We start from the raw sequence: 112049 nt of genomic DNA on the forward strand, positions 1-112049 counted from the left end.
CCTCCGGTGTGTGTCACTTCGCCTACGACGACGAGGAGACCTGCCTCGCCGAGGTCCGCTACCTGCTCTCCCTCCTCCCGCAGAACAACCGGGAGAACCCCCCGCGGGTGGAGGCCACCGACCCCGTCGACCGCCGCTCCGACGTCCTCCTCGACCTCGTCCCGGCGGACGGCAACCGGCCCTACGACATGGCCAAGGTCATCGAGGAGGTCGTCGACGACGGCGAGTACCTCGAGGTCCACGAGCGCTGGGCGCGGAACATCATCTGCGCGCTGGCCCGCCTCGACGGCCAGGTCGTCGGCATCATCGCCAACCAGCCGCAGACCCTGGCCGGCGTCCTCGACATCGAGGCCTCGGAGAAGGCCGCACGCTTCGTCCAGATGTGCGACGCGTTCAACATTCCGATCGTCACCCTCCTCGACGTACCCGGCTTCCTCCCCGGCGTCGACCAGGAGCACGGCGGCATCATCCGCCACGGCGCCAAGCTCCTCTACGCCTACTGCAACGCCACCGTCCCCCGCATCTCGCTGATCCTGCGCAAGGCCTACGGCGGCGCCTACATCGTCATGGACAGCCAGTCCATCGGCGCGGACCTGACGTACGCCTGGCCGACGAACGAGATCGCCGTGATGGGCGCGGAGGGCGCCGCCAACGTCATCTTCCGCCGTCAGATCGCCGAGGCCGAGGACCCCGAGGCGATGCGGCAGAAGATGGTCAAGGAGTACAAGGCGGAGCTGATGCACCCGTACTACGCGGCCGAACGCGGCCTCGTCGACGACGTCATCGACCCCGCCGAGACCCGCGAGGTGCTCGTCAAGTCCCTGGCGATGCTCCAGACCAAGCACGCCGACCTGCCGTCCCGCAAGCACGGCAACCCGCCGCAGTGACCCTGAGGAGCCTGTCGCATGTCCCTGCCTGACATCCGCGTCGAGAAGGGCCACGCCGAGCCCGAGGAAGTCGCCGCGATCACGGCGATCCTGCTGGCCCGTGCCGCCGCCCGGCCCGCAGAGACCGCCCCGGCCCACCGTGGCCGCGTCCGCGCGGGCTGGCGCCGCCTGGAACGCGAACCGGGCTTCCGAGCCCCGCACAGCTGGCGCTGACCCCACCGAAAAGGCCCCCTCACCAGAGGGGGCCTTTCCCGTGACCAGCGTGCGCCTCGTCGACGTCCGTCGGGGCAACGCCCCTCCAGGGGCGCGGGGAACTGCGCGACCAGCCACACTCGACCCGCACCCCGGCACACAACGGCCCCCGGCAGCCTCAGTGGCCGCAGGGGGCGTTGCACCGAACCCGGTGGGGTGTTACCGGAGGCGGGCCATGAGCGCGTGCTCCACGAGAGTGATCAGCGTCGACTTCGCGTCCGCCCGGTGCCGGGCGTCGGTGGTGATGATCGGCGTGTCCGGGCCGATCTGCAGGGCCTCGCGGACCTCGTCCGGCGTGTACGGCTGCTGGCCGTCGAAGCCGTTCAGGGCGATCACGAACGGCAGCCCGGAGTTCTCGAAGTAGTCGACGGCGGGGAAGCAGTCGGCGAGCCTCCTCGTGTCGACCAGCACGACCGCGCCGATGGCGCCCCGCACCAGGTCGTCCCACATGAACCAGAAGCGGTCCTGGCCGGGCGTGCCGAACAGGTACAGGATCAGGTCCTGGTCGAGCGTGATGCGGCCGAAGTCCATGGCGACCGTGGTGGTCGTCTTGTCCCCGGTGTGGGTGAGGTCGTCGATGCCCGCCGAAGCAGACGTCATGACGGCCTCCGTGCGCAGCGGGTTGATCTCCGAGACGGCGCCGACGAACGTGGTCTTGCCCACGCCGAAGCCGCCCGCCACCACGATCTTCGCGGAGGTGGTGGAGCGGGAAGGACCGCCGCTAGAGCTTGCGAAGTCCACTGAGCACCCTTTCGAGCAGTGTCACGTCTGGCTGGCCGCCGGCGTTCTCGTCGCCGCCGGGCTGATGGATGGCGACCAGGCCCGCCTCCGCCAAGTCGGCGACGAGGATCCTGGCCACGCCGAGAGGGATGGTCAGAAGGGCCGAGATCTCGGCTACCGACTTGATCTCACGGCAGAGGTTGCAGATCCGCTGATGCTCGGGCAGCTGGCCCTGCATCTGATGCGGCTGCGCGGTGGTGTGCACCAGCGCCTCGATGGCGAGCTGGTACCGCGGCCTGGTACGGCCGCCCGTCATGGCGTACGGACGCACCAGGGGGTTGTTGTTCGACGCCCCGGAGGGCGCCGGCTCGGGGGTGCGGCGCTGCGGCTGCACGGGCTGGATGCGCGGTGCCTGCGGCTGGTCGTACGGCGAGGATCCGGGACCCTGCGGCGCGTACGGCTGCCGGTGGCTGGGCGTGGAGGGGTAGCCGTACGGGTTCGACGAGCCGTCGTTCGGACCCTGGCCAGGGCCGTACGACCAGTTGCCCGAAGACGAACCGCCTGGGGGTGTTGCCACTTTCTCCTCCTCCGACTGTGCCTGGCACCCATCACTGTGGAGCCGCGTCCCGAAACCTTACGGCCCCGGGACGCCAAAACGCACCGTCTGCCCGTTAGTTGAGAAGGCTCCCTTGGAGCTCGGCGCGCAGGTCCGGCGTGAGGACCGTACCGGCACGGTCCACCAGAAGGGCCATCTCGTACCCGATGAGGCCGATGTCCGCCTCCGGGTGTGCAAGAACGGCGAGCGAAGAACCGTCGGAGATGGACATGATGAAGAGGAATCCCCGCTCCATCTCCACAACCGTCTGGTTCACGCTGCCGCCCTCGAAGATGCGCGAGGCACCGGCGGTCAGCGAGGTCAGACCGGAGGCGACGGCCGCGAGCTGGTCGGCGCGGTCGCGCGGGAAGCCTTCGGACATCGCCAGAAGGAGTCCGTCGGCGGAGACCACCACCGTGTGGGACACCCCCGGGGTGTTGTCCACGAAGTTGGTGATCAACCAGTTCAGGTTCTGTGCCGCCTGGCTCATCGGGCTCACACTAACGCTCCTGGTTGTAGGTGCTGTCAGGACCGAAGCCCTGGCCGTTCGTTTCACTGCCTGCGGTGCGGCCTCTTTGGACGCCGCGCCGCAGGTTGCTCAGCCTGCCCCGGACGTCCTCCGGGGCACGGGAGACCTGTGGGCCCCCCTGGGGGGTGGTTTCGGCGGAACCCTCGACCAGGTTGGCCCTGGGCACCCGCCGTGGCAGGCCGGAGGAGGTCACCCCGCCCGCCTTCGGCTTCCGCAACGCCGAGGCCTGCTGCCAGCGGTCGTCGTTCGCCGAACGCCAGCCGCTGTCGCCGTTGCTCCCGTTGCTCTCCTGCGCGGGGGCCGGCGCCTCGTGGTGCACGTGCCGCGCATCGCCCGGTCCGCTCGCGGTGGACCCGCGGCGCGGCAGCCCGGCGTCGGTCAGCTCGTGCCCTGCGGTGGGGGCCGGTCCCGAACGGTCGAAGCCTACGCGGTCCGCCTCGTTCACGTCAGCGGCCTGCGCGGACTCCGTTTCCGGAGCATCCGCAGGGTACTGGGCGGGGTAGCCGTTCTGGTAGCCGTCCTGCTGCGGCCAGTCGTCCTGCTGGCGCCGCTGCCCGAAGGCCGGGAAGCCCTCCGGCGCGCCGTGCTGCTCCTGGACCGGCTCGGCGCCGAAGGAGGAGGGGTCGGGGTAGCCGCCGCCGTTCGCGTAGGCGTCGCCCTGGGGGGCGTTGCCGTTCGGCGCGTAGTACTGCTCCTCGTACGCCTGCTGCTGCCCCGCGTCGTACGACGGCTGGTGCTCCTCGTACGCCTCCGGACGGTCGTACCCGCCGGTCTGCTGCTCCTGGTAGCCGCCCTGGCCTTGGTCGCCGTAGGCCGGCTGCCGGCCGGTGAACTGGTCCTGGAAGCCGGTCGTCCCGTCCTCGCCGGGGCCGCCCTGGTCCAGCGCCGGGGGCTGGCCGTGCGTCTGGGCCTCCAGGGCCGCGCGGCGCTCCTCGCGCATCAGGGACCGGCCGACCGGGTCCAGCTCACGGATGTCGTCGGGGACGTCCGCGTAGCGGCTGTCGTCGAAGCCCAGCTCGGCGGCGGTCCGCATGGGCTGGCTGAAGTCCTCGCCGCCCGGGAAGTGCTGCTCCGGGATGATCTGCGAGACGGTGAACTCGTCGCGCTCCATCTGCTGCTCGCCGCCACCGCCGTGGGTGATGGCGTCCGGGAGCATGACCAGCGAGGTGGTGCCCGCCTGCTCGCCGGAGGGGCGCAGCTGGACGCGGATGCCGTGCCGGTCGGACAGCCGGCCGACCACGAACAGGCCCATGCGCTGCGAGATCGCGGCGTCCACGGTCGGCGGGTTGGCCAGCTTGTGGTTGATGTCGGCGAAGTCCTCGGCGGTCAGGCCGATGCCCTTGTCGTGGATCTCGACCATCACGCGGCCGTCCGGCAGCCGGGTCGCGGTGACCCGGACCTTGGTCTGCGGCGAGGAGAAGGTGGTGGCGTTCTCCAGCAGCTCGGCGAGCAGGTGCACGAGGTCGGTCACGGCGCGGCCGTGGATCTCGGCGTCCGGCACACCGGACAGCTCGATGCGCTCGTACTGCTCCACCTCGGAGGAGGCGGCGCGCAGCACGTCGACCAGCGGGACCGGCTGATCCCAGCGGCGGCCGGGCTCCTCGCCGGCGAGGACGAGGAGGTTCTCGCCGTTGCGGCGCATACGGGTCGCCAGGTGGTCCAGCTTGAAGAGGTTCTCCAGCTGGTCCGGGTCGGCCTCGTTGTTCTCCAGGTCGGTGATCAGGGTCAGCTGGCCCTCGATCAGCGACTGGTTGCGGCGCGAGAGGTTGGTGAAGATCGCGTTGATGTTGCCCCGCAGCAGGGCCTGCTCGGAGGCGAGCCGGACCGCCTCGCGGTGGACCTGGTCGAAGGCGCGGGCGACTTCGCCGATCTCGTCGGTCGAGGTGATCGGGATCGGCGCCACCCGGGTGTCGACCCGGCCGGGGTCGGTGCGGGAGAGCTGGTCGACCAGCATCGGCAGACGCTGCTCGGCGATGCCGAACGCGGCGTTGCGCAGCTGGCGCATCGAGCGGCTCATCTGGCGGGCCACCATGCCGGCCAGGATGAACGCGGCGAGCAGCGCGACCACGACGATGGCACCGGTGATGTAGGCGTCCTGCTCGGCGTCGTCGGCGATCTGCGCCGCCTCGGTCACCGCCTTGTCGGCGAGGTCCGACTCGATGGTGCGGTAGGCGTCGAACTTGAGGGTGTTGACCGCCCACCAGTTCTCGGGAGTGATGCCCTTCTCGGCCAGGGCCGCCCGCGCGCCCGGGTCCGTCGACTGAAGGCGGGCCACCTCGGTGACCATCGTGGTCGGGTTGGCCGGCGGCGGCACGTAGTCCGGGTCCTTGGCCTTGGCCTCCTTGGCCATGGCCGCGCCGTCCTCCTTGAGCTTCTCCTCGGCGTCCTCGAGCTTCTGGGCGTCCTCCTCGGTGCCACCGCCGATGTACTCCTCGATGGCGATGCGCTCGAGGTAGGCGTAGGAGGAGAGGGCGACGCGCTGGCTGGCCAGGTGGCTGGGCTCCGGGCCCGGCTTGACCAGCAGCTGGGTGCCGATGGACCGCTGGAGGGAGAGCGCGGCCTTGGTCAGGGATATCGCGTAGACCGTACGGCCGTAGGAGGTGATGTTGCCCGTGCCCAGACCGAGCTCGTTGGCGAACTCCATCAGCGGGTGGGCGATCTGGACGTAGCCCTCCTGGGTCTCCACGCCCTTGAGCTTGCTCGTGTAGGCGGCCTCGCGCAGCGACTGGAGCTTGGGCTCCTGCTCCCGGAAGAGCTTCAGGCGGCGCTCCAGACCGGCCTTGTCCGGCATGCCCTGCGCGGCCTCGTCGAAGGCGTCGGCGGCCTGGTCCGTGGCGGCGCGGACCTGGGTGACGGTCTTGTCGTCCCGCTTGCCCTGGAGCAGCGGGGCGGCGGAGGTGTCGCGCTCGACGTAGAGGGCGTTGGCGTAGGTGAGGGACGCCTGCACCAGGCGTGCGGTCTTCTCGGCGTCCTCGGCGTCCTGCCAGGTGTCGATCGAGCTCTTCACCTGGAAGCCGCCCATGACCAGGCCGACCAGCACGGGTATGAGCAGGATCGCGTTCAGCCGGGTCGCCACCCGCCAGTTGCGAGGGGAGAACCGCCCGCCGCTCGGGGCGGGCGCGGCCGTGGGTTCCGGACCTGGCACGGGGGCGGGCGCCGCTGTGCGCGGCGGCGGGGTGAAGTTGCCCCGGGCCGACGGCTCGGGACTGTTCTTGCTTCGCCTCACTCGACCAACAACCTCTCGGCGGTCGGCACCTACGTCGTGCCGCAGTGTCTCAGAGCCCAATGCGCCTTCGAGTACGCGCTACCGATGAGTACGTCTTCGGCCATTGAGCAGTTCTGGCATTCCAGCACGACGACCAGCGCTCTTCCAAACGGCAGTACGGGACTTGTAAGGCCCAGATAAAACGGTCATAAAGAGCGAGGAGCGCCAAAAGGCGGGTCGTTCGTGAGCACAGCGAGACCAGATGTGCGCGACGCGTGGCGGTACCACCGGATTCCTCTGCCGAAACGTTATGAACACCGGAGCCGACCGTGTCAAAGGACACAGCCGGCTCCAGAACGCCTACGACAACTGCCGTACACCGCTGCCGACTTGATCGTCAGCGCAGCCGGGCCATCAGCGCGTGCTCGACCAGCGTGATCAGCGCACTCTTGGCGTCCGCGCGGTGCCGGGCGTCGGTGGTGATGATCGGGGTGTCCGGGCCGATCTGCAACGCCTCGCGCACCTCGTCCGGGGTGTACGGCTGCTGGCCGTCGAACCCGTTGAGCGCCACGACGAACGGCAGCCCGCTGTTCTCGAAGTAGTCCACCGCCGGGAAGCAGTCGGCCAGCCGGCGGGTGTCGCACAGCACGACCGCGCCGATGGCGCCCCGCACCAGGTCGTCCCACATGAACCAGAAGCGGTCCTGGCCGGGCGTGCCGAACAGGTACAGGATCAGGTCCTGGTCGAGGGTGATGCGGCCGAAGTCCATGGCGACCGTGGTGGTCGTCTTGTCCCCGGTGTGGGTGAGGTCGTCGATGCCGGCGCTGGCGGACGTCATGACGGCCTCCGTGCGCAGCGGATTGATCTCCGAGACGGCGCCGACGAACGTGGTCTTGCCGACGCCGAAGCCGCCGGCCACCACGATTTTGGCGGAGGTGGTCGCCCGGCCTCCGTCAGAGCTTGCGAAGTCCACTGAGCACCCTTTCGAGCAGTGTCACGTCCGGCGCACCGCCGTTGCTTTCGTCGCCGCCCGGCTGGTGGATGGCGACGAGCCCGGCCTCCGCGAGGTCCGCGACCAGGATCCGTGCGACGCCCAGCGGCATCGCGAGAAGGGCCGAGACCTCGGCGACCGACTTCACCTCACGGCACAGATGGCAGATGCGCTGGTGCTCGGGGAGCAACCCCATGAGCGCTGCCGGGTCGGCCGTCGTGCTGATCAGCGCCTCGATGGCGAGCTGGTAGCGCGGCCGGGTCCGGCCGCCGGTCATCGCGTACGGACGTACCAGCGGCTGGTCGCCCTCGTCCTCGTACGGCTCCGCGTACGGATCATGAGAGGCGGTGGGCGGGGTCATGGATCCTCCGGGCGGGACAGCAGGTCGGTCAGTCGTGCCGTCTAGCGGGGCCGGTGGGGGGATTGTGGCGGCCGGACGGTGATTTGGTGAGACGGGTGGTGCCGGGGCCGATCAGTGGAGCAGACTTCCCTGTAGTTCCGCGCGCAGGTCCGGAGTGAGGACCGCTCCCGCGCGGTCGACGAGGAGCGTCATCTCGTAGCCGACGAGGCCGATGTCGCACTCCGGGTGGGCGAGGACGGCCAGGGACGAGCCGTCCGAGATGGACATGAGGAAGAGGAAGCCTCTTTCCATTTCGACGACCGTCTGCGCCACGGTGCCGCCGTCGAAGATCCGGGACGCCCCGGCCGTCAGCGAGGTCAGACCCGAGGCGACGGCCGCGAGCTGGTCGGCGCGGTCGCGCGGGAACCCTTCCGACATCGCCAGAAGGAGTCCGTCGGCGGACACGACGACGGTGTGGGACACCCCTGGCGTGTTGTCCACGAAATTCGTGATCAACCAGTTCAGGTTCTGTGCCGCCTGGCTCATCGGACTCAACTAACGCTCCTGCTGGTGAGAGGGCCGGGGAAAGCTGCCGGTCTGGTTGGCACCGGCCTGACGGCCCTGTGCGATACCCCGACGGAGGTTGGTCAGCCGACCGCGCACGTCGTCGGGCGCGCGCGAGACCTGCGGACCGCTCTGGTGCGACTGCTGCTGTGCGGTGCCCGGCACGAGGTTCGCGCGGGGCACCCGGCGCGGCAGACCGGACGTGGTGACCCCGCCGGCCGCCGGCTGCCTGACCCGCTCGGCCTGCCGGACGAGCTCGTCGTTGGGCGAGGTGCGCCAGGAGGCGGCGGTCCGCTGCGGAGCGGACGGCTGCGGAGCGGGGTGGCCCTGCCCGGCGGAGGCGGCCTGCGGCCGCTGCGCCTGGTCCGGAGCCGGACCGCCCGCCTGCGCCCGCTCCCCGCGGTCGCCGTGGAACCAGTTCGTCTCCAGCGTGTCGTACAGCGGCGTCCGCCCGTCCCCGGGACCCGCCGGCGGCAGGGCCTCGGGCTCCGGGCGGGGCGCGGGACGCTGCGGCCGGGGAGCCGGCCGGCGCGGTCCGCCGAAGTCGTCGCCCGCCGTCTGCGGGCTCGGGAACTGGCCCGTGGAGCCGTTGTCGTAGCCCTGCGGAGCGGCGAACTGTCCCGGACCGCCCGGGGCCTGCGCACCGTTCACACCGTTCTGGCCGCCGCGGCCGCCCTGGGCGTCGGAACCGTTCCGGCCGCCCTGACCGGCGGGCGCGCCGAAGACGTCCTGGCGGACGAACTGCCCGGTGCCCTGCGCGGAGCCGGCCTCCGGCTGTCCGAACCGGTCACCGTACGCGGCACCGCCGGCCTGTGCGTCCGCCGGGGAGCCCGGCTCCGGACGGGCGAAGTGGCCGGTGCCGTGCTGCCCGCCGGCACCGGGGGCGTCGAAGTCCGGACGGGCGAACTCGGCGGTGGCGCCGGGGCCCTGGCCCTGCTGCTCGCCGTACCCGGACACCGCCGGGATCTCCGCGGTCGCGCCCGGACCCTGCCGGTCGTCGACGCGCGGCGCGCGGGAGGTGCGGGAGACGTCCGGCTCCTCGTGGCCGCGCGGGGCGTCCAGCGAGGCGCGCGGCACGGACGGCTGCGCGTTCTCGTCGCTCCAGCTGGGCGTGCGCGGCGGCGGGTTGCCGCCGGGCAGCTCGGCCCGCGGCCCGCCGCGGGGCGGCAGCTGCGGGCGGCGGCCCTGCTCGGCGTCGCCGTTGCCGGCTCCCTTGCGGTGCCCGCGCTGCGGGGGCACCGGGCCACGGCCGCCGCCGAAGGCGTCCTCGCCCTGGTTGCGCGGCGCGTTCATCCCGGCCGCCTGGAGGCCCTGCGGGGCACCCGGCGCCTGACCGGCAGCGGCACCCGCGCCGGCCGGCGCCGGACGGTTCTGCTGCTGGGGCGCCGCCGGGGCCTGGGGCCCGCGGGCACCGCCCGGCGCACCACCCGGACGGCCACCGCCGTCCCGGCCGGGCAGCGCGGCACGCGGCCCCTGCCCGGCGCCGAGCAGGCCACCGCCCTGCCCGCCGGAGCCGAGGGCGCCGCCACCGGAGGGGCCGCCGCCGAAGCCGCCGCCCTGACCGCCCGCCTGCCGGCGGGCCGCCGCGGCACCGGCCGCGGCCTGCGCGGCGGCCGGACCGCCGCCGCCACCGGGCTGACCGGGCTTGCCCTGCGGCTTCTTGCCGCCCTGGGCGACGTCGACGGGCAGCATGACCAGCGCGGTCGTACCGCCGGAGTCCGACGGGCGCAGCTGGATGCGGATGCCGTGGCGCTGCGAGAGGCGGCCGACCACGAACAGACCCATGCGGCGGGAGACGGAGACGTCCACGGTGGGCGGCGAGGCGAGCCGCTCGTTGATCGCCGCCAGGTCCTCCGGCGACAGACCGATACCGGTGTCGTGGATCTCGATCAGGACGCGGCCGTCGGGCAGTGCGTGACCGGTGACCTTGACCTTGGTCTGCGGGGAGGAGAACGAGGTCGCGTTCTCCAGCAGCTCGGCGAGCAGGTGCACGAGGTCGTTGACGACCCGGCCGGCCACCTCGGTGGCGGGCACGGCGGCCAGTTCGATGCGCTCGTACTGCTCCACCTCGGAGGCGGCGGCACGCAGCACGTCGACCAGCGGGACCGGGCGGGTCCACCGGCGGCCGGGCTCCTCACCCGCGAGGACGAGGAGGTTCTCGCCGTTACGGCGCATGCGGGTCGCGAGGTGGTCGAGCTTGAACAGCGAGGACAGCTGGTCCGGGTCGGCCTCGCGGGACTCCAGCTCGGAGATGAGGGAGAGCTGGCGCTGGATCAGACCCTGGGAGCGGCGCGAGAGGTTGGTGAACATCGCGTTGACGTTGCCCCGCAGCAGGGCCTGCTCGGCGGCGAGGCGGACCGCCTCGCGGTGCACGTCGTCGAAGGCCGCGGCCACCCGGCCGATCTCGTCCCGGGAGTGCACGCCGACCGACTCCACGGAGGTGTCGACGTCCTGCGGGTCGGACTCCGAGAGCTGCTTGACCAGCTCGGGCAGGCGGTCGGAGGCGACCTTGGTCGCGGTCTCCTCCAGCCGGCGCAGCGAGCGGATCATGGAGCGGGCCACGACGAAGGCGCCGACCAGCGACACGCCGAGCACGATGAGGATCAGCGCACCGGAGATGATCGCCTCGCGCTCGGAGGCGCTGCGCAGCTCACGCGCCTTCTGCTCCATGTCCTCCAGCAGCGTGCGCTCGATGTTCGTCATCTGCTGGATCTTGGTGGAGCTGTCGTCCAGCCAGTCCTGGTAGGAGCGCTTGTCCAGGGACTTCAGCGCGTCCTTGCTGGCCAGGGCGCGGCCGGCGTACTCGTCGGTCGCCTCGATGGTCGGGTTGCCCTGGTCGATGGGCTTGAGCAGGTCCTCGGCGCCGTTGCCGTAGATGCTGGTGAAGGCGCGGATGTCGGACCGCTCGCCCTGGAGCGCGGCCTCGCCGTAGAGGCGGTCGTTCTCGGAGATCTTGCCGAACGTGGTGTTGCTGGCCGGCAGGGCGGCGGCGATCACCGCGCGCTGCACCGAGGCGTACTCCTTGGCCGAGGAGAAGGCCGCCAGGGCGCGCGTGCGCTGGATCATCTCCGGATTGCTGGTGGCCTCCGCCATGTCCTGCGAGAGGTCGAGCAGGTGGGTGATCAGGCGGTGGTAGGCCTCGACGGTCTGGGTGGAGTTGCCCTCGGCCTCGTAGGCGGTGGCACGGATCTTGTTGAGGTTATTGAGCTCGCCAGCGAGGCCGACCACGGTTTCACGGACACCGGCAAGGTTGCCCTCTTTGCCAGCGGCGTCGATCGCCTCGGAACTATCGATGAAGTTCTTCCGGGCCCGGTCGGTCTTCTCCCGGTCGCCCTTGATGGCGATGGCGCTCGCGCTGGAGTTGTGGGCCAGCGGACCGGCGGACTGGTCGCGCTCCTCCTGGAGCGCGGCGGCCAGCTCGGTCGCCTGCTTGGTCATCTCCGTCAGCAGCTTCATGTTGTCGAGCTGCTGGATGTTCTCCATCGACTCGTTGATGCGCAGGGCGCCCAGCGAGGTGGCCGCGACCACGGGCAGCGCGAGCAGCGACACGAGTCGGGTGGAGATCCGCCAGTTGCGCAGGGCTATTCGGGAGCCGGGGCCGGTCGGGCCCTTCGGCGGCCTCACCACCGGCGTGGCCGGGTCGGACGGGCTCGACGGGCCGGGGCGGCCGGAACGCTCGCCGCCGTCACCGGTCGGGGCCGGACCCTGGTTCTGGGCGTGCTGGGGCGAGGAGCTGACGGCCCTGGGGCCAGTCCCGCCGTGCGGCTCCGGCTCCGCCGAAGCGCTGCCATCCCTCTTGAAACGTCCCTGCACTAGCGTCGCAACCTCTGGACCAGGCGCCCTGCCGCGTGAACGGCCAGGCACGGTGTCGGCGTCATAGGGGCGCCCTGAATACGCCCCCGTGGTGGTCGTGAGTGACCGGCGCTGGACTCCCCCTTCTTGCCGCCACTCGGCGCTTCTCTGCGCCCCCTGTGCGCCGGCTCGATCCTGCGGCGGTCCGTGGAATTCCAGCACAGTGCAGGATCTCCAACAAGGCCCGTGGGCCAGGCCGTGACACAGGTGACACCACGTGAGGGGCGAGTCACGGCTTGTAGAAGGTGATCACCCTCAAAACGGACGTATGTCCGCGATTCGTCGACCGGTCGAGGGTGTCCCAGTCGCCATGATCAGGAGCGGAATGCGGGCTTCAGGGGTGAGATGTCCGTTTCGCGGGGGTGGGTCGGCGGTCTGAATTGACCGGTTTGAGCCTTGCTGAGTGAGCAAACTCACAGCCGGAACATGTCCCCTCCTGGCTTCGGCGGGGAATCGCATGTTTAGCCTGACCCTTTACAAAAGGGATGCATCTGCCAACCCGCGCCCCCGCAGCGACTCTTACCCGCTCCCGGCGCCCGGACACGACAAGGTCTCGTACAACCGTGAAGACGACGATGATGTTCCGCAAGATCGCCAACCCGCGACGCACGACGCTGGCGCACCTGGCCGACGCCGACGACCTGCGCCCGCAGGAGCAGCAGGAGCACCCCGTCGAGCTCCCCGCCCAGACGGCCAACCCGCGGCGCACCGTCCTCATGGAAGCCCCCGTCGGAGCCTCTGCCGCAGAGTAGTACGTCCGCCGGCCGCGGCACGTTCACCGGGCCGGCCCCGCACAGAAGATCACGGGCGCCCGCGCGCTCCGGCGAACGGCCCTGCCGGGCCACGACGGGTCGTGCGCGAGGCGCCCGCGGTCTGCCGCGTTAGCCTGGAGCGTCAGACTCCAGCCGCTTCAGTCAAGGGGCCAAGCAACCCGTGCGCATCGCCAGGTTCTCCATCGACGGGAACGTCGCCTTCGGCGCGGTCGAGGGCGACCAGCCGGACCAGCTCGTCCTCGACATCATCAAGGGCATCCCGTTCGCGGACTTCGAGCTCTCCGGCACCAAGGTGCCGCTGAGCAAGGTCCGGCTGCTGCCGCCGGTGCTCCCCAACAAGGTCGTGGCCTTCGGCCGCAACTACGCCGAGCACGCCCGCGAACTCGGCAACGAGGCCCCCGACGCCCCGTTCGCCTTCTTCAAGCCGTCCACCTCGGTCATCGGCCCCGGCGACGAGATCCAGTACCCCTCCTTCTCGCAGGAGCTGCACCACGAGGCCGAGCTGGCCGTCGTCATCGGCCGCATGTGCCGCGAGGTCCCGCGCGAGCGCGTCGGGGACGTGATCCTCGGCTTCACCTGCGCCAACGACATCACCGCCCGTGACGTGCAGAAGCGCGAGAAGCAGTGGGCCCGGGCCAAGGGCTTCGACACCTCCTGCCCGCTCGGCCCCTGGGTGGAGACGGACATCGGCCTCGCCGCCGCCTCCGACCTGACGATCCAGCTCACGGTCAACGGGCAGCAGCGCCAGCTCGGCCGCACCAGCGAGATGATCCACTCCATCGAGGACCTGGTCGTCAACGTCTCCGAGGCCATGACACTGCTGCCCGGCGACGTGATCCTCACCGGCACCCCGGCCGGAGTCGGCCCCCTCAACGTCGGCGACGAGGTCGCCGTCACCATCGAAGGCATCGGCACTCTCACCAACAAGGTTGTCAAGCGTGGCTAGCGCACCCGGCTCCCCCTCCCCCAAGTCCTCGGCTCCGCTCGGACAGGGGGTACCCCCACGCGTCCGTTTCTGCCCCTCGCCCACCGGTAACCCCCACGTGGGCCTGGTCCGCACCGCCCTGTTCAACTGGGCGTTCGCCCGGCACCACCAGGGCACCCTGGTCTTCCGCATCGAGGACACCGACGCGGCCCGCGACTCCGAGGAGTCGTACCGGCAGCTGCTCGACTCGATGCGCTGGCTGGGCTTCGACTGGGACGAGGGCCCCGAGATCGGCGGCCCGCACGCGCCGTACCGCCAGTCGCAGCGGATGGACCTGTACAAGGACGTCGCCCAGAAGCTCCTGGACGCCGGCCACGCCTACCACTGCTACTGCTCCCAGGAGGAGCTGGACACCCGCCGCGAGGCCGCCCGCGCCGCCGGGAAGCCCTCCGGCTACGACGGCCACTGCCGTGAGCTGACCGCCGCCCGGGTCGAGGAGTACAAGGCCCAGGGCCGCACGCCGATCGTCCGCTTCCGGATGCCCGACGAGACGATCACCTTCACCGACCTGGTCCGCGGCGAGCTGACCTTCACCCCGGAGAACGTCCCGGACTACGGCATCGTCCGCGCCAACGGCGCCCCGCTGTACACCCTGGTCAACCCGGTCGACGACGCCCTGATGGAGATCACCCACGTCCTGCGCGGCGAGGACCTGCTCTCCTCCACCCCGCGCCAGATCGCCCTGTACAAGGCGCTGATCGAGCTGGGCATCGCCAAGGAGATCCCGGCCTTCGGCCACCTGCCGTACGTGATGGGCGAGGGCAACAAGAAGCTCTCCAAGCGCGACCCGCAGTCCAGCCTGAACCTCTACCGGGAGCGCGGCTTCCTGCCCGAGGGCCTGCTCAACTACCTCTCCCTGCTCGGCTGGTCGCTCTCGGCCGACCAGGACGTCTTCACGATCGAGGAGATGGTCGCGGCCTTCGACATCTCCGACGTGAACCCCAACCCGGCCCGCTTCGACCTGAAGAAGTGCGAGGCGATCAACGGCGACCACATCCGGCTGCTGGACGTGAAGGACTTCACCGAGCGCTGCCGCCCCTGGCTGAAGGCCCCGTTCGCCCCCTGGGCGCCGGAGGACTTCGACGAGACCAAGTGGCAGGCGATCGCCCCGCACGCGCAGACCCGCGTGAAGGTCCTTTCGGAGATCACCGACAACGTCGACTTCCTGTTCCTTCCGGAGCCCGTCGAGGACGAGGCCTCCTGGAACAAGGCGATGAAGGAGGGCAGCGACGCCCTGCTGCGCACCGCCCGCGAGAAGCTGGACGCCGCCGACTGGACCTCCCCGGAGTCCCTGAAGGAGGCCGTCCTGGCGGCCGGCGAGGCCCACGGCCTCAAGCTCGGCAAGGCCCAGGCCCCCGTCCGCGTCGCCGTCACCGGCCGCACGGTCGGCCTGCCGCTCTTCGAGTCCCTGGAGGTCCTGGGCAAGGAGAGGTCCCTGGCCAGGATCGACGCGGCACTGGCGAAGCTGGCGGCGTAATGCACCGAGGCTGGCCTGTCCATCGCCCGACCTAGCACGGATCGACAGGCCGGGCCCAGCTTGAGCTGTGCGGGCTCCGCCGAGTTGCGGCGGTTGACGTAGGCCGCGGTACCGGCGAGGTCGCTACCGGTCCGCAACAGGTGGAGTCCGCACATGGCGCGCAGCGGTCGGGTGCTTGGCCTGGAGGGAACACGCGGAACGGTCTGCCGTCTTTCTCGGCAGACCGTTCACGCTAACCGGGGCTGGGAAGCAAACCGGGTTACCGGGTGCACATGTACCCGGAAGCCGTCTCATGCGAGCAGGTCAGCATCCCCCGCGTTAAGGAGCCCAAATTGCGGTGTGGGCGATATAGTCACGTCGGTGGTGTACTTAGGCGCGCCCGGAGTAGGCAAAGCTGCATTGCTCCACGTAGGAGCCCTTGATCGCACAGAGCTGGATGTAGACCGTTGTTCCTTCGGCAAGATTGCCGGTGCTCCACGGGCTGTAGTAGACAGCTGTGTGACCGCGGGTCGTTGCAGTGCGCCCTGTTGCGGGATGGGTCATGTGGGCCTCCATGCCCCAACCATCGGAGAGCCGGTCGAGAACCCGGAACGCGTCTCCAGGCATGGTTGGGTTCTGGAGGGGGTCGGCGTTCCACTCCATCAAGCCCGCGTAAGTGCCGTTGTTGTAGGCAGCGATGGTGAAGGATCCGTCTGAGTCTACGGCGCTCTTCTTGAACGTCCACTCGGCGGCTGCTGCCTGGTTTGCGCCTAGCGTGAGCGACGCGCCGAGTATGAGTGCACTGGTAGCGAAGAGCGCACTGAGGCGCTGCGTGATCCTCTTGGTCATGAAATTACCCCCTGATGGTCAACTAGTTGCAACCAGTGATCCTTCCGGTGCGTGTCGCTGTTGTCAACTGTGTGTAATCGATGGGTTCGGGCCGCGGGCAGTGGAGGCGGTGTGTGGGTGCGGTGCGTCTGAACTCCGCGGGGTCGCCGTAGTCAGCTTGCCTGCCCGGTCGCCTTCGTCGTGGATGGTGGGGCCAACCCTCGTTGGGGCGGTGATCGTTCCCAGGCGGCTGCGGTCGCACTATCGGCTCAGGTCCCAAGTAGGACTTGCCCCCTACCTTCAGCAGCCGTGCGGGAGGAAACGGCTGGATCGTGTATCCGCCCTGTCTTAGGCGGGGCGCGGCCGAGTCATAGGGGCGGTGGTAGGCGGAACATCCGCAACGCGGACGACGTGTGCGGCGCTAACCCGGCCCGGGAGTTGCGTCGACTCATATCATCCCACGCTGGGCAGGCCGCGTCAGAACTGGCGGGGACACGCAGCTCGGGGCCTCGCGGCCTGGGGTCGGGTTCGCACGCCCCGCCGGACGAACGGATTGCCCTCTCCGCGTCGGCGCCCTGTCCTGGGCACTGAAGGGCCGACTCGCACGAGGTGGGCCGTAACCGAACGAGAGGCGGCCCACGTCGCGGTCGGCGCTCCGTGCCCCGGAGGGTGTGCGCGGCAGGCCTTGTTAGTGGGCTGGCCGAAGGTCACCGAGTGCGTCGCGTTTTTGGCTGCTCCGGTACCGCTGGCCCAGCCCTGCTACGAACCTCCGCGAGGGTGCACATCGGGAAAATGGGTATGGCCGTAACTGAATGCCCGCGCCCGCCTACCCAGCGGCACATCAGGGGTGACCTTGTGATGCTTGTCTCAGGCGCCTGACGACTTGGCAGTGCGTCTCTGGCGCGGCTAACGGTCGCCAGTAGTCATCGCCAAGGGAACGTACGGTGCCGTGCTCGCTGGGCTTGGGCGCGCCACTGAGCCAGTTGCAGCGTGGAACACTTACCTGTTCCTCTCGGTAGATCTTGGATCCCAGACCTCAAACCTGTCGGACGAGGTCGCTGGTGCTCCGCTGCCGTCGGTGGCATGCCGACCAGAGCCGCCGGAGGGGCCGGCGCCGCCGAACCGGAGGGAGCCGCCGGACGGGCCGCGTCCGCCCAGCCGGCCGGCACCGCCGAAGGGGCCGGAGCCGCCGGGCCGGCCGCATCCGTCCAACGGGCCGTTGCCGCCGAACCCGCCGTAGCCGCCGAATCCGCCGCACCCGCCGGAGCCGTCGGGCCGGTCAGAGCCGTCGTCTGGGACGTCGACGACACCCTCTTCGACTACACCACCGCCGACCGCGAGGGCATGCGGGCCCACCTGGCCGCCGAGGGCCTGCTCGAGGGGTACGGCTCCGCCGAGCAGGCCCTGCTGCACTGGCGGGAGATCACCGACGCGCAGTGGGCGCGGTTCGCCGCCGGCGAGGTGGACTTCGTCACGCAGCGCCGGGACCGTACCCGGGTCTTCCTGGGCCGGCCGGAGCTGACGGACGCCGAGGCCGACGACTGGTTCACGCGGTACCTGCGCCACTACGAGGCCGCCTGGTCGCTGTTCCCGGACGTCCTGCCGGTCCTCGACGCCCTCGCCGCCAGCCACCGGCACGCGGTGCTCTCCAACTCCAGCCTGACCGTCCAGGACCGCAAGCTGCGCGTCCTGGGCGTGCACGACCGCTTCGAGACCATCCTGTGCGCCGCTGAGCTGGGCGTCTCCAAGCCCGAGCCCGCCGCCTTCCTCGCGGCCTGCGACGCGCTCGGCCTCGCCCCGCACGAGGTCGCGTACGTCGGGGACCACCCGGAGATCGACGGCCGCGGCGCCGCCGACGCCGGGCTGCTGTCGGTGTGGATCGACCGCGCCGGAGCCCGGGCGGCCGTCGACCCGCCCAGCGGCCCGCGCCGCATCGCGTCCCTCGCCGAACTCCCCGCACTCCTCGGCGGCGATACTCGTTTTGGAGCCCCGTCCACCTTCGGGTAATGTTCTTTCTGCGCCGCCGGGGAGCGGGCCGAGAGGCCGGAACCGGAAGCGCACTACTAGAACAAGAACCCCTCCGGGGCTTGCGTTCCAGTGGCCTATGGTGTAATTGGCAGCACGACTGATTCTGGTTCAGTTAGTCTTGGTTCGAGTCCAGGTAGGCCAGCTCGCAGAGCTTATCTGCAATCGCGGATCCCATCCGCAAGCCCCCGTTGTGTAGCGGCCTAGCACGCTGCCCTCTCAAGGCAGTAGCGCCGGTTCGAATCCGGTCGGGGGTACGGTGACCTCTCACGAGGTGATCGCTAGGGCCCCCGTTGTGTAGCGGCCTAGCACGCCGCCCTCTCAAGGCGGTAGCGCCGGTTCGAATCCGGTCGGGGGTACTGACTGGTCTAAACCACATTGGTCTATGGTGTAATTGGCAGCACGACTGATTCTGGTTCAGTTAGTCTTGGTTCGAGTCCAGGTAGACCAGCTCGGACCTGCGGAAACGCAGTGTCCACGCCCCCGTTGTGTAGCGGCCTAGCACGCCGCCCTCTCAAGGCGGTAGCGCCGGTTCGAATCCGGTCGGGGGTACGTGATCGAAAGGCCCCTCGCTCAGGCGGGGGGCCTTCGGCGTTCCGGGGGAGCGGAGCAACGCCCCCTGCGGTGTCATCGGTTCGGTGCCTGCTCCCGAAGCCGGGGAAGGGCCCGCCGCGGCGTTGAGGCCGGCCCGTCCCCGTACCGGCTCAGCCGGAGCGGCGCAGCGCCTCGGACAGACGGGCGGCCGCGTCGATGACGGCCTGCGCGTGCATCCGGCCCGGGTGGCGCGTCAGGCGCTCGATCGGGCCGGAGACCGAGACGGCGGCCACCACGCGGTTGGAGGGGCCGCGCACGGGCGCGGAGACGGACGCCACGCCCGGCTCCCGCTCGCCGATGGACTGGGCCCAGCCCCGGCGCCGTACGCCCGACAGGGCCGTCGCCGTGAAGCGGGCGCCCTGGAGGCCCCGGTGCAGCCGCTCCGGCTCCTCCCAGGCCATCAGGATCTGGGCCGAGGAGCCGGCCTTCATCGTGAGCGTCGAGCCCACCGGGACCGTGTCCCGCAGGCCGGACAGCCGCTCCGCCGCGGCGACGCAGATGCGCATGTCGCCCTGGCGGCGGTAGAGCTGCGCGCTCTCGCCCGTGACGTCCCGGAGGTGGGTGAGCACCGGGCCGGCCGTCGCCAGCAGCCGGTCCTCGCCCGCCGCCGCGGCCAGCTCGGCCAGGCGCGGGCCGAGGATGAACCGGCCCTGCATGTCGCGCGCCACCATGCGGTGGTGTTCCAGCGCCACGGCCAGGCGGTGGGCCGTGGGTCGTGCCAGTCCGGTCGCGCCGACCAGACCCGCGAGGGTGGCCGGACCGGACTCCAGAGCGCTCAGGACGAGTGCCGCCTTGTCCAGAACGCCGACGCCGCTACTGTTGTCCATGCAACGATACTCGCGTCTCACTCTGTGAAACGCAAGTTCAATTTTCCGTGGAACGCGCCACCCTTGGTGTCACGAAGTCACAGCGGCCCGTGGACGTGAGGGCCTGGTGGCGGACGCCCGGAATCAAGGGGTGCGGGCGACGCCTCCTGAAGATCTCTAGTTGGGCCGGCGCACGTTCGCCGGCCGGAGGGAAAGCGATGGGTAGGACACTCGCGGAGAAGGTCTGGGACGACCACGTCGTCCGGCGCGCCGAGGGCGAGCCCGACCTCCTCTTCATCGATCTGCACCTGCTGCACGAGGTGACCAGCCCGCAGGCCTTCGACGGCCTCCGCAAGAGCGGCCGGACCGTGCGCCGGCTCGACCTGACCATCGCCACCGAGGACCACAACACCCCGACCCTCGACATCGACAAGCCCATCGCGGACCCGGTCTCCCGGGCCCAGCTGGAGACGCTGCGCAAGAACTGCGCGGAGTTCGGCGTCCGGCTGCACCCGCTGGGCGACGTGGAGCAGGGCGTCGTGCACGTCGTCGGCCCCCAGCTGGGCCTGACCCAGCCCGGCACCACCGTGGTCTGCGGCGACTCCCACACCTCCACCCACGGCGCCTTCGGCGCGCTGGCGTTCGGCATCGGCACCTCCCAGGTCGAGCACGTGCTGGCCACCCAGACGCTGCCCATGGCCCGCCCGAAGACCATGGCCATCACGGTCGACGGCGAGCTGCCCGAGGGCGTCACCGCCAAGGACCTGATCCTGGCGATCATCGCCAGGATCGGCACCGGCGGCGGCCAGGGCTACATCCTGGAGTACCGCGGCTCCGCCATCGAGAAGCTCTCGATGGAGGCCCGGATGACCATCTGCAACATGTCGATCGAGGCCGGCGCCCGCGCGGGCATGATCGCCCCCGACGAGACCACCTTCGCCTACCTCAAGGGCCGCCCGCACGCCCCCGAGGGCGCCGACTGGGACGCGGCCGTCGCGTACTGGAAGACGCTGCGCACGGACGACGACGCCGAGTTCGACGCCGAGGTCGTCATCGACGCCTCCGCACTCGCCCCGTTCGTCACCTGGGGCACCAACCCCGGGCAGGGTGCCCCGCTTTCGGCGTCCGTCCCCGACCCCGCCTCGTACGAAGACGCTTCGGAGCGCTACGCCGCCGAAAAGGCCCTGGAGTACATGGGGTTGGAGGCCGGCCAGCCGCTGCGTTCCATCAAGGTGGACACGGTCTTCGTAGGTTCCTGCACCAACGGGCGGATCGAGGACCTGCGGGCCGCCGCCGAGCTGCTCAAGGGCCGCAAAGTCGCCGACGGCGTACGGATGCTGGTCGTCCCCGGCTCCGCTCGGGTCGGCCTCCAGGCCGTCTCCGAGGGGCTGGACGTGGTCTTCAAGGAGGCCGGCGCCGAGTGGCGGCACGCGGGCTGCTCGATGTGCCTGGGCATGAACCCCGACCAGCTGGCGCCGGGTGAGCGCTCCGCCTCCACCTCCAACCGCAACTTCGAGGGCCGGCAGGGCAAGGGCGGCCGCACCCACCTGGTCTCCCCGCAGGTCGCCGCCGCGACGGCGGTCCTGGGCCACCTGGCCTCCCCGGCCGACCTCGCCGCCGCCGACGTCCCCACGCCCGCTGGAGTCTGATCAGCCATGGAAGCATTCACCACCCACACCGGCCGGGCCGTCCCGCTGCGCCGCAGCAACGTCGACACCGACCAGATCATCCCCGCCCACTGGCTCAAGAAGGTCACCCGCGACGGGTTCGAGGACGGGCTGTTCGAGGCCTGGCGCAAGGACCCGGAGTTCGTGCTCAACCGGCCCGAGCGGCAGGGCGCCACGGTCCTGGTCGCCGGCCCCGACTTCGGCACCGGCTCCTCCCGCGAGCACGCCGTCTGGGCGTTGCAGAACTACGGCTTCAAAGCCGTGATCTCCTCCCGCTTCGCCGACATCTTCCGCGGCAACTCGCTGAAGAACGGCCTGCTCACCGTGGTGCTCGACCAGAAGGTCGTGGACGCGCTGTGGGAGCTGACCGAGGCCGACCCCACGGCCGAGGTCACGGTCGACCTCGAGGCCCGCGAGGTGCGCGCCGAGGGCATCACCGCCTCCTTCGAACTGGACGAGAACTCCCGCTGGCGGCTGCTGAACGGCCTGGACGACATCTCGATCACGCTCCGGAACGAGGCGGACATCGCCGCCTACGAGGCGAAGCGTCCGTCGTACAAGCCGCGGACGCTCCCGGTCTGAGCCCCGGCCCGGAACCACCCGGCGCAAGGTCGAGTTTCGGCCACCCAACACCCCCGCGATACCCCCGATCAGCCCGATCGGGGGTATCGCCGTTTTCCGGGTCCCGCGTGCCCGCGACCGGCCGGAGGCGAGCGCAACTGCCCACGTTACGGCGGTGGTTGCCGGGGTACGCGGGAGAAGCGAGCGCGCCCGCGGCAGGCCGTGCGAGACGACAGTTGCCCCCTGCGCAGGCGACAACTCGCCCCAGATGGCACAATCTGTGCATGGAACACGACGGCCAACTCGAGCTCTATGCGGCGGTCGCGGTCCGGCTCAAGGAAGCGCACTCACGGGTGCGCGCACTGCAAGTCCCGGAGGGCGTACGGATGGCGCTGACCCGGAAGCTGCTGGTCATTACGGCCGCGGCCAAGCACGATCTCGCCGACGCGGCAAGGCGTCTGGAGCGGTTCACCGCCGACCTCGACGAGGGCCGATTCCCCGAAGAGGAACGCTGAACAGGCGGAGACAGCCGAGTCCGTTGCGGCACAAGGGTGATTAGCCCGTTTCGTGTTTGATTTGCGGTATATATCTGCCTAACGTGCGAAAAAGCTTGAACATTCTCGTTCTGGCAATGTCTCCGAAGGGGAAGACGTGAACAAGGCGCAGCTCGTAGAAGCGATTGCCGACAAGATGGGCGGTCGGCAGCAGGCCGCCGACGCCGTCGACGCGGTCCTGGACGCCATCGTCCGCGCCGTGGTCGGAGGGGACCGGGTCTCGGTCACCGGCTTCGGTTCCTTCGAGAAGGTCGACCGTCCGGCCCGCTACGCCCGCAACCCCCAGACCGGCGAGCGGGTTCGGGTCAAGAAGACCTCGGTGCCGCGTTTCCGCGCGGGTCAGGGCTTCAAGGACCTGGTGAGCGGCTCGAAGAAGCTCCCGAAGAACGACATCGCGGTCAAGAAGGCCCCCAAGGGCAGCCTCTCCGGACCGACCCCGTCGATCGCCAAGGCCGTGGGCAAGAAGGCCGCCGCCAAGAAGACCACCGGTGCGGCGAAGAAGACCACCGCCAAGAAGACCACCGGTGCGGCCAAGAAGACGACGGCCAAGAAGACCACGGGCGCGGCCAAGAAGACCACGGCGAAGAAGGCCCCCGCCAAGAAGGCCACCACCAAGACCACCGCGGCGAAGAAGACCACCGCCAAGAAGGCCCCGGCGAAGAAGGCCACGGCCAAGAAGGCGCCGGCCAAGAAGTCGACCGCGCGCAAGACCACCGCCAAGAAGGCCACCGCCCGCAAGAAGTAACGGGCACCAGGGCACCAGGGCACTCACGCGCCGGGCCGGACTCCCTCTCGGAGTCCGGCCCGCGGCCTGTTCCGGGGCGGCCTGTTCCGGGGCGCCGCCGCCCCGCGGCCCGGAGCCCCCGGAGAAGATCACCGGCTCCGTGCGGAGGTCACCGGCTCCATGCGGATCACCGGATCCGCAGGCGGTCACAGCGTCTGCAACGTCACCAGGGTGATCCGGCGGGCCTCGCCCTCGCCCTCCGTCTCGATGCGCACCCGCTGCCCGGGGCGCAGCAGTCTCAGGCCGCCCGCGTCGAACGCCGCCGCGTCGAAGGGCACGGGCGTGCCGTCGTCCAGCAGCACCTGCCCGCTGCGGCTGTCCGGGTCGTACGTGTATGCGGTCGCCTGCATGAGGGCAGCCTACTGCCCGGGGATCAGCAACCGCGCGGCGACAGCGGCCGTGTGCGGGCCCACCCCCAGGGCGAGCGCGGCCCGCAGATCGGCGCCGGTGTCGACGTCCTGCCGTACCGAATCCACCGCGTCGAGGGCGAGTTCCACCGCGCCCAGGGCACGGTGGCGGGCCCGGGAATCCGGGCCGAAGGCGGGGCGGAATTCACCGCCCGGGGCAGCGGCCAGCAGGGTGGTGCCGATTGCGGCGGCATCGGGGAGAAAGGCACGCGGGAATTGCCCGGCCGCGTTCAGTACCCGGCCCAATTCCGCCGGGCGGAGCGCCGGAAGATCGGCGTTCAGTGCCGCCACGGGACTTTCCGGACGCGAGGACCGCACCGTCCGCGCGGCATGGGCCAGCGCAGCGTTCAGACCCCCGCCGGGCTCGCCGGTGACCACCTGCGCGCCCAGCGCCGCCAGCTCCCGACCCGCCCGGACGTCGTCCGTGACGACTGCCACATCGCCGACCGCCGCGCAGGCCAGCGCCGCCGCCACGGTGTCCAGGGCGAACGCGAGCGCCAGCCCCGGCCGCACCCCGTCGTCCGCGGTGTCCGCCAGCCTGCTCTTGGCCCGGGCCAAGGGCTTCACGGGCACGACCAAGGTCCACTGCACGAGCGCTCCGTCCTTCTTCTGTCGCGGACATTGTCACCCGGGGGAGACGGTGCGCCCGGGGCCGGGGCGTACGGTGTTCTCGACAGACCGGCGGCCTGGGGCGACACTTGTGCGGCCCCCCTGGCCCCGGCCAGGCCCTAGAGGAAGGTGTCCGCGTGCCCCGCCGCAGAATCGGCTTCTGGTACCGCTTCGCCGCGGTGATCTGCAAACCGCCGCTGGTGCTCCTGATCAAGCGGGACTGGCGGGGAATGGAAAACATTCCGGCGGAGGGCGGATTCATCACCGCCGTGAACCACAATTCCCATATCGACCCCTTCGCGTACGCGCACTTCCAGTACAACACCGGACGGGTGCCGCGTTTCCTGGCGAAGAGCGGGCTTTTCAAGAAGGGGTTCGTGGGCGCCGCGATGCGCGGCACAGGCCAGATTCCCGTCTACCGGGAGAGCACGGACGCGCTCAGCGCCTTCCGTGCCGCCATCGACGCCGTGGAGCGCGGTGAGTGCGTCGCCTTCTACCCGGAGGGCACCCTGACCCGCGACCCCGACGGCTGGCCCATGACCGGCAAGACCGGTGCCGCGCGCGTCGCCCTCCAGACCAAGTGCCCGGTCGTCCCGGTCGCCCAGTGGGGCTGCAACGAACTGCTGCCGCCCTACGCCAAGAAGCCCCACCTGCTGCCGCGCAAGACCCATCGCGTGCTGGCGGGCCCGCCGGTCGACCTCTCCCGGTTCTACGACCGGGAGATGACCGCGGAGCTGCTGAAGGAGGCCACCGAGGAGATCATGGCCGCCATCACCCGCCAGCTGGAGGAGATCCGCGGCGAGAAGGCGCCCGACACCCCCTACGACCCGCGCCGCGAGCGCATCGAGCAGCGGCGTCGGACGCACAGGCAGCGCAAGCAGGCAGAAGGGCAGGGCACGTGAGCAAGCCCGTCAAGGCGGCCGTCTTCGGCACCGGATCCTGGGGCACCGCCTTCGGCATGGTCCTCGCCGACGCCGGGTGCGAGGTCACCCTCTGGGGGCGTCGCGCCGAACTCGCCGAAGCCGTCAACTCCACCCGCACCAACCCGGACTACCTGCCCGGCGTCGAACTCCCCGAGAACCTCAGGGCCACCACCGACCCCGCCGAGGCCGCGGCCGGCGCCGACTTCACCGTCCTCGCCGTGCCCTCCCAGACGCTGCGCGGCAACCTCGCCGACTGGGCGCCGCTGCTCGCCCCCGGCACCGTCCTGGTCTCCCTGATGAAGGGCGTCGAACTCGGCTCCGCGATGCGGATGAGCGAGGTCGTCGAGGACGTCGCCAAGGTCGGCGCCGACCGCATCGCCGTGGTCACCGGCCCCAACCTGGCCCGGGAGATCGCCGCCCGCATGCCCGCGGCGGCCGTGGTCGCCTGCCCCGACGAGGCCGTGGCCCGGCGCCTTCAGACCGCGTGCCACACCCCGTACTTCCGCCCGTACACCAACACCGACGTCGTCGGCTGCGAACTCGGCGGCGCGGTGAAGAACGTCATCGGGCTCGCCGTCGGCATCGCGGACGGCATGGGCCTCGGCGACAACGCCAAGGGTTCCCTCATCACCCGGGGCCTGGCGGAGACGACGCGCCTCGGCGTCGCGCTCGGCGCCGACCCGCTGACCTTCTCCGGACTCGCGGGCCTGGGCGACCTGGTGGCGACCTGCTCCTCGCCGCTGTCCCGCAACCACACCTTCGGCACCAACCTCGGCAAGGGCATGACCCTGGAGGAGACCATCGCGGTCACCCGGCAGACCGCCGAGGGCGTCAAGTCCTGCGAGTCGGTGCTGGATCTGGCCCGGCAGCACGGCGTCGACATGCCGATCACCGAGACGGTCGTCGGCATCGTGCACGAGGGCAAGCCGCCGGTGGTGGCCCTCAAGGAGCTGATGTCGCGCAGCGCCAAGCCCGAGCGACGCTGAGCGACAGCCGCGCGGTCCGCCGGGCGGCACCCGGGCGGCGCCCGGGCGACGCGGCCGTGCCGACGCTGTCTCGGGGCACTACCAACGGGTACTCTCAACGCGATATGAGCACCGAGAACCTCCCCCAGAGCCCCGAGCAGCCGTCTCGCAAGCCGCGTGTGGCCGTCGTGTTCGGCGGGCGCAGCTCCGAACACGGGATCTCCGTGGTCACCGCCGGCGCCGTCCTCGCGGCCATCGACCGGACGCGCTACGACGTCCTGCCGATCGGCATCACCCAGGACGGCCGTTGGGCCCTGGCCGCCGACGAACCGGAACGCATGGCGATCACCGACCGGCGCACCCCCAGCGTCGAGCAGCTCGCCGAGTCGACCGAGGGCCATGTGGTGCTCCCCGTCGACCCCGCCGACCGCGAAGTCGTCTACAGCGAGCCGGGCTCGGTGCCCAAGGCGCTCGGCGAGGTGGACGTCGTCTTCCCGGTGCTGCACGGCCCGTACGGTGAGGACGGCACCCTCCAGGGGCTGCTGGAGCTGTCCGGAGTGCCCTACGTGGGCTCGGGTGTGCTCGCCTCGGCCGTCGGCCAGGACAAGGAGTACATGAAGCGGGTCTTCACCTCCTTCGGGCTCAAGGTCGGCCCCTACGTGGTGATCCGGCCGCGCGAGTGGGAGCAGGACCGTTCCGCCGCCCGCAGGAAGATCGTCGACTTCGCCGGCGATCACGGCTGGCCGCTGTTCGTGAAGCCCGCCCGCGCGGGTTCCTCCATCGGCATCACCAAGGTCGACGACCCGGCCGGCCTCGACGAGGCGATCGCCGAGGCACAGCGCCACGACCCGAAGATCCTCGTGGAGGCCGCGCTGCGCGGCCGGGAGATCGAGTGCGGGGTGCTGGAGTTCGAGGACGGCCCGCGGGCCTCCGTACCCGCCGAGATCCCGCCGCCCGAGACGCACGCGTACTACGACTTCGAGGCCAAGTACATCGACTCCACGCCCGGCGTCGTGCCCGCCCCGCTCACCGCGGAGGAGACCGCCGAGGTGCAGCGGCTCGCGGTGGCGGCGTTCGACGCGGCCTCCTGCGAGGGGCTGGTGCGCGCGGACTTCTTCCTCACCGAGGACGGCGAGTTCGTGATCAACGAGATCAACACCATGCCCGGCTTCACGCCGATCTCCATGTACCCGCAGATGTGGCAGGCCAGCGGGGTGAGCTACCCGGAGCTGGTGGACCGGCTGGTGCGGGCCGCGCTGCGCAGGCCGACGGGACTGCGCTGACCCGAGACCGCACGACAAGAAGGCGATCCCCGCAAGGGATCGCCTTCTTCCGCGTGGGCTCCCGCCGTCGCGGGCGCAGTATGATCAGCGGGTTTCCCAGCCCGCCGTGTCAGGTTTCGGCCACAGCTTCGTGACCTTCGTGTCCGGCGCCCTCGGGCCGGGAACCGCCGTCGGCGCGCCGTCGTCTGCGGTGAGGCAAGGGGATGGCCGGGAGCGGCGGACGGGGGCTAGAGATGGACGACCGGGCAGGTCAGGGTACGGGTGATGCCGTCCACCTGCTGGACCTTGGCGACGACCATCCGGCCCAGGTCGTCGACGGTGTCGGCCTGGGCCCGCACGATGACGTCGTAGGGCCCGGTGACGTCCTCGGCCTGGATCACCCCAGGGATCTTGCTGATCGTCTCGGCGACGGTCGACGCTTTGCCGACCTCCGTCTGGATCAGGATGTACGCCTGTACCACGGAACCTCCAGGGCGGCCACGAGGATCATGGGGGAAAAGGAACGCCACGGTATCGCGTCGCCGTGCGCCGCGGGGAGACCCGGGGGGTGCGAGGGTCGCGCGCCGGGGGTGCGGGGACGACGGGAGTTGACGACTCCGGCGACCGGGACCACGACGCCGGTCACTTCGACCGTAACGAGGACACTGATGACGCGCGACCGGGCACGGACCGGGACGGAAGGGGAGCAGGGATCATGAAGGGCACGGTTGGTGAGCTCGGCGAGTTCGGGCTCATCAGGGAGCTCACCTCCCGTCTCACCACCACCCCGGCGGTCCGGGTGGGCCCCGGCGACGACGCCGCCGTGGTCGCCGCCCCCGACCGCCGGGTGGTGGCCAGCACCGACATCCTGGTGGAGGGCCGGCACTTCCGCCGCGACTGGTCCACCGCGTACGACGTGGGCCGCAAGGCGGCGGCACAGAACCTCGCCGACATCGCCGCCATGGGGGCCGTGCCCACGGCGCTGCTGCTCGGCCTGGTGGTCCCCGCCGAACTGCCGGTGACCTGGCCGACCGAGCTGATGGACGGGCTGCGCGACGAGTGCCAGGTCGCGGGCGCCTCCGTGGTCGGCGGCGACGTGGTGCGCGGCGACACCATCACCGTGTCCATCACCGCGCTCGGCGACCTGCGCAACCAGGAGCCGGTCACCCGGGCCGGCGCCCAGCCCGGCGACCTCGTCGCCGTGACCGGCTGGCTCGGCTGGTCCGCCGCCGGGTTCGCCGTGCTCTCGCGCGGCTTCCGCTCGCCGCGCGCCTTCGTGGAGGCGCACCGGCGCCCGGAACCGCCGTACCACGCCGGTCCGGCCGCCGCCGGGCTCGGGGCCACCGCGATGTGCGACGTCAGTGACGGGCTGATCGCCGACCTCGGCCACATCGCCGAGGCCAGCAAGGTCAGGATCGACATCCGCTCCGGCCAGATCGACATCCCGTCCCAGATGAACGACATCGGCCAGGCCGTCGGCGTCGACCCGATGCAGTGGGTGCTGACCGGGGGAGAGGACCACGCGATCGTGGCGACCTTCCCGCCGGACGTGAAGCTGCCCGCCCGCTGGAAGGTGATCGGCGAGGTCCTCAACCCCTCCGCGCTGCCCCAGGTGACCGTGGACGGGGCACCCTGGACGAGCAAGGGCGGCTGGGACCACTTCGGAGGGGAGATCGAGTCATGAGCGTGCCACCGAGGGTGCTGACGGTCGCCGGTTCCGACTCCGGCGGCGGCGCCGGCGTCCAGGCCGACCTGAAGGCGATGCTGGCGCTCGGCGTGCACGGGATGAGCGTGATCACCGCGGTGACCGCGCAGAACTCCCTGGGCGTGCAGGGCGCCTGGGAGCTGCCGGTGGACGCGGTCCGCGCCCAGTACCGCAGCGTCGTCGACGACATCGGCGTGCAGGCGGTCAAGACCGGCATGCTCGCCTCCGCCGAACTGGTCGAGACGGTCGCCGAATTGCTCGCGGGCACCGACGCTCCCGCCGTCGTCGACCCGGTCGGCGTCTCCAAGCACGGCGACGCGCTGCTGGCCGCCTCCGCCCTGGACTCCGTCCGCACCAAGCTGCTGCCGGTCGCGACCGTCGCCACGCCCAACCTGGACGAGGTGGCGCAACTGACCGGCGTTCGGGTCGAGTCGGAGGACGACATGCGCCGGGCCGCCGCGGCCGTGCTGGAGTACGGCCCGCGCTGGGCGCTGATCAAGGGCGGTCATCTGCCCGGGGAGGCCGTCGACCTGCTCACCGACGGCTCAGACGAGCACTGGCTGCGGGCCCCGCGCCACGACAACCGGCACACCCACGGCACCGGCTGCACCCTCGCCTCGGCGATCGCCGCGCACCTGGCCAAGGGGCGGTCCGTGCCGGAGGCCGTGGCGGCGGCGAAGGAGTACGTCACCGGCGCCATCGCGGCCGGCTTCGCGCTCGGCGGCGGCATCGGACCGGTGGACCACGGCTGGGCGCTGGGGCGCGGCACGCCCGGGACGTGAGCGGCGGGGCCCTGCGGGGTCCGCCGCTTCCGGGCACGCAAAAAGCCGGTCCACGCTCCGGTGGACCGGCTAAGTGCGGCGAACCAGCAGTGGCCGCGCGCTGTTGCTGAGCGTCAGCGCGAGACCTTGCCGGCCTTGATGCACGAGGTGCAAGCGTTCACGCGCTTCGGCGTCCCGCCGACCACGGTACGCACACGCTGGATGTTCGGGTTCCAGCGGCGGGACGTACGGCGGTGCGAGTGCGAGATGTTGTTGCCGAAGCCCGGCCCCTTGCCGCAGACGTCGCAGTTGGCAGCCACGGGTCACTCCAAAGACTTCAGATGCACTTACGGTGGATCCCGGCATGCCGGGATCAAGATCTACGAGCCCTCGCGAGCGGTTCGAGATCTGAGTGGCGTTGCCAGGGGAATGGCCCGATCAGGATCGGGCAACCGGAGCAGCATACAACGGCTGCGCCCGTACAACGAAACTACCACGGCAGCACCGGGCCGCTCCCCGGCCCGCCTCCTGCGGGCACCGCCGCAAGGTCTACGCTGCCTGCCACGTCCAGCAGCTCAGGGAGGCGCAGGTGGCGCAGGTGCCGCAGAGGTTCTTCGACGCTCTGGCGGTGCGCACCTGGTGCGGCCTGGCCCTGCGGGCGCTGGGCGGCGCCCGCGAGGAGATCGACGCCATCAACGTCTACCCGGTCGCGGACGGGGACACCGGCACCAACCTCTACCTGACCGTCGAGTCGGCCGCCGCCGCCGTGGAGGCGGTGTTCTCCGCGCACGAAGTGGGCTCACCGGCCGCCGGCGGGACCACGGCCCGCTCCGGCGGCCCCACGCTCGCGGACGCCGCGCGCGCGATGGCGCACGGGGCGCTGATCGGCGCGCGGGGGAACTCCGGGACGATCCTGGCGCAGCTGCTGCGCGGCATGGCCCAGGTGCTCGCGGCCGAGGGTGAGAGGGCTCACACGGACGGGACGGGCCTCGGGCTGGCCCTGCGGCGGGCCGCCGACTCCGCCCGGCAGGCCGTGGCCCACCCGGTCGAGGGCACGGTCCTGACGGTCGCCTCGGCAGCCGCCGACGCCGCCGAGGGCACCTACGGCGACTGCGGAGCCGTGGCCCGCGCCGCCTACGAGGGCGCCCGCACGGCGCTCGCCGCGACCCCCGGCCAGCTGCCCGTGCTGGAGCGCGCCGGGGTGGTCGACGCCGGCGGCCACGGCCTGGTCACGGTGCTCGCCGCCCTGCTGGAGACCCTCACGGGAGAGGTCCCGGCGGCGGCTCCCAAAGCGGCCCCGCACGCGCGCGTGGAGCCGCCGGGCGGCCCGGACGCGCCGCCGCAGGTCCCCGAGGGGTGCGCCCCGGAGCCGGGGGAGGAGCACGGGGCGGGCGGCCCCGCCTTCGAGGTGATCTACCTCCTGGAGGCCGAGGACTCGGCCGTGGCACGGCTGCGCGAGCGACTGGACGCCCTCGGCGACTCCCTCGTCGTGGTCGGCGGCGACGGGCTGTGGAACGTCCACGTGCACGTCGACGACGCGGGCGCCGCCGTGGAGGCGGGCGTCGAGGCCGGGCGGCCCCACCGCATCCGCATCACCCACTTCGGGCACGAGGACGTGCACACCACCCGCGCCGAGCGCCCGCCCCAGGAGCGGGCCGAGCGGGCCCGGCGGGCGGTGGTGGCCGTGGTGCCCGGCGAGGGACTGGCGGGGCTGTACGCCGAGGCCGGCGCGACCACCGTGCTCGCGCGCCCCGGGGAGCCGCCCGCCAGCGGGGAGCTGGTCGAGGCGGTACGACGGGCGCACGCCCGCGAGGTGGTGCTGCTGCCGAACGACGCCGAGCTGCGCCACACCGCCGCGGCCGCGGCCGAGCAGGCCCGGGCGGCGGGCGTCCGCGTGGCCCTCATCCCGACCCGCTCGGCGGTGCAGGGGATCGCGGCGCTCGCCGTGCACGAGCCCGGGCGGCGCTTCGACGAGGACGTCGTGTCGATGACCTCCGCGGCGGGCGCCACCCGGTACGCCGAGGTCACCGTCGCCGAACGGCAGTCCTGGACCACGGCCGGCATCTGCCAGGCCGGCGACGTCCTCGGCCTCATCGACGGCGACGTCGCCGTGATCGGCTCGGACGTCACCGCCACCGCCGAGACCGTCCTGGACCGGATGCTCGCGGCCGGCGGCGAGCTGGTCACCCTCGTCCTCGGCGACGAGGCCCCCGAGACCGTCACCGACCGCCTCCAGGCCCGGGTCAGGGAGGCGTACCTCGCCGTGGACACGGTGGTCTACCGGGGCGGCAGGCAGGGCTCGCTGCTGCTCATCGGGGTCGAGTAGCCGAGGCCGCCCCGCCTGGGACGAGCCGTCCGGCCAGCGGCTTCTCGGGGACGTCCGCGGCATTGTCAGTGGCGTGGTGTGCAATGGATCTCGTGCCCGCACTGCAAGAACCGATGGAACGCCCACTGAAGTCGGTGCTCGGCCCCGCCACCGCGAAGGTGATGGCCGAACACCTCGGCCTGCACTCGGTCGGTGACCTCCTCCACCACTACCCGCGCCGTTACGAGGAGCGCGGCCAGCTCACCCACCTCGCCGACCTCCCGATGGACGAGCACGTCACGGTGGTCGCCCAGGTCGCCGACGCCCGGCTGCACACCTTCGCCTCCGCCAAGGCCCCGCGCGGCAAGGGGCAGCGGCTGGAGGTGACGATCACGGACGGCAGCGGCCGGCTCCAGCTGGTCTTCTTCGGCAAGGGCGTCCACAAGCCCCACAAGGAGCTGCTGCCCGGCACCCGCGCGATGTTCGCCGGCAAGGTGTCCGTCTTCAACCGCCGCCTCCAGCTCGCCCACCCGGCGTACGAACTGCTGCGCGGCGACGGCGAGGAGGCGACCGAGTCGGTCGAGAGCTGGGCGGGCGCCCTCATCCCGATCTACCCGGCCACCGCCAAGCTGGAGTCCTGGAAGATCGCCAAGGCCGTGCAGACCGTTCTGCCCGGCGCCCAGGACGCCGTCGACCCGCTCCCCGCCACGCTGCGCGAGGGACGCGGCCTGATCTCCCTGCCCGAGGCCCTGCTGAAGGTCCACCGCCCGCAGACCAGGGCCGACATCGCCGACGCCCGCGCCCGGCTGAAGTGGGACGAGGCCTTCGTCCTCCAGGTCGCCCTGGCCCGCCGCCGGCACGCCGAGGCGCAGCTCCCCGCCGTCCCGCGCCGCCCGAAGCCCGACGGCCTGCTCGCCGCCTTCGACGACCGGCTGCCCTTCACGCTCACCGACGGCCAGCGGAAGGTCTCCCGCGAGATCTTCGACGGCCTCGCCACCGACCACCCGATGCACCGTCTCCTCCAGGGCGAGGTCGGCTCCGGCAAGACCCTGGTCGCCCTGCGCGCCATGCTCGCCGTGGTCGACACCGGCGGACAGGCCGCGCTGCTGGCCCCCACCGAGGTGCTCGCCCAGCAGCACCACCGGTCGGTCGTGGAGATGATGGGCGAGCTGGCCGAGGGCGGCATGCTGGGCGGCGCCGAGCACGCCACGAAGGTCGTCCTGCTCACCGGCTCCATGGGCGCCGCCGCCCGCCGCCAGGCCCTGCTCGACCTGGCCACCGGCGAGGCCGGCATCGTCATCGGCACCCACGCGCTGATCGAGGACAAGGTGCAGTTCCACGACCTGGGCCTGGTCGTCGTGGACGAGCAGCACCGCTTCGGAGTGGAGCAGCGCGACGCCCTGCGCGGCAAGGGGAAGCAGCCCCCGCACCTGCTGGTCATGACCGCCACGCCCATCCCGCGCACGGTCGCCATGACCGTCTTCGGCGACCTGGAGACCTCGGTCCTGGACCAGCTCCCGGCGGGACGCTCCCCGATCGCCAGCCATGTGGTCCCGGCCGCCGACAAACCCCACTTCCTCAGCCGCGCCTGGGAACGGGTCCGCGAGGAGGTGGCGGGCGGCCACCAGGCGTACGTGGTCTGCCCGCGCATCGGCGACGAGGAGGACGACCCGAAGAAGGCCGGGAGATCCGCCGAGGACGACGCGGAGAAGCGCCCCCCGCTGGCCGTCCTGGACATCGCCGAGCAGCTCGCCGGCGGACCTCTGAAGGGTCTGCGGGTCGAGGTCCTGCACGGCCGGATGGCGCCCGACGACAAGGACGCCGTCATGCGCCGCTTCGCCGCCGGCGACACCGACGTCCTGGTCGCCACGACCGTCGTCGAGGTCGGCGTCAACGTGCCCAACGCCACCGCCATGGTGATCATGGACGCGGACCGCTTCGGCGTCTCCCAGCTCCACCAGCTCCGCGGCCGGGTCGGCCGCGGTTCCGCCCCCGGTCTGTGTCTGCTGGTCACCGAGATGCCCGAGGCGAGCCCGGCCCGGCAGCGGCTGGACGCGGTGGCGTCGACGCTGGACGGCTTCGAGCTGTCCCGCATCGACCTGGAGCAGCGCCGGGAGGGCGACGTCCTGGGCCAGGCCCAGTCCGGCGCGCGCTCCTCGCTGCGGGTCCTCGCCGTCATCGAGGACGAGGAGATCATCGCCGAGGCGAGACAGGAGGCCACGGCCCTCGTCCGCGCCGACCCCGAGCTGACGCGCCTGCCCGGCCTGCGGACGGCCCTGGCCGCCCTGCTGGACGAGGAGAGGGAGCAGTACCTGGAGAAGGGCTGACCCGCGCCCACGTACGCAGACGTGGGCTGAGCCGCGCCCACGTAAGCGCACGCGGGGGCCGCCACGCCCGCGTGGCTACCGGCGCGCGGACGCGACCAGCCACAATGAACGGGAAGCCGTCCACGACCAAGGACCGAAGATGACCCGCGTAATCGCCGGCGAGGCCGGCGGACGTCGACTCGCCGTCCCCCCGGGCAACGGAACCCGCCCCACCTCCGACCGTGCCCGCGAAGGTCTCTTCTCCACCTGGCGGTCCCTCCTCGGCGGCCCGCTGGACGGCGAACGCGTCCTCGACCTCTACGCCGGCTCCGGCGCGGTCGGCCTGGAGGCCCTCTCCCGGGGCGCGGGCCACACCCTCCTGGTGGAAGCCGACGCCCGGGCCGCCCGCGTGGTCCGTGAGAACGTGCGGAACCTCGGCCTCCCGGGCGCCGAGGTGAGACACGGCAAGGCCGAGCAGATCATCAAGACGCCCCCCGCCCAGCCGTACGACCTGGTCTTCCTCGACCCCCCGTACGCGGTCACGGACGACGATCTTCGCGAGATCCTCCTCACACTCCGCTCGGAGGGCTGGCTCGATGAGCAAGCGCTCGTCACCGTGGAGCGCAGCACCAGGGGCGGGGAGTTCCGGTGGCCGGACGGCTTCGACGCGATCCGGGCCCGCCGCTACGGCGAGGGAACGTTTTGGTACGGTCGCGCCGCCTCTACGTGCGAAGACGCACGATGACCGGACCGGAGAGCGAGGGATCACAAGTGCGCCGCGCCGTCTGTCCCGGGTCGTTCGACCCCATCACCAACGGACACCTCGACATCATCGCCCGAGCCTCCAGGCTGTACGACGAGGTCTACGTCGCGGTGATGATCAACCAGGCCAAGCGGGGCCTGTTCGAGATCGAGGAGCGGATCGAGCTCATCCGCGAGGTCACCGCCGAGTACGGCAACGTCCGCGTCGAGTCCTTCCACGGCCTCCTCGTCGACTTCTGCAAGCAGCGCGACATCCCCGCCATCGTCAAGGGCCTGCGCGCGGTCAGCGACTTCGACTACGAGTTGCAGATGGCCCAGATGAACAACGGCCTCTCCGGTGTGGAGACCCTCTTCATCCCCACCAACCCCACCTACAGCTTCCTGTCGTCCTCCCTGGTCAAGGAGGTCGCCACCTGGGGCGGCGACGTCTCCCACCTGGTGCCCCCGGCGGTCCTGAGCGCGCTCGGCGAGCGCCTCCGCAAGGACTGACGCACCCCGCCTCCACCCCTCGTGCACCCCCGCCTCCACCCCCCTCGTACGCGGCCCCGCCGCAGCCCCGGAGGCTGACCACCCGTCACCCGGTGTCCGGCCGGTGCCGCAGGGTCGTACAGTCGTGGCGTCCGTCTCCAACACAGCTGTAGAGAGTGGCGAGCACACGGTGGACGTGCAGAAGAAGCTGGACGAGATCGTCACCCTGGTCTCCGGCGCCCGCGCCATGCCCATGTCGGCCTCGTGCGTGGTCAACCGCGCCGAACTGCTCTCGATGCTCGAAGAGGTGCGTGCGGCGCTGCCCGACTCCCTCGCCCAGGCCCAGGAGCTGATCGGCGACCGCGAGCAGATGGTGGCGCAGGCCCGCCAGGAGGCCGAGCGGATCATCGAGACCGCGCACGCCGAACGCGGTTCCCTGATCTCCGACACCGAGGTCGCCCGCCGCTCCCAGGCCGAGGCCGACCGCATCCTGGCCGAGGCCCGCCAGGAGGCCGAGGAGGTCCGCGCCGAGGCCGACGACTACGTCGACTCCAAGCTCGCCAATTTCGAGGTCGTCCTCACCAAGACGCTCGGCTCCGTCGGCCGGGGCCGCGAGAAGCTGCTCGGCACCGGCCCCGGCCTGGACGAGGACGGCTACGCGGACGAGGACGCCCCCGAGCGCAGCCACGACCCCGAGACCCTGCGGCGCAGCGCCGACGCCTACGTCGACGCCAAGCTGGGCGCCTTCGAGGCGGTGCTGGCCAAGACCCTGGACGCGGTCGGCCGCGGGCGCGAGAAGCTCCACGGCCGGATCGCCAGCGACGACCTCGGCGCCCTCGCCGACGACGCGACCACCGTCCAGCACTCCAGCGACGCCGACTACCTCGCCGACCTCGCGGCCCTCGCCGACGCCCCCGGCGGGCAGCCCCGCCCGGCGGTACCGGCCCAGCAGACGTACGACACCCACAGCGCCCAGGGCACCGGCCAGGACGCCTACGCGGACGCCCACGGCTACCCGCCGCAGCCCGCCGCCGACCCGTACGGCTACCAGCAGCAGTACGCCGCCCAGCAGGACCCCTACGGCTACCAGCAGGCCGACCCCTACGCCGCCTATCAGGGCTACGACGCCCAGCAGCCGGCGTACGCCGCCCAGCACGGCTTCGCTCAGCCCCAGCAGCCCGCCCAGCTGCCCCAGGCCCAGCAGGACCGGCAGCCGCAGGCGCTGGACGAGACCAGCCTGTTCGACACCAGCATGATCAGCGCCGAACAGCTGCGCCAGTACGAACAGCAGCGCTACGAACAGGGACGCTGAGACCCGATTGGGCCGATGGCGAAAGGTCCAGTATCCTGGCTCTTCGGTCGCGCGTATGTCCGCGATCAACGCTGCCCGGAACGCCGAGGGCGGCGCCCCCCAGCTCAGCAGATCGAAAGCAGGAATGGCTCTGAACGCCCGCCTCGACCACCGCAACCCTCTCGTGATCGACACGCACGAGCTGGGCCGGCGTCCTGGTGCGCTGCAGCGCCTGACCCGCACGGTCGACGCTCCCAAGGACCTCGGTCTCCAGGGGGTCATCGGAGTGCCGGAAGGCGCCCCGGTGGAGCTCGAGCTGCGGCTCGAGTCGGTCATGGAAGGTGTGCTCGTCACAGGCACCGCCCGTGCGAAGGCCGAGGGGGAGTGCGTAAGGTGTCTGGAGCCGCTCGAGCTGGAGCTCGACGCGGACTTCCAGGAGATGTTCTCGTACCCTGACGCCGACGACCGGGGCCGCGTGATCGCGGAACCGGGCGACGACGCCGAGGACGACGAGGACAGACTCTTCGTCGAGGACGGTTTGATCGGCCTCGAACCCGTGCTGCGCGATGCGGTGGTGCTCGCACTGCCGATGCAGCCGGTGTGCCGGGAGGACTGCCCCGGGCTGTGCGCCGAGTGCGGCGCCCGGCTCGCGGACGACCCGGAGCACCACCATGACGCCGTCGACATCCGTTGGGCGGCATTGCAGGGACTCGCCGACACCATGACGGACGGCGAGAAGGACGACAAGAGCGGCGCCGAACCGGGCGTCGACGAGAAGCAGGAGAAGTAGCCGTGGCTGTTCCGAAGCGGAAGATGTCGCGCAGCAACACGCGCCACCGCCGGTCGCAGTGGAAGGCTGCGGTCCCCACCCTGGTTGCGTGCGAGCGCTGCCACGAGCCCAAGCAGCAGCACATCGCGTGCCCGTCGTGCGGCACTTACAACAAGCGCCAGGTCCTCGAGGTCTGAGCGGCTGGTGAGAGGCACTGTGTCCACTGCCAAGAAGGCGGAAGACGCCAAGGCGGACGCACCCGCCAAAAAGAAGTCGGACAACCAGGCCTCGTCCCACACGCTTCTGGAAGGGCGGCTCGGCTACCAGGTCGAGTCCGCCCTTCTGGTGCGAGCGCTGACCCACCGTTCCTACGCGTACGAGAACGGCGGTCTGCCGACGAACGAGCGGCTGGAGTTCCTCGGGGACTCCGTGCTCGGCCTCGTCGTCACGGACACGCTGTACCGCACCCACCCCGACCTGCCCGAAGGCCAGCTGGCCAAGCTGCGGGCCGCGGTGGTCAACTCTCGTGCGCTGGCGGAGGTGGGCCGCGGGCTCGACCTGGGTTCCTTCATCCGGCTCGGCCGGGGTGAAGAGGGCACGGGCGGCCGGGACAAGGCGTCCATCCTCGCCGACACCCTCGAAGCGGTGATCGGCGCGGTCTATCTCGACCAGGGCCTCGACGCGGCCTCCGAACTGGTGCACCGCCTGTTCGACCCGCTGATCGAGAAGTCCTCCAACCTCGGTGCCGGCCTGGACTGGAAGACCAGCCTCCAGGAGCTCACCGCGACCGAAGGGCTCGGCGTCCCCGAGTACCTGGTCACGGAGACCGGTCCCGACCACGAGAAGACCTTCACTGCTGCCGCCCGCGTCGGAGGCGTCTCGTACGGCACCGGCACCGGCCGCAGCAAGAAGGAGGCGGAGCAGCAGGCCGCCGAGTCCGCATGGCGGTCCATCCGGGCCGCGGCGGACGAGCGCGCCAAGGCGCGGGCCGAGGCCGCGGACCCGGCAGACGCCGTTCCGCAGCCGAACGCCGACGCCTCGTCGGCCTCCGCCTGACACCGCACAGCACGGTACGACCCGAGCGCCCGCCCCTGCCCCGGGGCGGGCGCTCGGCTCGTCCCCGCGGTCAGCCCGTCCATCCCGTCCGCCAGTCCTCCCGAGGGGAAGCCATGCCCGAGTTGCCCGAGGTCGAGGTCGTACGGCGGGGCCTGGAGCGGTGGGTCGCCCACCGGGCCGTCGCCGACGCCGTCGTCCTGCACCCGCGCGCGGTGCGCCGGCACATCGCCGGGCCCGACGACTTCGCCCACCGCCTTCAGGGCCACCGCATCGGCACGCCCCGCCGCCGCGGCAAGTACCTGTGGCTGCCGCTGGAGGACACCGGCCAGGCGGTCCTCGCCCACCTCGGCATGAGCGGCCAGCTGCTGGTCCAGCCGCACGAGGCGCCGGCCGAGAAGCACCTGCGCATCCGGGTCCGCTTCGCCGACGCCCTCGGCACCGAACTGCGCTTCGTCGACCAGCGCACCTTCGGCGGCCTGTCCCTGCACGACACCACCGACGACGGACTGCCCGACGTCATCGCGCACATCGCCCGCGACCCTCTGGACCCCCTCTTCGACGCCGAGGCCTTCCACCTCGCCCTGCGCCGCAAGCGCACCACGATCAAACGCGCCCTGCTCGACCAGTCCCTGATCAGCGGCGTCGGCAACATCTACGCGGACGAGGCCCTGTGGCGCGCCCGCCTGCACTACGAGCGCCCCACGGCGACCCTCACCCGCCCCCGCACCACCGAACTCCTCGGCCACGTCCGGGACGTCATGAACGCCGCCCTCGCCGTGGGCGGCACCAGCTTCGACAGCCTGTACGTCAACGTCAACGGTGAGTCCGGCTACTTCGACCGCTCACTCGACGCCTACGGCCGCGAGGGCCTGCCCTGCCGCCGCTGCGCCACACCGATGCGCCGCCGCCCGTGGATGAACCGCTCCAGCTACTACTGCCCGAAGTGCCAGCGGGCGCCGCGCGTCACACCGTAGACCGGGTCCGCCGGGCCTCGTAGCGCTCGCGGGCCGCCAGGACCTCGTCCATGGCGCCCTCCAGGCACTCGATGAGGGCGACCAGCCGCCCGGCCACCTCACGGCCGAGCGCCGTCAGCTCGTAGTCCACCCGGGGCGGGTTGGTGGGCTGGGCCTCGCGGTGCACCAGGCCGTCGCGCTCCAGCGCCTGGAGGGTCTGGGAGAGCATCTTCTCGCTGACGCCGTCCACCCGCCGCCGCAGCTCGTTGAAGCGGAACGAGCCCGCGTGCAGGGCGCCGAGGGTCAGCGCACCCCAGCGTCCGGTGACATGCTCCAGCGTGCCCCGCGAGGGGCACGCCTTCGAGAACACGTCGTACGGCAGCTCCTGCTCCGCCGCGCGCTCCTGCATGGTCGACATGCCTCCAGCGTACGTGAGCCCGACACGCCCCCACAGCAAGCGCTGCCCGCCCGCAAGCGCCCGCCCGCGGTGATCAACGGCTCAGTAGCCGAAGTTCTGCGTCCACCACGGGCCGCCCGCGCCGAACTGCACGCCCACGCCCAGGGTCCGGAAGTCGCAGTTGAGGATGTTGGCCCGGTGGCCGGGGCTGTTCATCCAGGCCTCCATCACGGCCTGTGCGTCGGCCTGGCCCCGGGCTATGTTCTCGCCGCCGAGGTTGCTTATCCCGGCCTTCTCGGCGCGGTCCCAGGGGGTTGCGCCGCTGGGGTCGGTGTGGTCGAAGAAGCCCTGCCGGGCCATGGCCGCGCTGAAGTCGCCGGCCAGGTCCGCCAGGGCGCTGTTGGCCGCGAGCGGGGTGCAGCCGGCCTTGGCCCGCTCCTCGTTCACGAGCTTCAGCACCTGGGCCTCGGCGGCCGTCTCGCGGGACACCGTCACCGGCGCGTCGGGGCGCTCGGGCTGCTGGGTGGCCGTGCGGGACGGGGCCGGCCCGGCCTCCGGCTTCTTGCTGGGGCTGGGGGTTCTCGGCTGCCCGGCCGGCTTCTCCGGCTCGGTCCGCTCCCGGGACTCCGACTTCTCGGACTTCGAGGGGGCCTCGGCCGGCGCGGACGACGTCGACGGGGTCTTCGAGGGCGACTTCTCCGGCGCCGCCGACGACGGAGACGACGAGGAGGAGGGCGCGGAGGGGGAGGCCGAGCGGTCGGTGTCACGGGTGGTGGGCGCGGAGCCGTCACGGCCGCCGTCGACGCTGCCCGAGGTGCCGCCGAGCCCGGTCGGCGTGTTGGTCGGCACGTCCGCGGACTGGACCCGGTCGCCCGTGCCGCCGCCCCCGCCGAGCCGGTAGTCGTCGAGGCCGGGCACCACGCCCGTGGCCACGGCCACCGTGCCGAGGGCCACCGCCGCGGAGACGCCGAGCAGCCCCGTGCGGACCGGTGCGGCGGCCTTCTTCTTCCGGCGCCGGTGCGAGCCGTTCCGCCGGGGGCCGTCGTCCGGGGAGAAGCCCTCGCTCGGGAAGGCGACGGTGTGCCCGGCCCGCGGACGGTCGCCGTCGGCGGAGTCGTCCGGGGCGAACAGGTAGGCGTCGCTCCGCGCGCGCACCTCGGCGTACGCCTCGGGGTTCAGATAGGGGGCGATCCCCATCGAGGGGGTCTCGCCCGCGGTCGAGTCCAGCGGGGCCCGGCCCCCTGCCTCGGGGCCCTCGTGGTGCGTGGCCCCCGTGGCGCGGCCCGTGGCGGCGCGGCCGGCGGCGGAGCGTCGGTGGCGTCCCATGTCCTGGCCTTCCTCGTCCTTACGGTCGACTCGTCCTCGCGATCATCACCGAACTCACACGATCGAGTGAGTTTCATATGAGATTCATTGGGTCGGGACGGTACCGCATGCCGCTGGGGGCGGATGTGTCCGAAGGGACATTGACTGGTTAGGTTGCACTCATGAGCGAGGATGTACGGCTGGTGGCCTGGGTGCGGGGGCACGTGCAGGGCGTGGGTTTCCGCTGGTTCACGCGAGCCCGGGCCCTGGAGCTCGGCGGCCTGAGTGGCTTTGCTCTCAATTTGGGCGACGGCCGCGTCCAGGTCGTCGCGGAAGGGCCGCGGGAGCGCTGCGAGGGGCTGCTCGACTGGCTGCGCGGCGACGACACGCCCGGCCGCGTGGACGGTGTCACCGAGATCTGGGACACACCCCGCGGCGGCTACGACGGCTTCGCCATCCGCTGATCCACGGGCGTACGGACGCCCCCCGGGCTCGCTCGGAGCCGGCCGCCGAGGGATGCCGGGAAGGAAAACGGGCAGGTGATCGGCGAGAAGCCCTTGCCAGGAAGGACCCTCGCGCGACAGGATGATCGCCACGCCCCGAAGGGCCCGCAGGAGTCGCAGCGCCGCCGCTTCCCGGCCGCGCGCCCCGGGTCGCCCGCCAATACGGGGCGTGATCGTGTTGACCGTCAAACTTTTTGGTGAGACGCTGAAAGCCCCGCGCACCTTAGCTGTTTGGCATGGTTGAACGGCACCAAGAACTCCATAGTGCCAAGCACCGCGGGTGCGAATCCCTCACGACCCACACCGCATCGGTCGGTCACTCATTGTGGAGGACCATCCATCATGGCAAAGGCGCTTCTCGGTTACGTCGGCGGCTCCGACCCTCGACTCCTCGCCGAGATGCGACGGCTCCAGCAGCGCGTCCAGGATCTGGAATCCGAGCTCGTACGCATCCAGGCCGAGAACGACGCACTGACGGCTGCCGCTTCTCACGACAGGATCATGGAGAGCGTTGACGCACACCAGGCGGAGCCTGCGCTGACCTGATCACTGCATCGCTCCACGACGGCACACGCAGTGGTTGGGCTGCTCGTACTAACCGCTCGGTTGTCAGAGTTGCAAGGGACGCTTCGGCGTCCCTTCTTTCTTGCCCCCGCCTCGGCCTCGGTCTTTCCCGCCCCGCCCCGCGCTCCTCGGCCCTGGCGCCGCGCCTCGGCTTCCGGCGCCGCGCTCCTCGGCTTCCGCCCCTGCGGCCCCGGATCCCTTCCCCGCACATCCTTTCAGAGTCTTAACGTCTGGTGTGCCCTGCGCGTTCACCGGTGAAACCGCGGGGGTCCACCGGTTCATGGAGTGAGACACCCCCGGAGGGTAGAGTCCGGCGGCGTGCACCTGAAGGCCCTGACCCTCCGCGGGTTCAAGTCGTTCGCATCGGCGACCACGCTCCGGTTCGAGCCGGGGATCACGTGCGTCGTCGGACCGAACGGCTCGGGCAAGTCCAACGTCGTGGACGCGCTCAGCTGGGTCATGGGCGAGCAGGGCGCCAAGTCGCTGCGCGGCGGCAAGATGGAGGACGTCATCTTCGCCGGCACCACCGGCCGCCCGCCCCTGGGCCGGGCCGAGGTGTCGCTGACCATCGACAACTCCGACGGGGCCCTGCCCATCGAGTACGCCGAGGTCACCATCACGCGGATCATGTTCCGCAACGGCGGCAGCGAGTACCAGATCAACGGCGACACCTGCCGCCTGCTCGACATCCAGGAACTGCTCTCCGACTCCGGCATCGGCCGTGAGATGCACGTCATCGTCGGTCAGGGCCAGCTCGACTCCGTCCTGCACGCCGACCCCATGGGCCGCCGCGCCTTCATCGAGGAGGCCGCCGGCGTCCTCAAGCACCGCAAGCGCAAGGAGAAGGCGCTCAGGAAGCTGGACGCGATGCAGGCCAACCTCGCGCGCGTGCAGGACCTCACTGACGAGCTGCGCCGCCAGCTCAAGCCACTGGGCCGTCAGGCCGCGGTCGCCCGTCGCGCCGCCGTCATCCAGGCCGACCTGCGCGACGCCCGGCTGCGGCTCCTCGCCGACGACCTGGTACGGCTCCGGGAGGCCCTGCGGGCCGAGGTCGCCGACGAGGCCGCCCTGAAGGAACGCAAGGAGGCCGCCGAACGGGAGCTGGGCAAGGCCCTCAGGCGCGAAGCCCTCCTGGAGGACGAGGTGCGGCGGCTCACCCCGCGCCTGCAACGGGCCCAGCAGACCTGGTACGAGCTGTCCCAGCTCGCCGAGCGGGTGCGCGGCACGATCTCGCTGGCCGACGCCCGGGTGAGGAGCGCCACCTCGGCGCCGCCCGAGGAGCGCCGGGGCCGCGACCCGGAGGACCTGGAGCGCGAGGCCGCCCGCGTCCGCGAGCAGGAGGCCGAGCTGGAGGCCGCCCTGGAGGCCGCCGAACGCGCTCTGGAGGACACCGTCGCGCACCGCGCCGACCTGGAGCGCGAGCTGGCCCAGGAGGAGCGCCGGCTGAAGGACGTCGCACGCGCCATCGCCGACCGCCGCGAAGGTCTCGCCCGGCTCAGCGGCCAGGTCGGCGCCGCCCGCTCGCGGGCCGCGGCGGCCCAGGCCGAGATCGAGCGGCTGGCAGCCGCCCGGGACGAGTCGCAGGCACGGGCCGTCGCCGCCCAGGAGGAGTACGAGGCGCTCAAGGCCGAGGTCGACGGCCTCGACGCGGGCGACGCCGAACTCGCCGAGCGGCACGAGACGGCCAAGCGGCGGCTCGCGGAGGCCGACAGCGCCCTCGCCGCCGCCCGGGAGGCGGCCACCTCGGCCGAGCGCACCCGCGCCGCGACCCGGGCCCGCCACGAGACGCTGGCGCTGGGCCTGCGGCGCAAGGACGGCACCGGGATCCTGCTCGGGGCAGGGGAGAGGCTGACGGGACTGCTGGGGCCGGCGGCGGAGCTGCTGACGGTGACGCCCGGCTACGAGGTCGCCCTGGCCGCCGCGTTCGGCGCGGCGGCGGACGCGGTCGCCGTCGCCACCCCGGCCTCGGCGGCCGAGGCGATCCGTCTGCTGCGCAAGCAGGACGGGGGCCGGGCGGCGCTGCTCGTCTCGGGAGCACCGGAGGAGCCGGACGGCGGGACCACGCCTGCGGCGGACGCGGCGGACCGCGCGACCGGCCACGGCACACCCGCGGACGACCACCTTCCGGCTCCCCTCGCCGCGAGCTTCGTCCGGGGCCCCGCCGACCTTTTGCCCGCGGTCCGCCGGCTGCTGAGGGACATCGTCGTGGTCGACACCCTGGAAGCCGCGGAAGACCTCGTCTACAGCCACCCCCACCTCACCGCGGTCACCGCCGAAGGCGACCTCCTGGGCGCCCACTTCGCCCACGGCGGCTCCGCGGCCGCCCCCAGCCTTCTGGAGGTCCAGGCCTCCGTCGACGAGGCCGCGGCCGAGCTGGAGGAACTGGAAGCCCGCTGCGAGGAACTCGCCCACCGGCAGCGGACGGCGACGCAGCGGCGCACGGAGGCCGCCGCCCTCGTGGAGGAACTCGGCGAGCGGCGCCGGGCCGCCGACCGGGAGAAGTCGGCCGTGGCCCAGCAGCTGGGCCGGCTCGCCGGGCAGGCGCGCGGCGCCGCCGGAGAGGCCGAGCGGTCCGCCGCCGCGGCCGAGCGGGCGCAGGAGGCGCTCGACAAGGCGCTGGCGGACGTCGAGGAGCTGGCCGAGCGGCTGGCCGTCGCCGAGGAGATGCCGGTCGAGGAGGAACCCGACACCGCCCGTCGGGACCGGCTGGCCGCCGACGGCGCCAACGCCCGGCAGACCGAGATGGAGGCCCGCCTTCAGCTCCGTACGCACGAGGAACGGGTCAAGTCACTGGCCGGACGCGCCGACTCGCTCGACCGCGCCGCCCGCGCCGAACGCGAGGCACGCGCGCGTGCCGAGCAGCGCCGGGCCCGGTTGCGGCACGAGGCGGCGGTCGCCGGGGCCGTCGCCTCCGGGGCCCGCCAGCTGCTGGCGCACGTCGAGGTCTCCCTCGCCCGCGCCGAGGCCGAGCGCACCGCCGCCGAGGCCGCCAAGGCCCGGCGCGAGCAGGAGCTGGCCGCGGCGCGCACCGAGGGCCGCGATCTCAAGGCGGAGCTCGACAAACTGACCGATTCGGTCCACCGCGGGGAGGTACTCGGCGCCGAGAAACGGCTGCGGATCGAGCAGCTGGAGACCAAGGCGCTGGAGGAACTCGGTGTGGAACCGGAGGGGCTCGTGGCGGAGTACGGCCCCCACCAACCGGTGCCGCCCTCGCCCCCCGCCGAGGGCGAGGAGCTGCCCGACGACCCCTCTCACCCGCGCAACCGGCCCCGGCCCTTCGTCCGGGCCGAGCAGGAGAAGCGGCTGAAGGCCGCCGAACGCGCCTACCAGCAGCTCGGCAAGGTCAACCCGCTGGCCCTGGAGGAGTTCGCGGCACTGGAGGAGCGGCACCAGTTCCTCAGCGAGCAGCTGGAGGACCTGAAGAAGACCCGCGCCGATCTGCTCCAGGTCGTCAAGGAGGTCGACGAGCGCGTCGAGCAGGTCTTCACCGAGGCCTACCGGGACACGGCCCGGGAGTTCGAGGGCGTGTTCGGCCGGCTCTTCCCCGGCGGTGAGGGGCGGCTGATCCTCACCGACCCCGACGACATGCTGACCACGGGCGTGGACGTCGAGGCCCGGCCGCCCGGCAAGAAGGTCAAGCGGCTGTCGCTGCTGTCGGGCGGGGAGCGGTCGCTGACCGCCGTGGCGCTGCTGGTGTCCATCTTCAAGGCCCGGCCGAGCCCGTTCTACGTCATGGACGAGGTCGAGGCGGCGCTCGACGACACCAACCTCCAGCGGCTGATCCGGATCATGCAGGAGCTCCAGGAGACGTCGCAGCTGATCGTCATCACGCACCAGAAGCGGACGATGGAGGTCGCCGACGCCCTCTACGGGGTGTCCATGCAGGGCGACGGTGTGTCGAAGGTCATCAGCCAGCGGCTCCGCTAGCGGACCCGGCGGTCCTGCGGAGCGGGTCGGCCTGCCTCGACTGGTCTACACCTGTCCTCATCTGGGATTCCCCGCACCCAACCCCACAGTGGCTTCACTCTTTGAACGCAAGCCGACACGCCGTCGGTCGAAATTCATAGCCAATGACCTATTGACTTCGGAACTTGAACGCATAGTGTCTCTCGAGTTGCTTTTACCTTCAGGACCGAGCGCCTCGAAGGGATGACCCCCACGCCGGCAGCGACGCCGGCGGCCCGAGGAGTACACGTGACCAGCACAGCGCAGGCACCAAAGTCAGGAGCCAGGACGGCTCAGCCCGATCACCTCGGGCACGTCATCTTCATCGCGGCGGCGGCTGCGATGGGCGGTTTCCTCTTCGGCTACGACAGTTCCGTGATCAACGGTGCCGTCGAGGGCATCCGGGACCGTTACGACATCGGCTCCGCGGCGCTGGCCCAGGTCATCGCCATCGCCCTGGTCGGCTGCGCCATCGGCGCCGCGACCGCCGGCCGGATAGCCGACCGCATCGGCCGCATCCGGGTCATGCAGATCGCCGCCGTCCTCTTCACGGCCAGCGCCATCGGCTCCGCGCTGCCCTTCACGCTGTACGACCTCGCCTTCTGGCGCGTCGTCGGCGGTCTGGCCATCGGTATGGCGTCCGTCATCGGCCCCGCCTACATCGCCGAGGTGGCCCCGCCCGCCTACCGCGGCCGGCTCGGCTCCTTCCAGCAGGCCGCGATCGTCATCGGCATCGCCATGTCGCAGCTGGTCAACTGGGGCCTGCTGCACGCCGCCGACGGCGACCAGCGCGGCACCCTGATGGGCCTCGAGGCCTGGCAGGTCATGCTCGGCGTCGAGGTCGTCCCGGCCGTCCTGTACGGCCTGCTCTCCTTCGCCATCCCCGAGTCCCCGCGCTACCTGCTCTCCACCGGCAAGCGCGAGCGCGCCCGGGAGATCCTCGCCGAGGTCGAGGGCAAGGACGTCGACCTGGACACCCGCGTCGCCGACATCGAGCGCGCCATGAGGAGCGAGCACAAGTCCAGCTTCCGCGACCTGCTGGGCGGCAGCTTCTTCTTCAAGCCGATCGTCTGGATCGGTATCGGCCTGTCGGTCTTCCAGCAGTTCGTCGGCATCAACGTCGCGTTCTACTACTCCGCCACGCTCTGGCAGTCGGTCGGCGTCGACCCGACGGACTCGTTCTTCTACTCCTTCACCACGTCGATCATCAACATCGTCGGCACCGTGATCGCGATGATCTTCGTCGACCGCGTCGGCCGCAGGCCGCTGGCCCTCATCGGCTCGGTCGGCATGGTGATCGGTCTCGCGCTGGAGGCCTGGGCGTTCTCCTACGACCTGGTCGACGGACAGCTGCCCGCCACCCAGGGCTGGGTCGCCCTGATCGCCGCCCACCTGTTCGTGCTCTTCTTCGCCCTGAGCTGGGGCGTGGTGGTCTGGGTCTTCCTCGGCGAGATGTTCCCGAACCGCATCCGCGCCGCCGCCCTGGGCGTGGCCGCCGCCGCCCAGTGGATCGCCAACTGGGCCATCACCGCGAGCTTCCCGTCGCTGGCCGACTGGAACCTCTCCGCGACGTACCTGGTCTACACGGTCTTCGCCGCGCTCTCCATCCCGTTCGTGCTGAAGTTCGTGAAGGAGACCAAGGGCAAGACACTGGAGGAGATGGGCTGAGCCCCCTCCGCACCAGCCCGGGGAGAGGAGCCAAGTCCCCGCTGCCCCTCTCCTCGTACACCAAGGCGTACTGCCCCGGCTCGCTCGACCGAGCCGGGGCAGTACGTCGTTGTGCGGCAGCCGGGGCAGGTTTCGTGGCAGCGGGGGCAGTACGTCTCGGCGGAGGGCGGCCGTCAGCCGGCCAGGGTCTCGGCCCGCCGGGCCGGCTCCGTCCGCGCGGCGGGCGTCGCCGGCACGGCCACGGGCGGCTTGGGCAGCACCGCGTACAGCACGCCGGAGATCACCACCGTGGCGACCCAGCCCAGGCCGTACTCGCCGATGACGTTGTTCGCGGCCAGCGGGCCGGTGAACCAGTCCGACGTGGTGAACATCAGGCCCGCCGCCAGGCCCACCGCCCAGGCGACGCACGCGGCGGGGGAGAAGCCGCCCTTGTACCAGTAGGCGCTGGTGCGCGTGGTGTCGGCCAGCGCCTCGCCGTCGTACTCCCGGCGGCGCAGCATGTCCGCGCCGAAGACGCCGACCCAGGCGGAGAAGGCCACCGCGAGCAGCGACAGGAAGGCGATGAAGGAGCCCATGAAGCTGGTCGCGACCAGCATCAGCACGCCGCCGAAGACCAGCGAGATCGCGGCGTTGACCGACACCGCCCAGTGGCGCGGCATCGTGAAGCCGAGGGTCTGCGCCGTGAAGCCCGCCGAGTACATCGACATCGAGTTGATCAGCAGCATGCCGATCAGCGCGATCAGCAGGTACGGCACCGCCAGCCAGGTCGGCAGGATCTCGCCGAGGAAGGAGACCGGGTCGGCGGCGGAGGCCAGGTCGGGCGTGGAGACGGCCATGACCATGCCCATGAGCACCATCGGCAGCACGACGACGCCGGCCCCGCCGACCGTCACGCCCACGATCCCCTTGGCGGAGGCCGTGCGCGGCAGGTACCGGGTGAAGTCCGGGGCGGACGGGATCCAGCTGACACCGCCCGCGGCGATCAGACCGACACCGGTGATCATCGCGGCCACCGACCCGGCGGACCGGTCGAAGACGGCCGACCAGTCGGTGTCGACGACCAGATAGCCGAGCACCAGCACGGAGAAGACGCCGAACAGGTAGGTGGCGTACTTGTTGCACTTCTGCACGGCGTTGATGCCCAGCCCGGAGATCGCGAAGGTCGCGACCACGAAGGCGAGCAGCGTCACCATGTCCAGCACGCCGTTGGCCCGGATGCCGAACACGATGTCCAGCACCGTGAGCAGCGCGTAGGCGCCGGTCACCGCGTTGATCGTCTCCCAGCCCCAGCGGGCGATCCAGATCAGCGAACCGGGCAGCAGATTGCCGCGCTGCCCGAACACCGCCCGGGACAGCGCCATGCCGGGCGCGCCGCCCCGCTTGCCCGCGATGCCGATCAGCCCCACCAGGCCGTACGACAGCACGGGCGCGGCGCCCGCGACCACGAGCGCCTGCCAGAAGTTGAGCTGGTACGCCACGACGAGGCTCGCGCCCATCGTCAGCAGCAGCACGCTGATGTTGGCGCCGACCCAGGTCGGGAACAGCTCCCGGACGCGGGCCGTGCGCTCGTCGTCGGGCACCTGCTCGATGCCGCGGGTCTCCAGTGCGCCTTCGGTCTCGGCGGTTCTGCTCATGTGGGGGGTCCGTGCCTCATGGGTGTGGAGAAAGGGCCATCGGGACTCTACGCGCGTTGATGCGCGGTTCTCCATCGTACTTTGATCCGACTGAGCCCCTACAGGGCCCTTTGTCCCTTGGAGGAAGCCACGAACGCGGTCGGTCAGGGACCCATGGCCGATACTGGACGGGTTATGGACATCGTCATCCTTGCTGTAGTCATCGCCGTGGTCGTGATCGGCGCGCTCGGCGGGCTGGTGGTGGGCAGTCGCCGCAAGAAGCAGGTGCCCCCGCCGCCGCCCGCAGCCCCCGACATCACGGCCCCTCCGGCCGAACCGCACGTCGGCGACGAGGCCGAGACGCCGCGCGACGAACCGCGCCGCACCATAGAGGAGGTCGACCTCCCCGACGGCGGGACCACCACCGTCGCGGAACCGCCCGTCGTCGAGGAGCTCGAGGTCCCCCAGCTGGAGGTCCCCGAGCCCACCGCCGGCCGTCTGGTCCGGCTCCGCGCCCGACTGTCCCGCTCGCAGAACGCGCTCGGCAAGGGCCTGCTCACCCTGCTCTCGCGCGAGCACCTGGACGAGGAGACCTGGGAGGAGATCGAGGACACGCTGCTCTCCGCCGACGTCGGTGTGCAGCCCACCCAGGAACTGGTCGAGCGGCTGCGCGAGCGCGTCCGCGTGCTCGGGACCCGCACCCCCGAGGAACTGCGCACGCTGCTGCGCGAAGAGCTGATCACGCTGGTCGGCGCCGACCTGGACCGCACGGTCAAGACCGAGCCCGAGACCAGCAAGCCCGGCATCGTGATGGTCGTCGGGGTCAACGGCACCGGCAAGACCACCACGACCGGCAAGCTCGCCCGGGTCCTGGTCGCCGACGGCCGCAGTGTCGTGCTGGGCGCAGCCGACACCTTCCGTGCCGCCGCCGCCGATCAGCTCCAGACCTGGGGCGAGCGGGTCGGCGCCCACACCGTGCGCGGCCCGGAGGGCGGCGACCCGGCCTCCGTCGCCTTCGACGCGGTCAAGGAGGGCAAGGAGATCGGTGCGGACGTCGTCCTCATCGACACCGCCGGGCGGCTGCACACCAAGACCGGGCTCATGGACGAGCTGGGCAAGGTGAAGCGGGTCGTGGAGAAGCACGCGCCGCTGGACGAGGTGCTGCTCGTGCTCGACGCCACCACCGGTCAGAACGGTCTGATCCAGGCCCGGGTCTTCGCGGAGGTCGTCGACATCACCGGCATCGTGCTGACCAAGCTGGACGGCACGGCCAAGGGCGGCATCGTGGTCGCCGTGCAGCGGGAGCTGGGTGTGCCGGTGAAGCTGGTCGGGCTCGGGGAGGGGGCCGACGATCTGGCGCCGTTCGAGCCGGAGGCGTTCGTGGACGCCCTCATCGGTGACTGAGCCTCCGGCGGTCCATGAGGAAGCGCCCGGGCCCTCCTTCTTGGGGGGACGGGCGCTTCTCTGTGCCGGGCGGGGCTTTCTTCGCCCCCGCCACCCCTACCCGTCCCGTCCTTCTGGGGGCTGCCGCCCCCAGACCCCCGCTTCGGCCTGAACGGCCTCGCCCTCAAACGCCGGACGGGCTGGTGAGTCAGCCTCTCCGGCGTTTGAGGAGCGGGGGTCCGGGGGCAGCGCCCCCGGGGATGGGACGGGTAGGGGCGGCGGGGGCGAGAACCGCTGGACGGCTCGGGGCCGGTGCTGCCGCGCTACACCCGGGACCGATGGGCCACGTACGCGAGCGTGCCCAGGAGCAGGCGGGCCTCCGGGGGCCTGGTCGCCGAGTCGAGGGCCGGCGGACGCAGCCAGCGCACCGGCCCCTCGCCACCCCGGTCGGACGGCGGAGCCGTGATGTACGCGCCCCGGCCGAGGCCGGCCAGATCCAGCGTGGCCGGCGTGTCCCAGCCCATGCGGTAGAGCAGCCGGGGCAGCTCGGCGGCGGCACCGGGGGCGACGAAGAAGTGGGCGCGGCCCTGCGGGGTCGCCGCGACCGGGCCGAGGGGCAGACCCATGCGCTCCAGCCGGGCCAGGGCCCGGCGCCCGGCGGACTCGGCGACCTCGATCACGTCGAAGGTCCGCCCGACCGGCAGCATGATGGAGGCGCCCGGCACCTCGGCCCACGCCCGGGTCACCTCGTCCAGCGTCGCCCCGGCGGGGACCTCCGGCGTGAACTCCAGCGGATGCGCGCCCGGCGCCCGGCACTCCCGCCGGCCGCACGAGCAGACGCCCGCGGCGGCCCGCGCACCCGGAGCCACGTCCCAGCCCCACAGTCCGGTGAACTCGGCGACGGTGGTGCAGTCCGACGAACGGCCGCGGCGACGCGCGCCGGCCCGGAGGTCGCGGATGCCCCGACTGCCGCCGATCGAGAAGCTGCTGCCGATCGTGAAGCCCATACCCCCTCCAACGGGTGCGACGCACCGGCGGTTACGCAGCGGACGCGCGGCGTGACTCTCTGTTTCCGACTCTCTTCCCCTCCCCAGCACCGCGCGGTTCAGACGGCGCCCGGAAGCACCTCGGGTTGCGTGGGCGGCGATGCACGCCCCAGGTGTGCACCGCTGCATCCACTCCCCGTTGGCCTATGTCAAGTGAATCGCGTGACGACCGGGGTGAGTTCATTCGAAGGGGTGGCGAATGGTGGCGATTCAGGGATCGCCATGGCTGGAGGGGTGATCGTAGGATTACTTTGTGTGCACGGCGCCTCGGGGCACATGCAAGCGTGGGTATGCCTGAGGCAACTCGGCTTTCCGTTCGAAGGGTGAGAAACGGCGGACGGAGGGCCCCGGCACCGGCATTCTGTTAGGGCCCGGCGCACTCGGCGACAGGCACTGATGCAGGGATGGGGGCGTTCCAGTGAGCGGCAACGGCGGTAGCGGGACGGGCGCCGGCAGCGCCACGCCGGCTGACAAGCGCCCCAATGAGCTGCTCACCTCCTGGTTCGTGCGCAGCGGCTGGTCAAAGGGCGAGCTGGCCCGCCAGGTCAACCGCCGTGCGCGCCGGCTCGGCGCCAACCACATCTCCACGGACACCTCCCGGGTGCGCCGCTGGCTGGACGGCGAGAACCCGCGCGAGCCGATCCCCCGGATCCTGTCCGAGCTGTTCTCCGAGCGCTTCGGCGTCGTCGTCTCCGTCGAGGACCTGGGCCTGCGCACCACCCGCCCCTCACCGTCCGCGACCGGCGTCGACCTGCCCTGGACGGGCCCGCAGACCGTGGCCCTGCTCAGCGAGTTCTCGCGCAGCGACCTGATGCTGGCGCGGCGCGGCTTCCTCGGGACCTCGCTGGCCCTCTCCGCGGGCCCGTCCCTCATCGAGCCCATGCAGCGCTGGCTCGTCCCCACCCCCCCGGCCCCGGGGCACGAACCGGAGCCGGCGCCCACCACCCGCGCGCGCGGCCGGCTGTCCAAGCCCGAGCTGGACCTGCTGGAGTCCACCACCGTGATGTTCCGGCGGTGGGACGCCCAGTGCGGCGGCGGGCTGCGCCGCAAGGCCGTCGTCGGCCAGCTGCACGAGGTCACCGACCTCCTCCAGGAGCCCCAGTCCGGGCCCACCCGCACCAAGCTGTTCAAGGTCGCCGCCGAGCTGGCCGAGCTGGCCGGCTGGATGTCGTACGACATCGGACTCCAGCCCACCGCGCAGAAGTACTTCGTCCTCGCCCTGCACGCCGCCAAGGAGGCCGGGGACCGGCCGCTCGGCTCGTACATCCTCTCCAGCATGAGCCGCCAGATGATCCACCTCGGCCGCCCCGAGGACGCCCTGGAGCTCATCCACCTCGCGCAGTACGGCAGCCGGGACTGCGCGAGCCCGCGCACCCAGTCGATGCTGTATGCGATGGAGGCCCGCGCCTACGCCAACATGGGCCAGCCCGGCCGGTGCAAGCGGGCCGTGCGGATGGCCGAGGACACCTTCGCCGAGGCCGACGAGTGGGACGAGCCGGACCCCGACTGGATCCGCTTCTTCTCCGAGGCCGAGCTCTACGGCGAGAACAGCCACTCCTTCCGCGACCTCGCCTACGTCGCCGGCCGCAGCCCCACCTACGCCTCCCTGGCCGAGCCGCTGATGCGCCGGGCCGTGGACCTGTTCGCCGACGACCGCGAGCACCAGCGGTCGTACGCACTGAACCTGATCGGCATGGCCACCGTGCACCTGCTGCGCCGCGAGCCCGAGCAGAGCACCTCACTCGTCACCGAGGCCATGGGCATCGCCAAGAAGGTCCGCTCCGAGCGGGTCAACACCCGCATCCGCAAGACGGTCGACACGGCCGTACGCGACTTCGGCGACCTCGCCGCGGTCGTGGACCTCACCGAGCGGCTCGCCGGGGAACTGCCCGAGACCGCCGAGGCGGTCTGACCGCCCCCCCCACAAGCCCCGGCCGCGGCCGGCCCTCCCGAACTGCCCGACTCGGCTCCCCCATGCCAGGTCATCGGAAGGCCGACCGCGGCCGGCCTGCGTGTGCAGGTTGCGCCACGATAACGATCGCGCGACCCGGCATCCGGCAGTTCACCGAGGCGTAACACACCCGGTGTCTTCGTCACGGCGGCGAAACAACGAGGGGCGTCCACCGAAACGGCGCTGCGCCAATCTCGTGGCGCATAACCGGCCCACCCCTCACCCGCTCAGGCGTCCCGCACGGGGCCGTATCAACGACGAGGAGATACCGGCATTGAACGGCACAGATACCGGATTCGTATTGATCAGTGCAGCGCTCGTCATGCTGATGACGCCTGGGCTGGCCCTGTTCTACGGCGGCATGGTGCGCTCCAAGAGCGTCCTCAACATGCTGATGATGTCCTTCATCTCGCTGGGCATCGTCAGCATCCTCTGGGTCCTCTACGGGCACTCCCTCGCCTTCAGCGGTGATTCCGGCGGCTTCATCGGCAATCTCGACATGGTCGGGCTCAAGGGCGTCGACGCCGACAGCGTGATGGAGAACTTCGCCGGCGAGAACATCTCGGTCTTCGCCTTCTCCCTCTTCCAGATGCTGTTCGCGGTCATCACCGCCGCCCTGATCAGCGGCGCACTCGCCGACCGCGTCAAGTTCGGCGCCTGGATGGTCTTCATCGCCCTGTGGGTCACCGTGGTCTACTTCCCGGTCGCCCACTGGGTCTGGGGCGGCGGCTGGCTCGCCGACCTCGACCCGGCCGTGATCGACTTCGCCGGTGGTACCGCGGTCCACATCAACGCGGGTGTGGCCGGACTCGCCGCCGTCCTCGTCGTCGGCAAGCGCATCGGCTTCAAGAAGGACCCGATGCGCCCGCACAACATGCCGCTGGTCCTGCTCGGCACCGCCCTGCTGTGGTTCGGGTGGTTCGGCTTCAACGCCGGCTCCGAACTCGGCGTCGACGGCACCACCGCCCAGATGGCCATCAACACCCAGGTGGCGACCGCCGCCGCCGTCATGGGCTGGCTGATCTACGAGCGCATCCGCCACGGCGCGTTCACCACGCTCGGCGCCTGCTCCGGTGCCGTGGCCGGCCTGGTGGCGATCACCCCCTCCGGCGGCAGCGTCAACGTCTTCGGCGCCCTGCTCATCGGTGTCGTCGCCGGCGCCGTCTGCTCCTGGGCCGTCAGCCTCAAGTACAAGCTGGGCTACGACGACTCCCTCGACGTCGTCGGCGTCCACCTGGTCGGCGGTGTCCTGGGCACCCTCATGGTCGGCTTCCTCGCGATCGGCGGCGTCGGCGGCTGGGACCAGTTCGTCTCGCAGGCCATCGGCGCCTTCGCGGTCATGGGCTACACCTTCGTGGTGACCCTGGTCCTCGCCTTCGCCCTCCAGAAGACCATCGGGTTCCGCGCCTCCGAGGAGGACGAGGTCGGCGGCATCGACCAGGCCGCCCACGCCGAGACCGCATACGACTTCAGCGGGGCCGGCGGCGGTGCCGCCCGCACCGCGGTCACCGCCCCCGCCGCCCAGGCCGAGAGCAAGAAGGTGGACGCATGAAGCTCATCACCGCCGTCGTCAAGCCGCACCGGCTCGACGAGATCAAGGAGGCCCTCCAGGCCTTCGGTGTCCACGGACTGACCGTGACCGAGGCCAGCGGCTACGGCCGCCAGCGCGGCCACACCGAGGTCTACCGCGGTGCCGAGTACACCGTCGACCTGGTGCCGAAGATCCGCATCGAGGTGCTGGTCGAGGACGACGACGCCGAACAGCTCATCGAAGTCGTCGTCAAGGCGGCCCGCACCGGCAAGATCGGTGACGGAAAAGTCTGGTCCGTCCCGGTCGACACGGCCGTACGGGTCCGCACCGGCGAGCGCGGCCCGGACGCGCTCTGACACCACCGACGAACAGGAGCCGCCGGGTGACGAGCACGGACGTGACGAACGAAGCAGAGGACTCGGGACCCGGCGGCTATGCGGCGGCCCGGCTGCGCCTCCTCACCGAGGGGGCGCGGTCCGGGCCGCCGCGCCGCGCCGCCCTCGCCGGACTGACCGACGCCTGGCTGGCCGGCCTCTTCGCCGCCGCGGCCGGCCCGCCGGGGGGCGTGTCCCTGGTCGCCGTCGGCGGCTACGGGCGAGGTGAGCTGTCCCCGCGCAGCGACCTCGACCTGCTCCTGCTGCACGACGGCACGGACGACAAGGCGGTCGCCGCCCTCGCCGACCGGCTCTGGTACCCGGTGTGGGACCTCGGCCTGGCCCTCGACCACTCCGTCCGCACCCCGGCGGAGGCGCGCAAGACCGCCGCGGACGACCTGAAGGTCCAGCTCGGCCTCCTCGACGCCCGCCACCTCGCCGGCGATCTCGGCCTGACCGCCGCCCTGCGCACCGCCGTCCTCGCCGACTGGCGCAACCAGGCCCCCAGACGCCTGCCCGAACTGAAGGAACTGTGCGCCGAGCGCGCCGCCCGCCAGGGCGAGCTGCAATACCTGCTGGAACCCGACCTCAAGGAGGCCCGCGGCGGCCTGCGCGACGCCACCGCCCTGCGCGCCGTCGCCGCCTCCTGGCTCGCCGACGCCCCGCGCGAGGGCCTCGCCGACGCCCGGCGCCGGCTGCTCGACGTCCGCGACGCCCTCCACCTGGCCACCGGCCGGGCCACCGACCGGCTCGCCCTCCAGGAGCAGGACCAGGTGGCCGCCGACCTCGGCCTGCTGGACGCCGACACGCTGCTGCGGCAGGTGTACGAGGCGGCCCGCGTCGTCTCCTACGCCGGCGACGTCACCTGGCGCGAGGTCGGACGCGTACTGCGGGCCCGGTCGGCGCGTCCGCGGCTGCGGGCCATCTGGGGCGGCGGCCGGCCCACGGCGGAGCGGTCGCCGCTCGCCGAGGGCGTCGTGGAACAGGACGGCGAGGTGGTGCTCGCCCGCACCGCCCGGCCCGAACGCGACCCCGTCCTCCCGCTGCGCGCCGCCGCTGCCGCCGCCCAGGCCGGGCTCCCGCTCTCGCTGCACGCCGTACGGCGCCTCGCCGGCACCGTGCGCCCGCTGCCCACCCCCTGGCCCGCCGAGGCCCGGGAACAGCTGGTGACCCTGCTGGGCTCCGGCGCGCCCACCGTCGAGGTGTGGGAGGCACTGGAGGCTGAGGGACTGGTCACCCGGCTGCTGCCGGACTGGGAACGGGTCCGCTGCCGTCCCCAGCGCAACGCCGTGCACGTGTGGACCGTCGACCGGCACCTCATCGAGACGGCCGTCCGGGCCTCCGCGTTCACCCGCCGGGTGCACCGGCCCGACCTGCTGCTCGTCGCCGCACTGCTGCACGACATCGGCAAGGGCTGGCCCGGCGACCACTCCGTGGCCGGTGAGACCATCGCCCGGGACGTCGCCGCCCGCATCGGCTTCGACCGCGCCGACGTCGACGTCGTGGCCACCCTCGTACGCCACCATCTGCTGCTCGTCGACACCGCCACCCGGCGCGACCTGGACGACCCCGCCACCGTGCGCGCGGTCGCCGACGCCGTCCGCACGCAGGGCACCCTGGAACTGCTGCACGCCCTCACCGAGGCGGACGCGCTGGCCACCGGGCCCGCGGCCTGGTCGTCCTGGCGCGGATCACTCGTCGCCGACCTGGTGAAACGCGTCTCGGCGGTGCTGTCCGGAGACCCCCCGCCGGCCCCCGCCACCGCCGCTCCCACCGCCGAGCAGGAACGGCTCGCCGTCGAAGCCCTCCGCACCGGCGGGCCGGTGCTGGCGCTGCGCACCCACACCGAGCGGCCCGCCGACGACCAGGAACCGCTGGGCGTCGAGCTGCTGATCGCCGTCCCCGACCAGCCCGGCGTGCTCCCCGCCGTCGCCGGGGTGCTGGCCGTGCACCGGCTGACCGTCCGCACGGCCGGACTGCGCGCCCTGCCGCTGCCCGACGGCATGGAGGGATCGGTGCTGCTGCTGGACTGGCGGGTCGCCGCCGAGTACGGCTCCCTGCCCCAGGCCGCCCGGCTGCGCTCCGACCTCGTCCGTGCCCTGGACGGCTCCCTCGACATCGCCGGCCGACTCGCCGAACGGGACGCCGCCTACCCGCGCCGCCGGGGCGTGGTGGCACCGCCGGCCCGCGTGACGGTCGCCCCGGCGGCCTCCCGGCACGCCACGGTCTTCGAGGTCCGCGCCCAGGACGCCCCCGGGCTGCTGTTCCGCATCGGGCGGGCACTGGAGCGGGCCGGGGTGCGCGTGCGCAGCGCCCACGTCTCGACGCTGGGAGCGAACGCCGTCGACGCCTTCTACGTCACCCGCGCGGGAGGCGATCCCCTGCCGGGGGAGGAGGCCGCGGCGGTGGCCGGGGCCCTGGAGGAGGCGCTGCGGGGGTGACCTCTCGGTCACCCGTGCGTTCACGGGTGCCTGCCGCTGTCCACCGCCGCGGGGCCGTACCGTCCTCGTCCGCTCTCGCTAGCGGGCGGGGACGATTTGCTCTCCAGAGCGGGCGGGGACGATTTGCTTGCGCGGCCCGATACCCTGGAGGACGACCCACACCACCGCCGACGCGAGGACCTACGCCGCCGTGTTCGATACTCTCTCCGATCGCTTGTCAGCCACCTTTAAGTCCCTCCGGGGTAAGGGCAGGCTGTCCGAAGCGGACATCGACGCCACGGCCCGCGAGATCCGCATCGCCCTCCTCGAGGCGGACGTGGCCCTGCCCGTCGTCCGGACGTTCATCAAGAACGTCAAGGAGCGTGCCCTCGGCGCCGAGGTCTCCAAGGCGCTGAACCCCGCGCAGCAGGTCCTGAAGATCGTCAACGAGGAACTGATCACCATCCTCGGCGGCGAGACCCGGCGGCTGCGCTTCGCCAAGCAGCCCCCGACCGTGATCATGCTGGCCGGCCTCCAGGGCGCCGGCAAGACCACCCTCGCGGGCAAGCTCGGCAAGTGGCTCAAGGACCAGGGCCACTCGCCGGTGCTGGTCGCCGCCGACCTCCAGCGCCCCAACGCCGTGAACCAGCTCAGCGTCGTCGCCGAGCGCGCCGGCGTGGCGGTCTACGCCCCCGAGCCGGGCAACGGCGTCGGTGACCCGGTCAAGGTCGCCAAGGACTCCATCGAGCACGCCAAGGCCAAGGTCCACGACATCGTGATCGTGGACACCGCGGGCCGTCTGGGCATCGACCAGGAGATGATGCAGCAGGCCGCGGACATCCGGGACGCGGTCTCGCCCGACGAGATCCTCTTCGTCGTCGACGCGATGATCGGTCAGGACGCGGTCAACACCGCCGAGGCGTTCCGCGACGGCGTCGGCTTCGACGGCGTGGTGCTGTCCAAGCTCGACGGTGACGCCCGCGGTGGTGCGGCCCTGTCGATCCGCCAGGTCACCGGCAAGCCGATCATGTTCGCGTCGGCCGGTGAGAAGCTCGACGACTTCGACGCCTTCCACCCGGACCGGATGGCCTCCCGCATCCTCGACATGGGTGACCTGCTCACCCTGATCGAGCAGGCGGAAAAGACGTTCAGCCAGGAAGAGGCCGAGAAGATGGCCTCCAAGCTGGCGTCGAAGAAGGGCCAGGACTTCACCCTGGACGACTTCCTGGCCCAGATGGAGCAGGTCAGGAAGATGGGCTCCATCTCCAAGCTGCTCGGCATGCTGCCCGGCATGGGCCAGATCAAGGACCAGATCAACAACCTGGACGAGCGGGACGTCGACCGCACGGCCGCGATCATCAAGTCGATGACCCCGGGCGAGCGCCAGGACCCGACGATCATCAACGGCTCCCGCCGGGCCCGTATCGCCAAGGGTTCCGGTGTCGATGTCAGCGCGGTCAAGGGCCTGGTCGAGCGGTTCTTCGAGGCCCGGAAGATGATGTCCCGCATGGCCCAGGGCGGCGGTATGCCCGGCATGCCGGGGATGCCGGGCATGGGGGGCGGCCCCGGCCGGCAGAAGAAGCAGCAGAAGAAGGCCAAGGGCAAGCAGCGCTCCGGCAACCCGATGAAGCGCAAGCAGCAGGAGCAGGACGAGGCCGCCCGGCGGGCCGCCGCCGCGCAGGGCGGCGGCGCGTTCAACCTGCCGCAGCAGGGCGGCAAGGACTTCGAGCTGCCGGACGAGTTCAAGAAGTTCATGGGCTGACGGCCCTGCCGGTACGACAATCGGGGGCGCCCCTCGCCGAGCGGCGAGGGGCGCCCCCGATGACGTGGGAGCGCTTGCGCGGCCGGTCAGGACCTCGCGAACGTCCAGATGTGCGGCTCGCCGCCCTCCTGCGACCAGTGCACCTCGATGCTCCGCGCGTCGGCGGGAACGAGGTACGTCTCGCAGAAGACGTGGCTCTCGCCCCGCTTCCAGCTCTTGACCTCGTAGGGGTCCTCGCAGCCCGGTGCGTCCTCGGCGGCGCCGACGAGAACCGCGCCGGGCCGTCCGTCGGCGAAGACCGCGGTGCCGGCCCGCACCCCGGAGCCGTCGGTGAGGGCCGGCCCGCCCCGGTGGGTGTACCGCACGTGTGCGACGGCGGGCACCTTGCCCTCGGCGTCCGCGGGGTCCGCCACGGCCTTCGCGGCCTCCGCCTCGGTGCCGACGTCGACCTTCTCCGCGACGACCGCGTAGCGGACCTCGCCGGGTGCCTCGGCGACCGTGCCCGTCGCGCTCTCGCCGTCGGCCCGCACACCGCCGGAGGCGGCCGGACCGGACGGCGAGGCCGCGGCCCGTGCGCCGGCCGTGCTCCCGGCGCCCTTGCCGTCGGCGGAGTCCTCGCCGCCCCCGCACGCGGTCAGGGCCAGGGCGAGGACGGCGACGGGCGTGGCGAGACGCCGGGCGGTCTTGCGGTGCGGCACAACGGCTCCTGTACGCAGAGGTGTTCGATCCCCGCAGGGGGGATCAGATTAGGCGCCCCGGCCCGCCGGGGGAACCGGCGCCCCACGCCGGCCTCTGCCGCCCACCCGCGCGCGTCCGCGCGGACGCGATGCTCCTCAGGGAGTGCGGGCGATCAGGTAGCGGAACACGGTCGGCATCCACACCGTCCCGTCCGGCCGCTGATGCGGATGGAGGGCCTCCGTCAGCTCCTTGTCCACCTGCTCCCCGTCCGTCGCCGCGATCGCCGCGTCGAACAGTCCCGTCGACAGCAGCCCGCGCACCGCGCTGTCGACGTCGGCGTAGCCGAAGGGGCACGCCACCCGGCCCGAGCCGTCCGGCCGCAGACCGGCCCGCTGGGCGACCTCCTCCAGGTCGTCGCGGAGCGCGGGGCGCCAGCTGCCGGCGCTGCGCAGCGGGTCCGCCAGCTTGGTGGCCACCCGCAGCACGGACGTCGTCGCGCACCGCTCCGGCGGGCCCCAGCCGGCCAGCACCACCGGCGCCCCGCGCTCGGCCAGCGGCGTCGCCTGGGCGAGCAACTCGCCCAGCCCCTCCGAGTCGCCCGCCAGACACCCGATGGGCTCGAAGGCGGTCACCACCGTGAACGCCGGGGCCTGCGGGTCGGCCGCGTCGCGCGGGGAGCCCTCCACGACCCTGCTGCCGGCGCGCGGGTCGGTGTCCCACGCGGGCGGGGTCAGCCGCTCCCGCGCCAGGGCCAGGCGTTCCGGGCCGCCGGTGTCGACACCGGTGACCTCGGCGCCCCGTGAGGCGGCCATCAGCAGGGCCAGCCCGGAGCCGCAGCCCAGCCCCAGCAGCCGGGTGCCGGAGCCCACGTCGAGTCGCTCGTAGACGGCCTCGTAGAGCGGTACGAGCATCCGCTCCTGTATCTCGGACCAGTCACGCGCGCGTGCACGCAGGTCCACGCGGGGCGCCGCCCCGGCGTGAGTGGCGTGCTGCCGCACGAGCACAGGTGTCATAGGAAAGCGCCCCAATCGACGAGAGTTCTCGCAAGTTGTTGCCGTTGTGCCCGAGTTCCGTGGCCCCCGTGCGTCTCGCTCGCACTCCCCCCGTATGCCAGGAAACTCCGGGCTCGCCGTGCCGTCCAGTGGTAGCGGGGGCCGGTTTGCCCGATCCCCGGCCACATGGCGAGATTTCACATTCCGGCAACCTGGGCCCGTACCATCGCGCCATGGCCAAGGCACCCGTGCTCACGCCCAGGGCGGACGACTTCCCGCGCTGGTACCAGGACCTGATCGGCAAGGCCGAACTGGCCGACAACGGGCCGGTGCGCGGCACCATGGTCATCCGCCCGTACGGGTACGCGCTGTGGGAGCGCATGCAGCAGGAGCTGGACGCCCGGATCAAGGCCGCCGGCGCCGACAACGCCTACTTCCCGCTGTTCATCCCGCAGGGCCATCTGACCCGGGAGGCCGAGCACGTCGAGGGCTTCGCGCCCGAGCTGGCCGTCGTCACGCACGGCGGGGGCAAGCAGCTGGAGGAGCCGGTCGTGGTCCGGCCCACCTCGGAGACGATCGTCAACGAGTACTTCGCCAAGTGGGTGCAGAGCTACCGCGACCTGCCCCTGCTGATCAACCAGTGGGCGAACGTGGTGCGCTGGGAGATGCGCCCCCGCGTCTTCCTCCGGACGAGTGAATTCCTCTGGCAGGAGGGCCACACCGCCCACGCCACCTACGAGGACGCCCGGGACTACGCCGCGTACATCCACCGGGAGGTGTACGCCGACTTCATGGTGAACGTCCTCGGCATCGACGTCGTGCCCGGCCGCAAGACCGCGAGCGAGCGGTTCGCCGGCGCGGTCAACACCCTCACGCTGGAGGGGATGATGGGCGACGGCAAGGCGCTCCAGATGGGCACCAGCCACGAGCTGGGCCAGAACTTCGCCAAGGCGTTCGACACCCGGTACCTGTCGAAGGACGGGCGCGAGGAGTACGTCTGGCAGACCTCCTGGGGGTCCTCCACGCGCATGGTGGGTGGCCTGATCATGTCGCACGGTGATGACAGCGGGTTGCGGGTGCCGCCCCGGCTGGCCCCCGTCCAGGTGGTCGTCCTCGCGGTCAAGGGCGAGGAGGCGGTTCTGGCCAAGGTCCGCGAGCTCGGCGACCGGCTGACGGCGGCGGGCCTGCGCGTGCGGGTCGACGACCGCACCGACACCCCCTTCGGGCGCCGCGCGGTCGACTGGGAGCTCAAGGGCGTGCCCGTACGCGTCGAGCTGGGCCCCCGTGACCTTCAGGGCGGCACGGCCACGCTGGTGCGGCGCATCCCCGGGGGCAAGCAGCCGGTGCCCCTGGAGGCGCTCACCGAGCTGCTGCCCACCGTCCTGGAGGAGGACCAGGCGCTGCTGCTGCGCCAGTCCCGTGAACGGCGGGAGGCGCTCACCTCGGACGTGTCCTCGGCCGAGGAGGCGGTCGAGGCCGCCGCGGCGGGCGGCTGGGCCCGCCTGCCCTGGGCGGTGCTCGGCGAGGAAGGCGAGGCCAGGCTGGCCGAGCACGCGGTGACCGTACGGTGTCTGGTCGCCGAGGACGGGTCGGTGCCGGACGCCGACGACGCACCCGGTAACGTCGCCGTCGTCGCGCGCGCTTACTAGAGCGGGGCCCTTCCGCGGCGGACGCGGCCGAAACGCCTCTTGCGCACCGGCCGCCCACCCCCACACCGGCGCGCGTAGGCGGCCTACGCGCGGGCGCGTACGGTGAACTACGCACCACCTTGGTACGAGCTGCGAGGCTTCTCCGCAGATCAGCGCACCCGCCCTCGTCGGGACGCATCAACGAAAACTGACGGGTACGAGCAAATTATTTGGGATGCCCCGGAATAGGAACACAGCGGCACCCCGGCTCGTTGTCATTACGTGAGCACGACACCACCTGTTCTCGCCGCAGAGCTGGCGCAGGCGTGGGCCGACATTCAGCGGCACCACCCCGAGCTGCCCGATCTTGCCGCGCCCGAGTCCCTGATCGGAGAGTCGTCGTCCGCCTGCGGGCACGAGCTCTCCTTCGAGCGACTGCTCCATGAGGCAGTCCACGGCATCGCCGCAGCGCGCGGAGTCCGCGACACCTCCCGCGCCGGCCGCTACCACAACCGACGGTTCCTCGCGATCGCCGAGGAGCTGGGCCTGGACCATCCCGAGGAGCCGCACCCGAGCAGCGGTTTCTCCCTGGTCACGCTCAGCCCCGAGGCGAAGCGCCGCTACCGCCCCACGATCGAACGCCTCCAGCGCGCCCTGAAGGCCCACACCGCCGCCACGGAGACGGACTCGGCCCGCACCTTCCGCGGTCCGGCCGCCCGGCACGGCTCCTCCGGCGGCGGGGTGCGCGTGAAGGCCGTCTGCGACTGCGGCCGCAACGTACGGGTCGTCCCGTCCGTCCTGGCCCAGGCCCCGATCGTGTGCGGCGGCTGCGGCAAGCCGTTCCGCATCCCGGAGGTGGTCGGCGCGGCGGCGGGCTGACGAGCGACCGGCATCTCGTGGCTGCCGGTCGCGCTCCCGGTCGCGTGCCCGGGGGTGGCCCCCGCCGCCCCCGGGCGGAGGCCACCCGTGGGGTATGGCACAATGGCTAGCTGTACTCGACAGCCGCACAGGACCCCTCTCTCCTCCGGCTGACGCGTCCATCGGGCACTCGGGTACCGCAACCCCACGCGGCTCTCTCGCCGTGCCCAACCACGTCAAATCCAGGAGAACCCACTCCCGTGGCAGTCAAGATCAAGCTGAAGCGTCTGGGCAAGATCCGTTCGCCTCACTACCGCATCGTCGTCGCCGACTCCCGTACCCGCCGTGACGGCCGGGCCATCGAGGAGATCGGCAAGTACCACCCGACGTACAACCCGTCGGTGATGGAGGTCGACTCCGAGCGGGTGGCGTACTGGCTCTCCGTCGGCGCCCAGCCGACCGAGCCCGTGCTCGCCATCCTGAAGAAGACCGGCGACTGGCAGAAGTTCAAGGGCGAGCCCGCCCCGGCGCCGCTGCTGCAGCCGGCCGAGAAGCCGGCCCGTCCGTCCTTCGAGGCGCTCGGCGGCGACGACGAGGGCAAGGGTGAGGCGATCACCCAGAAGAAGAAGGCTGAGAAGAAGGACGAGGCCGCGGCCGAGTCCGGCGCCGAGGCCTGAGCATGCTCGAGGAGGCTCTCGAGCACCTCGTGAAGGGCATCGTCGACAACCCTGACGATGTGCAGGTCGCCTCGCGCAACCTGCGCCGCGGACGCGTGCTCGAGGTCCGGGTCCACCCGGAGGACCTCGGCAAGGTGATCGGCCGCAACGGCCGCACCGCGCGCGCACTGCGCACCGTCGTGGGCGCCATCGGCGGTCGCGGTGTCCGCGTCGACCTGGTCGACGTGGACGACGTCCGCTGACGCTTCGCAACACACCGGCTCGGGCCGGGGAGGGCCGTGACGGCCGTCCCCGGCCCGACGTCGTGGAGCAGCCCGTACGAGTCGTGGAGCCGGTCGCAGGAGTCGCAGAGCCGGTCGTATGACAGGAGATCAAGCACAGTGCAGCTGGTAGTCGCTCGCGTCGGCCGCGCCCATGGCATCAAGGGCGAGGTCACCGTCGAAGTGCGCACCGACGAGCCGGAGCTGCGGCTCGCGCCCGGTGCCGTCCTGGCCACGGACCCGGCCGAGGCCGGCCCGCTGACCATCGAGACCGGCCGCGTCCACAGCGGCCGTCTCCTGCTGCGCTTCGAGGGCGTGCGCGACCGCACCGCCGCCGAGGCGCTGCGCAACACCCTCCTGATCGCCGAGGTCGACCCCGACGAGCTGCCCGAGGAGGAGGACGAGTACTACGACCACCAGCTGATCGACCTCGATGTGGTCCTCACCGACGGCACACAGGTGGGCCGGATCACCGAGATCTCCCACCTGCCCACGCAGGACCTGTTCGTCGTGGAGCGCGCCGACGGCAGCGAGGTCTACGTGCCGTTCGTGGCGGAGATCGTCACCGAGATCGACCTGGAGGAGCAGCGGGCGGTCATCGACCCGCCGCCGGGACTGATCGACGACCGTGCCGAGATCGCCTCGTCCCGCGAGGAAGAGGCGTAGATGCGGCTCGACGTCGTCACGATCTTCCCCGAGTACCTGGAACCGCTGAACGTCTCGCTGGTCGGCAAGGCACGCGCGCGTGGACAGCTCGACGTGCACGTCCACGACCTGCGGTCCTGGACCTACGACCGGCACAACACCGTCGACGACACTCCGTACGGCGGCGGCCCCGGCATGGTCATGAAGACCGAGCCGTGGGGCGACGCCCTCGACGCCGTCCTGGCCGACGGCTACGAGACGGGCTCCGGCGAGCCCGCGCTCATCGTGCCCACGCCCAGCGGCCGGCCGTTCACCCAGGAACTCGCCGTCCACCTCTCCGAGCGACCCTGGCTGATCTTCACCCCGGCCCGCTACGAGGGCATCGACCGCCGCGTCATCGACGAGTACGCCGGCCGCATGCCCGTCCACGAGGTGTCCATCGGCGACTACGTCCTCGCCGGCGGCGAGGCGGCCGTCCTCGTCGTCACCGAGGCCGTGGCGCGGCTGCTGCCCGGCGTGCTCGGCAACGCCGAGTCGCACCGGGACGACTCCTTCGCCCCCGGCGCCATGGCGAACCTCCTGGAGGGGCCCGTCTACACCAAGCCGCCCCAGTGGCGTGGCCGCGGCATCCCGGACGTGCTGCTCAGCGGCCACCACGGGAAGATCGCCCGCTGGCGCCGGGACGAGGCGCTGAAGCGGACGACCGCCCACCGCCCCGACCTGATCGAGCGGTGCGATCCCAAGGCCTTCGACAAGAAGGACCGCGAGATGCTCTCCATCCTGGGCTGGGCACCGGACCCGGCGGGGGAGCCGTACGGCCGATTTTGGCGCAGGACCGACGACGTGGAACAATAGGCCGCTGTTGTGCGTCCGTCCGGCGTGCGCCCCTGCCACAGGGGGACACGACGCCCGCCCCGACGCGCGCGACCCCGATCCCGAAACACCGAGATTCCGTTGATGACCTGTGGCATCAGCGAGGAAAGCAGACGAAATGTCTCACCTGCTCGACACCGTCGACGCCGCGTCGCTGCGCAGCGACGTCCCCGCCTTCCGCCCGGGCGACACGGTCAACGTGCACGTCCGCGTCATCGAGGGCAACCGCTCCCGTGTGCAGCAGTTCAAGGGCGTCGTGATCCGCCGCCAGGGTGCCGGCGTGCGCGAGACCTTCACGGTCCGCAAGGTCTCCTTCTCCGTCGGCGTCGAGCGCACCTTCCCGGTGCACACCCCGATCGTGGAGAAGATCGAGCTCGTCACCAAGGGTGACGTCCGCCGCGCCAAGCTGTACTACCTGCGCGAGCTGCGCGGCAAGGCCGCGAAGATCAAGGAGAAGCGCGAGAACTGAGCGCTCTCCGGCGCGTCCCCGGGGCCGGATAGCATCTGGCCCCGATGGACACCGCAGCACAGCAGACGGAGCGCGACCGCTCCCCCCGCCCTTCCGCACCCGAGGAGCCCTCGGGCCCGGAGGAACGGGAGGGACGGTCGCGTTTCGCGTTGGCGGACGGCCTCGCCGAGTGGGTGCCGGGCGGGCGGATCACCCTGGGCCTGCTGGTCCTCCTGCTGTTCCTGCTGCTGCTCTCCACGTTCGTGCTGAAGCCGTTCCGGATTCCCAGCGGCTCCATGGAGCCCGGATTGAGGATCGGCGACCGCGTTCTCGTAAACAAGGTGGCGTACCGTTTCGGTGACCGGCCGCGGCGGGGCGACGTCGTGGTGTTCGACGGCACCGGGTACTTCGGGCACGGCGACTACATCAAACGCGTTGTCGGTGTGGGCGGCGACCATGTGGTCTGCTGCGACAAGGAGGGGAGGGTCCGGGTGAACGGCCGGCCGGTCGACGAGTCGACCATCCTGTACCCCGGCGACCGTCCCTCCACGGTGCGTTTCGACGTCGTGGTGCCCGACGGCAGGCTCTTCGTCCTCGGCGACCACCGCGGCGACTCCAGCGACTCGCGCGACCGCCTGGGCTCGCCCGGCGGCGGCATGATCCCCGAGGACAGGGTGATCGGCCGCGCCGACTGGATCGTCTGGCCCTTCGGCCACGCCACGGAGCTCGACCGTCCCGGTGCCTACGCGCGCGTGCCCGAGGCGGAGGGCGCCGATGGGTAACCGCGGCAAGCCCCGCGGAGCCCCCAGCAGCCCCGCGGAGAACCTGCTGCCCACCGGCACCCGGCGCGCGGGCGGCCCGGCGGGCGGCCGTACCCGCGCGGAGCGGCGCAAGCTGCAACGCAAGGTCAAACGACGCCGCAGGCGCAGCGCGGTCAAGGAGATACCGCTCCTGGTCGGCGTCGCCGTCCTGATAGCGCTCGTCCTGAAGACCTTCCTCGTCCAGGCGTTCGTCATCCCGTCGGGCTCGATGGAGCAGACGATCCAGATCGGCGACCGCGTCCTGGTCGACAAGCTCACCCCGTGGTTCGGTTCGCAGCCGCAGCGCGGCGATGTCGTCGTCTTCCGGGACCCCGGCGGCTGGCTCCAGGAGGAGCAGACCCCCACCAAGGACGACCCGGTCGTCGTCAAGCAGATCAAACAGGGCCTGGCCTTCATCGGCCTGCTGCCCTCCGACGACGAGAAGGACCTGATCAAGCGGGTCGTCGGCGTCGGCGGCGACCGCGTCAAGTGCTGCGACGCGCAGGGCCGGGTGACCGTCAACGGAGTCCCGCTGCGAGAGGACTACCTGTATCCCGGCGACGTGCCGTCCAAGGACGCCTTCGACGTGACCGTCCCCGAGGGGCGGCTGTGGGTCATGGGCGACCACCGTTCCAACTCCGCCGACTCCCGGACCCACCAGGAGACCGACTCCGGCACGGTCTCCGAGGACGAGGTGGTGGGCCGGGCCATGGTCATCGCCTGGCCGTTCGACCACTGGGCCACGCTGGAGGAGCCGGAAGCCTATGCCTCGGTGACCGACGCGGGTGCCGGGTCGACCACTGCCGCCACCGCGTCGCATAGGGTTGCCCCCTACGATGCGAACGAGATGGTCCAGCTCCCGACCCCTGCGGAACTCCCGCTCGTTATGGGAGTGGTGGGCCTGCGCCGCGGATGGCGCAGGCGGCGGTACGGAGTGAGGAGTTGGCGTGGGGGATGTGGCGGTTGGCGCACGGTCCGGACACGGAGGCGAGGAGGACCGCGGACGCCCCGTGGACGCGGCCGACCCTGCCACGGACGGCGCCCCTACCTCAGGGAATGACCCCGCGGCGATCGAGGACAGCGCGGTGACGGACGGTCGGTACGGCAACGGCGGCAGCGGCGACGAGGGCGTCGGCGGCGACGGACGGGGCGGTACGCCGCCGCCTCCCGGGAAGCCGGCGAAGCAACGCTCCTTCTGGAAGGAGCTGCCCATCCTGATCGGCATCGCGCTGGTGCTGGCGCTGCTGATCAAGACGTTCCTGGTGCAGGCGTTCTCGATCCCGTCGGCCTCGATGCAGAACACCCTCACCGAGGGTGACCGGGTCCTCGTCGACAAGCTGACGCCGTGGTTCGGCTCCGAGCCCGAGCGCGGTGAGGTCGTGGTCTTCCACGACCCCGACAACTGGCTGGCAGGCGAGCCCACCCAGGAGCCGAACCCCCTTCAGACGTTCCTCAGCTGGATCGGCCTGATGCCGTCCGTGGAGGAGAAGGACCTGATCAAGCGGGTCATCGGCGTCGGCGGCGACACCGTCGAATGCCGGGGCACCGGCCCCTTGAAAGTCAACGGCAAGGCGCTGAACGAGCCGTACGTCTACCCCGGCAACACGCCGTGCAGCATGGACGAACAGGGCGGCCAGTTCAAGGTGACGGTCCCCGAGGGACACATCTGGGTCATGGGTGACCACCGGCAGAACAGCCGTGACTCCCGCTACAACACCTCCGACAAGCACCAGGGCATGGTGCCGGTCAAGGAGGTCATCGGACGGGCCATCGTCGTCGCCTGGCCGATCAACCACTGGGCCACCCTTCCGGTGCCCGAGACCTTCGACCAGGTCGGGCTCAACGACCAGGCCGCGGCGGCCCGCGTCCTGTCGGTCGCGCCCCAGGGAGCCGCGCTCGCCGCGGCCGTGCCGCTGGTGCTGTGGCGCCGCAGGCGGATCGAGGCGGCGACCCAGAGCCGCTGAGCGGCTCTCCGCGGGTCGGCTGCGCCGTGCGTACCGCCGCGCGACGGGGCTGACCGCGCCGGGTACCGCCGGGTAGGGTGCGGACCCATGGGTGGCGAGAGCACGACGCGTACGTCTCCGCGCGGCGGTGGCGCGAGCACGGGCCGGGCGGCCGGCAGGACCGGGCAGCGGCTGTCGAACGTGGCCGTCGCGCTCGGCATGGTCCTGTTCCTCGGCGGCTTCGCCTGGGGAGCGGTGGTCTACCGGCCCTACACCGTGCCGACCACGTCGATGTCGCCCACGATCGGCGCCGGCGACCGGGTGCTGGCCGAGCGCGTCGACGGCTCCGACGTCCGCCGCGGCGACGTGGTCGTCTTCAAGGACGCCTCCTGGGCCGACGCCCCGGTGATCAAGCGGGTCGTCGCCGTCGGCGGTGACACCGTCTCCTGCTGCCAGAACGGCAAGCTGAAGGTCAACGGCAAGGAGATCGACGAGCCGTACCTCGTCGGGGACGGCTCCGCCGAGAGCAGCTCCTTCCCGACCGTGACGGTGCCCGAGGGCCGCCTGTTCCTGCTCGGCGACGAACGGCACGGCTCCGTCGACTCCTCCGCCCACCTCACCGACGCGGCCGACGGGTCCGTGTCGCGCGGCGCGGTCCAGGCCCGGGTCGACGCCGTCGTGTGGCCCATGAACGGCATGCTGGAGCGTCCCAGCGGCTTCGAGACGCTCGGCGGCCTCTCCGCCCCCGGCCCGCTGCGCACGGTCGCCGGCCTGGTGATCGCCGGTGCCGCGCTGATCCTCGGCGGGGCCGCGTACGGTCCGCTCGCCAAGCGGGCCGCGGCCGCGCGGGCACGCACCGGGACGGAGCCCGCCGGTGCCCGCTGACGTGACGCCGGCCGGGCAGGACACGTACGAGGGCGGGCTGCGCGAGGTCGCCCGCGTCGTCCTCCTCGACCCCGACGACCGGATCCTCCTGCTGCACGGCCACGAGCCGGACGACCCGGCCGACGACTGGTGGTTCACGCCCGGCGGCGGAGTCGAGGCCGGCGAGACCCGTGCGGAGGCCGCCCTGCGGGAACTCGCGGAGGAGACCGGCATCACCGAGGTCGAGCTCGGCCCGGTGCTGTGGCAGCGCCGGTGCTCCTTCCCGTTCGCGGGACGGCGCTGGGACCAGGACGAGTGGTACTACCTGGCCCGTACGGCGCAGACGACGACCGCCGCCCTGGCCCTGACGGAGCTGGAGCGGCTCAGCGTCGCCGGAGCGCGCTGGTGGACGTGTCGGGAACTGGCCCGGGCACATGAGACGGTGTATCCGACCAGACTCGCCGAGCTGCTGCGCACGCTGCTCGACGAAGGTCCCCCCGCCGGGCCGGTGATCCTGGACACCGAAATCGTCTAGGGGATCCCCGGACTGGCGCACAATGGGGGGATCGCACGGCTGAAGGGGAACATGCCATGAGCGCCGAGGACCTCGAGAAGTACGAGACCGAGATGGAGCTGAAGCTCTACCGGGAGTACCGCGATGTCGTCGGTCTGTTCAAATACGTGATCGAGACCGAGCGGCGCTTCTACCTCACCAACGACTACGAGATGCAGGTGCACTCCGTCCAGGGCGAGGTGTTCTTCGAGGTGTCCATGGCCGACGCCTGGGTGTGGGACATGTACCGGCCGGCCCGGTTCGTCAAGCAGGTGCGGGTTCTCACCTTCAAGGACGTGAACATCGAGGAGCTCAACAAGAGCGATCTGGAGCTGCCGAGCGGGTGACGGGGGTGTGGGCACGCCGTCGGTGACGAGGACGGCTCACCCCGGCGGGTGACGGAGTTTTCCACAACCTCCGAGTAGCTCACCAAGATCACATCCGTCGGCCGGGATGCGTGACCGTTGGCGCCGGAGGTGGTGCCGACATGAACGCACGAGGTGCGATGGGCAGGTACGGCGAGACGCTCGCCGCGCGCCGGCTGACCGAGGCCGGGATGACGGTCCTGGAGCGCAACTGGCGCAGTGGCAGGACCGGAGAGATCGACATCGTGGCCCGGGACGGGGACGTCCTGGTCGTCTGCGAGGTGAAGACCCGCAGGGGCGGCGGCTTCGAGCACCCGATGGCCGCGGTGGGCCCCGACAAGGCCGAGCGGCTGCGGCAGCTCGCCCGGCACTGGATCCACAGCCACGGCGGAGCACCGCCCGGCGGTGTCCGCATCGACCTGGTCGGCGTCCTGCTGCGGCGGCGCGGCGCCCCCGTCGTCGAGCACGTGCGGGGGGTGGCGTGATGGGGTTCGCGCGGACGTGCGCGGTGGCACTGGTGGGTGTCGAGGGTGTGGTCGTCGAGGTCCAGGCCGACCTCGAGCCGGGCGTCGCCGCGTTCACCCTGGTGGGCCTGCCGGACAAGAGCCTGACCGAGAGCCGCGACCGGGTCCGGGCGGCGGTGGTGAACTCGGGGGCGGAGTGGCCCCAGAAGAAGCTCACGGTCGGCCTCAGCCCGGCCTCCGTACCCAAGAGCGGCAGCGGATTCGACCTCGCCGTCGCCACGGCCGTGCTGGGCGCGGGAGAGCGCATCGACCCGCGGGTGCTCGCCGACATCGTGATGATCGGCGAACTGGGTCTGGACGGCCGGGTGCGGCCCGTGCGGGGCATCCTCCCGGCGGTGCTGGCCGCGGCCGACGCCGGCTACGACCAGGTCGTCGTCCCCGAGTGCGCCGCCGCCGAGGCGTCGCTGGTACCCGGGGTGTCGGTGCTGGGCGTGCGCAGCCTGCGCCAGCTGATCGCGATCCTCGCCGACGAGCCCGTACCGGAGGAGGAACCCGACCAGCAGGGACGCCCCGACCCGTTGCTGGCCGGCCTGCGCGTGCCCGGCACGGGCGCGGCCACCGGGATGCACAGCGCCGGGGCGGCACAGCAGGACCACGGCCACGACCTGGCCGACGTGGTGGGCCAGCTCTCGGCGCGCACGGCGGTGGAGGTCGCCGCGGCAGGCGGCCACCACCTCTTCCTGGAGGGACCGCCCGGCGCCGGAAAGACGATGCTGGCGGAGCGGCTGCCCGCCGTCCTGCCCCGCCTCACCCGACAGGAGTCCCTGGAGGTGACGGCGGTGCACTCGGTCGCCGGGCTGCTGCCCCCCGGCAAGCCCCTGGTCGACACGGCCCCCTACTGCGCGCCGCACCACTCCGCGACCATGCAGGCTCTCGTCGGCGGCGGCCACGGCGTCGCCCGTCCCGGCGCTGTCTCGCTCTCCCACCGAGGGGTTCTCTTTCTGGACGAAACGCCCGAATTCAGTACCCAGGCGCTGGACGCCCTGCGCCAGCCCCTGGAGTCCGGGCACGTCGTCATCGCGCGCAGCGCCGGCGTCGTGCGCTTCCCGGCCAGGTTCCTGATGGTCCTCGCCGCCAACCCCTGCCCGTGCGGGCGCTTCTCGCAGCGGGACAGCCTGTGCGAGTGCCCGCCCTCGGCGATCCGGCGCTACCAGGCGAGGCTGTCCGGCCCTCTGCTCGACCGGGTGGACCTCCGGGTCGAGGTGGACCGCGTCACGCGCACGGAGCTGACGGCGCGCGGTGCCCGAGGGGAGTCCACGGCGACGGTCGCCGACCGGGTGCGGGCGGCCCGCGACCGCACCGCCGCCCGTCTCGCCGGCACCCCCTGGCGCACCAACGGCGAGGTCCCCGGCCGGGAGCTGCGCAGCCGGTGGCAGGCGGCGCCCGGTGCGCTGGACGAGGCGGAGCGCGGTCTGGAGCGGGGTGTGCTCTCCGCCCGCGGCCTCGACCGCGTCCTGCGCGTCGCCTGGACCGTCGCCGATCTCGCCGGGCACGACCGGCCCACCGCCGGCGACGTCGCCCTCGCGCTGCAACTGCGCACCGGGGTGCCCCGGGGCGTGCCGATGGCCATCGGGGCGCCGGCGTGACCGCCGGTCCCGATCACGACGAGGCGCTGCTCGACCGGGTCTTCCTCACACGGGTCCTCGAGCCCGGCGACGAGACGGGCGGGCGCTGGGTGCGGGAGCTGGGGCCCCGGGAGGCGGCGCGGCGGCTGCGGGAGGACGGGCCGCCGCTGCCGGGGGTGAGCGAGCGGCGGTGGGCCGGGCTGCGCGCCCGCGCCGACCAGGCGGAGCCGCGCCGGGACCTCGCCGTCGCCCGGGCGGCCGGCGTGCGGTTCGTGGCCCCGGGGCAGGCGGAGTGGCCCGGTCAGCTCGACGACCTCGGTGACGCCCGGCCCCTGGGGCTGTGGGTGCGCGGCCGGCCCAGTCTGCGGATGTGGGCGCTGCGCTCGGTCGCCGTGGTCGGCGCCCGCGCCTGCACGGAGTACGGAGCGCACATGGCGGCCACCCTCGCCGCCGGCCTCGCCGAGCGCGGCTGGGTGGTCGTCTCCGGCGGCGCCTACGGCGTCGACGGCGCCGCGCACCGGGGTGCCCTGGGGGCCGGCGGCGCCACCGTCGCCGTGCTCGCGTGCGGCGTCGACCGGCCCTATCCGCGCGGGCACACCGAGCTGATCGGCAGGATCGCGGAGCAGGGCCTGGTGATCGGGGAGCTGCCACCGGGGGACCATCCGACACCCAGCCGGTTCGTCCTGCGCAACCGCGTGATCGCCGCGTTGACCCGCGGCACCGTGGTCGTCGAGGCGGCCCACCGCAGCGGCTCGCTCGTCACGGCACGGGCGGCGCAGCGGCTCGGCCGGCACACCATGGGCGTTCCCGGGCCGGCCACCAGCGGACGGTCGGCGGGCGTGCACGAGCTGCTGCGGGGCGAGGCCGTCCTCGTCACCGACGCCGCGGAGGTCGTGGAGCTGGTCGGCGCGATGGGCGAGTTCGCCCCCGACCGGCGCGGCCCGGTGCTGCCCACCGACCTGTTGGCACCCCGCGCCCGGCAGGTGCTGGCCGCGCTCCCGGCGCGCGGGGCCGCCGAGGTGGCCGATACGGCGCGCCGCGCCCAGACCACCCGCGAGGACGCGGTCGCGAGGCTGTACGAGCTTCGAGCACTCGGTTACGTCGAACGACACGGCGACGGCTGGAAGTTGACACGCCAGGCGTTGATCTCGCTTCGCGGCGGCCGGAGCCCATGCTGACCGAGCGTGTTCGGCCGTCCGGGGGAACCCCGACGCCCTTGGGAATTCCCGCAGTTGGGGTATTCGAATGATCACTCACAGCGATCACACCGCGGCGGCGGGGCGTCATCGGGGCGGCGTTCCGTGCGGGGGGCCCGCCCGTTCTTCGCGCACCGCGACTGTCCACTCACGCTACGCTCACGAGGGCCCCCTTGCAGACAGGAACCAACAAGACATCGGACCGACGACGCACAGACAGCACCACATCACGGCAGAACGGCAGAACGGCACAAGGCGACGAATGCCCCAGCACACCTCCGGTCCCGACCGGGCGGCCCTACCCCCAGCCGCCCGCGACGGTGGCAGCGTGCGGCCGCCCGCCCCCTCGACACTCGACGAGCTGTGGCGGTCGTACAAGACGACGGGGGACGAGCGGCTGCGGGAGCAGCTGATCCTGCACTACTCGCCCCTCGTGAAGTACGTGGCCGGCCGGGTGAGCGTGGGGCTGCCGCCCAATGTCGAGCAGGCCGACTTCGTCTCGTCCGGGGTGTTCGGGCTGATCGACGCGATCGAGAAGTTCGACATCGACCGCGAGATCAAGTTCGAGACGTACGCGATCACCCGGATCCGGGGCGCGATGATCGACGAGCTGCGCGCGCTGGACTGGATCCCGCGGTCGGTGCGGCAGAAGGCCCGGAACGTGGAACGGGCGTACGCGACGCTGGAGGCGCGGCTGCGGCGGACACCCTCGGAGAGCGAGGTGGCCGCCGAAATGGGCATCGCGGTGGACGAGCTGCACGCGGTTTTCAGTCAGTTGTCGCTGGCCAACGTGGTGGCCCTGGAGGAACTGCTGCACGTCGGCGGTGAGGGCGGGGACCGGCTGAGCCTCATGGACACGCTGGAGGACACCGCCGCCGACAACCCCGTGGAGGTGGCCGAGGACCGGGAGCTGCGGCGCTTCCTGGCCCGGGCGATCAACACGCTGCCCGACCGGGAGAAGACCGTCGTCACGCTGTACTACTACGAGGGACTCACGCTCGCCGAGATCGGGAACGTGCTGGGCGTCACCGAGAGCCGGGTCAGCCAGATCCACACCAAGTCCGTGCTTCAGCTCCGGGCGAAGCTGGCGGGATTCGGCCGCTGACAGGGCCGCTGACGGGGCCCTGGGCCGGTGGTGCGGCGGAGTGACTCCCGTCGCCGGGGACGCGTCCGTAAAGTGGTCGACGTGCCAAGGATTCGAGCGGCCTCCGTGGCCGAGCACCGGTCGATGCAGCGTGCCGCCCTGCTGGACGCGGCACGCTCCCTCCTGTCCGAGGGCGGGACGGAGGCGCTGACCTTCCCCGCCCTCGCCGAGCGGACGGGCCTGGCGCGGTCGTCCGTGTACGAGTACTTCCGGTCGCGTGCCGCGGTCGTCGAGGAGCTGTGCGCGGTCGACTTCCCCGTCTGGGCCGCGGAGGTCTCGGCGGCGATGGAGCGGCAGGAGACGTCCGAGGGCAAGGTCGAGGCGTATGTGCGCGCCCAGCTGGAGCTGGTCGGGGACCGGCGGCACCGGGCCGTGGTCGCCATCTCGGCGAGCGAGCTGGACGCGGGCGCCCGGGAGAAGATCCGTGCGGCGCACGGCGGCCTCGTCGCCATGATCGTCGAAGCGCTGGGGGAGCTGGGGCACGCGGAGCCGCGGCTGGCGGCGATGCTGCTCCAGGGCGTGGTCGACGCGGCGGTGCGGCGGATCGAGCTGGGCGCGGACGAACCGGCGGCGGTGGCGGAGGCGGCCGTCGCGATGGCGCTGCGCGGCGTGCGGGGCTGACGGGCCCGGCGGTGGCGCCGACCCGTCGGTGACGTCGGGCCCGACCGCCGTACCGGGCCGACGGCGGCACCGGGCCGACGGGGGAGCAGGGCGGACGGGGGTCGGGCGGATGAGGGTGCCGGGCGGACGAGGTGCCGGGCTGCGGCGGTGAGCTGTGCCCGCCGGGGTCGAGCATTGGCCGGGGTGGCAAGGCCGGTCGACGGCCGGAGCTGCGGGGCCGGCCGGACCGCCGGCCGGGGTGCGGGTCGGCCGAGACCGACGGCGGCGCGTCGAGCCGCATGGACGGGGCACGCCGGTCAGCCCGGCAGAGGCACACCGCGTACCGGCAGGAGTCTGGGCGGACCGCCGTTCAGGACCCACGGTGGGAGCAGCGACAAGGGGTTCAGATACACCTCGCCCCGCAGCAGCCCCCAGTGCAGACAGGGCGCCGGGCAGTGCGCCCCCGTCGGCTCCAGCGTGCCGATCACCTCGCCGGCCCGCACCTCGGCGCCCTTCCGCACGGACGCCTTCACCGGGACGTACGTGGTCCGCAGGGGCGGCTCGCCCGTGCCCGGCAGTTCCACCGAGACGACGCCCCGTCCCGCCACCGGCCCCGCGAACGACACCCGGCCCGCAGCCACCGCGCGCACCGGCGAGCGCGGCGCGGCCGCCAGGTCGACGCCGCGGTGGCCCGGGCCGTACCGCGTGGCCGGCGGGTCCCAGCCGCGGACGACGGCGGGCAGGGTGCCGACCGGCCAGACACGGCCGACCGCCGGCACCGGCGGGTCAGGGGACCGGCCCGTGGCGGACCGGCCCGCGGCCGCCAGCCCCGGTACCACCTCCCGAACCGGCGCCGGGGACCGGATCAGCCCCAGCACCAGCAGCACGACCAGCCACATGAACGCCCTCGGGCAACGCCTCGCTCGCATGCGAGAACCGTCCCGCAACCGCGCCGTTCCCGCCGTGACCTGTGGAGAACTCGCCGCTTGTGGACAGCGGCGTCACCCGGCGCCCCGCGGGTCCCGTACACTTCTGGTGGCGATCCGGGTCACCGGGTCGACTTCGCACGCCCCGGTACGAGGCCCACGGGTTCTCGTATCTGCGCCCCTCGGTCCCTTGCGGCACGGCGCAACGCGGGCGTCAGGAGCGGGAGCCGTCCGGCTCGCGCGGCACAACCGAGAAACACAAGGAGATACGGCCATGGCCGTCGTCACGATGCGGGAGCTGCTGGAGAGCGGCGTCCACTTCGGTCACCAGACCCGCCGTTGGAACCCGAAGATGAAGCGCTTCATCTTCACCGAGCGCAACGGCATCTACATCATCGACCTGCTCCAGTCGCTGTCGTACATCGACCGCGCCTACGAGTTCGTCAAGGAGACCGTCGCCCACGGCGGCACGGTCATGTTCGTCGGTACGAAGAAGCAGGCGCAGGAGGCCATCGCCGAGCAGGCCACCCGCGTCGGCATGCCCTACGTCAACCAGCGCTGGCTGGGCGGCATGCTCACCAACTTCTCGACCGTCTACAAGCGTCTGCAGCGCCTCAAGGAGCTCGAGCAGATCGACTTCGAGGACGTGGCCGCCTCCGGCCTCACCAAGAAGGAGCTGCTGGTCCTCTCCCGCGAGAAGGCCAAGCTGGAGAAGACCCTCGGCGGTATCCGCGAGATGCAGAAGGTGCCCAGCGCCGTCTGGATCGTGGACACCAAGAAGGAGCACATCGCGGTCGGCGAGGCCCGGAAGCTCAATATCCCGGTCGTCGCCATCCTCGACACCAACTGCGACCCCGACGAGGTCGACTACAAGATCCCGGGCAACGACGACGCCATCCGCTCCGTCACCCTGCTCACCCGCGTGATCGCCGACGCCGTCGCCGAGGGCCTCATCGCCCGCTCCGGCGCCGCCACCGGCGACAAGGGCGAGAAGGCCGCCGGCGAGCCGCTGGCCGAGTGGGAGCGCGACCTGCTCGAGGGCGAGAAGAAGGCCGAGGAGGCCGCCCCCGCCGCCGAGGCCGAGAAGCCGGCCGAGGCTCCGGCCGCTGAGGCCCCGGCCGAGGCCGCCCCGGCCGCCGAGGGCGAGCAGGCCTGACCGCGGCTCAGCGTCAGCGATGACGGCGGGAGCGGGTACTCCATCCACAGCGCCCAGGGCGCGGTGAAGTCCCCTCCCGCCGTTCACCCGTAGGTCAGCGGCGCGTCGGAGACCCACCGGTACACGTGGACCGGCGGAGTCCCACCGCCCCGCCGGGGCACCCCGGTGGATCTCAGCACCCGCAGATCTTCGATCCTCCAGACTTCGAGAAAGATTCACTGACTCATGGCGAACTACACCGCCGCCGACGTCAAGAAGCTCCGCGAGCTCACCGGCGCCGGCATGATGGACTGCAAGAAGGCGCTGGACGAGGCCGAGGGCAACGTCGACAAGGCCGTCGAGGCGCTCCGCATCAAGGGCCAGAAGGGCGTCGCCAAGCGCGAGGGCCGCTCCGCCGAGAACGGCGCGGTCGTCTCGATCATCGCCGACGACAACTCCTCCGGCGTCCTCGTCGAGCTGAAGTGCGAAACGGACTTCGTCGCCAAGGGCGACAAGTTCCAGGCCGTGGCCAAGACCATCGCCGAGCACGTCGCCAAGGCCGCCCCGGCCGACCTGGAGGCCCTGCTCGCCTCCGAGATCGAGCCCGGCAAGACCGTCCAGGCGTACGTCGACGAGGCCAACGCCAACCTCGGCGAGAAGATCGTCCTGGACCGCTTCGCGCAATTCTCCGACGGCTACGTCACCGCCTACATGCACCGCACGATGCCCGACCTGCCCCCGCAGATCGGTGTCCTCGTCGAGCTGGACAAGCCGAACGCCGAGGTCGCCAAGGGCATCGCCCAGCACATCGCCGCCTTCGCGCCGCAGTACCTCTCCAAGGAGGACGTCCCGGCCGAGGTCGTCGAGAAGGAGCGGCGCATCGCCGAGGAGACCACCCGCGCGGAGGGCAAGCCCGAGGCCGCCCTGCCGAAGATCGTCGAGGGTCGCCTCAACGGCTTCTTCAAGGACGCCACGCTGCTCGGCCAGCCGTACGCGCTGGACAACAAGAAGTCCGTCCAGAAGGTGCTGGACGAGGCCGGTGTCACCCTGAAGCGCTTCACGCGCATCAAGGTCGGCCTCTGAGTCCGTACCGCGACGGACGCACGACCCCGGTAGGGTCGACAGCAGTCGTCCATGTCGTCCGCGTGTGCCACGGCGCACGCGCGCGTGGCGGACGACAGCAGATCTGACGAGGAGGCCATTGCCGCGCACGGGTTGCGAACCACCCCCGGCAATGGCCTTCTTCGTGTGTGTGACCCACGTAAAAGAGGCGAGATCTCCATGACCACCAAGGCCGAGAAGAGCGACGACGGCAAAGTACGCGGCCGGTTTCTGCTGAAGCTGTCCGGAGAGGCCTTCTCCGGCGGCGGGGGCCTGGGCGTCGACCCCGACGTGGTGCACGCCATCGCGCGCGAGATCGCGGCCGTCGTCCGGGACGGCGCGCAGATCGCCATCGTCATCGGTGGCGGGAACTTCTTCCGCGGCGCGGAACTCCAGGTGCGCGGCATGGACCGCGCCCGCTCCGACTACATGGGCATGCTCGGCACCGTGATGAACTGCCTGGCCCTCCAGGACTTCCTGGAGAAGGAGGGCGTCGACTGCCGCGTGCAGACCGCCATCACCATGGGACAGGTCGCCGAGCCCTACATCCCGCTGCGCGCCGTGCGCCACCTGGAGAAGGGCCGCGTGGTCATCTTCGGCGCCGGTATGGGCATGCCGTACTTCTCCACCGACACCACCGCCGCCCAGCGGGCCCTGGAGATCGACGCCGAGGCGCTGCTCATGGGCAAGAACGGCGTGGACGGGGTCTACGACTCCGACCCGAAGACCAACCCGGACGCCGTGAAGTTCGACGCGCTCGGCTACGGCGAGGTCATCACCCGCGACCTGAAGGTCGCCGACGCCACGGCCGTCACCCTCTGCCGCGACAACAGGCTCCCGATCGTGGTCTTCGAACTCCTGAAGGAGGGCAATATCGCCCGGGCCGTCAAGGGTGAGAAGATCGGCACGCTGGTGGGTGACCAGGCCGACCGGGACTGACCGGTCCGCCACGTTGCCCGGCCGGGGGATGGACAATGTCCTGCCGGTCGGGAACGGTGCAGGAAGAAGACGCGACGCAGCCGGCCGCCGCCCCGACAAGGAACCGCAGCCGGGCCTACTCAAGACACGCAGGAGCAAGTGGTGATCGAAGAGACCCTCCTCGAGGCCGAGGAGAAGATGGAGAAGGCCGTCGTGGTCGCCAAGGAGGACTTCGCCGCGATCCGCACCGGCCGTGCGCACCCGGCGATGTTCAACAAGATCGTGGCCGACTACTACGGCGCGCTGACGCCGATCAACCAGCTGGCCTCGTTCTCCGTGCCCGAGCCGCGCATGGCCGTGGTCACGCCCTTCGACAAGAGCGCGCTGCGCAACATCGAGCAGGCGATCCGCGACTCCGACCTGGGCGTCAACCCGAGCAACGACGGCAACATCATCCGGGTGGTGTTCCCCGAACTGACCGAGGAGCGGCGCCGGGAGTACATCAAGGTCGCCAAGGGCAAGGGCGAGGACGCCAAGGTGTCCATCCGCTCCGTGCGCCGCAAGGCCAAGGACGCCATCGACAAGCTGATCAAGGACGGCGAGGTCGGCGAGGACGAGGGCCGCCGTGCGGAGAAGGAGCTCGACGACACCACCGCGAAGTACGTCGCCCAGGTGGACGAGCTCCTGAAGCACAAGGAAGCGGAGCTGCTCGAGGTCTGATGAACGACTCTTCCTGGGGCGCGCCGCCACGAGCCGGGTACTGGGGGACCGACGGTCAGGCACCTGACCAGGGGTATGTCCAGGGGGCCGCCCCGGCGGGTCCCGCGTACGATGCGCACAACGCGCAGCACACTCGCCCCATGCCGATCGTGCCCGACGTACCCGACCACGGCGGAGACCAGGATGACGACCGGGGGGCCGCTCGGCTGAGCGGTCCTCTGTTCCGCGACGAGCCGTACCGGGGGCAGCCGCTCCCGGACGAGTCGTTCCGGAACGAGCCGTTCCAAAATCAGACGCACCAGGACCAGACGCACCAGGACCAGACGCACCGGGGCCAGACGTACGACGACCAGACGTACGGCGACCCGGCGTCCCACGACCAGACGTTCCACGACGAGACCTCGCCGGCCCGGCCGCACCCGGCGGCGCCGCAGAATCCGGAGCCCATGCCCGACGCCTCGCAGCCGGCGCCCGCGCCGCCGCCGGCGCCGCAGAAGAAGAGCGCGGGGCGCGACCTGGGCGCCGCGATAGGGGTCGGCGTAGGACTCGGCGTGGTGATCGTCGCGTCGCTGTTCGTCGTCAAGGCCGTGTTCGTCGGCGTCATCGCGGTCGCCGTCGTGGTGGGCCTGTGGGAGCTGACCAAGCGGCTCCAGGAGCGCAAGGGCATCAAGGCGCCGCTGGTCCCGCTCGCGCTCGGCGGCGCGGCGATGGTGATCGCCGGGTATGTGCGGGGCGCCGACGGCGCCTGGGTCGCCATGGCCCTGACGGCGCTGGCGGTGCTGGTCTGGCGGATGACCGAACCGCCGGAGAACTACCTCAGAGACGTCACGGCGGGCCTGTTCGCGGCGTTCTACGTCCCGTTCCTCGCCACATTCGTCGCCCTGATGCTGACCGCGGACGACGGGCCGTGGCGGGTGCTGACCTTCCTGCTGCTGACCGTCGTCAGCGACACGGGCGCGTACGCCGTCGGCTGGCGCTTCGGCCGGACCAAGCTCGCCCCGCGCATCAGCCCCGGCAAGACCCGGGAGGGCCTGCTCGGCGCGGTCGCCTTCGCCATGGCCGCGGGCGCGCTGTGCATGCAGTTCCTGATCGACGACGGCGCCTGGTGGCAGGGCCTGCTCCTCGGCCTCGCGGTCGCGGCCAGCGCCACGCTCGGGGACCTCGGCGAGTCGATGATCAAACGCGACCTGGGCATCAAGGACATGGGCACGCTGCTGCCGGGACACGGCGGCATCATGGACCGCCTGGACTCGCTGCTCCCGACGGCGCCGGTGGTGTGGCTGCTGCTGGTCCTCTTCGTCGGATCCGCGTGACGTCACGCCGAACGAGCTCCCGTCCACCCCGGGCGGGAGCTCACGCGCGTCCCGGCAGGATGGCCTGCCGTCGCCAGAAGTGGGACGATTCGGGTGTAAACCCGTGAAACGGGGGGTGCCTCGAAGGAGGCCGCCATGACCGCCATCCGAGAGACGATCGTCGTCGACCGCGCCCCCGCGGACGTCTACACCTACGTCACCGACCCCGCCCACATGCCGGAGTGGCAGCGCAGCGCGGTCTCGGCGGAGCGGCTGGACGAGGGCCCCGTGCACGACGGCTCCCGCGTCCGGGTCCAGCGGCGCGTGGGCCGCCGCGAGATCCCGATGACCATGGAGATCACAGACCTCGACCCGCCGCACAGCTGGAGCCTGCACGGCATCGACGGCCCCGTCAGGGGACACGTCCACGGCGAGATCGAGCCGCTCGACGACGGACGCCGCAGCCGCCTGACCCTGGAGATCGACTTCGAGGGGCACGGCATCGGCAAGGCGCTCGTGCCGCTCGTCGTCCGTCCCCAGGTGCGCAGGGAACTGTCGCTCAACGAGCAGGCCCTCAAGGACCGGCTCGAACACACCGGCGAGTGAGCCGGGGGTCCGTCGCGGTGCCGCAGGCGACCCGCGGGCCACCGCGAACGATCTGCGACACTGGTACAGCCATGCCTAAGCCCGGAGAACTTGCAGTAGCCGGGCAGCAATAAGCCCCCTACCAGCGCGTTCGGCGCGGATAGGGGGCCTTGTTCTGGCTACTGGGCCGTCTCTGGGCCGTCAGGCTCGCGCGGGGCCGGGAGAAGCACCCGATCCACGGCCTTCCTCGTACGCTCCTGGCTCGACGGCATGAGGTGCGCGTACACCCGCAGCGTCAGTCCGGGGTCGGCGTGTCCCAGGTACTCGCTCACGGCCTTGATGCTCTCGCCGGCGTCCAGGAGCACCGAGGCGTAGAAGTGCCTCAGGGCGTGCATGCCGTGCTCCCGAGCGGACTCGTACTTGCCGTCCGCCCCGGCCTCCGAGATCAGTCCGGCCGCCGCAAGAGCGGGCTTCCACTCCTGGACGTTGAAGTTGCTGCGCCAGACGAGGCCGCTCGCGGTGTTCGTGAACAGCAGGCGGGCCGACACCTTCGGGCCGTCCGGCTTGCGCCAGGGCAGCGTGATCTCCACCGGCTTGAAGACGTCCATGTGAGCCCGCAGGGCCTCAGCGACCGAAGGCGGCAACGGTACGTCCCGCTCCTTGTTGCACTTCGGCGGAGCGAACACGGCCTTGCCCCGAATGAGCTTCACCTGCCGGACCACGCGGACGATGCCGCTCGCGAAGTCGACGGCGTCCTCGGCCAGGCCCACGATCTCGCCCTGACGAAGCCCGCACCCGGCACCCACGTCGACCAAGGGCCGGTAGCGCTGGGGGAGCGCCGCACGGACGGCCTGAACCTGTTCGGGCAGCCACGGCACAACGCGACGTTGCTCGGCGGCCGGCGGGCGGACGGACTTCGCCGAGCACGGGTTGCGGGGGAGGAGCCCGTCATCGACCGCCGCACTGAGCACGGCCCGCACGTCACCGTAGATGTTCCGCGCGTAGCCGCCGCTCACAGCCGGGTCATTCTCCAGGGCGCTCACCAGACCCCTGATGTGCTCCGGACGGAACGAATCCAACGGCCGGGAGCCGATCAGCCGGAAGGCGTGCAAGCGCAACCGCTGCTCGACGACGACCTGACTGGCAGGGTCGATGCCGTGCGTCCTGAGCCACTTCTCCGCGTAGCTCTTGAAAGTGACACGAGCTGCGCGCGGGTCGATGTAGCGGCCGCGAGACATGTCCGATGCGATCTCGGTCAGCCACTGTTCGGCCATACGCTTCTGCCGGTCCGGAAAGCTCTTGGACTTCTCCGTGCCGTCGGGGCCGACGTAGCGGGCGCGGTAACGCAGGCCGGTGCCGTAGCGGTCGGTCTTGACCTTGCGAGCCTTGCCGTCCTGGCCGGTCTCCGTCCGATACCAGCGGTCTTGGATGTGGCCGGCCATCAGGCAGCCTCCCCGAGTTGGGAGTCGACCCAGGCCCGCACGTCGTTCGGGTCGAAGCGGAGGTGCCGGCCGACGCGGAAGCCGCGGGGGCCGGTGCGCTTGCGTCGCCACTGGTAGACCGTCTCGACGCTGGGAAGCTCGAACATCTCGACCAGGTCCTCAGGGGTCAGGAACCGGTTCGGCAGCTCTGAGGCCATGGTCAGTACTTCCTTTCGTCAGTGAGTTGGTCGCGTAGGGCTTCGCGAGCTGTCTCGCGGTTGAGCTGGAGGTTCCGGGCGATGGTGGCGGCGAGGACGGATTCGCCGGGTGTGTGGCCGTGGCCGGCGTACTGCCAGTCGGCGAGGACGAGGACGGTGTCCGGCTCGCGGTCGTCCAGGGCGAGGGCGGCGTGTTCCTGTGCGGCGCGGTAGTCGGCGCGTGTCTGGCGGAGGGCGCCGAGGGTGGTGGAGTAGCGGCGGGATTTGGAGGAGAAGTGGCCGCGGAAGCCGAGCATGTGAGCCCAGGCCCACAGACGGCGTTCGGGGTACAGAGGGTCGAGCACCTTGCAGGCTTCGACCAGGCGGCGGGTGTGGTCGGGGACGTCGTGCTGGTCGAGTTCGGAAAGTTCGCCGATGCGGCGGTCGAGGGTGCCGGTGATCTCGGCGGCTTTGGTGGCGTACTTGGCGACGTAGGAGGCGACGGCCTGTTCGGTGATGTCGCCGCCGTCCCCGAACGCCTTGACCGGGCGCACGTCGAGCTGTGTGCCCCAGCGGAAGGTGCGGGCCGGCTGGTCGGCGGCGGCCGGGACGGAGACGGACGTGTACGAGTGGGCGGCAGCGGCCCGGATCGCGTCGGAGAGGAGGTCGACCGTGGCCCAGGACGGCGGCGGTGTGTCAGGCCCGTCGGGTCCGTCGAGGCGGATCACGGAGTGGAAGTGCACGGCACCGCGCTTCTGGAACTCGGCAACCTTGCCGTACGACAGCCGGGCGCACTCCTTGAGTTCGCGTTGGGTGATGCCGGCACGGGCGGCGATCTCACGGCGCAGTCGTGTAGTGAAGCGCTGCCAGAGCTGTCCGGCGTGGTTGTTGAACAGCACGGCGCCCGCGTAGTCGTACGTCGTCGGGTCGAGGGCGGTGCCCAACTCCGGGGCGTCCGGGGCGTGGCGGGTGCCGCAGCGGCAGGTGCCGTGGTCGGGTCGGTTGTGGACTGGGCCGAAGGAGGGGGCGGTGAGGGTGGCGAACACGCGCGGGTGGTCTCGGACGGTGGCGGGGATGTCGCGGCGGTCGTCTCCGGCGAGTCCGGCGCGGATGAGGTGGTAGGTGTCGCCGGCGTAGGTCCAGGCGCAGGAGGGGCAGCGGGAGGCGCGGCGGTTGCCGCAGGCGAGGCGGAGGCGTCCGCCGGGCTCAACGGCGGTTGTGTAGTGGTGCAGGGTTTCGCCGGTGGTTTTGTCCTTGTGGAGGGTCCAGCCGGTGAGGTGGATGGGGTTGGCGCAGCCGCCGGTGCGGCGGATCTGGTCTTCCCAGCGGGCGTAGTCAGGGGCCGAAGCCACCCTCAGCAGGTCGCCGAGGGTGGTCGGGTCGAGCAGGGTGTCAGGCACGGGCGCCCTCCCGCGTGGGGCGGGTGGTGGTGCCGGTGCCGTGGCAGGCCGGGCAGTGGGCGGTGATGGTGCGCAGGTGGCCGCGGGCGTTGCGGCCGCCGGTGGTGATGTGGACGGAGGCGAAGCCGTCGCAGGCCGGGCAGATCCTCGGCCGGGGCGGGGTGTGGTGGGCCATGATGGTGGTTCCTTTCGATTGCGGTTGGAAGGGACGGCCCCGGGTGGCGGCGTGCTTGGCGGCTTGTGCGCCACCCGGTGGCCGGTCAGCGAGCAGGACGGGAGCCCCGGCGGCTGCGGCCCTTGGCGGCGTACATGGCCGCATCAGCGGCGGCGAGGGCATCGGTGAGCGCGGGCACCGGCAGATCAGCGACCGGGCAGACCCCCACCGAGGCGGCCAGCGGCAGGGCCGTGCCGTCGTAGTTCGTGGGCTGGTGGAGTGCGGTGGTGAGGGCGTCGAGGTCGACGGCGTCCAGGTCGCGGATGACGGCGACGAATTCGTCCCCGCCGAGTCGGCCGGCGGTTCCATGGCGTCCGCACCAGCTGCTCAGCCGGTGGGCGGTGGTGATGAGGGCGGTGTCTCCGGCGGCGTGGCCGTGGGTGTCGTTGAGGGTCTTGAAGTGGTCGAGGTCGACCAGGAGCACGGCCGCGCGGGGGTGACGGCGGATGCAGTGTTCGGCGCGGGCGGTCCAACCGGCGCGGGTGTGCAGTCCGGTGAGCGGGTCGCGGCGGGCGGAGGCGAGGCGGCGGGTGAGGACGCTGCCGTGCAGGGCCCAGCCGAGTAACGGCAGGAGGGTCGCGGCTGTCTGCGGGTCCACGGTGTTCTCCCTTTGGCGATGACGGTTGGTTTGGCGGGACGGTCAGCCCGGGGGCGCGGCGTGCTTGGCGGCTTGTGCGTCGCCCCGGTGATCCGTTCAGCGGCGGTGCTGGGCGCTGACGAGCGAGCGGATGACCAGGGCGCAGATGGCCAGCGAGGCGGCGGTGACGGCGACCGCGAGGAGCATGGAAACCAGGACGGCGCCGATGACCAGGACGACGGCGGTGCCGCCGCCGACGAGGGCGAGCGCGGTGCCCGGGGTGAGCTGTACGACCGGGCGGGGCGGAGCCGGGGCGGTGGAGGCCGGCGGCGGGGCCGGGGTGCCGGGCGTGATGGTCGTCGGCTCGACGACGGCGGGCGGGGTGACCGTGCCGGTGGGTTGGGGCATGGTCGGGTGCTTGGGCCGGAACATGGGCGGATCTCCTTACTTGACGGCGGTGTCGATGACCGGGGCCAGGAGGCTGTCGGCGAGGAGGTAGCCGCCGAGGAGAAGTACGGCGATGAGCCACCAGGGCGGGCGGATGAGCTTGACGCCGAGGACTCCGACGCAGAGCAGGGCGAACCAGAGCGGGACGTCCACGGGTGGCCTCCTAGCTGACCTTGCAGCGGTGAGTGCGGGCGGCGAGCTGGGCGGCGGACTGGGCGGTGTAGTCGGCGGACCAGCCGCAGCGGTCGTTGGTGCACACGGCGGCGTGTTTGGTGCGGCCGTGGCGATCGCGGTGAGTGCCGATCTGCACCGGGCCGATCCGCATCACGGAGTGGAAGTGGTCGCGGGCAGGCATGAGGCGGCCTCCTTTCGGGTCAGGCGAGCTGGGCGGCGATGGCGTCGGCGAGCTGGGCCGGGACGCCGAGGCGGGTGCGGAGTGTGTCGGTGTCGATGGGGTGGCCGGTGCGGTGTTCGTGGTCGGCGGCGACCTTGCGGGCGTGGTCGACCAACGCGGCCGGGACCGGCGGAGCGGGAGCCGCGGGCGGAGCCGGGACCTGCTCGGGTTCAGGTGCGGGGAGTTCCGGGGGCTCCTCGGCGTCGTCCACGCGGGCGGGGGCGTGCTCCTGGTCGACCGTGAAGGTCGGCGGTTCGGGCGCCGGTTGGTTGGGTGCCGGCGCTTCCGGCTCGTGGGTGGCGGTGTGGGCGAGGAGGGTGCCGCCCATGAAGGCCAGGGCGGGCCAGGCGGCGACGAGGATGCGGAGCCAGGCCGGGACGTCGTTCAGGTCGAGGAGTCCGGCGGTGGCGACGTTGGCGCCGAGCGAGGCGACCAGGGCAATGACGAACCAGGACCAGGCCAGCCGGGACGGTCCGTCGGTGCGCAGCCGCCGCCAGGCGGCGACCAGGAGCAGGTCGACGCTGACCGGGTAGGCCCAGGCTTTCCAGCCGTCCTGTCCGGCAGCGGCGGCCAGGTCGTGGAGGTGGGCGAAGGACAGTGCCCCGGCGATGACGGCCTGGACGAGCACGGCGTCGATGCGAAGAGCGGGGCGGGCCATCACGGCTCCTTCCTGTCTTCAGGCATGGGAGGGATAGGGACCTGGCGCGAAGGGCGGTCGCGCCGGCCGTGAATGCGGGGAGGTCAGGCGGTGGCGGGGGCTGTCTTGGACAGCGGCACCCGGGCCTTGGGCAGCGGGGCGGGGGCGGGCCGGAAGGCGGCCAGGGCGGGCACGTCGGGGGTGCGGTCCGCGTGCTTGTTGCAGATGTTCACGGCCTCCCGAAGCGTGGTATGCGGGGCGCGGATGCGGGCCCAGCCGCCGGTCGAGTCGCCCGTGATGGCGACGCCGGGGGTGTCGGTGGGGATCTGGATGGCGGCCAGGACGGCGTCGGGTGACACGTCGCCGAAGGCCATGTTCGCGGACGTTTCATCGTTGACGCGGTGGGCGGTGCGGCCGGTGAGCTGGGCGCGGAGCATGGTGATGCCCTTGCCGAGTTCGGAACCGAAGCGCTGCCCGCAGATTTCGAGGTAGATGCCGGCGGCGCGGCCGAGCTGGGCGAGGCGGACCAGGGCGGTGATGATGCGGTCGCGGCGCTTCTCCTCCTCCTTGCTCGCGAAGAGGGCGAGTTCGGCGACCTCGTCGACCAGGACCACGACCGGCACCGGCCGCAGATCCTCGGGCAGGTCCCAGATGTCGGCGGCGATCTCCGCATCCGGCACGGCGACGCTGATGCGCTGCTCGGCCCGGATGAGCTGGTAGACGTCCTCCATGTGTCCGACGAGCGCTTCGAGGAGATCGAGGGCGGTGTCGGGGTTGTCGGCGAGCGCGGAGAACCGGCGGGCCAGCGGGAAGAGTTCGACGCCTTGCTTGCAGTCGATGCCGACCAGGGCGACATGGTGCGGGGCGAGCCCGGCGACGAGGTTGCGCTGGTAGACGGACTTGCCGGACTCCGTAGCTCCCAGGATCAGGCCGTGCGGGACGGCACGGTAGTCGCGGTAGTGCACCGCCCCGTCCTCCCGCAGCGCCACAGGGATGCGCATCGGCCGGGGCGCGGCCGGAGCGGGCATCTGCACGCGCTTGAGGACGTCGTAGCCGGTCATCCGCACCTCGACCACACCCGAGCGCAGCTCGCGGGAGGTGACGCCGTAGACGCCGAAGGAGTGGCGGAGCCGGTCGGTGGCGGCGGCCACGTCGAAGGCGTCCTGGCCCGGCTGGAGCTTGAGGCGCAGGACCAGGCCGGTACGAGTGGGCCGTAACCGCAAGATGCGCGGGGGCCGGGACTCAGGCGCCGGCCGATTCGCCATCCGGGCCAGAGCCAACCGCCAGCGTGAGGGCGGGACCGTCAGCCCGCACGCTTCCATGACCGAGGCGTAGCAGACCAGGACCCGCACCGTCGCGACCAGGGCCCCGAAGGTGAGCCAGTACCAGGCGGGGCGCCGCCACCGCAGGAGACCCGCAGCAGCGACGACCACAACCACAGCGACCATGAACCACGTCATGATCAGGCAGCCTTCGAGCCCGCAGCGGCCAGCGACGTGACCGCGACCGCCCGGAACGCGATGCCGTGCCGCTTCTGGCCGTTGAACTCGTTCTCCCACGGCCGGGCGACCAGCCCCGTCAGCGCAACCGGGGTACCCATGGCCAGCTCACCGGAGATACCGGTCTCCGGGACGGTCACGGACAGGATCTCGACCTCGTCGTTGGCCGCGAACATCACGTTCACGGTCATGAGCTTCGCACCGGTCTCGGCGTCGACGGCCAGCTCACCGGTCCGGCGGTCCTTCACCTTCGGCTCCGGAGACTTGGCGACCATCACGGTCGCGGCGGAGGTGTCGACGGGGATCTGACGCATGAGAGCGCTCCTAGACGTCGTAGAACTTGACGCACTTAGTACGTCGGCTTGCTATGAGCCTGCACCTAACGCACTTAGTACGTCAAGTACTTCTCGACGGTTGTCGGTCCGGTGTGCTGCACTTAGTGCGACAAGCACGGAGAGGGGCTATGGCCGAGTTCACTGGGCGAGCGAAGTACCTGGAGATCGCCGACGACTTCAAGAGGCGCATCCGGCAGGGAGAGCTTGAGCCGGGCAAGAAGCTGCCGTCCGAGACGGAGCTGATGAACACGCACGACGTCTCGCGAACCGTGGCACGTCAGGCCATCTCACGGTTGCGTGAGGACGGCTACGCGATCTCTCACCAGGGCAAGGGCAGCTTCGTCACCCTTCCCGAGGAGCCCCGCCGGACGAAACACAGCCCGGAGTTCGAGGAGATCGCCGGGTACCTGTCGGACGTACGGCGCGAGGTGCGTCGGCTTGCGGAGCGGATGGATCAGCTTGAGCAGCTGGTCCGGAAGCAGCCGCAAGACGGCTGACCAACTCGTCTGCACGGCGCCCAATGCCCTCCACCTCCTCTGAGAGGTCCCTCAACTCTTGGCACAGCTCAACCACTTCGGCCGGGGTCAGCGGCATCGTGGCTCCTCCGTCGCGTGCTCGTCCTGGTAGCTCCTGGGGGTAGCAACAACGCTAGGAGCGAGGCGCCGCACTACCCCGGAAAATTCCTCCGGGGTCCCATAGGGAGATGGGAAGACGCTCTAGCCATGCGAGGAATGACGACGAGCCTGACGATCGGTGAGCGAGTCGCTTGGTACCGCCGCAGGCGAGGTATCTCCCAAGAGGTCCTGGCCGGGCTGGTCGGCCGCACGGTGGACTGGCTGAGCAAGGCGGAGAACAACCGGATCGAGCTGGACAGGCTCTCGGTCATCAAGGCACTGGCCGACGCCTTGGACGTAACGCTCGGCGACTTGCTGGCCGAACCGACTCTCCTGGAGTGGACAGCGGACAGCGGCACCCGCACGGTGCCGGCGCTTCGTACCGCCCTCATGAACTACCGTCAGCTGACGCCACTCTTGGGTGTTACGACCGAGGGTGAGCCGACGTCGCTCGACGAGCTACGCAGCAGCGTCGCCGAAGTCTGGGACGCCTACCAGGACTCGCGTTACGGGCTCGCGACTCGCCGACTGCCGCTCCTGTTGGCCGACGCCCTCATCGCGGTGCAGGCGTACCAGGGGCGAGAGCGAGAGCGGGCGTACGAGCTGATGGCGATGACGTATCAAGGTGCCGCGATGGTGCTGACCAAGCTCGGCGAAACCGATCTGGCCTGGATCGCTGCCGACCGTGGGCTGGCCGCAGCACAGCAGTCAGGGAACGCGGTGATCACCGGATCTCTGTTCCGCTCTGTGGCTCACTGCCTTCTTTCGAACGGCCGCTTCGACGCAGCCGTGCAGCTCGTCGGGGATGCCGGGCAGTATCTGCGGCCAGGGCTCAACGACCCGACGCCCGAGTTCCTCTCTGTCTACGGGACCCTGTACCTGGCAGGCTCCATGGCGTCGGCTCGCGCGGATGACCGAGCGACAACGGGAGACTTCCTCGAGGAAGCGGCCCAGGCAGCCCGACGACTCGGAGCCGACGCCAACCACGTCTGGACCGCGTTCGGACCGACGAACGTCGCCATCCACCGGGTGGCCACGGCAGCCGAGCTGGGAGACATGCAGATCGCGGTGGATCTCGGGCCACAGATCGACACGGCCGGGCTGCCGACGGAGCGACGTACGCGGCACAACCTCGAAGTGGCTCGTGCGCTCAGCGCGCACAACCGGATGGATGACGCGCTCGCGAAAGTCCTCGAGGCGGAGAGCTGGGCACCTGAGCAGGTGCGGAGTCACTACCTGGCCCGGGAGCTGGTGCTGACGTGGGTGCGAGGGCAACGCGGCCGGCCGAGCCGGAGTCTGGCGGACCTGGCCGACAGGCTGCATGTGGTCTGAGCTGGGTACCCTCAGCTGCATGGCAGCCAACGCACACGAAGCGAAGATGGCGCATCCGCGTATGGCAGCGGGTGCGCTTTTCTTTGACGACGCGGGTCGAGTCCTCATGGTGGAGCCCACGTACAAGGACTACTGGGACATCCCTGGAGGCTACGTCGAAACCGGTGAATCTCCTCTGCACGCTGCCGTCCGCGAGGTCCGAGAGGAGCTGGGGATTACCCCGCGCATCGGGCGACTCCTCGCAGTCGACTGGGCCCCGAACGAGGCCGAGGGGGACAAGGTGCTGTACCTCTTCGACGGCGGCCAGCTCGACCGCGAGCAGTTGGCCGGCGTCGAGCTTCAGGCCGACGAGCTGAAGAGCTTCGCGTTCCTCACTCCGGAGCAGATCACCGAGCGCACCATTCCGCGGCTGGCCCGACGCATCCTCGCAGCGACAGAGGCCCGGAACGAAGCGGCTCTGGTGTACCTGGAACACGGTCAGAAGCCAGGCGACCGCGCGGCATGAATCGCGATGAAGCCGTCGGCCTGGTGCAGCGGCTCATGGATGGTTCCTACGCGGACGACGCTGAGTGTGACGTGATGATCACGGCCCTTGAGCGCGGCACTGGCTGTCCGCACATCAGCGACTACATCTTCTGGGCTTCAGACCCTGAGCCCACAGCCGAGAAGATCGTGGACCGAGCCTTGGCGTACCGGCCGTTCGCCCTGTGATCAGAGCGCGGTAAGACTTTCCCTACTTCATCAAGGCCCGCGCACGGCGCGGGCGCGCGCCGCCTCTGCGGCGCGGCCTGCCTCCTGTCTGCGCCCCGGCTGGCCGCGCCCGGCGGCGCGCTCGGCGGCTGCGGGCATGAAGTGGGAGACACCCTCTGTGGCTGGGGCGGTCGGCTCCACGGCTTTAGGCAGCCACTTTGGGGCGAGCCTCGAAGATCATGGCCCCAACGTCGTGCTTTAGCGGGCAGGTCCACAGACTGCCCGACGCGCCGGAAGCTTACGGGGCCATGATCACTCGCCCCAAAGCAGCTCCAGCCCAAAGCCGCTCCGCCGACCTCTCCGGAAAACCACTGCGCCGAGGCTAGCCCATCTGCAACAATTCGCCGTCAGGTCGATTCCGCGAAACAGGGGAGGGCGCGTGGAGGGGGAGACGGACGAGCTGGCTGCGATTCCGGATCACGCGACCGCAGCCGCATGGAATTACTACCGGTACCACTTCGCGCAGATCCAATACATGACCTCTGCAAACTTGGTGTTCGGTGACTATGAATCCCTTCTGGAGCGTCTCGGTGTAGCGTTTTCCGAGATTGCGCCAGACGGCCCAGAGGCGCTATTCCCGCATTGGTTCAGGCGGCGGGACTTCTATAAGGCAACACTAAATAAGAACCTCCCTATCATCGCTGAATACGGCATGACGCGGTGTATCGAAAACTTCCTGTCATACGTTTCCGAGATACTGACTGAAGTCCTGTCCCGCAGGCCGCACCTCCTCAAGAGCCAAGAACAGGTGACATACGAGGAGGTCCTTGCTCACGATTCCATCGAAGAGTTCGCCGCGTGGGCGGCGGAGCGGCGCGTCAGTCAACTGTCCTTCAAGGGGTTGGAAGAAATTGCCGTCTATATCGAAAAGCGCCTTGGTCTAGCGCTGCACGACAACGACTCTGACTGGCGCACTCTTCGACGAGGTGTGGCAATTAGAAATCTAGTTGTTCACCGGCGTGGAATTGCGGATGATCGGTTCGTGCGCATTGTCCGGGATGCGGAAAAAGGTAAGCGCTACGAATTCACGCTCAGAGATTACATCAACGTAGCAGTTGGTGCGAAGCGAGTGGTCCAAACCTTCGATGAAAAGGTAGCCGAAAAGTTTGGCCTACCGCGAACCCAAGAAGACGCTGACGGATTCTGGAGAAAGGGGGTCTGGGCTAGTGATAGCAATTCGGATACTTGAGTTCCCTGGGCCGTCCCTGGGCCGTCCGAAGCCGACCAACGCTGACAGTCGGCACCCACAGGTGACCACCCCCACCCCGCTCTGGCCTGGGCTCCCCGAGTCGATCTGCGACACTGGTACAGCCATGCCTAAGCCCGGAGAACTCACTTTCGTCGCCCCGCGCGGAGCCAAGAAGCCGCCGCGGCATCTCGCCGACCTCTCGCCCGCCGAGCGCAAGGAGGCGGTCGCTGCTGTCGGGGAGAAGCCGTTTCGTGCCAAGCAGCTCTCGCAGCACTACTTCGCGCGGTACGCGCACGACCCGGAGCAGTGGACGGACATTCCGGCCGGTTCCCGGGCCCGGCTGAAGGAGGCGCTGCTGCCGGAGCTGATGACGGTCGTCCGGCATCTGTCGACCGACCAGGGCACCACCCGCAAGACGCTGTGGAAGCTGTTCGACGGCACGCTCGTCGAGTCCGTGCTGATGCGCTACCCGGACCGGGTGACCATGTGCATCAGCTCGCAGGCCGGCTGCGGGATGAACTGCCCGTTCTGCGCCACCGGGCAGGCGGGCCTGGACCGCAATCTGTCCACCGCCGAGATCGTGCACCAGATCGTGGACGGGATGCGGGCGCTCAGGGACGGCGAGGTCCCAGGCGGTCCGGCGCGGCTGAGCAACATCGTGTTCATGGGCATGGGCGAGCCCCTCGCCAACTACAACCGCGTCGTGGGCGCCATCCGCCGGCTCACCGACCCCGAGCCCGACGGCGTCGGGCTGTCCCAGCGCGGCATCACCGTGTCGACGGTCGGCCTGGTGCCGGCCATCCACCGGTTCGCCGACGAGGGCTTCAAGTGCCGCCTGGCCATCTCGCTGCACGCGCCCGACGACGAACTGCGCGACACCCTGGTGCCCGTGAACACCCGGTGGAAGGTCCGGGAGGTGCTCGACGCCGGTTTCGAGTACAGCGCCAGGTCCGGGCGCCGGCTGTCCATCGAGTACGCGCTGATCCGGGACATCAACGACCAGGCCTGGCGGGGTGACCGCCTCGGGCGGCTGCTCAAGGGCAGGCCGGTGCACGTCAACCTGATCCCGCTCAACCCCACGCCCGGCTCCAAGTGGACCGCCTCGCGCCCCGAGGACGAGAAGGCGTTCGTCGAGGCCATCGCCGCCCATGGTGTGCCGGTGACGATCCGGGACACCCGGGGACAGGAGATCGACGGGGCGTGCGGTCAGCTCGCCGCGAGCGAGCGGTAACCTGACCGTCGTAAGAGCGGCCCTGTCATCGGGCCTCTCCACAACTTCACAGCGTTGACATCGTCATCAACCACGCAATTCCGACAGGGGAGCGCCACAGCGCTGAGAGTGCGGCACCGGCCGCAGACCCTCCGAACCTGGCCCAGGTCATTCTGGGTAGGGAGATCGGTCACCACTCGAGCTGTTGCGCCCTGCCCGGGAGCCGTCGGAGGCTTCCGGGCAGGGCCGCGTCTTCTCCTGGTCACCCAGGAGGAATCAGTGAGCAACACCACCAGGCGCGTCGCCGCGGCCGTCGCCGCGCTCGGCATGGCCGGCGGCCTCGCCGCGTGCGGGTCGTCCGAGGACGGCGGCAAGGGGTCCGGCGACCCCAGAACCGTGACCCTCGTCAGCCACGACTCGTGGGCCGCGTCGAAGGACGTCATCGCCGACTTCGAGAAGACCTCCGGCTACAAGGTCAGGGTCCTGGAGGACGGCGACGCCGGGCAGGCCGTCAACAAGGCGATCCTGACCAAGGACAACCCGCAGGGCGACGTCTTCTTCGGCGTCGACAACACCCTGCTGTCGCGGGCGCTGGACAACGGCCTGTTCCAGCCGTACGAAGCCAAGGGCCTCGACCGGATCGACGCGTCCTTCAAGATCGACGACAAGCACCGGGTCACGCCCGTCGACTACGGCGACATCTGCGTCAACTACGACAAGGCGTACTTCAGCGAGCACGAGCTGGCCCCGCCCGACTCCCTGGACGACCTGACCCGGCCGGAGTACAAGAACCTCCTCGTCACCGAGAACGCCGCCACCTCCTCGCCGGGGCTCGGCTTCCTGCTCGGGACGGTGGCCGAGTACGGGGACGACGGTTGGCAGGGCTACTGGAAGAAGCTCGAGGCGAACGGCGTGAAGGTCGTCGACGGCTGGGAGCAGGCCTACAACGAGGAGTTCTCCGGCTCGGCCGGCGGCAAGCAGGCCGGCGGCGACCGGCCGCTCGTCGTCTCCTACGCCTCCTCCCCGCCCGTCGAGGTGATCTACGCCGACCCCAAGCCGGAGACCGCGCCCACGGGCGTCGCGACCGGTACCTGCTTCCGGCAGACCGAGTTCGCCGGACTGCTGAGCAACGCGAAGAACCCCGACGGCGGCAAGGCGCTCATCGACTTCCTCATCAGCCGGAAGTTCCAGGAGGACCTGCCGCTGAACATGTTCGTCCACCCGGTGGTGAAGGACGCGAAGCTGCCCGCCGAGTTCACCGAGTTCGCGCCGGCCGTCGACAGCCCCCGGACCATGGACCCGGCGAAGATCGCCGACCACCGTGACGAGTGGGTCAAGACGTGGACGTCGCTCGTACTGAAGTAGCCGCCCGCCGCACGGGGAACGCGGCGCGGCTCGCCCTCATGGCCGGGCCCGTCGCGTTCTTCGGGGTGTTCTTCGCCTACCCGGTCGCCGCGATCGTCGCGCGCGGCCTCAGGGCCGACGGCACCTGGCACCCCGGCCGGATCGGCGAGGTGCTGACCGAGCCCGGCATCCGGGACGTGCTGTGGTTCACCACCTGGCAGGCCCTGGCCTCCACCGCGCTCACCCTGCTGATCGCCCTGCCCGGCGCCTACGTCTTCGCCCGCCTCGACTTCCCCGGCAAGCAGGTGCTGCGGGCCGTGGTCACCGTGCCGTTCGTGCTGCCGACGGTCGTCGTCGGCACGGCGTTCCTGGCGCTGGTCGGGCGCGGCGGGCTCCTCGACGACCTGTGGGGCGTGCGGCTGGACACCACCGTGTGGGCGATCCTGCTCGCCCACGTCTTCTTCAACTACGCCGTCGTCGTCCGCACCGTCGGCGGCCTGTGGTCGCAGCTCGACCCCCGGCAGGAGGAGGCCGCCCGGATGCTGGGCGCCTCCCCGCTGCGGGCCTGGCGGCAGGTCACCCTGCCGGCGCTGTCGCCCGCCGTGGCCGCCGCCGCGCTGATGGTGTTCCTGTTCACCTTCACCTCCTTCGGCATCGTCCAGATCCTCGGCGGGCCCACCTTCGCCACCCTGGAGGTGGAGATCTACCGGCAGACCTCCCAGGTGTTCGACCTGTCCACGGCCGCCGTGCTCACCCTGGTCCAGTTCGCCGCGGTCGCCGCGATCCTCGCCGTGCACGCCTGGACCGTACGGCGGCGGGAGAGCGCCCTGAAACTGGTGGACGCGGCCGGCACCGCACGCCGGCCGCGCGGGGCCGGGCAGTGGGCGCTGCTGGCCGGGGTCCTGGCCACCGTCGCCCTGCTGCTCCTGCTGCCGCTCGCGGTGCTGGTAGAGCGGTCCCTGGGCGCGCCCGGCCTCGGCTACTACCGGGCGCTGACCCGGGAGGACGGCGGCGCCTTCCTCGTCCCGCCGATCGAGGCGGTCGGCAACTCGCTCCAGTACGCCGTCGTCGCCACCGCCATCGCCGTGGCCGTCGGCTCGCTCGCCGCCGCGGCGCTGGCCCGCCGGGACGCCGGCCGCCTGGTGCGCGGCTTCGACGCGCTGCTGATGCTGCCGCTCGGAGTGTCGGCGGTGACCGTCGGCTTCGGGTTCCTGATCGCCCTGGACGAGCCGCCGCTGGACCTGAGGTCCTCCTGGATCCTGGTGCCGCTGGCGCAGGCGCTGGTCGGCGTCCCCTTCGTCGTACGGACGATGCTGCCCGTGCTGCGGGCGGTGGACGTACGGCTGCGGGAGGCGGCGGCCGTGCTCGGTGCCTCGCCCTGGCGGGTGTGGCGGGAGGTCGATCTGCCGCTGGTGCGGCGGGCGCTGCTGATCGCGGCCGGCTTCGCCTTCGCCGTCTCGCTCGGGGAGTTCGGGGCGACCGTGTTCATCGCACGGCCCGACAACCCGACGCTGCCGGTCGCCGTGGCCCGGCTGCTGGGCCGGCCGGGGGATCTGAACTACGGCCAGGCGATGGCCCTCTCGACGATTCTGATGCTGGTGTGCGCCGTGGCGCTGCTCGTCCTGGAGCGGCTGCGGACCGACCGGAGCGGGGAGTTCTAGACATGCGGCCGAGTCTGCTCAGCGTCGAGGGCGCCACCGTCCGCTTCGGCGGGCGCGCGGTGCTGGACGCCGTCGACCTGGAGGTCGGCGAACACCAGGTGGTGTGCGTGCTCGGGCCCAGCGGCAGCGGCAAGTCGACGCTGCTGCGGGCGGTGGCCGGGCTCCAGCCGCTGGACGCCGGACGGGTGCTGCTCGACGGGGCGGACCGGACGGGCGTGCCCGCGCACCGGCGCGAGGTCGGGCTGATGTTCCAGGACCACCAGCTCTTCCCGCAGCGCGACGTCGCCGGGAACGTCGCCTTCGGCCCCCGGATGCACGGCGCCTCCCGTGCCGAGCAGCGGCAGCGGGTGGAGGAGCTGCTGGAGCTGGTCGGGCTGCCGGACGCCGCCCGCCGGGCCGTCGCCGGGCTGTCCGGCGGGGAGCAGCAACGGGTGGCGCTGGCCCGGGCCCTCGCGCCCCGCCCCCGGCTGCTGATGCTGGACGAGCCGCTGGGCCAGCTCGACCGCTCGCTGCGCGAACGGCTGGTCGTGGAGCTGCGGGAGCTGTTCGGCCGGCTGGGCACCACCGTGCTGGCCGTGACGCACGACCAGGGCGAGGCCTTCGCGCTCGCCGACCGGGTCGTGGTGATGCGGGACGGGCGGATCGCCCAGTCCGGGACGCCGCTGGAGGTCTGGCAGCGACCGGCCGACGCCTTCGTCGCCCGCTTCCTCGGTTTCGACAACGTGGTGGAGGCGGCCGTCGCCGGCCAGGCCGCGGACACCCCCTGGGGCAAGCTGCCGGTGCCCGAGGACTCCCCGCAGGGCACTCGGACGGTGCTGGTCCGGCCCGCCGGAATCCGGCTCGTCGACGCCGACGCGGGCCTGCCCTGCACGGTCGCCGCCCGCACCTTCCGGGGCACCCATGTCGCCGTGCACCTCCAGCCGGAGGACGCGCCCCGGCTGGAGGCGGCGTGCGCGCTGCGCGCCGCGCCCGAGGTCGGGGACCGGGTCGGGGTCGAGTTCGACGTGGCGGAAATCGTGGTGCTCGACTGATCACCCCGCTCGTAGGGTGAGCGGCATGACACACCTCGCACACGACCGCTACTGCGACGAAGTCGCCCACCAGGTGGAGCAGTTCAGGTCCGTACTGGCCTGTGGTGCCGACCTGTCCGCGACCGTGCCGACGTGCCCGGACTGGACTCTCGAGGAGCTGGTACGGCATGTGGGGCGCGCCCTGCGCTGGGTGGAGCTGATCGTCCGCACCCGGGCCCAGGAGGACGTCCCGATCGACCGGGTGCCGGGGAACGAGGGGCCGGCGGGCCGGGGTGACGCCGCCGCGCTCGAGGCGTGGCTGGCGGAGTCCGGCGCGTCGGTCGTCGCGGCGCTGCGCGAGGCAGGGCCGGACCTGCGGGTGTGGACGTGGTCCGGGGCCGACACCTCCGGCTTCTGGGCCCGCCGGATGGCACACGAACTGGTCGTGCACCACGCGGACGCGTCACTGGCCGCCGGGCGGCCCTTCGCCGCGGTCGCGCCCGAGGTGGCGGCCGACGCGGTCGACGAGTGGCTGTGGATCGTGCGGTTCGCGCAGGAGGCCCTGCCCGACACCCCGGCGAACGAGCTGCGGCTGCCCGGCCGGTCCCTCCATCTGCACGCCACCGACACCCCGCCCGAGCTGAACGCCGAGTGGCTGATCGAACCGGCCGAGGACGGCGTGACCTGGCGTCGGGGGCACGAGAAGGCGGACGTCACCCTGCGCGGTCCGCTCACCTCCCTCCTGCTCGCCTTCTACCGCCGGACGCCGGTGGACGCGCCCGGGCTGGAGGTGCTCGGCGACCGGAAGCTGCTGGAGTTCTGGCTGGAGCGGGCGACCTTCGGGTGAGGGCCGGGGGACCGGCGCGCCGAGGGCTGCGGCCGAGGGGGTGGCGGGGCGGGGACGGCGATGGCCCGCCCCCGGGCGGGGACGGGCCACGAGTGTGCCGGTTCGCCAGGCGTCAGCGGTTGCCGTTCGCCCCGCGGCGGCGCATGCCGAAGAAGACCGCGCCGCCGCCGACCGCGACCAGGGCGGCCGCGATGCCGGCGATCAGGCCGGTGCTGGAGTCCGCACCGGTCTCGGCGAGGTTGGACTCACCGGCCGGCGACGGGGCGTTGCTCGAGGTGCCCGCGGGAGCGGTGCTCTCGCTCTCCGACGCCGCCGGGGCCGACGGGGACGGAGCGGGGGCCTCGGACTCCTCGGCCGGGGACGAGGTGCTCGCCGACGGGGTGGGCTCCGACGGCGTCGGAGCCGGCTCGTCGCCCTTGTCGCAGGCGGTCGCCGGGGTGACGAGGTTCGGCTTGATGTCCTCGTCGACGTAACCCTCGGCCTTGACGTGGACGCGGTACTCGGCGTTCGGCTTCCAGTTCTCGGCGAAGGTGATGGTGACGCCCTCGCTGGAGCCCTTGACGACCTGCTCGCCGACCTTCTTCGCGTCGGCGCCGTTGTTCTGGAGATAGACGGTCACGGTGGCGGGGACGCCGGAGGGGTCCTTGTCGGTGACGGTGATGACACCCTTGGTGCCGTCGCACACGGCGGCGGCGGAGAACTCGCTGATGTCGCAGGCGAACGCGTTGCCGGCGGCACCGACCGCCAGGGCGAGGGAGGCGGAGGCGACGCCGAGGGCGCGGATGCCACGGCGGGACGCCGTGCGGCTGGCTATGGACAGGACTGCCACGTTGGTCCTTTACAAGGTGCGCAGATTGCGGGGGGTGGATGGGGGCCGACACCGCGGCCGGCGGCTCGTTGCCGGTGGCCGCTGACGCGGCATCAGCACCCCAGGAGTCTCACTGGTCTATAAGCGTTGCATAAGCAGTGTCAACGCATATGCCACTCAAGGGCGTTGGCTTTGCCGTCTTATTAACCGACGGCACGTTTCAACGCCGCCATCCGGACGCTGAGATCCGGCCCCGCATACGCGTGCGGGCCGTCGCACCGACGGCCCGCACGGGGTGGTGGTGATGTCCGGTCAGCCTTCGACCGCCGCCGGGTCCATCCACACGACCTCCCAGGTGTGGCCGTCGAGGTCGTCGAAGGCGCGGCCGTACATGAAACCGAGGTCCTGGGTCTCGCCGGTGGGCGAACCGCCGGCCGCGATCGCCTTGTCCACCAGCTCGTCGACCTTCTCGCGGCTCTCGGCGCTCAGGGCGATCAGCACCTCGCTGGACTTCGTCGCGTCCACGATCTCCTTCTTCGTGAACTCGGCGTACTTCTGCCGGGAGAGCATCATCGCCACGATGGTGTCGCTGATCACGACCGAGGCCGTGGAGTCGTCGCTGAACTGGGGGTTGATCGTGTAGCCGAGCTCCGTGAAGAACTTCTTCGAGGCGTCGATGTCGTTCACGGGCAGGTTCACGAAGATCATCTGCTGGTACATGCGGGGCTCCCCATCGGTGGCGTGCCGTCGGTGTGCGTACGGTGTCGTGCTGTTCGGTGGGGTAGACCGGGGGGCCGGTCGGAACTCATCGGCGCTGCGGAGGTTTTCCGGGAACTTTTTTCGGCCGCTCGGGGCCGCGGGGCTAGGAGCCGCTCAGGGGCAGCGCCGCCAGTTCGGCGACGGCCAGCGTCAGCGGGAGGAACAGGGCGAGCAGCGCACCGGCGCGCACCGCGGCGGCGCCGCGCAGCGTCCCGGCGGGCGCGCCCAGGCGCAGCAGCGCGGACGTGGTCTCGGCGCGGGCGTGCTTGGCCTCGACGGCGGCGGTGAGCAGGGTCGCCACGGCGCAGCCGGCCACGACCAGCGCGCCCAGGGTGCTCAGCGGACCGAAGGCGGCCGTGTCGTCGGCGGAGTACGCCGTCACCGCCGCGTACGCCGCCGAGGCGACCGCGCAGACCACACCGAGCGGGCGGCCGATGCGGGTCGCCTCCTCCATGAGGACGCGGCCGGCCAGCAGGCGCAGGGCCCCGGGGCGGGCGGACTGGAGCAGGCGGCCGCACAGGTGGGTGAGGCCGGGGCCGGCCAGGGCCAGGCCGAGGGCGGTGAGGGCCCAGCCGATGAGGACGCCGGTGGAGGGGGTGCCGGTGCCGGGGGTGGTGCGGTGGGCGTAGGTCTCCACGGTGAGGCCCGCGGCGAGGAGGGTGATGCCCCAGGGGAGGGTGGTGAGGCCGGTGGGGTTGGCGGCGGAGCCGGGGTCCGGCGGTGAGAGGGTGCCGTCGGTCGTGGTCCCCGGGATGGGGTCGCTCTCCGGAGCCGGCGGGGTGCCTCCCCCAAAGGCGGTATCCCCGGCGCCCACCCGCACCGCCCCGGCGGCACGACTGCCCGCGGGCTGCGCGGCCGCGGTGGCGGGGCCGTCCGCGGGCAGGGCCGTCGGCCGGGCCGGGTCGGGGAGAGCCGCCCCGGGGGAAGCCGCCCCGGGGGGAGGCGCCCCGGGGGGAGGCGCGTCCGGCGTGGCGGCCTCCTGGGCGACCCCGCGTTTGCCGGCCGTGACGAAGCGGCCGTAGCGGCCGTAGGCGCCGAAGGTCTCCCGGGTGGCCAGGCCGTACGCGCCGAAGCGGCCGTAGCGGCGGGCCGGGTTCGCGGCGTCGGGGCGGGACGGGCGGGGCTCCCGGGGGCGGAGCAGCAGGGCGACCGTCGCCGACGCGGTCAGCGGGACCAGCGCGAGCAGGGTCAGCACCGCCGGGACGGGCAGTGGCTGCCCGGGGGCGAGGGCGCCGGCCGCGGCGCCGTCGAAGGGCGCGCCCGGCAGAGCGGGGGCGCCGCCCGTCAGGTCGCCGCGCAGGTGGAGGAAGGCCAGCAGCGCCAGTGCCGACCCCAGCGCGCAGGACAGGGCCGTGGTGGTCGCCGAGACGGCCATCAGCCGGCCGGGGCCGAGCCCGACGGCCGACAGACCGGCGCGGGGACGGGTGCCCGGGTCGGTGCGGGCCACGGCCACGGCGAAGTACACGGTCGCCGCGAGCGGTGCCGCGCACCAGGCGAGCCGGAGGGCAGAGGCGCCCGGTGCCTGCGGGTGGCTCAGCGCGTGACCGAGGGCGCTCAGCAGCAGGAACCCCGTGCCCGCCGAGGCCGCCGCGAGAAGCAGCCGGCGCAGCTGGACGGCGAGCCGGGCGCCGTGGGTCAGGCGGAGAGCGAGCACGCGGCCCGGCCTTCCGTGCCGGCGGCCCCGGAGGCCGTCGTGGTCTCGGCGACCGGCGGCAGGTGTACGGTCCTCACCCGCCGCCCGTCCAGCAGTGCCACCGTGCGGTCCGCGAGGGCCGCGGTCTCCGCGTCGTGGGTGGCCAGCACCACCGTGATGCCGTGCGAGCGGGCCGCGGTGGTGAGCGTCCGCAGCACATGGGCGCGGTCGGCCCGGTGCAGGGGCGCCGTCGGTTCGTCGGCGAACAGCACGGCGGGCGCGACGGTGAGCGCGCGGGCGATGCACACCCGCTGGCGTTCGGCCTGGCGGAGCTCGCGCGGGCGCTTACGGGCGCCCTGGCCGACGTCGAGGCGGTCCAGCCACTCCAGGGCCGCCTTCTTGGCGCGCCGCCGGGGGACGCCGCGCAGCATCAGGGGGAGGGCGGCGTTCTCCCAGGCGTTCAGCTCGGGGACGAGCGCCGGTGCCGGGTCGATCCAGCCGAAGCGGTCCCTGCGCAGCCGCTCACGGCTGATCGGCCCCATGGTGTGCACCGGCACGCTGTTGAACCAGACCTCGCCGCTCTGCGGCCTGAGGAGTCCGGACAGACAGCCGAGCAGCGTCGTCTTGCCGCTGCCGCGCGGCCCGCTGACGGCGAGGATCTCGCGTTCCCGGACACCGAGCGAGACGCCCTGGAGCGCGGGGGAGCCGTCGTTGTGCTGGAAGTGCAGGGCGCGTGCCCAGAGCACGTCGTTGTCCGGCGGGGCCACCATCGGCGTACACCTCGGTTCTGATCCGTTGTTCCCTGGGTCCTGTCCCCCTTACGGGGGAACGAGGGCAGGGCCTGTGGGTCACAGGGCACGCTAGGCAGGACGGGGTGGGAGCCCGGACAGCACGCGGCCCCGGGCCGCCGTTTCTCACTCGAACGGACGGCGCCGGGGCCGGAGACGATCTTCTTTCACGAAGATCGTGAAGACTGGCCGGAGGGCGGTCAGAGCTTGGTCCAGGCCTCCGTCAGCGTCGCGCGCAGGATCTGCTCGATCTCGTCGAACGTCTCCTGGTTGGAGATCAGCGGCGGCGCGAGCTGGACGACCGGGTCGCCGCGGTCGTCGGCCCGGCAGTACAGGCCGTTCTCGTACAGCTTCTTGGAGAGGAAGCCGTACAGGACCCGCTCGGTCTCCTCCTCGTCGAAGGACTCCTTGGTGGCCTTGTCCTTGACCAGCTCGATGCCGTAGAAGTAGCCGTTGCCGCGGACGTCGCCGACGATCGGCAGGTCGTGCAGCTTCTCCAGGGTGGCACGGAAGGCGCCCTCGTTGTCCAGCACGTGCTGGGTGAGGCCCTCGCGCTCGAACAGGTCGAGGTTGGCCAGGCCCACGGCCGCGGAGACCGGGTGGCCGCCGAAGGTGTAGCCGTGCAGGAAGGTGTTGTCGCCCTTGTAGAACGGCTCGGCCAGGCGGTCGGAGATGATGCAGGCGCCGATCGGGGAGTAGCCCGAGGTCATGCCCTTGGCGCAGGTGATCATGTCCGGCACGTAGTCGAACTTGTCGCAGGCGAAGATCGTGCCCAGCCGGCCGAAGGCGCAGATGACCTCGTCCGACACCAGCAGCACGTCGTACTGGTCGCAGATCTCGCGCACCCGCTGGAAGTAGCCGGGCGGGGGAGGGAAGCAGCCGCCGGCGTTCTGCACCGGCTCCAGGAAGACGGCCGCGACGGTCTCGGGGCCCTCGAAGAGGATCTGCTGCTCGATCTGGTCGGCGGCCCAGCGGCCGAAGGCCTCGGGGTCGTCGCCGTGGATCGGGGCGCGGTAGATGTTGGTGTTCGGCACCTTGTGCGCGCCCGGGACGAGCGGCTCGAAGGGGGCCTTCAGGCCCGGCAGGCCGGTGATGGACAGGGCGCCCTGCGGGGTGCCGTGGTAGGCCACCGCGCGGGAGATCACCTTGTGCTTCATGGGCTTGCCGGTGAGCTTGAAGTACTGCTTGGCGAGCTTCCAGGCGGTCTCGACCGCCTCGCCGCCGCCGGTGGTGAAGAAGACCTTGTTCAGGTCGCCGGGGGCGTGGTGGGCGAGGCGCTCGGCCAGCTCCACGGCCGCGGGGTGGGCGTAGGACCACACCGGGAAGAACGCCAGCTCCTGCGCCTGCTTGGCGGCGGTCTCGGCCAGCTCGGTCCGGCCGTGGCCGGCCTGGACCACGAACAGGCCGGCGAGACCGTCGAGGTAGCGCTTGCCCTTGTCGTCGTAGATGTAGGTGCCCTCGCCCCGGACGATGGTGGGGACGGGGGCGTTCTCGTACGAGGACATGCGGGTGAAGTGCATCCACAGGTGGTCGTACGCGGACTTGCTGAGGTCCTTCTGGCTGGCGGTACTCACGGTTATCGAGTTCCCCACATATAGGTCTGCTTCTTGAGCTTGAGGTAGACGAAGCTCTCGGTGGAGCGCACTCCGGGGACGGCCCGGATGCGTTTGTTGATGACGTCCAGCAGGTGGTCGTCGTCCTCGCAGACGATCTCCACCATCAGGTCGAAGGAGCCTGCGGTCATCACCACGTACTCGCATTCGGACATCGCGGTCAGTGCGTCGGCGACGGACTCCACGTCGCCCTCGACGTTGATCCCGACCATCGCCTGCCGGCGGAAGCCCACGGTGAGCGGGTCCGTGACGGCGACGATCTGCATCACGCCCTGGTCGAGCAGCTTCTGCACGCGCTGGCGTACGGCCGCCTCGGAGAGGCCGACGGCCTTGCCGATGGCGGCGTACGGCCGGCGGCCGTCCTCCTGGAGCTGCTCGATGATGGCGAGGGAGACGGCGTCCAGCTGGGGACTGCTGCCGTTCCTGGACTCGCGGGAGTCCCTGGGGTCTGCGCTTCGACTGGCCACGGCTTCACTGTGCACGACGTCTCGACAGTTTTGCAAGCCCGGATCGATGAAATTCGTTGTCTGAGTCGCTTGAGCCTGCGGATTTCGCAATCAACGGGCGATCGGGGGTGTTGAAAACGTCGGCTCTCCGATTAGGGTGGGTGTCTCAGTGATTGGACACCCGAACTTGGAGGGCCGGCAGTGAGCACCGAGCTGCGTCGTCTGCGCAACTACATCGACGGTGAGTTCCGGGACGCCGCCGACGGACGGACCACCGAGGTGGTCAACCCCGCCACCGGCGAGGCGTACGCGACCGCGCCCCTGTCGGCGCAGGCGGACGTCGACGCCGCCATGGCGGCCGCCGCCCGGGCCTTCCCGGCCTGGCGCGACACCACCCCGGCCGAACGGCAGAAGGCCCTGCTGAAGATCGCGGACGCGTTCGAGGAGCGCGCCGAGGAGCTGATCGCGGCCGAGGTGGAGAACACGGGCAAGCCCACCGGGCTCACCCGCACCGAGGAGATCCCGCCGATGGTCGACCAGATCCGCTTCTTCGCGGGTGCGGCCCGGATGCTGGAGGGACGCAGCGCCGGCGAGTACATGGAGGGCCTGACCTCCATGATCCGCCGCGAGCCGATCGGTGTCTGCGCGCAGGTCGCGCCGTGGAACTACCCGATGATGATGGCCGTGTGGAAGTTCGCCCCCGCGCTGGCGGCGGGCAACACCGTCGTGCTGAAGCCGTCCGACACCACCCCGGCCTCCACGGTCCTGATGGCCGAGATCATCGGCTCGATCGTGCCCAAGGGCGTCTTCAACGTCGTCTGCGGCGACCGTGACACCGGCCGCCTGATGGTCGAGCACCCCACCCCGGCCATGGCCTCCATCACCGGCTCCGTGCGGGCCGGCATGTCGGTCGCCGAGTCGGCGTCGAAGGACCTCAAGCGGGTCCACCTCGAGCTGGGCGGCAAGGCGCCGGTCGTGGTCTTCGAGGACACCGACATCGCCAAGGCCGTCGAGGACATCTCGGTGGCGGGCTTCTTCAACGCCGGCCAGGACTGCACCGCGGCCACCCGCGTGCTGGTGCACGAGTCGATCCACGACGAGTTCGTCTCCGCGCTCGCCAAGGCCGCGTCCGAGACCAAGACCGGCCAGCCGGACGACGAGGACGTGCTCTACGGCCCGCTGAACAACCCCAACCAGCTCAAGCAGGTCGCCGGCTTCATCGAGCGGCTGCCCGCCCACGCCAAGGTCGAGGCCGGCGGCCACCAGGTCGGCGACAAGGGCTACTTCTACGCCCCGACGGTCGTCTCGGGCCTGAAGCAGGACGACGAGATCATCCAGAAGGAGGTCTTCGGCCCGGTCATCACCGTCCAGTCGTTCCGCGACGAGGACCAGGCGGTGGAGTGGGCCAACGGCGTCGAGTACGCGCTGGCCTCCTCGGTGTGGACCAAGGACCACGGCCGTGCCATGCGGATGTCCAAGAAGCTCGACTTCGGCTGCGTGTGGATCAACACCCACATCCCGCTGGTCGCCGAGATGCCGCACGGCGGCTTCAAGAAGTCCGGCTACGGCAAGGACCTGTCGGCGTACGGGTTCGACGACTACACGCGCATCAAGCACGTGATGACGTCGCTGGACGTCTGACGGACGATCGGTCCACCGGCTCAGCGGGGGACCGTGCGCCGGCCGCGGGTTCGCCGTGGCCCGCCGCGCGGTTCCCCGCGTCCCGTCGGGGCGGCGTCCGGCTCCGCGGCCTCGACAGGGTGTCGCCGCCCGGCGGATCCTCTCGACGGGGCGTCAATTGTGCGGTGGCCCACGGCAGCCGCATGCTGCGGGCATGCCGCTGACACCGAGGAATCCCTTGCCGTCCCGCCGGTCCCTGCTGCGCGCCCTCGGTGCAGGCGCGGCGCTCGGCGGCCTGGCCGGCTGCGGGGTGCCCGCCGCGTACGTGCCCGCCGGTGAGCGCGCCGCCGCCGACCTCTCCGCGACCGAGCCCCGGCTGACCTGGGCGAACTGGCCGCTGTACATCGACACCGACGACGCGGACCCCGGCCGGCGGCCCACCCTGGAGGCGTTCGAGAAGGACACGGGGATCTCCGTGGACTACGTCGAGGAGATCAACGACAACGACGAGTTCTTCGGCAAGATCAGCCCGGCCCTGATGAACCACCAGCCCACCGGCCGGGACCTGATCGTCATCAGTGACTGGATGTGCGGGCGGTTCGTCCGGCTCGGCTGGGTGCAGGAGATGGACCGCTCCCGCCAGCCCCGTGTCACCGAGCACCTCGACCCGCTGCTGCGCTCTCCCGCCTTCGACCCCGGCCGCAGGTTCACGGTGCCGTGGCAGTCCGGCATCACCGGCATCGCCTACAACCGGCGCCGCCTCGGCCGGGAGCTGCGCCAGGTCTCCGACCTGTGGGCGAGCGACCTCAAGGGCCGGGTGACGCTGCTGTCCGGCATGGACGAGGCCTTCGCGCTGCTGATGCTGGGCAACGGCGTGGACATCACCGACTGGACGGCGGACGACTTCCACACGGTCTGCGACCAGGTGGAGAAGCAGGTGGCGCGGGGGCAGATCCGCCGCTTCACCGGCAACGACTACATCAAGGACCTCTCCAGCGGTGACGTGCTGGCCTGCCAGGCCTACTCCGGCGATGTGATCCAGCTCCAGGCGGACGACCCCGGCATCGAGTTCGTCGTACCGGAGGAGGGCGGCGAACTGTGGGCGGAGTCCCTGATGATCCCGAACCTGGCCCGCCACAAGGCCAACGCCGAGCGGCTCGTCGACCACTACTACCAGCCCGAGGTCGCCGCCGAGCTGGCCGCCTGGGTCAACTACGTCTGCCCGGTCCCGGCCGCGCAGGACGTGCTGGCGTCGTCCGGGGACGCGGAGACGGCCGCCCTGGCCGAGGACCCGCTGATCTTCCCGGACGCGGCGATGCGCGAGCGGTTGTCCATCGCCAAGGACGTCGAGGCGGGGCAGCGCAGGGAGTTCGCCCAGCGGTGGAACGGCATCGCCGGGCTGTAGCGGACCGGCCGACCGCGGCGGCCGGTGGCGGGCGGATCAGCGCGGAAGCGGTGGGACGGACTCGCGGACCGCGCACAGGACGTCCACCCGGTTGGTGGTGATCGAGTCGACGCCCGCGGCCAGCAGCCGGCGCATCGAGCGGCGGGTGTCCGGGGTCCAGGCGGAGAGCAGACAGCCGTCGCGGTGGACGCGGTCGGCCAGCTCCCGGTCCACCAGCGGGAAGCGGTAGTTGAGCCAGCGCGGACGGACCGCCGCCAGCAGCGCGGGCCGGGGCGGCGCGAGCGTCGTCCAGGTCAGCGCGATCTCCGCCGCCGGGTCGGCCGTGCGCACGGCCAGCATGGCGGCGGCGCCGGCGCAGTAGTACACGCGGTCGGCGGCGCCGCACTCGGCGACCACGCCGACCACCCGGCGGGCGGCCCGCACGTCGGGGGTGCCGGGCAGGTCGAGCATCACCCGGTGGCCCTCGGTGGCGGCCAGCGCCTCCGCCAGCGTCGGCACCCGGCCCGCCGTCAGACCGCGCACCTCCTCGGCCGACAGCGCGAGCAGCGGACGGTCCTGCTCCCACAGGCGCTTCAGCGTCCCGTCGTGCAGCAGCACGGGCACGCCGTCCCGGGTCAGCCGTACGTCGATCTCGACCGCGTCCGCGCCGCGGCGCAGCGCGGAACGCAGGGACTCGAGTGTGTTCTCGCGGAAGCGGTAGGGATCGCCGCGGTGGGCCACGGCGGTCACTCGCTGCGGGGCGCTCATCGGGCGGCGAGCCAGTCCGACGTGTACGTGTCGATCTCGTCGCTGATACGGGCCTTGCCCGCGGGGTCCAGGAAGGACGCCTCGACCGCGTTCTTCGCCAGGCCGGCGAGCCCGCGCTCGTCGAGGCCGAGCAGCCGGGCGGCGACCGCGTACTCGTTGTTCAGGTCGGTGCCGAACATCGGCGGGTCGTCGGAGTTGATCGTCACCAGGACGCCGGCCCGGACGAACTCCTTGACCGGGTGCTCGTCCAGGACGGTCACCGCGCGGGTGGCGATGTTCGAGGTCGGGCAGACCTCCAGCGCGATGCGCCGCTCGGCCAGGTGCTCCAGGAGCCTCGGGTCGCGGGCGGAGCTGGTGCCGTGGCCGATGCGCTCGGCGCGCAGGTGGGTCAGCGCGTCCCACACCGTCTCGGGGCCGGTGGTCTCGCCGGCGTGCGGCACCGAGTGCAGCCCGGCGGCGATCGCCCGGTCGAAGTACGGCTTGAACTGCGGCCTGGGGACGCCGATCTCGGGGCCACCGAGACCGAAGGAGACCAGGCCCTCGGGGCGCAGCCGGTCGTCGGTGGCCAGCCGCGCGGTCTCCTCGGCGGACTCCAGGCCCGCCTCGCCGGGGATGTCGAAGCACCAGCGCAGCACGGTCCCGAACTCGGCCTCGGCCGCCTTGCGGGCGTCCTCGATCGCGTCCATGAAGGCCCGCTCGTCGATGCCGCGCCGGGTGGAGGAGAAGGGGGTGATGGTCAGCTCGGCGTACCGCACCCGCTGCCGGGCCATGTCCCGGGCCACCTCGTACGTCAGCAGCCGGACGTCCTCCGGGGTGCGGACCAGGTCCACGACGGACAGGTAGACCTCGATGAAATGGGCGAAGTCCGTGAACGTGAAGTAGTCGACCAGGGCCTCGGGGTCGGTGGGGACCTTGGAGTCGGGGTGGCGGGCGGCCAGTTCGGCGACGATCCGGGGAGAGGCGGAGCCGACGTGGTGGACGTGCAGTTCGGCCTTGGGCAGCCCGGCGATGAAGGCGCCCAGGTCGCGCGGTACGTCGGGCTGGACGAGGTGCTCGGTCAAGGTTTTCCTCCCCGGAGGCGGCGTCCCGGGCCGGCCGGGCGGCGGGACGCGGGTGATCGGCTGATCGATGGGTCGGGGATCATCGTAGGCCGGTCTCACGCGCCGAGGGCCGGGGCCGTAGCATGGCGGGCACGATCGACCCAGGGGGACGCGACATGACGGACGCACAGCAGCCGGGCCGGGACGCCGCCGGCGGCCACGATCCGTGGGCGCCGCCGGAGAGCCGGCCGTCGCTGGACAAGGACCGCGGCGACGCCGCGACGAACCGGCCGCCCGCCGCGGGCGGGCCGCCCGGGCAGCAGCCGCCGTCCGTGCACGACCAGGCCACGGTCACCTCGATGCCGGCGGCCGGTTTCGGCGGCCCCCAGCAGCCCACCCCGCCCGGCGCCACCCCGCCCGTCGGCGCCGCACCCGGCGCGGACCCGTTCGGGCCGCCCGGAGCGGCCGTGCCGCCCCCGCCGGTCGCCCCCGGCGGCCCGGGCACCCACGGAGGCCACACCGGAGCCGGATACGGCTACCCGGGCTACCCCCAGGGCGGCTACGGCTGGCCCGGTGGGCCGATGGGCCCCCAGCCGCAGAACGGCATGGGCATCGCGGCGATGGTGCTCGGCATCCTCGCCTGCTGCCTGTTCTGCTTCTACGGCGTGGTCTCCGTCGTCCTGGGCATCCTCGCCGTGGTCTTCGGCGTCAAGGGCCGCAAGCGGGCCGAGCGCGGCGAGGCCACCAACCACGGGCAGGCGCAGGCCGGTCTGGTCATGGGCGTCATCGGCCTCGTCCTCGGCATCGCCGTGATCGTCCTGATCGCCGTCGGCATCACCGCCGCCATCAA

The 112049-nt window shown here is 71.6% G+C and carries 110 protein-coding genes, 5 tRNA genes, 1 pseudogene and 1 riboswitch (1 of these 117 running past the window's edge); of the genes and pseudogenes, 76 read left to right on the forward strand and 40 right to left on the reverse strand.

The features are described 5' to 3' along the window. Together ACZ45Q_RS27345 and ACZ45Q_RS27350 are read left to right on the forward strand one after the other, a co-directional pair. Positions 1-887: acyl-CoA carboxylase subunit beta (locus ACZ45Q_RS27345; protein WP_468266080.1), on the forward strand; the 887-nt coding region annotated here is incomplete at its 5' end. An 18-nt stretch (positions 888-905) separates the two neighbouring features. Beyond that, positions 906-1100, forward strand: a complete 195-nt coding sequence (locus ACZ45Q_RS27350; protein ID WP_468266082.1) for an acyl-CoA carboxylase subunit epsilon — start codon at positions 906-908, stop codon at positions 1098-1100. Positions 1101-1298: 198 nt separating this feature from the next. Here ACZ45Q_RS27350 and ACZ45Q_RS27355 read toward each other — a convergent pair whose 3' ends face one another. From ACZ45Q_RS27355 to ACZ45Q_RS27390, 8 genes are all read right to left on the reverse strand, one after another. Then, positions 1299-1880, reverse strand: coding sequence for a GTP-binding protein (locus tag ACZ45Q_RS27355; protein WP_114255509.1), 582 nt, complete (start codon positions 1878-1880; stop codon positions 1299-1301). Continuing rightward, entirely contained in the window at positions 1861-2436 is a 576-nt protein-coding gene (locus ACZ45Q_RS27360; RefSeq protein WP_468266084.1) for a DUF742 domain-containing protein, read from the reverse strand. Before ACZ45Q_RS27360 ends, ACZ45Q_RS27355 begins: the two co-directional genes overlap by 20 nt. Before the next feature lie 94 nt (positions 2437-2530). Beyond that, positions 2531-2944 carry a roadblock/LC7 domain-containing protein gene (locus tag ACZ45Q_RS27365; RefSeq protein WP_004983065.1) on the reverse strand — a complete coding sequence of 138 codons (414 nt, stop codon included), beginning with the start codon at positions 2942-2944 and terminating at the stop codon, positions 2531-2533. A gap of 10 nt (positions 2945-2954) precedes the next feature. Beyond that, positions 2955-6209, reverse strand: a complete 3255-nt coding sequence (locus tag ACZ45Q_RS27370; RefSeq protein ID WP_468266086.1) for a sensor histidine kinase — start codon at positions 6207-6209, stop codon at positions 2955-2957. A gap of 376 nt (positions 6210-6585) precedes the next feature. Continuing rightward, positions 6586-7161: a GTP-binding protein gene (locus tag ACZ45Q_RS27375; protein ID WP_161225507.1), complete on the reverse strand. Its 576-nt coding sequence runs from the start codon at positions 7159-7161 to the stop codon at positions 6586-6588. Beyond that, positions 7142-7540, reverse strand: a complete 399-nt coding sequence (locus ACZ45Q_RS27380; RefSeq protein ID WP_200262880.1) for a DUF742 domain-containing protein — start codon at positions 7538-7540, stop codon at positions 7142-7144. The genes ACZ45Q_RS27375 and ACZ45Q_RS27380 overlap by 20 nt, the downstream gene beginning before the upstream one ends. Positions 7541-7651: 111 nt before the next feature. Then, entirely contained in the window at positions 7652-8065 is a 414-nt protein-coding gene (locus ACZ45Q_RS27385; RefSeq protein ID WP_468266088.1) for a roadblock/LC7 domain-containing protein, read from the reverse strand. A 9-nt stretch (positions 8066-8074) separates the two neighbouring features. Continuing rightward, on the reverse strand, positions 8075-11896 hold the full coding sequence (locus ACZ45Q_RS27390) for a sensor histidine kinase (protein ID WP_468266090.1): 3822 nt from the start codon (positions 11894-11896) through the stop codon (positions 8075-8077). Between the two features lie 602 nt (positions 11897-12498). Between ACZ45Q_RS27390 and ACZ45Q_RS27395 the strand changes: the two genes are divergently transcribed. The 3 genes from ACZ45Q_RS27395 to gltX all read left to right on the forward strand — a co-directional run bounded on the left by ACZ45Q_RS27395 (position 12499) and on the right by gltX (position 15170). Continuing rightward, on the forward strand, positions 12499-12687 hold the full coding sequence (locus ACZ45Q_RS27395; RefSeq protein WP_468266092.1) for a hypothetical protein: 189 nt from the start codon (positions 12499-12501) through the stop codon (positions 12685-12687). Positions 12688-12868: 181 nt separating this feature from the next. Beyond that, entirely contained in the window at positions 12869-13654 is a 786-nt protein-coding gene (locus ACZ45Q_RS27400) for a fumarylacetoacetate hydrolase family protein (protein WP_468266094.1), read from the forward strand. Beyond that, complete coding sequence (gene gltX / locus ACZ45Q_RS27405; RefSeq protein WP_468266096.1) at positions 13647-15170, forward strand: glutamate--tRNA ligase; 1524 nt, start codon at positions 13647-13649, stop codon at positions 15168-15170. The genes ACZ45Q_RS27400 and gltX overlap by 8 nt, the downstream gene beginning before the upstream one ends. 369 nt (positions 15171-15539) lie before the next feature. Here gltX and ACZ45Q_RS27410 read toward each other — a convergent pair whose 3' ends face one another. Beyond that, complete coding sequence (locus ACZ45Q_RS27410) at positions 15540-15998, reverse strand: hypothetical protein (RefSeq protein WP_468266098.1); 459 nt, start codon at positions 15996-15998, stop codon at positions 15540-15542. A gap of 1257 nt (positions 15999-17255) precedes the next feature. Between ACZ45Q_RS27410 and ACZ45Q_RS27415 the strand changes: the two are divergent. The 6 genes and pseudogenes from ACZ45Q_RS27415 to ACZ45Q_RS27440 all read left to right on the forward strand — a co-directional run. Then, positions 17256-17984 (forward strand): annotated as a pseudogene (locus tag ACZ45Q_RS27415) (HAD family hydrolase); the annotation flags it as partial. A 91-nt stretch (positions 17985-18075) separates the two neighbouring features. Then, positions 18076-18147 (forward strand) — tRNA-Gln (locus ACZ45Q_RS27420). 39 nt (positions 18148-18186) lie between these two features. Next, positions 18187-18259, forward strand: a tRNA-Glu gene (locus ACZ45Q_RS27425). A gap of 29 nt (positions 18260-18288) precedes the next feature. Further along, positions 18289-18361: transfer RNA gene (locus ACZ45Q_RS27430), tRNA-Glu, on the forward strand. Between the two features lie 20 nt (positions 18362-18381). Beyond that, positions 18382-18453: transfer RNA gene (locus ACZ45Q_RS27435), tRNA-Gln, on the forward strand. A gap of 28 nt (positions 18454-18481) precedes the next feature. Further along, positions 18482-18554 (forward strand) — tRNA-Glu (locus ACZ45Q_RS27440). A 152-nt stretch (positions 18555-18706) separates the two neighbouring features. Here the strand turns inward: ACZ45Q_RS27440 and ndgR are convergent. Continuing rightward, positions 18707-19423: an IclR family transcriptional regulator NdgR gene (ndgR, locus tag ACZ45Q_RS27445; RefSeq protein ID WP_009320373.1), complete on the reverse strand. Its 717-nt coding sequence runs from the start codon at positions 19421-19423 to the stop codon at positions 18707-18709. Positions 19424-19620: 197 nt separating this feature from the next. Here ndgR and leuC point away from each other — a divergent pair, with 197 nt between their 5' ends. The 4 genes from leuC (at position 19621) to ACZ45Q_RS27465 (ending at position 22929) form a co-directional block, all read left to right on the forward strand. Next, a complete protein-coding gene (gene leuC, locus ACZ45Q_RS27450; protein ID WP_468266100.1) occupies positions 19621-21051 on the forward strand; it encodes a 3-isopropylmalate dehydratase large subunit in 1431 nt (476 codons plus the stop codon). Positions 21052-21057: 6 nt separating this feature from the next. Further along, positions 21058-21651, forward strand: a complete 594-nt coding sequence (gene leuD / locus ACZ45Q_RS27455) for a 3-isopropylmalate dehydratase small subunit (RefSeq protein WP_468266102.1) — start codon at positions 21058-21060, stop codon at positions 21649-21651. Positions 21652-21914: 263 nt separating this feature from the next. Beyond that, positions 21915-22145 (forward strand): SCO5555 family protein, encoded by a 231-nt coding sequence (locus ACZ45Q_RS27460; RefSeq protein ID WP_468266104.1) that lies wholly within the window; start codon positions 21915-21917, stop codon positions 22143-22145. A gap of 136 nt (positions 22146-22281) precedes the next feature. After that, entirely contained in the window at positions 22282-22929 is a 648-nt protein-coding gene (locus ACZ45Q_RS27465; protein WP_468266106.1) for an HU family DNA-binding protein, read from the forward strand. 185 nt (positions 22930-23114) lie between these two features. Here the strand turns inward: ACZ45Q_RS27465 and ACZ45Q_RS27470 are convergent, their stop codons facing one another. Beyond that, positions 23115-23318 (reverse strand): hypothetical protein, encoded by a 204-nt coding sequence (locus ACZ45Q_RS27470; RefSeq protein WP_468266108.1) that lies wholly within the window; start codon positions 23316-23318, stop codon positions 23115-23117. 9 nt (positions 23319-23327) lie between these two features. After that, a complete protein-coding gene (cofC, locus tag ACZ45Q_RS27475) occupies positions 23328-23966 on the reverse strand; it encodes a 2-phospho-L-lactate guanylyltransferase (protein WP_468266110.1) in 639 nt (212 codons plus the stop codon). Positions 23967-24121: 155 nt separating this feature from the next. On the opposite strand from cofC, the gene ACZ45Q_RS27480 reads away from it, so the two are divergent. From ACZ45Q_RS27480 to ACZ45Q_RS27490, 3 genes are all read left to right on the forward strand, one after another. Continuing rightward, positions 24122-24886 (forward strand): lysophospholipid acyltransferase family protein, encoded by a 765-nt coding sequence (locus ACZ45Q_RS27480; RefSeq protein ID WP_468266112.1) that lies wholly within the window; start codon positions 24122-24124, stop codon positions 24884-24886. Continuing rightward, positions 24883-25893, forward strand: coding sequence for an NAD(P)H-dependent glycerol-3-phosphate dehydrogenase (locus ACZ45Q_RS27485; protein WP_468266114.1), 1011 nt, complete (start codon positions 24883-24885; stop codon positions 25891-25893). The genes ACZ45Q_RS27480 and ACZ45Q_RS27485 overlap by 4 nt, the downstream gene beginning before the upstream one ends. 104 nt (positions 25894-25997) lie before the next feature. Then, positions 25998-27155, forward strand: coding sequence for a D-alanine--D-alanine ligase family protein (locus ACZ45Q_RS27490; RefSeq protein WP_468266116.1), 1158 nt, complete (start codon positions 25998-26000; stop codon positions 27153-27155). Between the two features lie 227 nt (positions 27156-27382). On the opposite strand, the gene ACZ45Q_RS27495 is transcribed toward ACZ45Q_RS27490, so the two are convergent. Beyond that, entirely contained in the window at positions 27383-27616 is a 234-nt protein-coding gene (locus ACZ45Q_RS27495; protein WP_003997603.1) for an Lrp/AsnC family transcriptional regulator, read from the reverse strand. Positions 27617-27849: 233 nt separating this feature from the next. Between ACZ45Q_RS27495 and ACZ45Q_RS27500 the strand changes: the two genes are divergently transcribed. Together ACZ45Q_RS27500 and thiD are read left to right on the forward strand one after the other, a co-directional pair. Further along, on the forward strand, positions 27850-28818 hold the full coding sequence (locus tag ACZ45Q_RS27500; protein WP_468266118.1) for a thiamine-phosphate kinase: 969 nt from the start codon (positions 27850-27852) through the stop codon (positions 28816-28818). Continuing rightward, on the forward strand, positions 28815-29621 hold the full coding sequence (gene thiD, locus ACZ45Q_RS27505; RefSeq protein ID WP_468266120.1) for a bifunctional hydroxymethylpyrimidine kinase/phosphomethylpyrimidine kinase: 807 nt from the start codon (positions 28815-28817) through the stop codon (positions 29619-29621). Before ACZ45Q_RS27500 ends, thiD begins: the two co-directional genes overlap by 4 nt. Before the next feature lie 113 nt (positions 29622-29734). Here the strand turns inward: thiD and rpmB are convergent, their stop codons facing one another. Then, positions 29735-29920, reverse strand: coding sequence for a 50S ribosomal protein L28 (gene rpmB, locus ACZ45Q_RS27510; protein ID WP_003993230.1), 186 nt, complete (start codon positions 29918-29920; stop codon positions 29735-29737). Positions 29921-30189: 269 nt separating this feature from the next. Between rpmB and ACZ45Q_RS27515 the strand changes: the two genes are divergently transcribed. The 9 genes from ACZ45Q_RS27515 to mutM all read left to right on the forward strand — a co-directional run bounded on the left by ACZ45Q_RS27515 (position 30190) and on the right by mutM (position 39531). Continuing rightward, positions 30190-31926 carry a DAK2 domain-containing protein gene (locus ACZ45Q_RS27515; protein WP_468266122.1) on the forward strand — a complete coding sequence of 579 codons (1737 nt, stop codon included), beginning with the start codon at positions 30190-30192 and terminating at the stop codon, positions 31924-31926. A gap of 83 nt (positions 31927-32009) precedes the next feature. Then, positions 32010-34232: an ATP-dependent DNA helicase RecG gene (recG, locus tag ACZ45Q_RS27520; RefSeq protein ID WP_468266124.1), complete on the forward strand. Its 2223-nt coding sequence runs from the start codon at positions 32010-32012 to the stop codon at positions 34230-34232. Positions 34233-34371: 139 nt separating this feature from the next. After that, on the forward strand, positions 34372-34956 hold the full coding sequence (rsmD, locus tag ACZ45Q_RS27525; protein WP_468266126.1) for a 16S rRNA (guanine(966)-N(2))-methyltransferase RsmD: 585 nt from the start codon (positions 34372-34374) through the stop codon (positions 34954-34956). 26 nt (positions 34957-34982) lie between these two features. Further along, on the forward strand, positions 34983-35462 hold the full coding sequence (gene coaD / locus ACZ45Q_RS27530; protein ID WP_468266301.1) for a pantetheine-phosphate adenylyltransferase: 480 nt from the start codon (positions 34983-34985) through the stop codon (positions 35460-35462). Between the two features lie 169 nt (positions 35463-35631). Continuing rightward, entirely contained in the window at positions 35632-36753 is a 1122-nt protein-coding gene (locus tag ACZ45Q_RS27535) for a cell division initiation protein (protein WP_468266303.1), read from the forward strand. Positions 36754-36877: 124 nt separating this feature from the next. Continuing rightward, complete coding sequence (locus ACZ45Q_RS27540) at positions 36878-37522, forward strand: YceD family protein (protein WP_468266305.1); 645 nt, start codon at positions 36878-36880, stop codon at positions 37520-37522. 2 nt (positions 37523-37524) lie between these two features. Further along, complete coding sequence (gene rpmF, locus ACZ45Q_RS27545) at positions 37525-37698, forward strand: 50S ribosomal protein L32 (RefSeq protein ID WP_003951102.1); 174 nt, start codon at positions 37525-37527, stop codon at positions 37696-37698. 7 nt (positions 37699-37705) lie between these two features. After that, positions 37706-38557, forward strand: coding sequence for a ribonuclease III (gene rnc / locus ACZ45Q_RS27550; protein WP_468266128.1), 852 nt, complete (start codon positions 37706-37708; stop codon positions 38555-38557). A 113-nt stretch (positions 38558-38670) separates the two neighbouring features. Further along, positions 38671-39531 (forward strand): bifunctional DNA-formamidopyrimidine glycosylase/DNA-(apurinic or apyrimidinic site) lyase, encoded by an 861-nt coding sequence (gene mutM, locus ACZ45Q_RS27555; protein WP_468266130.1) that lies wholly within the window; start codon positions 38671-38673, stop codon positions 39529-39531. Here the strand turns inward: mutM and ACZ45Q_RS27560 are convergent. Together ACZ45Q_RS27560 and ACZ45Q_RS27565 are read right to left on the reverse strand one after the other, a co-directional pair. After that, positions 39521-39928 carry a winged helix-turn-helix transcriptional regulator gene (locus ACZ45Q_RS27560; protein WP_468266132.1) on the reverse strand — a complete coding sequence of 136 codons (408 nt, stop codon included), beginning with the start codon at positions 39926-39928 and terminating at the stop codon, positions 39521-39523. The two genes, mutM and ACZ45Q_RS27560, sit on opposite strands and share 11 nt — an antisense overlap. Positions 39929-40009: 81 nt before the next feature. Continuing rightward, entirely contained in the window at positions 40010-41233 is a 1224-nt protein-coding gene (locus tag ACZ45Q_RS27565; protein ID WP_468266134.1) for a CAP domain-containing protein, read from the reverse strand. A 161-nt stretch (positions 41234-41394) separates the two neighbouring features. Between ACZ45Q_RS27565 and ACZ45Q_RS27570 the strand changes: the two genes are divergently transcribed. The 4 genes from ACZ45Q_RS27570 (at position 41395) to ACZ45Q_RS27585 (ending at position 47892) form a co-directional block, all read left to right on the forward strand. Then, the gene (locus ACZ45Q_RS27570) at positions 41395-41676 is read left to right on the forward strand and encodes an acylphosphatase (RefSeq protein ID WP_468266136.1); all 282 of its coding nucleotides are present in this window, start codon (positions 41395-41397) and stop codon (positions 41674-41676) included. Positions 41677-42057: 381 nt separating this feature from the next. After that, on the forward strand, positions 42058-42261 hold the full coding sequence (locus tag ACZ45Q_RS27575; protein WP_142192916.1) for a hypothetical protein: 204 nt from the start codon (positions 42058-42060) through the stop codon (positions 42259-42261). Positions 42262-42597: 336 nt separating this feature from the next. Beyond that, positions 42598-46206 (forward strand): chromosome segregation protein SMC, encoded by a 3609-nt coding sequence (gene smc / locus ACZ45Q_RS27580; RefSeq protein ID WP_468266138.1) that lies wholly within the window; start codon positions 42598-42600, stop codon positions 46204-46206. 267 nt (positions 46207-46473) lie between these two features. Next, on the forward strand, positions 46474-47892 hold the full coding sequence (locus tag ACZ45Q_RS27585; RefSeq protein ID WP_468266140.1) for a sugar porter family MFS transporter: 1419 nt from the start codon (positions 46474-46476) through the stop codon (positions 47890-47892). Between the two features lie 173 nt (positions 47893-48065). Here the strand turns inward: ACZ45Q_RS27585 and ACZ45Q_RS27590 are convergent, their stop codons facing one another. Beyond that, the gene (locus ACZ45Q_RS27590; protein ID WP_468266142.1) at positions 48066-49526 is read right to left on the reverse strand and encodes a cytosine permease; all 1461 of its coding nucleotides are present in this window, start codon (positions 49524-49526) and stop codon (positions 48066-48068) included. Between the two features lie 174 nt (positions 49527-49700). Here ACZ45Q_RS27590 and ftsY point away from each other — a divergent pair, with 174 nt between their 5' ends. Then, entirely contained in the window at positions 49701-50909 is a 1209-nt protein-coding gene (gene ftsY, locus ACZ45Q_RS27595) for a signal recognition particle-docking protein FtsY (protein ID WP_468266144.1), read from the forward strand. Between the two features lie 302 nt (positions 50910-51211). Here the strand turns inward: ftsY and ACZ45Q_RS27600 are convergent, their stop codons facing one another. Further along, on the reverse strand, positions 51212-51895 hold the full coding sequence (locus ACZ45Q_RS27600) for a bifunctional DNA primase/polymerase (protein ID WP_468266146.1): 684 nt from the start codon (positions 51893-51895) through the stop codon (positions 51212-51214). Between the two features lie 457 nt (positions 51896-52352). Here ACZ45Q_RS27600 and nsdA point away from each other — a divergent pair, with 457 nt between their 5' ends. The 5 genes from nsdA to ffh all read left to right on the forward strand — a co-directional run bounded on the left by nsdA (position 52353) and on the right by ffh (position 59972). Beyond that, a complete protein-coding gene (gene nsdA, locus ACZ45Q_RS27605; RefSeq protein ID WP_468266148.1) occupies positions 52353-53846 on the forward strand; it encodes a transcriptional repressor NsdA in 1494 nt (497 codons plus the stop codon). Positions 53847-54159: 313 nt separating this feature from the next. Then, entirely contained in the window at positions 54160-55437 is a 1278-nt protein-coding gene (locus tag ACZ45Q_RS27610; protein ID WP_468266150.1) for an ammonium transporter, read from the forward strand. Beyond that, a complete protein-coding gene (locus tag ACZ45Q_RS27615) occupies positions 55434-55772 on the forward strand; it encodes a P-II family nitrogen regulator (RefSeq protein ID WP_019328769.1) in 339 nt (112 codons plus the stop codon). Before ACZ45Q_RS27610 ends, ACZ45Q_RS27615 begins: the two co-directional genes overlap by 4 nt. 26 nt (positions 55773-55798) lie before the next feature. Continuing rightward, a complete protein-coding gene (locus tag ACZ45Q_RS27620) occupies positions 55799-58231 on the forward strand; it encodes a [protein-PII] uridylyltransferase (protein ID WP_468266152.1) in 2433 nt (810 codons plus the stop codon). 190 nt (positions 58232-58421) lie between these two features. Further along, entirely contained in the window at positions 58422-59972 is a 1551-nt protein-coding gene (gene ffh / locus ACZ45Q_RS27625; RefSeq protein ID WP_468266154.1) for a signal recognition particle protein, read from the forward strand. Between the two features lie 86 nt (positions 59973-60058). Here ffh and ACZ45Q_RS27630 read toward each other — a convergent pair whose 3' ends face one another. Beyond that, positions 60059-60670, reverse strand: a complete 612-nt coding sequence (locus ACZ45Q_RS27630; protein ID WP_468266156.1) for a hypothetical protein — start codon at positions 60668-60670, stop codon at positions 60059-60061. A gap of 135 nt (positions 60671-60805) precedes the next feature. Further along, a complete protein-coding gene (locus tag ACZ45Q_RS27635) occupies positions 60806-61663 on the reverse strand; it encodes an SAM-dependent methyltransferase (protein ID WP_468266158.1) in 858 nt (285 codons plus the stop codon). Between the two features lie 212 nt (positions 61664-61875). Here ACZ45Q_RS27635 and proS point away from each other — a divergent pair, with 212 nt between their 5' ends. The 18 genes from proS (at position 61876) to ACZ45Q_RS27725 (ending at position 76606) form a co-directional block, all read left to right on the forward strand. Further along, positions 61876-63291: a proline--tRNA ligase gene (proS, locus tag ACZ45Q_RS27640; RefSeq protein ID WP_468266160.1), complete on the forward strand. Its 1416-nt coding sequence runs from the start codon at positions 61876-61878 to the stop codon at positions 63289-63291. 261 nt (positions 63292-63552) lie between these two features. Then, positions 63553-64149 (forward strand): hypothetical protein, encoded by a 597-nt coding sequence (locus tag ACZ45Q_RS27645; RefSeq protein WP_468266162.1) that lies wholly within the window; start codon positions 63553-63555, stop codon positions 64147-64149. Positions 64150-64388: 239 nt separating this feature from the next. After that, positions 64389-64805: a 30S ribosomal protein S16 gene (gene rpsP, locus ACZ45Q_RS27650; RefSeq protein WP_416524752.1), complete on the forward strand. Its 417-nt coding sequence runs from the start codon at positions 64389-64391 to the stop codon at positions 64803-64805. A gap of 2 nt (positions 64806-64807) precedes the next feature. Beyond that, entirely contained in the window at positions 64808-65047 is a 240-nt protein-coding gene (locus ACZ45Q_RS27655) for an RNA-binding protein (RefSeq protein ID WP_468266164.1), read from the forward strand. A gap of 138 nt (positions 65048-65185) precedes the next feature. Continuing rightward, complete coding sequence (rimM, locus tag ACZ45Q_RS27660; protein ID WP_468266166.1) at positions 65186-65731, forward strand: ribosome maturation factor RimM; 546 nt, start codon at positions 65186-65188, stop codon at positions 65729-65731. Further along, on the forward strand, positions 65732-66565 hold the full coding sequence (trmD, locus tag ACZ45Q_RS27665; RefSeq protein ID WP_468266168.1) for a tRNA (guanosine(37)-N1)-methyltransferase TrmD: 834 nt from the start codon (positions 65732-65734) through the stop codon (positions 66563-66565). Positions 66566-66701: 136 nt separating this feature from the next. Then, positions 66702-67052 carry a 50S ribosomal protein L19 gene (rplS, locus tag ACZ45Q_RS27670; protein ID WP_093910095.1) on the forward strand — a complete coding sequence of 117 codons (351 nt, stop codon included), beginning with the start codon at positions 66702-66704 and terminating at the stop codon, positions 67050-67052. Between the two features lie 44 nt (positions 67053-67096). After that, positions 67097-67813 (forward strand): signal peptidase I, encoded by a 717-nt coding sequence (gene lepB, locus ACZ45Q_RS27675; RefSeq protein ID WP_468266171.1) that lies wholly within the window; start codon positions 67097-67099, stop codon positions 67811-67813. Beyond that, entirely contained in the window at positions 67806-68891 is a 1086-nt protein-coding gene (gene lepB / locus ACZ45Q_RS27680; protein WP_468266173.1) for a signal peptidase I, read from the forward strand. Before lepB (ACZ45Q_RS27675) ends, lepB (ACZ45Q_RS27680) begins: the two co-directional genes overlap by 8 nt. After that, positions 68779-69795, forward strand: a complete 1017-nt coding sequence (gene lepB, locus ACZ45Q_RS27685) for a signal peptidase I (protein WP_468266175.1) — start codon at positions 68779-68781, stop codon at positions 69793-69795. Before lepB (ACZ45Q_RS27680) ends, lepB (ACZ45Q_RS27685) begins: the two co-directional genes overlap by 113 nt. 87 nt (positions 69796-69882) lie before the next feature. Further along, complete coding sequence (gene lepB / locus ACZ45Q_RS27690; protein ID WP_468266177.1) at positions 69883-70659, forward strand: signal peptidase I; 777 nt, start codon at positions 69883-69885, stop codon at positions 70657-70659. Then, complete coding sequence (locus ACZ45Q_RS27695) at positions 70649-71173, forward strand: NUDIX hydrolase (RefSeq protein WP_468266179.1); 525 nt, start codon at positions 70649-70651, stop codon at positions 71171-71173. The genes lepB (ACZ45Q_RS27690) and ACZ45Q_RS27695 overlap by 11 nt, the downstream gene beginning before the upstream one ends. A gap of 56 nt (positions 71174-71229) precedes the next feature. Continuing rightward, entirely contained in the window at positions 71230-71538 is a 309-nt protein-coding gene (locus ACZ45Q_RS27700; protein ID WP_003993268.1) for a DUF2469 domain-containing protein, read from the forward strand. Positions 71539-71678: 140 nt separating this feature from the next. Continuing rightward, the gene (locus tag ACZ45Q_RS27705) at positions 71679-72041 is read left to right on the forward strand and encodes a YraN family protein (protein WP_468266181.1); all 363 of its coding nucleotides are present in this window, start codon (positions 71679-71681) and stop codon (positions 72039-72041) included. Beyond that, positions 72041-73666 (forward strand): YifB family Mg chelatase-like AAA ATPase, encoded by a 1626-nt coding sequence (locus ACZ45Q_RS27710; protein WP_468266183.1) that lies wholly within the window; start codon positions 72041-72043, stop codon positions 73664-73666. The genes ACZ45Q_RS27705 and ACZ45Q_RS27710 overlap by 1 nt, the downstream gene beginning before the upstream one ends. Continuing rightward, on the forward strand, positions 73663-74823 hold the full coding sequence (dprA, locus tag ACZ45Q_RS27715; RefSeq protein WP_468266185.1) for a DNA-processing protein DprA: 1161 nt from the start codon (positions 73663-73665) through the stop codon (positions 74821-74823). The genes ACZ45Q_RS27710 and dprA overlap by 4 nt, the downstream gene beginning before the upstream one ends. A 280-nt stretch (positions 74824-75103) precedes the next feature. Further along, entirely contained in the window at positions 75104-75946 is an 843-nt protein-coding gene (gene whiG, locus ACZ45Q_RS27720) for an RNA polymerase sigma factor WhiG (protein WP_468266187.1), read from the forward strand. 105 nt (positions 75947-76051) lie between these two features. After that, positions 76052-76606: a TetR/AcrR family transcriptional regulator gene (locus tag ACZ45Q_RS27725; protein WP_468266307.1), complete on the forward strand. Its 555-nt coding sequence runs from the start codon at positions 76052-76054 to the stop codon at positions 76604-76606. 296 nt (positions 76607-76902) lie between these two features. Here the strand turns inward: ACZ45Q_RS27725 and ACZ45Q_RS27730 are convergent, their stop codons facing one another. Next, positions 76903-77514 (reverse strand): murein hydrolase activator EnvC family protein, encoded by a 612-nt coding sequence (locus ACZ45Q_RS27730; protein ID WP_468266189.1) that lies wholly within the window; start codon positions 77512-77514, stop codon positions 76903-76905. Positions 77515-77785: 271 nt separating this feature from the next. Between ACZ45Q_RS27730 and rpsB the strand changes: the two genes are divergently transcribed. The 6 genes from rpsB to ACZ45Q_RS27760 all read left to right on the forward strand — a co-directional run bounded on the left by rpsB (position 77786) and on the right by ACZ45Q_RS27760 (position 83283). Beyond that, positions 77786-78667 carry a 30S ribosomal protein S2 gene (rpsB, locus tag ACZ45Q_RS27735; protein ID WP_468266191.1) on the forward strand — a complete coding sequence of 294 codons (882 nt, stop codon included), beginning with the start codon at positions 77786-77788 and terminating at the stop codon, positions 78665-78667. A 225-nt stretch (positions 78668-78892) separates the two neighbouring features. Beyond that, positions 78893-79729 carry a translation elongation factor Ts gene (tsf, locus tag ACZ45Q_RS27740; RefSeq protein ID WP_468266193.1) on the forward strand — a complete coding sequence of 279 codons (837 nt, stop codon included), beginning with the start codon at positions 78893-78895 and terminating at the stop codon, positions 79727-79729. A gap of 198 nt (positions 79730-79927) precedes the next feature. Continuing rightward, the gene (gene pyrH, locus ACZ45Q_RS27745) at positions 79928-80686 is read left to right on the forward strand and encodes a UMP kinase (RefSeq protein ID WP_468266195.1); all 759 of its coding nucleotides are present in this window, start codon (positions 79928-79930) and stop codon (positions 80684-80686) included. A 141-nt stretch (positions 80687-80827) separates the two neighbouring features. Next, a complete protein-coding gene (gene frr, locus ACZ45Q_RS27750) occupies positions 80828-81385 on the forward strand; it encodes a ribosome recycling factor (protein WP_189981158.1) in 558 nt (185 codons plus the stop codon). Continuing rightward, positions 81385-82698, forward strand: coding sequence for a phosphatidate cytidylyltransferase (locus ACZ45Q_RS27755; RefSeq protein WP_468266198.1), 1314 nt, complete (start codon positions 81385-81387; stop codon positions 82696-82698). The genes frr and ACZ45Q_RS27755 overlap by 1 nt, the downstream gene beginning before the upstream one ends. 135 nt (positions 82699-82833) lie before the next feature. Beyond that, the gene (locus ACZ45Q_RS27760; RefSeq protein ID WP_468266200.1) at positions 82834-83283 is read left to right on the forward strand and encodes an SRPBCC family protein; all 450 of its coding nucleotides are present in this window, start codon (positions 82834-82836) and stop codon (positions 83281-83283) included. A 158-nt stretch (positions 83284-83441) separates the two neighbouring features. On the opposite strand, the gene ACZ45Q_RS27765 is transcribed toward ACZ45Q_RS27760, so the two are convergent. The 11 genes from ACZ45Q_RS27765 to ACZ45Q_RS27815 all read right to left on the reverse strand — a co-directional run bounded on the left by ACZ45Q_RS27765 (position 83442) and on the right by ACZ45Q_RS27815 (position 90362). After that, entirely contained in the window at positions 83442-84704 is a 1263-nt protein-coding gene (locus ACZ45Q_RS27765; RefSeq protein ID WP_468266202.1) for a tyrosine-type recombinase/integrase, read from the reverse strand. Next, on the reverse strand, positions 84704-84901 hold the full coding sequence (locus tag ACZ45Q_RS27770; RefSeq protein ID WP_109202808.1) for a helix-turn-helix transcriptional regulator: 198 nt from the start codon (positions 84899-84901) through the stop codon (positions 84704-84706). The genes ACZ45Q_RS27765 and ACZ45Q_RS27770 overlap by 1 nt, the downstream gene beginning before the upstream one ends. 2 nt (positions 84902-84903) lie before the next feature. After that, positions 84904-86280 (reverse strand): replication initiator protein RepSA, encoded by a 1377-nt coding sequence (repSA, locus tag ACZ45Q_RS27775; protein WP_468266204.1) that lies wholly within the window; start codon positions 86278-86280, stop codon positions 84904-84906. Further along, positions 86273-86455, reverse strand: a complete 183-nt coding sequence (locus ACZ45Q_RS27780; protein ID WP_468266206.1) for a hypothetical protein — start codon at positions 86453-86455, stop codon at positions 86273-86275. The genes repSA and ACZ45Q_RS27780 overlap by 8 nt, the downstream gene beginning before the upstream one ends. Positions 86456-86540: 85 nt before the next feature. After that, entirely contained in the window at positions 86541-87092 is a 552-nt protein-coding gene (locus tag ACZ45Q_RS27785; protein ID WP_468266208.1) for a GGDEF domain-containing protein, read from the reverse strand. A 96-nt stretch (positions 87093-87188) separates the two neighbouring features. Then, positions 87189-87503, reverse strand: a complete 315-nt coding sequence (locus ACZ45Q_RS27790; protein ID WP_468266210.1) for a SpdD-like protein — start codon at positions 87501-87503, stop codon at positions 87189-87191. Positions 87504-87515: 12 nt separating this feature from the next. Next, positions 87516-87671, reverse strand: a complete 156-nt coding sequence (locus ACZ45Q_RS27795) for a hypothetical protein (protein ID WP_011030192.1) — start codon at positions 87669-87671, stop codon at positions 87516-87518. Positions 87672-87681: 10 nt separating this feature from the next. Next, positions 87682-87873, reverse strand: coding sequence for a mobile element transfer protein (locus tag ACZ45Q_RS27800; protein ID WP_053134673.1), 192 nt, complete (start codon positions 87871-87873; stop codon positions 87682-87684). 19 nt (positions 87874-87892) lie between these two features. Further along, positions 87893-88570, reverse strand: coding sequence for a DUF2637 domain-containing protein (locus tag ACZ45Q_RS27805; protein ID WP_468266213.1), 678 nt, complete (start codon positions 88568-88570; stop codon positions 87893-87895). Positions 88571-88653: 83 nt separating this feature from the next. After that, entirely contained in the window at positions 88654-89997 is a 1344-nt protein-coding gene (locus ACZ45Q_RS27810; RefSeq protein ID WP_468266215.1) for an FtsK/SpoIIIE domain-containing protein, read from the reverse strand. 14 nt (positions 89998-90011) lie between these two features. Then, entirely contained in the window at positions 90012-90362 is a 351-nt protein-coding gene (locus ACZ45Q_RS27815; protein ID WP_463637597.1) for an SCO3933 family regulatory protein, read from the reverse strand. A 149-nt stretch (positions 90363-90511) separates the two neighbouring features. On the opposite strand from ACZ45Q_RS27815, the gene ACZ45Q_RS27820 reads away from it, so the two are divergent. From ACZ45Q_RS27820 to ACZ45Q_RS27865, 10 genes are all read left to right on the forward strand, one after another. Further along, a complete protein-coding gene (locus tag ACZ45Q_RS27820; protein ID WP_373902547.1) occupies positions 90512-90880 on the forward strand; it encodes a GntR family transcriptional regulator in 369 nt (122 codons plus the stop codon). A 234-nt stretch (positions 90881-91114) separates the two neighbouring features. Next, the gene (locus tag ACZ45Q_RS27825) at positions 91115-92329 is read left to right on the forward strand and encodes a helix-turn-helix domain-containing protein (protein ID WP_468266218.1); all 1215 of its coding nucleotides are present in this window, start codon (positions 91115-91117) and stop codon (positions 92327-92329) included. 19 nt (positions 92330-92348) lie between these two features. After that, complete coding sequence (locus ACZ45Q_RS27830; protein WP_468266220.1) at positions 92349-92834, forward strand: NUDIX domain-containing protein; 486 nt, start codon at positions 92349-92351, stop codon at positions 92832-92834. Continuing rightward, the gene (locus ACZ45Q_RS27835; RefSeq protein ID WP_468266222.1) at positions 92831-93040 is read left to right on the forward strand and encodes an e9imm peptide; all 210 of its coding nucleotides are present in this window, start codon (positions 92831-92833) and stop codon (positions 93038-93040) included. Before ACZ45Q_RS27830 ends, ACZ45Q_RS27835 begins: the two co-directional genes overlap by 4 nt. Before the next feature lie 418 nt (positions 93041-93458). Next, positions 93459-94268, forward strand: a complete 810-nt coding sequence (locus ACZ45Q_RS27840; protein ID WP_468266224.1) for a hypothetical protein — start codon at positions 93459-93461, stop codon at positions 94266-94268. A 124-nt stretch (positions 94269-94392) separates the two neighbouring features. Further along, entirely contained in the window at positions 94393-95499 is a 1107-nt protein-coding gene (gene rlmN / locus ACZ45Q_RS27845) for a dual-specificity RNA methyltransferase RlmN (RefSeq protein WP_468266226.1), read from the forward strand. Between the two features lie 75 nt (positions 95500-95574). Then, a riboswitch (TPP riboswitch) is annotated at positions 95575-95680 on the forward strand. Between the two features lie 125 nt (positions 95681-95805). Continuing rightward, a complete protein-coding gene (locus tag ACZ45Q_RS27850; protein WP_468266309.1) occupies positions 95806-96843 on the forward strand; it encodes a thiamine ABC transporter substrate-binding protein in 1038 nt (345 codons plus the stop codon). Between the two features lie 38 nt (positions 96844-96881). Then, positions 96882-98483 carry an ABC transporter permease gene (locus tag ACZ45Q_RS27855; RefSeq protein ID WP_468266311.1) on the forward strand — a complete coding sequence of 534 codons (1602 nt, stop codon included), beginning with the start codon at positions 96882-96884 and terminating at the stop codon, positions 98481-98483. Between the two features lie 2 nt (positions 98484-98485). Continuing rightward, complete coding sequence (locus ACZ45Q_RS27860) at positions 98486-99514, forward strand: ABC transporter ATP-binding protein (RefSeq protein WP_468266228.1); 1029 nt, start codon at positions 98486-98488, stop codon at positions 99512-99514. Positions 99515-99539: 25 nt separating this feature from the next. Continuing rightward, complete coding sequence (locus ACZ45Q_RS27865; RefSeq protein ID WP_468266230.1) at positions 99540-100340, forward strand: maleylpyruvate isomerase family mycothiol-dependent enzyme; 801 nt, start codon at positions 99540-99542, stop codon at positions 100338-100340. 112 nt (positions 100341-100452) lie between these two features. Here ACZ45Q_RS27865 and ACZ45Q_RS27870 read toward each other — a convergent pair whose 3' ends face one another. From ACZ45Q_RS27870 to ACZ45Q_RS27895, 6 genes are all read right to left on the reverse strand, one after another. After that, positions 100453-101169: an LAETG motif-containing sortase-dependent surface protein gene (locus ACZ45Q_RS27870; RefSeq protein WP_468266232.1), complete on the reverse strand. Its 717-nt coding sequence runs from the start codon at positions 101167-101169 to the stop codon at positions 100453-100455. Between the two features lie 291 nt (positions 101170-101460). Next, positions 101461-101868, reverse strand: a complete 408-nt coding sequence (locus tag ACZ45Q_RS27875; protein ID WP_468266234.1) for a VOC family protein — start codon at positions 101866-101868, stop codon at positions 101461-101463. A gap of 142 nt (positions 101869-102010) precedes the next feature. Beyond that, positions 102011-103561: a hypothetical protein gene (locus ACZ45Q_RS27880; protein ID WP_468266236.1), complete on the reverse strand. Its 1551-nt coding sequence runs from the start codon at positions 103559-103561 to the stop codon at positions 102011-102013. Then, on the reverse strand, positions 103543-104310 hold the full coding sequence (locus ACZ45Q_RS27885) for an ABC transporter ATP-binding protein (protein ID WP_468266238.1): 768 nt from the start codon (positions 104308-104310) through the stop codon (positions 103543-103545). The genes ACZ45Q_RS27880 and ACZ45Q_RS27885 overlap by 19 nt, the downstream gene beginning before the upstream one ends. Positions 104311-104528: 218 nt before the next feature. After that, the gene (locus ACZ45Q_RS27890; RefSeq protein ID WP_468266240.1) at positions 104529-105902 is read right to left on the reverse strand and encodes an aspartate aminotransferase family protein; all 1374 of its coding nucleotides are present in this window, start codon (positions 105900-105902) and stop codon (positions 104529-104531) included. A gap of 2 nt (positions 105903-105904) precedes the next feature. Next, on the reverse strand, positions 105905-106423 hold the full coding sequence (locus ACZ45Q_RS27895; protein WP_468266242.1) for an Lrp/AsnC family transcriptional regulator: 519 nt from the start codon (positions 106421-106423) through the stop codon (positions 105905-105907). 165 nt (positions 106424-106588) lie between these two features. Between ACZ45Q_RS27895 and ACZ45Q_RS27900 the strand changes: the two genes are divergently transcribed. After that, positions 106589-108028 carry a gamma-aminobutyraldehyde dehydrogenase gene (locus ACZ45Q_RS27900; protein ID WP_468266243.1) on the forward strand — a complete coding sequence of 480 codons (1440 nt, stop codon included), beginning with the start codon at positions 106589-106591 and terminating at the stop codon, positions 108026-108028. 193 nt (positions 108029-108221) lie between these two features. Beyond that, positions 108222-109412 (forward strand): polyamine ABC transporter substrate-binding protein, encoded by a 1191-nt coding sequence (locus tag ACZ45Q_RS27905; protein ID WP_468266245.1) that lies wholly within the window; start codon positions 108222-108224, stop codon positions 109410-109412. Positions 109413-109448: 36 nt separating this feature from the next. Here ACZ45Q_RS27905 and ACZ45Q_RS27910 read toward each other — a convergent pair whose 3' ends face one another. Beyond that, positions 109449-110159, reverse strand: coding sequence for a glycerophosphodiester phosphodiesterase (locus ACZ45Q_RS27910; protein WP_468266247.1), 711 nt, complete (start codon positions 110157-110159; stop codon positions 109449-109451). After that, on the reverse strand, positions 110156-111319 hold the full coding sequence (locus ACZ45Q_RS27915; RefSeq protein ID WP_468266249.1) for an adenosine deaminase: 1164 nt from the start codon (positions 111317-111319) through the stop codon (positions 110156-110158). The genes ACZ45Q_RS27910 and ACZ45Q_RS27915 overlap by 4 nt, the downstream gene beginning before the upstream one ends. Before the next feature lie 56 nt (positions 111320-111375). On the opposite strand from ACZ45Q_RS27915, the gene ACZ45Q_RS27920 reads away from it, so the two are divergent. Next, positions 111376-112049, forward strand: partial view of a DUF4190 domain-containing protein gene (locus ACZ45Q_RS27920; protein ID WP_468266251.1) — the 5' portion only. Its footprint extends 91 nt past the window's final position; only the first 674 of its 765 coding nucleotides appear in the window; it begins with the start codon at positions 111376-111378; the stop codon falls past the right edge of the window.

It is taken from the genome of Streptomyces sp. NPDC031049 (assembly GCF_055571015.1).

Coding starts and splice junctions, on each gene's coding strand:
- ACZ45Q_RS27910 (WP_468266247.1), bottom strand. CDS start 110,159: ATGAGCGCCCCGCAGCGAGTGACCGCCGTGGCCCACCGCGGCGATCCC.
- mutM (WP_468266130.1), top strand. CDS start 38,671: ATGCCCGAGTTGCCCGAGGTCGAGGTCGTACGGCGGGGCCTGGAGCGG.
- ACZ45Q_RS27705 (WP_468266181.1), top strand. CDS start 71,679: ATGAACGCACGAGGTGCGATGGGCAGGTACGGCGAGACGCTCGCCGCG.
- ACZ45Q_RS27590 (WP_468266142.1), bottom strand. CDS start 49,526: ATGAGCAGAACCGCCGAGACCGAAGGCGCACTGGAGACCCGCGGCATC.
- ACZ45Q_RS27490 (WP_468266116.1), top strand. CDS start 25,998: ATGAGCACCGAGAACCTCCCCCAGAGCCCCGAGCAGCCGTCTCGCAAG.
- ACZ45Q_RS27770 (WP_109202808.1), bottom strand. CDS start 84,901: ATGGCCTCAGAGCTGCCGAACCGGTTCCTGACCCCTGAGGACCTGGTC.
- ftsY (WP_468266144.1), top strand. CDS start 49,701: ATGGACATCGTCATCCTTGCTGTAGTCATCGCCGTGGTCGTGATCGGC.
- ACZ45Q_RS27560 (WP_468266132.1), bottom strand. CDS start 39,928: ATGTCGACCATGCAGGAGCGCGCGGCGGAGCAGGAGCTGCCGTACGAC.
- proS (WP_468266160.1), top strand. CDS start 61,876: ATGGCCAAGGCACCCGTGCTCACGCCCAGGGCGGACGACTTCCCGCGC.
- ACZ45Q_RS27780 (WP_468266206.1), bottom strand. CDS start 86,455: ATGGCCCACCACACCCCGCCCCGGCCGAGGATCTGCCCGGCCTGCGAC.
- ACZ45Q_RS27615 (WP_019328769.1), top strand. CDS start 55,434: ATGAAGCTCATCACCGCCGTCGTCAAGCCGCACCGGCTCGACGAGATC.
- ACZ45Q_RS27540 (WP_468266305.1), top strand. CDS start 36,878: ATGGCTCTGAACGCCCGCCTCGACCACCGCAACCCTCTCGTGATCGAC.
- tsf (WP_468266193.1), top strand. CDS start 78,893: ATGGCGAACTACACCGCCGCCGACGTCAAGAAGCTCCGCGAGCTCACC.
- ACZ45Q_RS27830 (WP_468266220.1), top strand. CDS start 92,349: ATGGCAGCCAACGCACACGAAGCGAAGATGGCGCATCCGCGTATGGCA.
- ACZ45Q_RS27850 (WP_468266309.1), top strand. CDS start 95,806: ATGGCCGGCGGCCTCGCCGCGTGCGGGTCGTCCGAGGACGGCGGCAAG.
- ACZ45Q_RS27760 (WP_468266200.1), top strand. CDS start 82,834: ATGACCGCCATCCGAGAGACGATCGTCGTCGACCGCGCCCCCGCGGAC.
- whiG (WP_468266187.1), top strand. CDS start 75,104: ATGCCCCAGCACACCTCCGGTCCCGACCGGGCGGCCCTACCCCCAGCC.
- ACZ45Q_RS27380 (WP_200262880.1), bottom strand. CDS start 7,540: ATGACCCCGCCCACCGCCTCTCATGATCCGTACGCGGAGCCGTACGAG.
- ACZ45Q_RS27810 (WP_468266215.1), bottom strand. CDS start 89,997: ATGGTCGCTGTGGTTGTGGTCGTCGCTGCTGCGGGTCTCCTGCGGTGG.
- ACZ45Q_RS27800 (WP_053134673.1), bottom strand. CDS start 87,873: ATGCCTGCCCGCGACCACTTCCACTCCGTGATGCGGATCGGCCCGGTG.
- ACZ45Q_RS27855 (WP_468266311.1), top strand. CDS start 96,882: ATGGCCGGGCCCGTCGCGTTCTTCGGGGTGTTCTTCGCCTACCCGGTC.
- ACZ45Q_RS27635 (WP_468266158.1), bottom strand. CDS start 61,663: ATGACACCTGTGCTCGTGCGGCAGCACGCCACTCACGCCGGGGCGGCG.
- lepB (WP_468266173.1), top strand. CDS start 67,806: ATGGGTAACCGCGGCAAGCCCCGCGGAGCCCCCAGCAGCCCCGCGGAG.
- ACZ45Q_RS27365 (WP_004983065.1), bottom strand. CDS start 2,944: ATGAGCCAGGCGGCACAGAACCTGAACTGGTTGATCACCAACTTCGTG.
- leuD (WP_468266102.1), top strand. CDS start 21,058: ATGGAAGCATTCACCACCCACACCGGCCGGGCCGTCCCGCTGCGCCGC.
- ACZ45Q_RS27820 (WP_373902547.1), top strand. CDS start 90,512: ATGGCCGAGTTCACTGGGCGAGCGAAGTACCTGGAGATCGCCGACGAC.
- rlmN (WP_468266226.1), top strand. CDS start 94,393: ATGCCTAAGCCCGGAGAACTCACTTTCGTCGCCCCGCGCGGAGCCAAG.
- recG (WP_468266124.1), top strand. CDS start 32,010: ATGGATCTCGTGCCCGCACTGCAAGAACCGATGGAACGCCCACTGAAG.
- ACZ45Q_RS27885 (WP_468266238.1), bottom strand. CDS start 104,310: ATGGTGGCCCCGCCGGACAACGACGTGCTCTGGGCACGCGCCCTGCAC.
- ACZ45Q_RS27805 (WP_468266213.1), bottom strand. CDS start 88,570: ATGGCCCGCCCCGCTCTTCGCATCGACGCCGTGCTCGTCCAGGCCGTC.
- ACZ45Q_RS27350 (WP_468266082.1), top strand. CDS start 906: ATGTCCCTGCCTGACATCCGCGTCGAGAAGGGCCACGCCGAGCCCGAG.
- ACZ45Q_RS27460 (WP_468266104.1), top strand. CDS start 21,915: ATGGAACACGACGGCCAACTCGAGCTCTATGCGGCGGTCGCGGTCCGG.
- thiD (WP_468266120.1), top strand. CDS start 28,815: ATGAGCGTGCCACCGAGGGTGCTGACGGTCGCCGGTTCCGACTCCGGC.
- ACZ45Q_RS27765 (WP_468266202.1), bottom strand. CDS start 84,704: ATGGCCGGCCACATCCAAGACCGCTGGTATCGGACGGAGACCGGCCAG.
- ACZ45Q_RS27865 (WP_468266230.1), top strand. CDS start 99,540: ATGACACACCTCGCACACGACCGCTACTGCGACGAAGTCGCCCACCAG.
- ACZ45Q_RS27655 (WP_468266164.1), top strand. CDS start 64,808: ATGCTCGAGGAGGCTCTCGAGCACCTCGTGAAGGGCATCGTCGACAAC.
- pyrH (WP_468266195.1), top strand. CDS start 79,928: ATGACCACCAAGGCCGAGAAGAGCGACGACGGCAAAGTACGCGGCCGG.
- ACZ45Q_RS27730 (WP_468266189.1), bottom strand. CDS start 77,514: ATGCGAGCGAGGCGTTGCCCGAGGGCGTTCATGTGGCTGGTCGTGCTG.
- rsmD (WP_468266126.1), top strand. CDS start 34,372: ATGACCCGCGTAATCGCCGGCGAGGCCGGCGGACGTCGACTCGCCGTC.
- ACZ45Q_RS27835 (WP_468266222.1), top strand. CDS start 92,831: ATGAATCGCGATGAAGCCGTCGGCCTGGTGCAGCGGCTCATGGATGGT.
- ACZ45Q_RS27905 (WP_468266245.1), top strand. CDS start 108,222: ATGCCGCTGACACCGAGGAATCCCTTGCCGTCCCGCCGGTCCCTGCTG.
- ACZ45Q_RS27815 (WP_463637597.1), bottom strand. CDS start 90,362: ATGCGTCAGATCCCCGTCGACACCTCCGCCGCGACCGTGATGGTCGCC.
- ACZ45Q_RS27410 (WP_468266098.1), bottom strand. CDS start 15,998: ATGACCAAGAGGATCACGCAGCGCCTCAGTGCGCTCTTCGCTACCAGT.
- ACZ45Q_RS27825 (WP_468266218.1), top strand. CDS start 91,115: ATGACGACGAGCCTGACGATCGGTGAGCGAGTCGCTTGGTACCGCCGC.
- ACZ45Q_RS27500 (WP_468266118.1), top strand. CDS start 27,850: ATGAAGGGCACGGTTGGTGAGCTCGGCGAGTTCGGGCTCATCAGGGAG.
- lepB (WP_468266171.1), top strand. CDS start 67,097: ATGGACACCGCAGCACAGCAGACGGAGCGCGACCGCTCCCCCCGCCCT.
- ACZ45Q_RS27710 (WP_468266183.1), top strand. CDS start 72,041: ATGGGGTTCGCGCGGACGTGCGCGGTGGCACTGGTGGGTGTCGAGGGT.
- ACZ45Q_RS27570 (WP_468266136.1), top strand. CDS start 41,395: ATGAGCGAGGATGTACGGCTGGTGGCCTGGGTGCGGGGGCACGTGCAG.
- ACZ45Q_RS27860 (WP_468266228.1), top strand. CDS start 98,486: ATGCGGCCGAGTCTGCTCAGCGTCGAGGGCGCCACCGTCCGCTTCGGC.
- leuC (WP_468266100.1), top strand. CDS start 19,621: ATGGGTAGGACACTCGCGGAGAAGGTCTGGGACGACCACGTCGTCCGG.
- rpsB (WP_468266191.1), top strand. CDS start 77,786: ATGGCCGTCGTCACGATGCGGGAGCTGCTGGAGAGCGGCGTCCACTTC.
- ACZ45Q_RS27470 (WP_468266108.1), bottom strand. CDS start 23,318: ATGCAGGCGACCGCATACACGTACGACCCGGACAGCCGCAGCGGGCAG.
- trmD (WP_468266168.1), top strand. CDS start 65,732: ATGCGGCTCGACGTCGTCACGATCTTCCCCGAGTACCTGGAACCGCTG.
- ACZ45Q_RS27700 (WP_003993268.1), top strand. CDS start 71,230: ATGAGCGCCGAGGACCTCGAGAAGTACGAGACCGAGATGGAGCTGAAG.
- rplS (WP_093910095.1), top strand. CDS start 66,702: ATGTCTCACCTGCTCGACACCGTCGACGCCGCGTCGCTGCGCAGCGAC.
- ACZ45Q_RS27755 (WP_468266198.1), top strand. CDS start 81,385: ATGAACGACTCTTCCTGGGGCGCGCCGCCACGAGCCGGGTACTGGGGG.
- lepB (WP_468266177.1), top strand. CDS start 69,883: ATGGGTGGCGAGAGCACGACGCGTACGTCTCCGCGCGGCGGTGGCGCG.
- ACZ45Q_RS27600 (WP_468266146.1), bottom strand. CDS start 51,895: ATGGGCTTCACGATCGGCAGCAGCTTCTCGATCGGCGGCAGTCGGGGC.
- ndgR (WP_009320373.1), bottom strand. CDS start 19,423: ATGGACAACAGTAGCGGCGTCGGCGTTCTGGACAAGGCGGCACTCGTC.
- ACZ45Q_RS27575 (WP_142192916.1), top strand. CDS start 42,058: ATGGCAAAGGCGCTTCTCGGTTACGTCGGCGGCTCCGACCCTCGACTC.
- ACZ45Q_RS27385 (WP_468266088.1), bottom strand. CDS start 8,065: ATGAGCCAGGCGGCACAGAACCTGAACTGGTTGATCACGAATTTCGTG.
- ACZ45Q_RS27790 (WP_468266210.1), bottom strand. CDS start 87,503: ATGTTCCGGCCCAAGCACCCGACCATGCCCCAACCCACCGGCACGGTC.
- ACZ45Q_RS27875 (WP_468266234.1), bottom strand. CDS start 101,868: ATGTACCAGCAGATGATCTTCGTGAACCTGCCCGTGAACGACATCGAC.
- ACZ45Q_RS27565 (WP_468266134.1), bottom strand. CDS start 41,233: ATGGGACGCCACCGACGCTCCGCCGCCGGCCGCGCCGCCACGGGCCGC.